Here is a 107168-nt window from a genome sequence, read left to right as displayed (position 1 = left end):
ACTTCGTCTCAAGACGCGGGAGAGTAGGTCGCTGCCAGGTCTGCAAAACGCAACTCAAAATCTTCTCAATCACACTCTTCGGCCCAGCCGACAAAAAGGGCCGCTACATGCGGCCTTTTGTCATTCAAGGCAAAGATTTAAAGGCAATAAAAATGGCGTACAAAATCATGTGCGCCCCTTAAAGGAGATAAATTGCTCCGCAATTTACTCCGCCAGAGTTCCGTCGTCGCTAAAGCAACGACGCAGACGCGACATTCGGCTTCGCCGAATGCGCGGGTAACGCGGGGTGGAGCAGCCCGGTAGCTCGTCAGGCTCATAACCTGAAGGCCGCAGGTTCAAATCCTGCCCCCGCAACCAACGCTTCGCATTGAGAAGCACCGCCCGGTGAGAGGCGTCCAAAGCGCCCTCCCGCAACCAACGCCTCGCACTCATCTGGGTTAAACTCAGACAAATCCGCATTCACTGCGGGCTTGTCGTGACCAGAGGCGATTGCGAGAATTCCCGCAAGATCGCCAATGAGATCGATGACAGGACGATCTCGCTCAGTCGAGGGCGTGAGCACGATAGCCTGAACAAGAGACCTCACCAACTCGGACGCTTCTTCACGGTGGTCCGGGTTATTCAATGATTCCAGAAGCCGTTTCACTTCCTTCTTGTAGCGCGCGGCAATGCCGGGTTCGAACAGCGTCGGGCGTTCAACCTTGCCCTCAAGCAGGGCTTCGAGCTGCCCCATTCGCTTTTCGATTCTGGCCGCGTCATCTTTCAACAAGGTTCCGGACACGCCGTCGAGGATCGACTGTACGAGCTTCTTCTTCTCACGGTGAAGCTTTTCGAGTTCGGCTTCATATTGGTGAAGAGAGGCATTGTGCTGCCTCGTCAGTTCCGCGCGATGGCGTGCGTACTCTTCGCAGAACACATTGCAGAGCTCTTCGTCCATCAGGTGATTGCGCAGGGAGCCCAGGACAGCCTCTTCGAGCTCATCACGTCGGATTGTCTGCTTGTTATCGCATGTCCCTTTGTTGCGCGCGTTCGAGCAACCAATACGCCCCTTTGAGACCGTCGAGCAGCCGCCGCCGCAAACGCCGCACTTGATCATATAGGCGAACAGGTTTCTCGGGCGATTGGTCTGCCAAAGTTGAGGCTTATGGTTCAGCGCCTCCTGCCGATCCTTGGTCATCTGCCAATGATCGTCGGAGATGATTCTGAGTTCGGGAACGTCCTGAATAATCCAGGCATCTTCCGGGTTCATCTTGGAGACCCGCTTCCCGGTCATGGGGTCCTTGAGATAGCGCAAGCGGTTCCAGACCATGCGCCCGATATAAAGCTCATTGTTCAGAATGCCCGTTCCACGCTGGCGATTGCCGTTGATCGTGCTTTGCCCCCAGCCGGTGCCAGATGGGCTTGCAATACCCTCCTTGTTGAGGGCTGCCGCAATAGCCTTCGGGGATTTTCCTGCCGCGTAGTCTCTGAAAATCCTGCGTACGACCTCCGCCTCTTGGTCATTGATCGTTCTGTGGCCGCGCTCTTCTCCGGGCACGACGTCATAGCCATAGCATTTACCGCCGCCGGAAAGACCTTTTTCCACGCGACCGCGCAGGCCCCGGCGTGTCTTATCCGCAAGGTCCTTTAAGAAGAGCGCGTTCATCGTGCCTTTCAGGCCGATATGAAGCTGTGTTACCTCTCCTTCGGAGAGGGTTTTGATCTGCACGCCAGCGAAGGTCAGGCGTTTGAAGACGGCAGCAATGTCTTCCTGATCGCGGCTGATGCGATCCATCGCTTCGGCTATAACGATATCGAATTTATTCGCGGCAGCATCCTGCATCAGCATTTGAATGCCTGGTCGCATGAGTGACGCGCCGGAAATTGCGTGGTCCGAATAGACCTGGACAACCACATCGCCATCTTTTTCCGCGCGCTCTTGGCAAAGCCTGATTTGGTCCTCAATGGAGCTGAGGCTTTGTAAATCGGTGGAGTATCGTGCATAGATGGCAATTCTCATGGATGTCTCTCTTCTATTCGTTGCTGTTGTCCCGTTGTTCTCGAAGCTTCTTCACCCGCTGCATTTGCAGCCAGGTTTCATGATCGGCTTCCGCAGCCCGCCTCGCCAGATAGCGAACCAGTTCGCGGAGCGACTGATCGGACGGCATCCCACGCGCATCACGTAGTGCCGTACGCCAGCTATTATCTGAGCGCTTACGGGACATTTTATGCCACTTTCTCCCACAAGTAGACAAGAAAAACTTGTGTGTAAGTATTTTCTGCCTCTACCTTGAGTTTAACATAATGCATTTGCGCGTTGCAAAATTCGGGGCGGAACGTGTTGTATCGAAATACAAATTTGGAAGTCATCGGCTGCCCCCTGATTTGCTCCAAACGACTATTGGGCAACCTTCTGCGCCGTTTCGTATTTGAGGTTTTGTCACGTCCGGCAGGCCGTAATACTCACACCATCGATAGTTGCCGCCCGAGGTTATGGAGTATTGGACCCGCAGAGACGGCCAGCCGAAAATGATCGCGGTGGTGATGGCAGCCATTAGCAAGATGGCACCAGAACCCGGTCTAAGCACGGCGAGGCTGGCCAGGATCGGGATCAGCAATGGGCGCTTCTCTTTCGGAATCTTCCGCTTCCCATGTCGCGTGACGCGGAAACGGCCATTGACAATTCTTAACCGCACTTTTCCGATGAAACGCTTTCCGCCCTGAAGAGGGTTTGGGGCAACTTCTGAGCACCAGGGCTCGATTTCTTGAACCCCAACTCTCAGAGCTCTGATCTGGAGCAGATTTCGAATGATGATGATCTGTTCATCATCAGGCATTCGACGAAGCTGATCACCTGTCATTTGAGGTTTGGTGGATATGCTCAAGTTTAAGCTGGTGCCGTGGGTTATGTCCTGGCCGAGCCCGAAGCTTTGTGTTCGTTGCTCATGGTCGCCGAGCATGCGGCTGACCATTGTCGCAGTTTCAATTGAGGTAATCCCAAAGAGCTGCTTTACGTCGGTTTGACTGAGGATGGTCTTTAGGGCCTCGTGCCCGTAGACGCGTGCAATTTCCGAAAGCTCTTGCACGATCATCCAGCAATGTACGCCATACCCTGCGAGAGCAGTCAGCGCGTTTGGTAAGCCGGGCAGTTTGTAATTGGTGAACTCGTCCAGGATAAAGTGGACAGGAACAGCGTTGTCCTCACGAATCAGCTCCTTCAGTGCTGCCCAGATCAGCAGGCCGACCCATGGCGCGAAGACGTCCATGCGTGAATAGTCGCAGATCAGGAATACGGTTGTGTTTCGAGCTTTCAGGTCGCGGAACCTGAAATCACAATGTGTCATCGAGGGTGCAAGGCGGCCACTTGGGCCGAATGCGACGAGGGCCTGAATAGCACCTTCGCGGAATGACTCGAAATGCTTGGGGTTCGCGTCGCGTGTTGAGGCAATGTTGTCGGCCAAAGTCGCCAATTCACCCGCTAGAACATCACTGGTGCGGGCATCGGCGAGAAGGCAGTCGAATTCTTCTGTCTGGCCGAGTACGATGTATGCGCGCGGCAGATTGGCTTCCGACTCGTCACGCAATGCAGCCAAAGCGACTATGACAAAGACCAGTAGCTTGCGCGTGCCACCAGGCCAAAAAGGATCGCGGTCGCCCTCAGCAGGACTTGGATAGGCTTGGAACGCCATCGACCAAGCATCCCCCATCGTGTCCTGCGGTGTGAATATCAGGTCATCGAGGATGATCTGCATGGGGTTATAGGCGGAGTTTGAAAGGCCGAATTTGCCGCCTGGATTAACGTTGATGCGCTTCTGCCCTCGTTTCTCGATACAGTCGCCTGTTTGGACAGCAAGCTCGCCCTTCATGTCGGCAACGATGCGCGATGCTTTTATGTCCATGAGAAGAGCTGGCATCACAAAACTTGTTGTCTTGCCCTTGCGGGCAGGGGCAACAATGAGACCGTGGACGGCGTTGTCGATGAAGAGTGGTATGCCCTCCAATATACCGAGGAAAAAGCCCGAAGGTTTTGTGAGACCGGCCTTCCGGGCTTGCCGCGCCGTCATCCAGCGGGCGGCTGAATCGGATAGTTTGGGCCTGCGCGCCCGGAAGGCGCGCTGCATTTCGTGAATCTTGGCCGCGCAGTCACCGATGACTGTGACGGTTCCGATGACTGTAAGAATGGCTCCGCCTGCGAATGTGTAGACCAACCATTCGGGCGCGCGACCTGCTGAGACCTGCGGCCAGGTAAAATACAGAATAGTGCCGATAAAAGCGGTTCCGACCAGCTTGGCAAAAGTGCGAGATTTTCCGTCCTTTGGATGACTCATGGCGCATCCTCCGGGAACTGGCAGGCAGCCCGCGCTTCGTTAAACATCGCGTCTGTCAAACCCGCATCACTCAGCATCGTTGCCGTCACATCTGTCCAGACGACGGTTTTTCCGGATGCCTTTTTGCCGAGAGTTAGGTTTCGCGGCAGGTCGTTATAAGTCCGTTCCAGATAGCACCAGCTGTCCGACCAGACTTCGGGCTCCAGCACTGAAGCGAATTTTACGCCCGTTGTGACCACGCCAAATTCCAGGGTCTTCGTCTGGAAGAGATTGAAGTTCTTGACGCGCTCACTCAGCGCGCCAAGCTCTTCTTGCCGAGCAATATTTTCCTTGATCTGGCGAGACAATTGATCACGGTCGGTTTGCAGTTTCCGGATCGCTTCGTCGCTCGCCGATTTTGCCTGGTCCCGAGCATCTTGCGCTTTGCGTATCAGGTCTTGAACGCAATCGCTCCCTGGAACCGGATAACCGCTAGCGCAGCGAAGGTCATCCCAGATGCCTTGGATGGACGGGCCATCTGGAAATGCCATAGTTAGGACGATAGCGATGATGCTCCCGCTGAATAGTATTGCGAGCAGCAGCCCGAGGACGGTGCCAATCATTTCCTTGATCTTGTTCATTGGACTTCCTTTCACGCGTGAGAGTGGCGAGAGCGGCGGGCACGCATTGCGCCAGCCCAGAAAAGCAGTGCCGAGATAGGGGCGAATAGGTCCATGCTCGCCGCGAGCGCGAGCTGAGGCAGGTGCAGTTGCCAGTGTTGCAGGACCAGACGCTGGCTGGGTTGGATGATTGCCCTACCGGCGGTGGGAAGGGGTAATGTCGAGATCTCGTCAATCAGCCCCTCGAAGGCATCACCAAATGCGCGCTCTTCCGTTATGATGCCCGCAATGGCGCTAGATTGTGCAGCGCCGAGTGACCCTGTGGCGTCTTCGAGCTTTGACACCGAATTCGACAGCGCTCGGACACTCGCCCGTAACCCTTTGGTTCGGTCTGCGCCTTCGAGCTCAAGCAGTAGCGCGTCCATCTGACGGGCCAGCGCAATGAATTCCAATTCGCGGGCTCCGATGCTGCCGGCACGGCGATATATAATTTGATCGAGGTCCGCGCTCGCGTTTTGGATTTTCGCCATGCGATTGACATTGGCGGCAATGGTTTCTTTGAGCGCCGTTGCTATCGAGCTTTTCACTTGGCAGATTTTTAGAAATTCTCCCGTAACCGCTCCCTTGCCCCGCGCGCCGGTAATGGCTCCGGAGGCGAGTTCTTGTTCGTAACGGGCACACGCCGCTATCGCGGACGGCTCAATTGACAGCAACGCATCATTCATTGCGCTGACGCGCGGGTTGAGGACGCGAGCCTTTTCGGCATAAAGATCAGATTGCCGTTGAAGCTCCAGTCCTCGGGCACTGTCCTGGGTGAGGCCTATGAAGGAGGTATAGGTGCTCGAAAGTGCAAGGGCCGTCATCAAGACGAAGATGACGAAGATGCCCATACCCCTGGCTGCGAACGTGGCATACAAGGGAATTAATCTCATGACATAGTGCCACAGGACGAACTGGGCACCCATTGCGCTCGCCGTTACCAGAAGCGCGATGCGTCTGAGGTTTTCAGTGATCTCGCTCATGAATTCGGTCATGGCAAGAACGCACCAGTAGCTGGTGTACCAGCTGCCGGAAAGCAATCCCATGATCACTATGACTTGGTAGGTTTCGTAAATGCCGATCAGCCGACGGGCTTTGTTTGACTTGTCGGCCCTATGTTGCATGCGGTTGGGCGTCATATCGACCTCCTGTGACAGACAAAAATCCTGTCCCTAGGAGGTGGCGTGCCCTAATGGCTCAAACAATTATCAAGCTATTTCAATCGTTCGAAGGCTGAATCTAGTTTCTTGTCAGTCCGGTCCAAGCAGTGTCTAAATTGGGTGCTGGCGCAGGGGGCATGTCTATGAAACTTGAATTCAACAGAGTTAATCTCGTTTATCTAATACTTGTCGTGAATATTGAACGCCATACGGGCGTCTTTCTTGAAAAGCTCGAAGCAGCGTTGGACAAGGCATACAATCAAGAAAGAAGGCTCGATGTAGATGCGCCGAAGCCTCCAGTTAGGGCGACATGGTACAACTGGTTTAAGGAGTTGGAGCCATTGTGCCCTCCGAGCTTGCACGGATCGGAAGCAGCCCAGTTCGCAGCAAGCTTTGCGAAGGAGCACCCGGCTCTTGTCCAAAAATACGCACGAAAGTTCAGCCGCATGACATTTGAGTGCATGCGGGATTTTCTCATTCAGCGGGGTTTTTTGGGCGGTGCGCCAGCCTATGATTTGGTGGCCTCGGTTCCAGATTCTTTGTATTTCGCGATGACGCAATTTCTAAAACCGAAATTCTCTCCCGAGGGGGATCATATCAGCCTCCCCGGAATATACCGAGTGTACCGGCCTTCTCTCTCTGCACCTGGCAAGGTTATCGTCAGTGCTGCGCGCGTTTCTTCAGAGGTCGGCGGTGCGCTACGTTATCAGGAACGGATGCATTACCACCATTCCGCATATGGCTGGCAGGCTCAACACTTCCAGGGTTACATCTTTGGGCTTGAAGGACGAGCTTTTCTGATCACGAAAGATGATGGCAGCAAGCTCCCGCAGTTTTCGGTGCTGAAGCCTCTTGCCCGATACACAGATGCAAATGGTCAGTCACTCATCCGGGCAATGGCCGGTTCATATTCCGGCGCGAGCCAGAAGCGGGAAAGCGACCTATTCTCGACAGGCATATTCATGGTTCGAGATAAGCTCAGAACCCTAGCCGATCATCCGGTTGAAAAATGGAAGGTGGGGCATTTGAAAACGTTCGGGCTGCAGGAGCGTGACCAAATTCCGGCAGAGGTGCTGCGACACCTTTTCGAGTAGCCCGTGAAGCGCCTTACTACCACTGTATTGGTTCTGAGCAGCCTTATGTGACGACCGCAAGGTGTGGGCTGGTACTACCGTACACAACCCTTCCTTGTCAAGGTGGCCCGCTGCGCGCCCCCGTTGAATCCCCCCGGCTTGTGGCTCTTCCAGGGTATTGAACCCATTCCAGAGCCATCCAATCCGTATCGCCGGATTGACCCACTCGCGGGAGACTTCGCTCTCCCTGCACCCTTCGATCCTTTCAGGAGGACCAAAGGCTTTCGCACCCTTGGAACCACGAGCAAGGCTTGGAGACATGCCTCTCCACCTGCACCGAACCATGCACGAACGTCTGGCTGTCCGATCACCAATCAGGGGAGCGTTCCTGCTCCCACCGATACCCTCATGACCATTTCATGGAGACGATGTCATCGAGACCAGGAAGAGAGCATTTCATAGCTGCCCTTCCTTGGAACCATCCCATCGAGCAGGGGCTTTCGTGCCCCTTGCATCCCCGACCAACCGTCCGCCGGTTGGAGTTGCGCCATCTTGCCGAAGATGGACCCGATTCCTTGGATTGTAAATCTGGTGATTATATTTCTGGAATTCAAAATTATTATGAATTATACAATTTATATTCAAAATATAATTTGTAAATTTGGAGAATAAATGAAGAGTAAAATACTAAATACAATCGCTGCGGCATCATTTGCTTCAGCAGTTCATGCGGCTGAACCGGATCAGATTACAGGACGCCTGACCATCTTCACCACAGATGGCGCAATGCATCAGACTGTAACGACCGACGATAGCGTCGATGCGTGCATGCTGCGAACGTTGTCGGAACGGTTCTTTGATGGCAACCAATCCACGGCGCAGGTTCTTTGTCTGAATGATCGCGACGAATGGGTGGGTATTCAGACTTGCGACACTGAACGTTGCGTCTCCGTCAAGCCTGATGAGGGTGTTGATAGCTGGCCGATGCTTCTCAGCCTTGGTCGATGAGGTCCGTTATCCGCCGACCGATGCTCGCGTGCGGAACTACAGTGAATTCCCTCCAAGTTACCACGCCCCATGGTTGGAGTTGCGGATAACTTCCCCTTTATGCGTCTACCCATCTTGGCCTGATGTGTATCCAAGGGCTACACTCGACTCATGAAGGAAAAAGATGCCGGAATGCGAATCCGTGTCGAGCGGGAACTTCGCGATGAATTCCTGAAGATGTGTCGCGAGCAGGATCGCCCTGCCGCGCAGGTCATTCGGGAATTCATGCGGGAATACATTGCGGCAAAAAGAATGCAGCGCGCTGGCCAGGCCGAGACCATCGGCGAAATGCGTGTCGCGCCAAGGGGTGAAGAATGAACGCCGTAGAGATCGAAGAAGCCATATCGGCTCTCGCTGAACAGCCGTTTGACGCGGCAGAGTTTCCGTTCGCGTTTCTTCAGGCGTTCGGGGCGAAGGAGACGACTCTCCGACGTCTCCGCAGTGGCGAGACCAATAAATCCGATCTGGGCGGCGTTCTCCAGACCAGCAACATTCACATCGCGGTTGCGCCCGAAGGAGCAGTGACCGAGACGCTTGGCAAGCTCAAAGCCAGCCCGGCGACGACACGCGCCAAGGCGAAATTCGTGCTCGCCACGGACGGTAAGGAGTTTCAGGCGGAAGACCTGAACACGGGCGAAGTCGTCGTTTGCGACTACCCGGATTTCCCGGATCATTTCGGTGTTTTTCTGCCGCTTGCTGGCATCTCCACCGTCAAGCAAATCCGCGAAAGCGCCTTCGACATCAAGGCCACAGGGCGATTGAACCGGCTCTATATCGAGCTTCTGAAAGACAATCCGGAATGGAGTTCCGCCGCCCGCCGCCATGACATGAACCATTTCATGGCCCGCCTTATCTTCAGCTTCTTTGCCGAAGATACCGATATCTTCCTGAAGGATGATCTGTTCACCGCGACCATCGAGACGATGAGCGACAAGGACAGCTCGAACACCCATGAGGTGATCAGCGAGATTTTTCGCGCGATGAACACCAAAAGGGAAGATCGGGCCAGCGAAGGCATTGCCCGTTGGGCTAACGATTTCCCCTATGTGAACGGCGGTCTATTTTCTGGCAGCACTGAGGCTCCACGTTTCTCTAAAATCGCCCGCTCCTACCTGCTGCACGTCGGCAAGCTTGATTGGAAAAAGATCAATCCCGACATTTTCGGGTCGATGATCCAGGCGGTGGCCGATGATGAGGAGCGCGGTGCGCTCGGCATGCACTACACCAGCGTGCCGAATATCTTGAAGGTTCTCAACCCTCTGTTTCTGGATGATCTGCGGGAGCAGCTTGAAGAAGCCGGAGATAATGCGCGGAAGCTCCTCAACCTGCGTAACCGAATGGCGCGGATTCGGGTGTTTGATCCGGCCTGCGGCTCCGGCAATTTCCTTGTCATCGCTTACAAGGAAATGCGTGCTATTGAGGCCGAAATCAACAAACGGCGCAGTGAATCTGATCTCCGCACCGAAATCCCGCTGACCAACTTTCGCGGGATCGAGCTGCGCGATTTCCCCGCCGAGATCGCACGGCTCGCCCTGATCATCGCAGAATATCAGTGCGATGTACTTTATCGTGGTCAGAAGGAGGCACTTGCCGAGTTTCTGCCACTTGATGCCAAGAACTGGATAACCTGTGGCAATGCCCTGCGACTCGACTGGCTGAGCATTTGCCCGCCCACGGGTACAGGCGTTAAGCATCATGCAGACGATCTTTTCATGTCGCCGCTTGAGCAGGCACAGATCGACTTCGAGAACGAAGGTGGGGAGACCTACATCTGTGGGAACCCGCCTTACCTTGGCTCGACCTGGCAAAGCACTGAGCAGAAAGAGGATTTGCAGCGCCTCTTCGAGGGACGTACCAAAAGCTGGAAGTCGCTCGACTATGTAGCGGGTTGGTTTATGAAGGCGACCGACTTCGGGATGCATACAAAAAGTAGCGCCGCCTTCGTGTCCACAAACTCGATATGTCAAGGTCAACAAGTGCCAATCCTGTGGCCTGTTATCTTTCAAACGGGGCACGAGATCTCTTTTGCGCATACGAGTTTCAAGTGGGCAAATCTTGCCAGCCACAATGCAGGCGTAACGGTTGCAATTGTTGGGATTTCAAATCACGCGGGACAGGTGCGCCAACTTTTTTCAATCGATGACGAGGGAAAGACTGTTCTTAAAGAGGTTGCTCATATCAATGCCTATTTGGTCGCTGCGCCAGATGTAATGGTTCAAAAGGCATCGAAGCCTTTGAATGGCGTTTCGAGCATGAACTTTGGCAACAAACCGGTGGACGGCGGCAATCTTCTTATGATCGCCGACGAGGTGAAGGCGCTCGGACTGACCGATGAGCAACAGGCGCGGTTCATTCGGCGAATTTATGGCTCGGCGGAATTTATTCGCGGGCAGGAAAGGTATGTTCTTTGGATTGAGGATAAGCACCTCGATGAGGCAATGAGCATTGCAGCGCTCAGGCGACGCGTTGAAGGCGTTCGAGCGATGCGGCTTGCAAGTCGGGACAAGAGCGCGAACGACATGGCCCAGCGCGCGCATCAGATGCGCGAAATGAATATCGGTGAGACCCATGCCATAGCGGTTGCTGCCATTTCATCCGAAAACCGTCCATATTTACCTTGCGGCCTATTGGCGAACGATCAGACCGTTACCAACAAGGTTTACGCCCTCTATGACGCCCCCCTTTGGAACATGGCGCTCATTGCTTCGCGCCTGCATTGGGTTTGGATCGGGACTGTTTGCGTACGGATGCGAACGGACTTCAGTTACTCCAACACTCTCGGCTGGAACACCTTTCCTGTCCCTAAGCTAACCGAAAAGAACAAAGCAGACCTTACCCGCTGTGCAGAAGACATCCTTATCGCACGCGAGACGCATTTCCCGGCAACCATCGCCGATCTTTATGACCCTGAAAAAACGCCCGCCGATTTGCGTGCCGCCCATGATCGCAATGACGAAGTCCTGGAGCGCATCTATATCGGTCGCCGCTTCCGCAATGACACCGAACGCCTCGAAAAGCTCTTCGAACTTTATACGAAGATGACCAAGACGAAGGGGGCGGCATGATTGAAGCTCTTTTAGGATTGGCTGGCGTTGTCGTCGGAAGCACGATCACGATTACCAAAGAGGTTTGGACGTCCTGGCTTGCGCGTCACCGAGATGGCTCCTATGCCGCCATTCGGTTGATCTGCATATTGGAAGAGTATGCCGATAAGTGCATCGACGTGGTTTATGATGACGGAACGGCCTGCGGACGTCCGGCGAGACGCACTGAGAGCGGCGAAGAGTATTGCGAAGCACAAGTTTCCACGCCCGATCCGCTTGATTTTCCCGAGGACATTGACTGGCGGAGTATGCCGGAGCCTCTGATGCATCGAATTCTTGCCTTGCCAAACAAGGCAAGAAGCACCGACAGACATATTTCTGCTTCAAGCGAACATGCGTTTCCGCCTGACTACGAGGAATTCTTTGAGCCGCGCCAGAGGGGATATGCTCAGCTTGGCCTAGATGCGCTGGAGATCGCGGATGATCTGCGCCGACATTTTCGGATATCCGTGAGAAGCCGCGCAGCACTGAATACGGATTGGGACCCAATGGCATTCCTCCGTAAAAAAACGTCAGTGACTGAGGGGGCTGCATGACCGAATTCAACCGAATGACAGTGGTGGCCGCCGCCGAGGTTTTGGGGGACTTCAAATCACACAACGATATGGAGGTGCTTGAGGTTCAGTGGGATATTGTTGGGAAATGCAATTCGTCGAGCAAGTCGGGCCGAGTTGCAAGCCTTGCGCGAATTGCGATCGAGGATGGTCTCGAAGTTTTTACCGAGGCTGGACGTATGCCGCTGGCGAGAGCTCTGATTGAAGCTGCTTTAAGGGCTCCTCCAAAAACACTCAAAACCGACGCTTGGACAAAGCTGGTCGCCGGACTCCGTTTTGACGGTTTCGAAGTCGATGAAGAGGTGGAAACAGAACACGTATTACGCCCGTGGCAGCGCCCTAGCGAGTCTACTACGAGAGTTTTGCGACGTATGATGCCTGAGGATTTGCCTGGGCTTGATTTTAGAGAAGCAGAAAATGAAGTGGAGCTATTGCTCGCTCGTCATGGTTTCAGCGTTGCACGAGGGCATTTGCGGCAGGCCGTTTCGGCCTTCAGTAGGGGGGAATGGTCGTCGGCAAACGGCGCGCTGCGGAATTTTTACGAAAGTTACCTGAACGAGATTGCGGTGGCACTTGGATATAATGGGAGTGGCGACGGCAAAGTCAAACGTGATTTTCTTGGCACTACACAGCCGCCATTCCTGTTATCCGATTACAACGAGTGGAATTCAAATAATCAAAAGCCGCAATTCGTCCAAGGGCTGATGAGCCGTATGCATCCGCATGGCGGTCATCCAGGTTTATCGGAAGAGGAAGATGCAACATTTCGACTTCAGATCAGCCTGATCGCTGCCCGCCTGTTCCTTCGCCGATTTGCTCAGAGGGCGGCATGATGGCGAAGATGGCGAACTACAATCAGGGAGGAGATGCTCAGGCGATTCAAAGAGTGGCTAATCGCTACTACGGCAGCTACCGGAACATGTTCGAAGTGCATGGGTGGGAAGTGCCTAGCAGTAAAATGATGACCATGGCACCCAGCCTGATCGTGCGCGAATATGGAAGTATTCAGCGATTCGAAGAGTTGCACGAACCGGGCGAACTCATGTCGCCGATGGAAGCGATATATAGCGATCCGCCCAATGTCTGGCTGACAAGCTTCTACGGCTTTAGGCCCGAAGACTGGGGGCTATTGGGATTTACCGACGAAGGACGCAGGAAGAGCTTTATCGACGGCAGCAAACCCGGCGCTCTTGTGGTCGTATACGGAGCAGGAAAGGCTTCAAAGGAATATCTCGGCCGAGTGATCGGGGTTCAGCAATGTTCACACCAGCTCGGCCATTCTCGCCAGTTTATGTCACCCCACGAATGGAACTCCAAGCAGCGCGATCCCGAAAGAGCGGACAAGTGGAACTATGCGGTGAAGGCGACGCGAGCGTGGAGGGTTACGCCTGAAAGCCGTATGGATGTCCGTGAATTTGCACCCCTTGCGACAGAAACGGAGGCTTGGCAGCATATTGGGGCTCGTGGTGTGAAGCTGTCAAGACAGGAAGCATTGAACATCCTGAAGCTAGACCTGCAGGAAGTGGATGTTTATGGCGAGAACCAGATAATAGGATCATCTCCCGGCAGCGCAAAAGAAATCCTCGCCCCCAGCAAGGCTGGCCCGGTGTCCCAAACTCCATTCACGACTAAGGAGTCCGAGGGACCAAAGCATCTCTATGTCCTGAAGCTGGAAGGGGATGCTGACGTCTTTCTCGGGAAGTCCACCAAGGGCAAGCTGATCGTCAAAGCGGGCTTCTCGAAAAGCCCGTTGACGCGGCGCGATGATCATAATCGCGCATTGCCGCGCTGCGCTTATCGATGGGAAGTTCTCTACTCTGGCCAAGCCTCAGGTTTTGCTCCACACCCGACATCCGATCACGCCAAAGCAGGCGAGCGCGCCATGCAGGAAATTCTATGCCGGGATCCCGACGGCATGTCTTTGGGCGGAGAGTTTTTCTTGGCCGAGACGGAACTGATCTTAGAAGCTTGGCACAAAGGCAATTACATAGCGAAAGAATTTAAAAAATGACCGGCGAAAAACACGTTCCATCCGTTTCCGTCACCTATGCGCAGAACGGCAGCTCCACCAAAGCCAATGAATTTGGCATGCGGCCTATGCAAGAGGCGGTTTACGAGAAGCGGGGCGAGCAATATTTGCTGATCAAATCGCCTCCCGCTTCGGGCAAGAGCCGGGCGTTGATGTTTGTTGCGCTGGACAAGCTCAATAACCAGGGCTGCAAGCAGGCGATTGTCGTCGTGCCAGAAAAGTCCATCGGCTCCAGCTTTGCCGATGAGGCGCTGTCGAAGCACGGCTTCTATTGGGATTGGCATGTCTCTCCGAAATGGAACCTTTGCAATGCGCCGGGCGCGGATGGCGGCAAGGTCAATTCGGTCAAGGCGTTTCTGGAAAGCGACGACAAGGTTCTGGTCTGCACCCATGCCACTTTCCGTTTTGCCGTCGATAAATTCGGCATCGAGGTTTTCGATGACAGGCTGATCGCGGTGGATGAATTTCACCACGTTTCCGCCAATCCCGACAACAAGCTTGGTTCGCATCTTGGCCAGCTCATCGGGCGCGGCAAGACGCATATTGTCGCCATGACGGGCTCTTACTTCCGGGGCGACGCCGAACCGGTGCTCATGCCCGAGGATGAGACCAAGTTCGAGCCCGTTACCTACACCTACTATCAGCAGCTCAACGGCTATAAATATCTGAAGTCGCTCGATATCGGCTACTTCTTCTATGCCGGAGCCTATTCGGACGACATTTTGAAAGTGCTCGACCCGGATGAAAAAACCATCATCCATATCCCCTCTGTCAATTCCCGAGAGAGCACCAAGGACAAGATCAGGGAAGTCGAGCATATCATTGAAGAGCTGGGCACGTGGCAGGGCTCCGATCCAGAAACTGGCTTCCAACTGGTCAAGCGCCCCGATGGCCGCATCCTGAAAATCGCCGATCTGGTCGATCCCGATCATCAGGCGACAATCCAGGCAAGCCTTCGTTCGCCTGAGATGAAAACCAACCGCGATTATGTGGACATCATCATTGCGCTTGGCATGGCCAAAGAGGGCTTTGACTGGATTTGGTGCGAGCATGCCCTCACCGTTGGCTATCGCTCCAGCCTGACGGAGGTTGTTCAAATCATTGGCCGCGCGACACGCGATGCCCCTGGCAAAGCCCGCGCGCGTTTCACCAATCTGATTGCCGAACCGGATGCTTCCGAGGAGGCGGTGACGGAAGCGATCAATGATACGCTGAAAGCGATTGCGGCCAGCCTGCTTATGGAGCAGGTGCTGGCTCCGCGCTTCAACTTCACGCCGAAGCGGCCTGAAAACGAGCCGACCCCCGGCTTTGACTATGGCGATGGCGGCTATGATCCGAACAAATGCAATGTTGGTTTCAACGAAGAGAGCGGTGAATTCCAGATCGAGATCAAGGGTCTTGCCGAGCCGAAGAGCAAGGAAGCGCAGCGCATTTGTCAGGAAGACCTGAACGAGGTTATCACGGCTTTCGTCCAGGACAAGCGATCAATCGAGCGCGGCCTGTTCGATGAAGAGCTGGTACCGGAAGAGCTGACCCAGGTGCGCCTTGGCAAGATCATCAAGGATAAATATCCGGAGCTGGACGACGAAGATCAGGAGGCCGTGCGCCAGCACGCTATTGCAGCCCTGAACCTGACCCAGCAGGCCAAGGCCGCGCTGAACCCCGATGGGGAAGCGCCCAAGTCCGGCAATACCGCGTTGCTTGACGGCATCCGGAAGATTGCCATGGATGTTCGAGAGCTCGACATTGACCTGATCGACCGCATCAATCCGTTCGGTGAGGCATACGCCATCCTTGCCAAGACGATGAATGAGGAGAGCCTCAAGCAGGTCGCTGCCGTCATCTCCGGCAAGAACGTCAAGCTGACACCCGAAGAGGCCCGCGATTTTGCGCGCCGGGCCGTTAAATTCAAGCAGGAGCGCGGGCGCTTGCCGTCCATCACTGCTGCCGATTCTTGGGAACGGAAGATGGCGGAAGGCGTAGCATTCCTTGCACGCATGAAAGCGGAGGCCGCGAATGGCTGATTTCACCGACGAAGATGATGCGCTACTAGCCGAACTAGGCGTCGAGGTCGAAACCAAGAAGGTGGGCAGCCGTACGGCACGCGAAGAGCGGATTATCGCAGGCTTTGAAGAAATTCAGCGCTTTGTCGAAGAACATGGCCGCGCGCCGCGCCATGGCGAAGATCGCGACATTTTCGAGCGGCTTTATGCCGTTAGGCTGGATCGTATCCGTTCGCTGGAAGAGTGCCGCGCGCTGGTCGAACCGCTTGATCATCAGGGCTTGCTTGGCGATGAGATTGCCGCCGCTCAGCCCGATATTGACGAAATGGATGATGACGCGCTTCTGGCCGAGCTTGGTATCGAAGCGGAAGCGCCAGAGATCACCACACTGAAGCACGTTCGCTCGACGGCGGAAAAGCGGGCAGCGGAGGAGATTGCCAACCGCGAACGCTGCGAGGATTTTGACAAATTCAAGCCACTGCTCGATCAGGTCCAGGCCGATCTGAAAAGCGGCGTCCGTACGACACGGAAATTCGTGAAGGACGCGGGTTTCCTGAAAGCCGAAATCACGGCAGGTCAGTTTTTCATATTGGGCGGGCAGACTGCCTATGTCGCGGAAGTCGGCGAACCGATCAAGGCTCCGAATGGCGAAACGGACGCCCGATTGCGGGTGATCTATTCCAACGGGACGGAAAGCAATCTGCTGCTGCGTTCGCTTCAGCGCGCCCTTTATAAGGATGAGGCAGGTCGCCGTATTACCGAGCCGAGCGCCGGGCCGCTATTTGCCGAGGAGACCGATGAGGATGATACGGCCAGCGGAACGATCTATGTTCTGCGCAGTAAATCGAACCATCCTCTTGTGGCCGAGAACCGCGACATCGTGCACAAGATAGGAGTGACCAGCGGCAGCGTTGAAAAGCGCATTGCCAATGCCAAGCTCGATGCCACCTTCCTGCTGGCGGACGTGGAAATTGTTGCGACCTACGAGCTTTACAACATCAACCGGGCGAAACTCGAAAACCTGATCCACCGGGTGTTCGAACCGGCAAAGCTGGAAATTAAGATTAAAGACCGCTTCGGCAATCCCGTTGTGCCGAGAGAATGGTTCTTGGTGCCGCTGTTCGTGGTCGATGAGGTAGTGGAGAGGATCAAGGATGGGACGATTACCAGCTTTCAATACAATCCGCACTCCGTAAAATTAGAAGAGAGAGCGGGTGAAAAATGAAGTTTCTCAAAGGCAGCCGCAACGAATTTGAAAAGCTCAAGCCTGATAGCACTTGGGATGATAGGGCTGAGATCGTTCGCCGACACATGGCGGAGGCTTTCGGCTCTAAAAACCTTGCATTTTTAATGGGGTCGGGTTGTTCCTCTCTACAAATCGGTGGGGTGGAGTTTGGGATACCCACCATGGGGCCGTTGGCGAAAGAATTTCAGACACTTCTTGCTGAGGAGCCGGTGGATGGTGGAAACGGCCAGTTTGTAAACACGGCACTAAAGACCAGACTATATGATGAACTTGGGATTGATCTTACAAATGACAGTTTAAAAGGTAACCTTGAACAGATGATGGCTGTACTAATCAACGCCCATCAGTTCTGCAAAACAAGCGATAAAGAGGAGCTAAGTGCCGTCGCCCCTTTGGTGGACGATATTATAGTCGGCATCAAGAAGTTCGTTCTTCACAAGTGTACGACGGGGGTTTTCTCCATTGGCGACGAAAGCGTCGTTGCACTCTATCGCCGGTTCTACCAATCTTTGGCAACACGCGCGCGCGGCCTCGCGCCGCCTTGGGTTTTCTCGACCAATTACGATCTCTTCAATGAACGTGCGATGGATCGTTCAGGCATCCCGTACTCAAACGGTTTCTCGGGAACGGTCGAGCGCCGGTTCAATCCCGCCACATACAGGCTGGCGCTTGCGGAGCAGTTGGATATCACTTCCCGCCGATGGGCTGCCGTTGATGGTTTCGTACACTTCTGCAAGCTGCATGGCTCAGTTAATTGGATTGAAGAGAATACAGGGCTCTATCCGATCCGCGAGTCACATGCGCCGCTCGATCCTTCCAGGGATCGGGTCATGATTTATCCCACCCCATCTAAGCAGACCGCCAGCTTCGGATCACCGTATTCAGACATGTTTCGGGAATTCCAAAGACAAGTCGTGCAGGATCAGAGCGTTCTGGTGATTTTGGGGTTCAGCTTTGGAGACGAGCATGTCAACAACATCATTTTTCAAGGGCTGACTCTTCCGGGCTTTAGGCTTGTTGCCTTCATGGACCCTGAGACCAATGACATTACGCGTGAGCTTGCAGCGCTCGGCGACCCGCGCATTTGGTTCATTTGGGGTGATGGCAAAGAAGCGGGGAAAAAGGCTCATTATTTCGACGACGTTGTCAATCATCTAATGCCCACCGGCGCGGATCAGAAGATTGACCAGGCAATAGAGAAGGCATTGCGTACGCTTCTTGCCAAGCAGCAGGACACTGACGATGGCCAGGGATGATTCAAGCCGCACTGTTGGGAAGATCGTCAGCGTTTCAGCTGACCGTTTAGTTGTCGAGCTACATGGGGGCAATGATAACTTCACCATCGTTGGCTTTGACGATATCCACTATGTGGCAACCCTAGGATCGTATCTCACGGTTCCGATGCAGGCTGAATATGTGGTGCTAGAAGTCGTCGGTCTTCGCGAGAAGGATAGCGCACAATCCCACACCTCTCAGACTGAATTAGACAAAGCCTATTCTGCCAAATTCCTTGACGTAGTTCCGGTAGGGGCAATGCCCATACAAGGAGGGAACTTTCGCTTCGGGGTTTCGACATTTCCGCCACTATATGCGGATGCGTTATACGCACGGGATGAAGACCTCGATCGTATCTTCAATGTCGAACTGCCGTCTGAAATCGAGACGAAGAAGGACGCCGCAGGCACCGGGCAGCAGGGCACTATCCCGCACAACATCGAAATCGGCACGTCTGCAGTCTTCAAAGGCTATCCTGTTAAATCACGCCTTGATGAATTGTTCGGAGGTCATCTAGCTGTGCTTGGGAACACAGGAAGCGGCAAATCCTGTACCGTTGCGTCCATCTTCCAGTCCGTGTTCATGAAGCCCGAGCCATTCGCCGCACTCGGTGCAGCTTTCGTGATCTTCGACGTGAACGGTGAGTATCGGCGGGCGCTTGATAACCTCCCTGCCTGGATCAAGTCGAGCTATCTGAAGGCGACCGAGCCGGATATTCCGATCCTTGACCCTATTGATAAGAGGCAAGCGGCAGAGATTAAGGATAGGTTCAGGCTGCCGCATTGGTTCATGAGTGTCGATGAATGGGCGTTGCTCTTGCGGGCGAGCGAAAAGTCGCAGCTCCCCGCCCTTCGAACCGCACTCGGTTTGACGACGCTGTTTCAGGAGATGTCAGAACAAGAAGTAGTTGAAGGACAAGCAGCTGCCGAGAATGACCTTAGCGCAATCCGAAACCACGTCTTAGCAAAGATCATTCTTTCTATTTTGCATAGCGACGCCAGCTCACCAAGCAAAGCAGATCGTGTTCAGGCGCTCCTAAATACATTTTCAACTGATGAGATATCGAAAGAAACAGTCTCGCACGGGTTGACCGTCTATTTCGGACAATTTCGAGATGGTCAACACAAGGAGACAACAGCTAATTATGACGCTCTCTTAGAACTTCTTAAGGGGCATCAACAAGATGAACCGGTGCTTCCGGGGTACAGGAATGCACCGTTTTCATTCGAGAGGCTTCAGGCCTCACTCGACCTTGCGCTTTTCTACGAGGAAGCTAACGGCAATAAGCAGATCCGAGAATATTGCTCGCAATTGGTCACACGGCTCAAGTCTGTGATCGATAATCCAGATTATGACTTTCTGCGCGCTGATGTTGGTGCATTGCAAGATTATGATCGTGAGCCTACTCATTATGTGGATCGCTTGCTAGGGATCGCAATCAATGAAGGGCGCTATAAAAAGGAGCGCCAGATTTGCATTATCGATCTCAACGATGCTTCCGACGAGATCGTTGAGCTTGCCTCAGCGGTTGTTGCTCGCCTTATTTTTGATCGCATGCGCCGTGCTGATCCACGTAACGCCATGCCGGTTCATCTGATTCTGGAGGAGGCGCACCGATATATTTCGGAGAGGCCAAGCCGCTTTGCAATTGATGCAGGCATCACGTTCCAAAGAATTGCAAAAGAGGGAAGGAAATACGGTGCTTTTTTGATCGTTGCGTCTCAAAGACCAAGTGAACTTTCGAAGACCGTTCTTTCTCAGTGCAACAATTTCATTATTCATCGTATTCAGAATCCTGATGATCTTTCCCAGATTAAGCAGATGACCCCCTTTATTTCTGAAACGGTTCTAAGGCGATTGCCATCATTGCCGAAGCAGCATGCGCTTATTTTCGGGAACTCCGTAAATATCCCGACCACTTTCCGTGTGCGGGATGCAGACCCGACTCCGTACAGCAATGATACCCAAGTCAGAGACATCTGGTACGTGCCGCTTGATCCGAAAGTCGATTGGATACCGTGAGAACGGAAAACATTGGTATTTTGGGCGACTTGTGATCGAGCTTTGTTAAGCTGGCGCGCCATTTAGGCCGGGCTGTCGTGAACCGAGTCTGACGTCTCGGCCATGCGCAGCGCGCCGCCGATTTCCTGCATGGTCTTCAAAGCCCTGCGGACTCCAATGAAGGAGCCGCCGCGTAAGCGGCGGTTCCCCTTGCTCTGGCGGGAAAAATCGCGCCCGCCAGAGGCGGGCGCTGGAGATGGTGGTTTGAATATTGTTCAATATACTCAATTTCATTGAGTGTATTGCGATTTTGTCAAACTTGAATATGGTTTGAGAATCGTGTAATATACTCAGTATGGCTGAGCAAACTGCATCACTGTTAAACCGACTTGAGAAAGACCTCCCCGAAGGACTGGTCGTGGATGCCGCTTGGCTGGAAGAGCGCGGTATTGCCAGCAATCTGCGCGCCTATTACGTCAAGAACGGCTGGCTGGAACAGCCGGTGCGCAGCGTCTATAAAAGGCCGCGCGGGACGCTGAGCTGGCAGCAAATCGTCATATCGCTCCAGACCCTGCTTTTGCGAGCGCCGTTCTATGTCGGGGGGCGCACAGCATTGGAGCTACAGGGCTTTGCCCATTATCTCGCGCATGAGACCAAGACCGTTCATCTCTACGGGCCGGAAAGGCCGCCCGCATGGCTGGACAAGCTCAATCTTCCCCAGCGCTTTGTCTATCACAACAGCGCGACCCTCTTCCGCAACGATCCAATCACGCAAGGGCTTGGCAGTCTTGCCTGGAATATCGCGGACGGAACAGGCCGCGATCTTACCCGCTTTCAGGGCGGTAGCCTGACCTCGCTTGCCTGGGGGCAATGGGATTGGCCATTGACGCTTTCCCAGCCCGAGCGCGCCTATCTCGAAATGCTCGATGAATTGCCGCGCCACGAGAGTTTCCATCAGGCCGACATGATCATGCAAAGTGCAGCAAATTTCAGCCCCAGACGGCTGCAAAAGCTGCTCACAGATTGCGACAGCGTGAAGGTCAAACGCCTGTTCTTCTATTTCGCGGATCGGCATGGCCATGCATGGCTCAAGCGTCTCGACAAGACCGCCGTCGATCTCGGCAAGGGCAAGCGCATGCTTGTGCCCGGCGGCAAGCTCGATCCGGCCTATCTCATAACCGTGCCGGAGGACCTCAATGTCGTTTCGTGATCAGTACCAGGCCCAGGTCCGGCTTCTCATGCGCCTTATTCCTATTGTCGCGCGCGAAGCCTGTTTTGCGCTCAAGGGCGGAACGGCGATCAATCTTTTTGTGCGCAACCTGCCGCGCCTCTCCGTCGATATCGATCTGATGTATCTGCCCGTGAATGAAAGGCCGCAGGCGCTGGCGGACATCGACGCCGCCATGAAGCGGATCAAGACGGCAGCTTTGGCGGAACTGCCCGGCGCGCGCGTCACCGAAAACATTCATGACGGCGCGATCCTGCGCCTTCTTGTGATAGCCGAGGGAACGCAGGTGAAAATCGAAGTCTCGCCCGTGTTGCGCGGCGTGGTTCATGAACCTGCCACAATCCCCGTCACCGAAGCGGTGGAAGAGGCGTTCGGCTTTGCCGAAACCAGCGTCGTATCCTTCGAAGACCTGTTTGCAGGCAAGCTGGTTGCGGCGCTGGACCGTCAGCACCCGCGCGACCTCTTCGACGTGCGCGGCTTGCTCGCCCATGAGGGCTTGAGCGACGATCTGCGCGAAACCTTCATCGTCTATCTGCTCAGTCATAACCGCCCCATGGGCGAAGTGCTGTCAGGCCGCGTCAAAGACCTCGCGAATGAATACCAGAACGGCTTCGAGGGCATGACCGAGGAGGTTGTTGCCATCGAGGAGTTGATCGAAACGCAGCATGAAATGATCGTGGTGCTGATCGGCGGCATGCCGGACCACCACCGTGAATTTCTGATCGGCTTCGAGCGCGGCGAGCCAGACTGGTCTTTGCTCAAGATCGGCCATGTTGCAGAGCTTCCCGCCATTCGCTGGCGGCAGCGCAATCTCGACAAGCTCAAGCCCGAACAGCGTTCAGCCCTGGTCGAATTGCTGCAATCTTCCCTTGCACGGCGCGCACAAAAATAGCTGCTTCCCGGCGTGAAGCCGGAAAGCAGCCGGAGTTTTACAGGCCGGGAGCGCGCGCGGCCAGTTCCGTTTCGATATTGCGTATCGAAGCGAGCGCAACATCGCGGTCTTGCGATCCGCGCGGCGCAGCGGCAAAGGCATTGAAAGCCTCTTTCAGCAGGCTGTGCAATTGCTCCGTGCTGCGGCTTGCCGCTTCAAAGCGTGAAACGAGTTTCATCGTATCCTCCTTTGTTTCAAGGAGGCCCCGAACCATTCAGGGCCTTTCGGCCCTCGCACACACCATCATCGGCCCAGCAAAGGCGCTGATGGTTCGGCGGACGATTGAAATGAAAAGGTCAGGATGCGCCTGAAATCCCGGTTGGCGCTCTGGCGGCAACGCCCCCGCAGAGCTCGGCGCAAAACTGCGCAGCATGACGGATAGGGGCCGCAGCAATGGTCGCATTCGAGCAGGCCGCTCAGCAGATATTGCGGCCGGTGAGCACGGTTGAGTCGGTTGGTCGTCGTGTGGCTGAAGCTTGCCTCGACCGCCAGCTGGCGCTTCTTGACCTTCGCCCACAGCTCGTCGGAAACTATTCTCAGCTCCGGCGCCTCGCCGACGACCCACTCGCTCATGTCACTCATCCGCGCTTCGCGGTTGTCCGTCTCCGGGTTCTTCCGGAAATTACGGCAGTTGAAGACGAGCCGGCCGATATAGGTCTCGTTGTCGAGAATGCCGGCACCACGATCCCGATGACCACGGATCGCGGTGTCGCGCCATTTGAGCGGCATCGGCGTCATGAACATCATGCTCGTGTCCGTCACGGAGAGGACGCGCGAAATCGGGCTCCGAATGGCCGTGGGCGCAAGACGCCTCGACATTCTGTTACAATTTCTCATCGAGGCGGTCTTGATTTGCCTGGCGGGCTCGGTCGTGGGCATAGCCCTCGCGTTTACGATCGCGGCAATCATCGGCGATCAGCAGGGTGAGATGTCGATGATCATCTCCATGCAGGCGGCGCTCGGATCCTGCGTCGTCGCTTTTCTGATTGGCCTCACCTTCGGCTTCCTGCCCGCCCGCAACGCGGCGAGGCTCGATCCGGTAGACGCTTTGTCGAGAGAGTAAGAGGCAATGCCTCGTGCCATCCATGAAAGAGAGAGTTCAATGAGCAGACATGGAAGTTCCGTCGATGTGACGCTGGATATAGCGCAGGAGGCGGATTTACCCGATTTCAAGAAGGCCTTGCAGCGCGCCTTCATGCTCGCCGTTGTGGAGGAAATGGGGGCGACGGTCGAGACGATCCCGGCTGACGAGGACATCGAAGACGCATTGCAGGCTCCCGGCTCTGTCGCGCTTCGCGTTCTCGCCGACGGGACGTGGGTGGGAGGTGCGGTCGTTACGATAGACGACAAGACGCACGAGAATGAGCTCGCCTTTTTTTATGTGGAGCCGGATGAGCATGGCCGTGGTGTCGGCCAGAAAGCGTGGAAAGAGATAGAGCGGCGGTATCCTGAAACCCGCTTATGGACGACGCACACGCCCTATTTCGAAAAGCGCAACATTCACTTCTACGTCAACAAGTGCGGATTCAAGATCGTCGAATATTACAATTCGCGGCATCCTGACCCGCACGATACGCAGGACGCTGATCCCAATGACAGTGGCATGTTCAGATTCGAGAAAAACATGGCCTGTGCAAAACGCTAATCCTTCCCTGCGATCTTGTCGGTGAAATGGGCCAATAATCCACCTCACCGGTGATTACCGACGCCGTCTGACCAGCGTCTCGTCTTGTGATCGGCTCCCGACCCGCATCAAACCATGCGGGAAAGGACGTCGGTCGGACCGCCCTTGTCCATCCGCCGGTGTTTCAGCGCTCCCAGCACGTGAACTCCGATCAGCACCAGAATGGCGTAGGCGCCGTACCTGTGCAGCGTCTGGAAGACAATAAAGGCATTGTCGTTCTTGGGAAGCAGTTCCGGCAGATGCGGAATGAAGAAAAATGGCACACCATCACTCTGCGAAAAACTGCTGGAGAGCGAATAACCGAGCAGCGGAACAAGGAGTGTGAGGAGAATGAGAAGCTTGTGAACTGCATGCGAGAGGATCCTCTCCCAAGGCGCAAGCGCCGAGGGCGCTGGCGGCATGCTCGTTGCGTAACGCGAGCGAAGCGCAAGGTGGACAAGTGCAAGCAGCCAGACGAGAATGCCGAACTGCTTGTGGTTGGGATAGAAGATCGAGGCGATCACCATATCGCTTTCCGGCAGGCGCGTCATATACCAGCCCGATGCGATGAGCCCGATGATCAGGGCGGCTCTTACCCAGTGAAGACAGCGGATCGGAAGCGGGTATTTAACGGCCTTGGGATTGTCGGTGTCGATGGCTGACTTCACGATGGTTTCCTTGATGGGAATAGTTATCTCGCCAGATTGGCGCTGGCGAATGAGAAAGAGGGGCTCAGTGGCCCGCCTTGACGTTTTTGAGGGCAAGGAATACGGCTGCCGAAAGCAGGCCGATCAGCGTGCCCGCCGCGGTCAACAGAACCGCATGCGCCTGCGAAAAGGCACTCTTGCCGGCGGTTACCAGTGCCGCAGCGACGTTTTCGGGCAGTTTGCCTGCCAGTACGTAGGTATCTCCGATCGAATGGCGTGCAGCATCTGCGAGTTCTGCCGGAACGCCTGCCGGGAGAACCAGTGCACCCATATAGATTGCCGACAGCGCCACGCCGAAGAAGGTGATACCGAGGCCGGCGCCAAGCTCGTAGCCGGTTGCCTCGAGCGAACCGGCGGCACCGGCTTTCTCAGCCTCCACGGCTCCCATGATGGCGATCGATGAAGCCGTGAGGCCGATGCTGAGCGATAGTCCGAGCAGCATCAGACATGCCGGTACGATAAGGCCGGGGTCATGAAAATCCATTCGCGCCAGCCAAAGAAGGCACAGAGAGGCAATCAGCAGGGACGCACTTGCGACCGAGCGAAGGCCGAGCCGGTTCGACAGGAAACCGGCGAAAGGGCCGCCAACAGCGGCAGCAATCATGATGGGCAGCATGAAGAGGCCCGCCTGCAGCGGCGTCTTGTCGAGAACAAACTGCATCTCCTGGGCAAGGGTCAGTTCGACACCCGCCAGCGCCCCCGACGTGACGATCGCCATCGCCACACCCGTCACGATCGCGGGGCGGGAAAAGAGGGCTATGTCAAGCATTGGCTGCGCGACGGAAAGCTGGGAGCGAACGAAAATCGTCAGAGCCGTTGCGCCGACGAGAAGAGCGAGCACGACGATCACAAACGGCTGCTTGCCACCGAAACCGGTTTTGACGGCATAGACCAGTGCGATGAGACCGACGATCAGCAACAGAGCCTGGCTTATCTGCCACTTGCCGGGAGAATCCATTTCGTTTTTCGGCAGGATGAAAGCAATGATCGGCATGATGACGGGCACGACTGGAATATTGATCAGGAAGACCGATCCCCACCAGAAATGCTCGAGAAGCGCGCCGCCCACCAGTGGGCCGACAGCGGCGCCGGCGGCACCGACGGTGCCCCAGAGACCGAGCGCCATCGCGCGTTCGCCCGGGTCTTCGAACGTGCGCCTGATAATGCCGAGAACGCAAGGCATGATCATCGACGCGCCGAAGGCAAGCAGGACACGCCCGGCGATCAACATCCAGGGCGTCAGCGAAAATGCAGCCACGAGGGAGGCGATGCCAAAAACGAACAGGCCGGTCAGCAGCATTTTTCTATGACCTATCCTGTCGGCAAGGGTTCCCATCGGCACGAGCAATCCGGCCATCAGGAGAGAATAGATGTCGATGATCCAGAGCACCTGCGTGGTTGAGGCTTGCAGCGCCAGCGTCAGCGACGGCACGGCGATGTGAAGGATCGTCATGTCGATCACAACGGGCGTAAATGCCAGCATGACCGCAATGAGAATGAACCACCGACGCGCGTGCAGCGCGGAGGGTGGCGTGACGTTATTCGGGTCGACAGACACCGTCATTGTTTTCACCATCAGAAGTCTTGATCGCGCAAGGCTGATCCCGGCTGAAGCCGCGGCCTGGACCGTATTGGCAGCCCTTTGTCGTTCCATGGAGGCATTGTGGAGAAAGCGTGGAGACGACGTCCTTCGGTCACGCGGTGACCGTGGTCAGGAGACCGGCCGGGCGAGCGAAATTTCGAACATCGCGCCGCCTTTGGCGGATGGCGCATACCGAATCCTGCCGCCATGGGCCTCCACGATCGCGCGCACCACGGACAGACCAAGCCCGTTGCCGGCCTTTTCATGAAGGCTGGTCCTGGCGCCTCTTCTGAAGGGTTCAAAGGCCCAGGGCGCGATATCGTCACCGAGACCAGGGCCTTCATCGATAACGCGCAGGCGCGTGACGCGGTCTTCGACCCCAAGCGTCACATCGATAGCGCCGCGCACGGCGTGACGGCGCGCATTCGTCACGAGGGCAAGAAGCACCTGCCGAATCCGCATAGAATCCGCCTGAACCACGACATCGGCGAGGCTGAGCCGAAGTTCGAAACCCTCCTCCCGCAGTTCCTGTTCCAGCAGGTTACCAAGCCGTTCGATTTCCTGCTTCAGCCGCACCGGTTCGATGCGCAGGTCAAGGTGGCCGCTGTCCGCCAGCGTCACAGTGCGCAGATCCTCGACAAGCCGCGCCAGCGAATCCACTTGCATCACGAGGGCATGAAGCGAGGTTTCGTCAGGTTCGAACACGCCGTCTATCATCCCTCGAAGACGGCCCTTCAGGATCGTGAGCGGGGTGCGCAACTCGTGGGCGATTGTGGCGTTCCAGAGTTTCATATCGGCCGCCATGTCCTCGAGACGCTGCGCCATGGCGTTAAAATCCTGGACGAGATGGGCGGTTTCCCCAAGCGACTGGTCCCCCGGCAGAGCGCGCGCGGAGAGATCGCCGTCCTTGATGCGTCGTGCGCTTTGGGCAAGTGATTCAAGCGGCTGTAGAATACGCCGGGTCAATCGGACCGATGCGATAGCGGCGACGATGAGGGCTATGAAGATGAGAATGGAGAGGATGATGAAGTCGACGCCTGTTAGCCAACTCTCCTCGTATTGCGACCATGGCGAAAAGTAAAAAATGATGCCGAAGGCGATATAGGTGCCGAAAAAGACCACCAGACAGACAACCACGGTCATTGATGACATGGCCAGCAATATTTGCCGGCTGAGGCCTTTCTTCAGCATCATGGCTCGACCGCCAGACGGTAGCCGACGCCACGAATGCTGGCGAGCATTCCCTCTCCGCCGGCCTGATCGAGCTTTTTGCGCAATTTGCTGAGATGGCTGTCGATGGTGCGGTCGAGTGCATCGGAACCGGGAAGGCAGGCGTCGACCAGCTCCCCCCGGGTGAAAACCTTGGTCGGCGTTCGCGCCAGATGTGTCAGCAGGCGGAACTCTGTCAAGGTGAGCGACAGTCGGATAGTTTCGCCGTCTTTGTCGATCTTTGCCTGATAGCTGTCGAGATCGATGGTCAGATTGCCGACCCGGACGACGGCACCCGCTTGGGCGAGCCCTGCGCGTCTGAGGACTGCCTTTGCCCGCGCCACCACCTCGATTGGGTTGAACGGTTTGACGATGTAGTCGTCGGCTCCGATGCGCAGCCCCTGAAGGCGGTCGACATCCTCGTCGAGCGCGGTAACCATGATGACGGGGGTATGGCCGCGCCTTTGTATCTCGGCCAGAACCTCCCATCCGTCCAGCCGCGGCATGGTGACGTCAGCCAGAACAATATCGGGTTTGAGTGAGCGGTGGAGTTCAAGGGCCACCTTGCCGTCGCGGGCATGCGCCGTGCGGAAACCCTCGCGGACAAAATAAGCCTCGAGTATGCCGGCAATTTCCATGTCGTCTTCAGCGATCAAGACCAGTTCAGCCATCGTCTTCACACTCCTTGACACCTCCATGCCACCGAATGTCGGCGCCGTCGAGTGAGAGACTGCGGCCTCCACGAAACCTCAACAATTCCTACACATAGCCACCACCCTCAGATCATAGAGGGTCGCCATCAAAGAGATTTTTCAAGAATTCAATGGTGGACATACATGCAACGCGGATCACGCTTCTGGAAACTCGGCGCATTGTGCCTGCCGATCATTCTTCTGTGTTCATGCAGCGACAGCGGGCAGGGCGAAGGCAGCGCCTCCGAAGTAGCGGCGCCTGCACGCGTCAGTGTCATGACGGTAAAGCCGGAAACGGTGACGGTGTATGACGAGCTGCCAGGCAGGGTTTCGGCCTATCGCACTGCGGAAATCCGCGCCCAGGTGGGCGGCATCATCCAGAAGAAGCTCTTCACCGAAGGCGCGTTCGTCAAAGCCGACACGCCCCTCTTCGAGATCGACCCTGCACCGTTCTCCGCCGATGTGGATGCGGCAGCCGCCGTGCTTGCGCGCACAGAGGCAGAACTTCTCAATGCCCAGGTCAAATATGAACGGGCGAAATCCCTGTCGTCGCGCGAGATCACCAGCACCGAGTCCTTCAACAATGCAACGGCGGCTTTGGCGCAGGCAAAGGCAAATGTGGCGGAGGCCAGGGCCATTCTGGCGCGACGAAAGCTGGAGCTTTCCTATGCCACCTTACGCAGTCCCATCGGCGGCGTCATTGGCCAGTCGTTCATGAGCGAAGGCGGGCTTGCCTCGGCCTCTGCAACGACACCGCTTGCCGTCATTCAGCAGATCGATCAGGTCTATGTGGACGTTCGCCAATCCGCTATGAGCCTTGAAGCGCTGCGCGACACGGCTGCAGAGGCGGGATCGCAAAATCCGGACGAACTGCCGGTCAAGATCGCGACGATTGCCGGTAAACCCTTTGCCCATGACGGAAAGATCCTGTTTTCGGATATTTCCGTCGATAGCGCCACGGGAAGCCTTGGTATTCGCATCCTCGTCAGCAACCCGGAGGAGCAGTTGCTTCCGGGCATGTATATCCGCGCCATGGTGCCTCGCGCCATCTACAGCGACGCAATTCGCGTGCCGCAGGAAGCCATTACCCGCGATCCAGCCGGTCGGCCTCAGATCGTCGTCATCGGACAAGACAAGACCAGTGTGCGACGAACCGTGGAGTTGGGGCCGATAACGGACGGTCAATACATCGTCACATCAGGACTTGCCGCCGGAGAAACGGTCGTCGTCCTGGGGCAGGATCGCGTCGAAAACGCACAGCCGCTTGAGACAGTACCCTTTTCCCTCGCCGCGCCAGAGACAAAAAGCTAAGGAGCGGACATATCATGCCGCAGTTTTTCATTAACAGGCCGGTTTTCGCCTGGGTTATCGCCATTTTGATCGTGATTGCCGGGGTCATTTCCATCCCCCAGCTCCCGGTCTCGCGCTTTCCCGTCATCGCGCCGCCCAGCGTCTCGATCTATGCCACCTATACCGGCGCGACGCCGAAGACGATCAATGACAGCGTTACCAGCCTAATCGAGCGCGAACTTTCGAGCGCCAAGAATATCCTTTATTTCGACTCGTCGGCCGACTCCTCCGGTTCCGCCAACATCACGGTCACCTTCAAGCCCGGCACCAATCCCGAGCTTGCCCAGGTGGATGTGCAGAACAGGCTGAAGGCCGTGGAGCCGCGCCTGCCGGAACAGGTTCGCCGCGCGGGTTTGACCGTTGAATCTGCATCGTCCGGCTTCCTGATGATCGTTTCGCTAAAGTCGAAAGACGGGTCGCTCGACGCGCTTGCCCTTGACGATTATCTCGTGCGCAATATCGCGCCCGAGCTCAAGCGCGTCGGTGGCGTCGGCCGTGTGCAGTCGTTCGGTTCGGAAGCGGCGATGCGCATCTGGCTTGATCCGGTCCGCCTTGTCGCCCATTCCATCTCGATGGCTGAGGCGACCCAAGCGATCCAACAGCAGAATGTTCCGGTCGCCCCTGGACGCCTCGGTGAATCTCCAACTGTGCCGGGCCAGAAGGTCACCGTGCCGCTGAATGTGAACGGCCAGTTGCAGACCCCGGAACAATTCGCGCAGATCATCCTGCGCTCCAATTCCGATGGTTCCAGACTGACATTGGGGGACGTCGCGACAATCGAAGTTGGATCCCAGAGCTCAAGCTTCTCCATCCTCGACGGCGGTAAACCCGCAACGGCGGCCGCCATTCAGATGACGCCGGGCGCCAACGCGGTAAGCACGTCCAATGGCGTGCGTGAGCGTCTGGCGGAGCTTGCCGCGACCATGCCGCAGGGGATGGAATACGCCATTTCCTATGACACGGCGCCGTTCGTTAAGGTTTCCATCCAGAAGGTGGTTCAGACGCTCGCCGAAGCCATGGTCCTGGTTTTCCTGATCATGCTGCTGTTCCTGCAAAACCTGCGTTACACGCTCATCCCCGCCATCGTCGCGCCTATCGCCCTTCTTGGTACATTCGCGGTCATGCTGGCGATCGGTTATTCGATCAACGCGCTGACGATGTTCGGCATGGTTCTCGCAATCGGCATCATTGTCGACGACGCCATCGTCGTCGTAGAAAATGTCGAGCGTCTGATGGCAACGGAAGGGCTTTCGCCTCTTGAAGCGACCCGCAAAGCGATGACGGAAATATCCGGCGCTGTCATCGGCATCACGCTTGTTCTGACGGCGGTTTTCCTACCGATGGGCATGGCTTCCGGTTCGGTTGGGGCAATCTACCGGCAGTTTACCGTGTCGATGGCCGTTTCGATTCTGTTCTCGGCCTTCCTTGCGCTCAGCCTCACGCCCGCGCTGTGCGCAACGTTGCTGAAGACGATCAGTCCCGATCACCATCAGAGAAAGGGATTCTTCGGCTGGTTCAACCGTGCTTTTGAACGCCTGACCGAGCGGTACGCCGGCTGGGTCGCCATCCTCCTGCGCAAGACAGGACGGACCATGGTGGTCTACCTCGCCATCATCGGGGCGGTCGTCTATGGATATTCCACTGTTTCAACGGCGTTTGTGCCGGACGAAGATCAGGGCTCGTTCATGACATCCTTCACCCTGCCGGCGGATGCCACGGCAGAACGGACGCGCGCTGTCGTCGATCTGTTCGAAGAACACGTCAAGACCCGGTCGGATATTGCCAATAATTTGACGATTACGGGTTTCGGCTTTTCGGGCTCGGGACCAAACACCGCCATGTCCTTCACCACGCTCAAGGAGTGGGGCGAACGCAAGACAACCGTCGATGAAGAAGTAAATGCCGCGACGGTCGCGATGGCTACTGCAGAGGAGGGACAGGTTTTCAGCCTCAAGCCACCGGCAATCGATGAACTCGGCACGACATCGGGTTTTGCGTTGAGGTTGCAGGACCGTGCCAACCACGGGGCAGAGGCGCTTGCCAAGGCTGTGGCCCAGCTCACGCAGCTCGCGGCTGAGAGCAGGCTCGTTCGCGATGTACGCATGGATGGACTTCCCCGTGGTCCAAGCGTCACCTTGAACGTCGACCGGCAGAAAGCAAGCGCGCTCGGCGTGCCCTATTCAACCATCGCCGATACGCTGAGCGGCGCGGTCGGCTCGACCTACGTCAATGATTTCCCACGCGATGGACGCCTGCAGCAGGTGATCTTGCAGGCAAAGGCCTCAAGCCGGATGCAGGTGGATGACGTTCTCAACCTCCACGTCCGCAACGATGCCGGCAAGATGGTCCGTCTCTCGGAAATCGTCAAACCCGAATGGTCAACAATGCCGCTGCAATTCACCCGCTATAACGGTTATCCATCCAGCAGCATTTCTGGCTCCGCCGCACCAGGCGTCTCCAGCGGCAAGGCGATGCAGGAAATGGAGCGGCTCGCCGCGAAATTACCGAAAGGCTTTGCGGTTGAGTGGACCGGTCAATCGTTGCAGGAACGCCAGTCCGGTGCGCAGGCACCGATTTTGATGGCCTTTTCATTCCTCATCGTTTTCCTGGTGCTCGCAGCGCTTTACGAAAGCTGGGCCGTTCCGCTCTCCGTCATGATGGTCGTGCCGCTTGGCATCCTTGGGGCCGTCATCGCGGTTCATCTGCGCGGGTTGGAAAACGACGTGTTCTTCAAAGTCGGCCTCATCACACTCATCGGCCTGTCGGCGAAAAATGCGGTGCTGATCGTGGAGTTTGCGCGAAAGAGGCAGCAGTATGGACAATCCCTCAAGGACGCCGTCATCGAAGCCTCCCGACTTCGACTGCGGCCCATCGTCATGACCTCGCTCGCCTTTACGCTCGGCATCGTTCCGCTCGTTATCGCCAGGGGCGCAAGTTCCGAAACACAAAATGCGATCGGAACGGGTCTTTTCGGCGGGATGATTTCCGCAACCGTCCTTGCCGTTTTGTTCGTCCCTGTGTTTTACGTCATCGTGGCGTCGGTGAGACGACCCTGAAAAGAGGAGTTATGAGGGTGCGCAGGCGCCCTCATAATGACCTGGAGGGGATCCATCGCCGGACGAACCCTTCGTGTTATATCCTTTCAACCAGCGTCTCCTTGTTTGGGGAACAAGTGCAGGGCAACGGTTGAGTCATACCCAGCCGCTTGGCACGCCCGCAAGTCCGGCCTTCGAACCCGAACTCAGTAAAAAACTGACGGCGCCGCGAACGATTTCCTGCTCCGTCCGGTGCAAGCCTTCTCTTGGCACCTTTTCTCCAATCCCTGTGGTTTCAGCGCACCGGCCTCCAGGATCCATATCGCTCCAGACCATGCCAATCAGGGCGCTCCGCGAACAGGCGGGGTTGAGTGGTGGCGTGGGCTCGCCAAATGCAGATCACTGTTGCAGAAATCGCTCGGCTAAGCGCGCCCATAGGGCTGCTCCGACCGTGAGAGTTTCGTCGGCGAAGTCATATTTGGCGCTGTGCAGCATGGCGGAATTCATGCCGTTGCCAAGGCGCAGAAAGCTCCCGGGCTTCTTTTCGAGGAAATAGGAGAAGTCCTCGCTGCCGGGAATGAGCGGGCAGGTGGTGACCTTGTCGCTTCCAATCAGTTCCTCCGCCACGCACCGCGCAAAGGCGGTTTCGGCTTCCGAATTGGCAACGACTGGATAGCCGTGCTCATACTCGATATCGATGGCGGCGTCATAGGCTTCCGCCATGGACTGCGCGAGCTTGATGATGCGACGCTCCAGCAGATCGCGCACCTTGGGTTCGAAGCAGCGCACGCTGAGCGCCAGTTTCGCATATTCCGGAATGACGTTGACCGCCTCTCCCGCATGGATGGTACCGACGGTGACTACCGCCGTCTGGGTGGGGTCGATGTTGCGCGAAACGACGGTCTGGAGTGCAACGACGAGGTTACAGGCCACGACGATCGGATCGACCGTCAGATGTGGGCGGGACGCGTGGCCGCCCTTGCCCCTGACCGTGATCTTAACCGTGTCGGAAGACGCCATCATCGGTCCGGAGCGCGTCAAAATTGTGCCTTCCGGTGCGCCGGGATGATTGTGCAGACCGAAAATCGCGTCGATGGGGAAGCGCTCGAAAAGGCCGTCCGCAATCATTTTCTGAGCGCCGGAGGGTTTGCCGTTTTCTTCTGCGGGCTGGAAGATCAGGGTCACGGTGCCATCGAAGCGGCGCGTGCGTGCCAGATATTCGGCAGCGCCGAGCAGAACGGTCGTATGGCCATCATGGCCGCAGGCGTGCATCTTGCCGGGGGTCTTGCTGGCATAGGCAAGCCCGGTCTCTTCCATGATCGGCAGTGCATCCATATCGGCGCGAATGCCGATGCTCTTGCTCCCGCTGCCGTTTTTCAGGCGGGCGACGACGCCGTGACCGCCGACATTGCGGGTCACCTCAAAGCCCCAGGCTTCGAGTTTCTCCGCCACATAGCGAGCGGTTTCTACCTCTTCCTGTGAAAGCTCGGGATTGGCGTGCAGATATTGGCGCGTGGCCTTGAGTTCCGCCTCCATGGGCTCGAAATCGGAAACGCGGGCATATTGGTTGTCGTTTAGCATGGGTCCACCAGGGTCTTGAAAAGGACGCCAGCCGTTAAATGGCGTCAGGTTGGGGAGAAAACGTCTCGCTTACAGAAAGCGGGAGAGGAAAGCCTGTGTTCGCGGATGTCGCGGGTTGCCGATAACGTCCTCCGGCTTGCCCATCTCGACGATATTGCCGCCATCCATAAAGATGACCCGATCTGCCGCTTCTTTCGCAAAACCGATCTCGTGCGTCACGACGATCATGGTCAGGCCCTGGCTTGCAAGGTCGCGCATCGTGGCGAGAACTTCGCCGACGAGTTCCGGGTCGAGCGCGGAAGTCGGTTCATCGAACAGCATGAGCTTCGGTTTGATTGCCAGAGCTCGTGCAATCGCCACACGTTGCTGCTGCCCGCCGGAAAGCTGGCGCGGATAGCTGGATGCTTTTTCTGACAAGCCAACCCGTTCCAGCAGGCGCATGGCGTTTAGGGTTGCATTCTTGCGGCTTTCGCCATGGACGCCCACCGGCGCTTCGATGATGTTCTGCAGCACCGTCATATGCGGATAGAGATTGAACTGCTGGAACACCATGCCGATCTTGCGACGCTGGCGTGCAATGCTGTTGGAGGAGAGCTTCTCCAGCCGGTCGTTCTTCACCCGATAGCCGATCTGTTCACCATCGACGGCAATCGATCCCTTTTGGATTGTCTCCAGGTGGTTGATACAACGAAGGAAGGTGGATTTGCCTGAGCCGGACGGCCCGAGGATGACCACGACTTCGCCTGGCATCACGTCCAGATCGATACCCTTCAGAACCTCCAGATGATCGAACGACTTGTGGACGTTGCGGGCCTGCACGAGAGGCTTCTGGTCTGTAGCTGAGATCAATGACTAGCCTCCTCTTCCCGTGCTGGCTTTGTAACGCCGGTATTGCGGCGGTCGCTACGGCCGTAATAGGCCTCTATATAGTTCTGACCCACATTGAGGACAGATGTGATCAGCAGATACCAGATTACTGCCACGAGCAGCATCGGGATGATCTCGAAGGTCCGGTTGTAGATGGACTGAACCGAGTAAAGAAGATCGGCCATGGCAATGACGCTGACAAGCGATGTTGCCTTGATCATGCTGATCAGCTGGTTGCCGGTGGGCGGAACGATGGAACGCATGGCCTGAGGGATGATGATGCGCCAGAGTGCGCGTGCCTTGGTCATGCCGAAGGCTTCTGCCGTTTCCGCCTGCCCGCGATCGACTGAAAGAAGACCACCGCGAATGATTTCCGCCATATAGGCCGCTTCATTGAGGGCCAGACCAACGATTGCAGCGGTCATTGGCGTAATTACGGAATTGGTGTCCCAGCTTGCAAGCGTCGGCCCGAAGGGGATCGAGATGGAGAGCTGCGGAAAGAGGGTGGACATATTGTACCAGAAGATCAGCTGGACGAGCAGCGGCGTGCCGCGGAAGAACCAGATGAAGAGCGAAGCGAAAGAGTTCGCCAGACCGTCTTTCGACATTCTGGCAATCGCGATGATGAGGCCGAGAATGATGCCAAGGATCATGGCGATGACGGTTAGCCCGAGGCTGACATAGAGACCGCTGATGACGGTCGGATCGAAGAAATATTGAGCGACGACGGGCCAGCCGAAGTTCTCGTTGTTGGCGACGATCCAGCCGAAATTGGCGACGACGAGGACGATGACGACCCACAGCACAAGTCTTCCCGTACGAAACGGGGTATGGGCTGTCGCCACATCCCGCAGATCAGCGCCACCCGAAAGCGGCACTTTCATTTCAACAGAGCTCGTCATTTTGGCAACTGGCCCCCGAGATTGATGCCGGGCTGCGTGAGGATGTTATTCTCAAGACCCCACTTCTTCATGATGGCCGCATAGGTCCCGTTGTCCATCAGCACCTTGATGGCATCGAGAAGAACCGGGCCGAGTTCAGAGCCCTTGGGAACGACAGCGCCCTGATAGAGGTCATCGAAACCGTTCTTCTGTCCGACGCCCGTCAGTTCCAGCTGGCCATTGGCCTGGGATACGAAATAGGTCAACGGCGCCTGAGAGGAGAAGAAGGCGTCGGCGCGCTTGGAGCGAACCGCCAGAATGGAGCTTGGCTGGTCGGTGTAGGACTGAACCTCGATCGCGGCCTTGCCATCGGCCTTGCATTTTTCCGCCTGGGCCTGGATCACGCGCTCAGCCGAGCCGCCAGCCATGACGGCGATGCGCTGGCCGCAGGATGTGTCGAGCGAGACGATGTCCTTGGGATTGCCCTTCTGAACAGCGAAGACGACGAATTCCTGTACCCAGTCGACGAAGTCATTCGCTTCTTCGCGGCTCTTGAAATCGCCGACAGGACCAAATGCAAACTGGTACCGCCCGGAATTGACGCCTGCCAGAAGCGCTGGCAGGCCGCCGACGGTTGCATGCTCGATCTTGATGCCGAGCAGCTCGCCCAGCGCATCGGTCAGGTCGGCGCTTGCGCCTTCCATCTTGGTGCCGGTTACGATCTCATAGGGAGGAAAGGATCCATTGTTGACGGAGACCATCTTTCCTTCGGAGCGGATTTTTTCCGGAAGCCGGGCGCGAAGTTCCTCGTTCACGCTCTGCTTTGGAGCGGGCGCCGTCTCGGCAAGAGCCGGTCCAGCGAGAATGAGCCCGGCAAGGGCGACGGAAGCAATGAATTTCGTTTGCATTTTGGTATTCCCCTTCTTGTTTGCAACGGTTGAATTGCCAAGGTCTGTCTGTTGTCGTCAGTTGCCTGCGGCGTGCAGCGGAAACAGCTCCGCGGGCGTCAAAAGCCGCGGCAGAATGCCTTGAGCGTGAAGCTCATTAGCGAAATCGACGATCATGACTTCGTTTTTGTTAAAGCCGCTGGCACTCCAGTCCGGCGGCAGATCCGCAGCGCAACGGCGCAACTCGTCGATCATCCATGGCGTTGTGTCGGCGTATTTTTCGCGCTTGTCGAGCCACATGCGCTGGGAGGCGTCGATAAGCTCGCTGAGCTCATCCATGATCCATGGATTTTCGCGCACGATATGGGCCTTGAACCCGATAAGATGCATGCCCGGCACATAACCGACTTCGTTGAAATAGGCGACTTCAGAAGCCCGGTAATCCGTCAGAACCTGTCGGAAAGGGGAGTCCTGATCGAAGAAGCCCTTCGGCATGAAGGGGGTGAACACGGCGTCGAGCCCGCCATCCTTCAGCAGATCAACCATCGGGCGTTCGCCCGGCGCCGCCTCGATGCGGCCTGGACGACCGAAACCATCCAGACGGTCGGTGATGGGATGGGCTTCCGTCAGACGGCCAGCATACCACATGGCGTCTTCCACCCCCACGCCTTCGCGACGGCAGGCCGCGCGGGTCCATATATTGCCGGAATCGCGCCAGCCGGTCACGCCGATCTTCTTGCCCGCAAGATCGGCAAGCGTGCGGATCGGGCTATCCTTGGTGGTGATGATGCAGCGGTGGCGGAAGCCGCGCATGATAAAGTTCGGCATACCGATAACGCTCTCATCGCCATCGTAACGCATCTGCGCGTAGCGGCTGAAGGAGGTTTCGGCAGCGTCGTGAGCCTCGTCTTCAGCGATGTTCGAAATGAGAGTGCTGACCCGATCGACCTCGATCTGGAGTTTTGGAGACGAGACATCTCCCAGAACGAGCGGTGTCATATAGTCCCAATCTCGAAGGGCAAGACGAAGTTTCAAGGGCATGATTTTTTACTCGTTTGTTTTTTTGATGCCTCGAGAGTAAATGTACACTTGAACTCGTACAAATGTTATTACGTTATTGAACATTTAAAGTGAGAAAAAATTGAGCGAGATTGTGAAAGCCCGCTGGCTTGCTGAAAAAATAACCAACAAAACCATTCGTGGCATTGCGCTGGAAACGAGTGCGCTCGTAAGAGCCGGATTGCTGCCGGTGGGAACGCGGTTACCCGCCATTCGCGATCTGGCTTATGAGCTTGGGGTTAGTCCGGCTACGATCTCCGAGGCTTGGAGCGAATTGCGCCAGCAGAAGATCGTCAGCGGTCGCGGGCGTAACGGAACCTGGGTCTGCGCGGAACGCTTCGTCGCAAAGCCGGAGCGGTTGGCGAGTGCCGGCCATTATGGCGCGAATGTTCTCGATCTTTCCATGGCGGTTCCTGATCGGACATTGCTGCCGCCGCTTGCAAAGGCCATGGTGCATGCAACGTCTGTCAGTGATCTGAACAGCTACGAGCGCAGCCGCATCGTGCCTGAGTTGAAAGATGCGCTTGCTGACGACTGGCCCTATGCCGCCGAAGCCTTTCTTGCCATCAATGGTGGATATAATGGCGTTTACACCACCATCCGCGCGCTCGTGCGTCCGGGCTCGGTGGTTGCCGTCGAACACCCGACCGCTATGCGTCTTCTCGATATCCTCGAGGATCTGGGCGTGAAAATCGTTCCCGTGCTGTCCGATGAAGAAGGCCCTATGCCCACTGCGCTGAAACAGGCGATGACGGAGCGGCCCGCTGCGTTTCTTTTTCAGCCGCGCTTGCATTCGGTAACGGGACAGACCGTTACCCCAGAGCGAATGCAGGCGCTGGCCGATGTTCTGGCAGATAGCGACACTTTGATTATCGAAGATGATGGTATTGCTGATATCTCGGCTGCACAACCGGTGTCGCTCGGCTCGCGCTTTCCAGACAGAACGGTGCGTATTGTGTCTTTTTCGAAGACATTAGGGCCTGATCTGCGGCTTGCGGTTCTCTCGGGATCAAAAGCCATTGTCGAACAGATCCAATCCTACCGAGCGTTCAGCGCCGGTTGGACAAGCCGCGTCCTACAGGCTGCGGTGGCCTGGCTCATCCGAGACAAGGAAACCTCCGAAATCGTCGCGAACGCACGCGCCATTTATCAGAAACGACGCGATGCGTTGGCGCGCGAACTGCTTGAGCGTGGCGTTACCACCATGCCCGGCAGCGGCCTTTGCCTTTGGGTGCCGGTGGAATCGGAATCTTTCGCTCTGGTAACGCTTGCGGCACGAAATATTGCGGTCGTGCCAGGCAACAAGTTCTCCATCCTGCCAAGTTCCCATATCCGAGTTGCTACCAGCAAGCTGGATTCCGGACATGGGCAGGTTGCCGAGTCCATCGCGCTCGCGCACCAGAGATAAAGAGAGCGTCTTGTTCACTGAAAACAGAGAAAACGGTACGAATGCTGTCTACCGGACCAGAGACGATGCAAAGGCAGACGTGGTCGATTACATCGAGCGCTCTACAATCCGAAACGTCGCCACTCGACACCGGGCTATCTCAGCCCGATGGAATTTGAAAACAAGGTGGGATTAGCTTAATTTCGTGTCCGAAAAACCGGCAGCAGGTCACGAAGCTCGTGAATTCTTGCAAAGCAATGCTCGGCGTATTCGATCTCCAAATCTTTAGCGCGGTTCGTTTGCTAGTCCTTTCAGGATGGCGAAGCAGGCGAGCAAGAGGACGATGGTGAACGGAAAGCCTGTCGATACGGCCATTGCCTGAAGTGCTCCCAGTCCACCACCAAGCAGAAGGGCAATGGCGACGAGGCCCTCAAATGTCGCCCAGAAGACCCGTTGGGGAACCGGTGCGTCCACCTTGCCGCCGGCGGTGATGGTGTCGATGACGAGCGAGCCGGAATCAGACGAGGTGACGAAGAATACGATGACCAGTACGATGCCGATGAAGCTTGTGACAGCCTGCAGGGGCATGGCTTCCAGCATGGCGAACAATTTAAGCTCCAGCGGAGCATCGACCACGGCCTGGTAACCATCGTTCACGATCTGACTGATCGCCGTCCCACCGAACGCCGTCATCCAGAAGACCGATACCAGCGAGGGAATGATGAGCACGCAGATGAGGAACTCGCGTACCGTCCGCCCGCGCGAGATGCGTGCAATGAACATGCCGACAAAGGGCGACCAGGAGATCCACCAAGCCCAATAAAAAGCGGTCCAGCCCTGGCGGAAATTGTCGTCGGTCCGACCGAAGGGATTCGACAGTTCGGGCAGGTAGCGGATGTATTCGTAGAGGTTGGTGAAGAAGCCCGTAAAAATGGCCAGCGTCGGACCGACTGCCACGACAAAGGCCAGGAGCAGCGCGGCCAGGATCATGTTGATCTCCGAAAGGCGTTTGACGCCGGCATCGAGCCCAGCCACTACCGAGGTCAGGGCCACAGCGGTGATAACACCGATCAGGACGACCTTCGAGATGTCGTTGACCGGCATCCCAAACAGGTGATTCAGGCCGGCATTTGCCTGTTCCGCGCCGAAACCAAGGGATGTGGCAAGGCCAAAAAGCGTGGCGAAGACAGCGAGCACATCGATCATGTGGCCCACCCAACCCCAGACACGCTCGCCGAAAATAGGATAGAAGATCGAGCGTATTGTGAGCGGTAGGCCCTTATTGTAGCAAAACAGCGCCAACGCCAACGCGACCACCGCATAGATCGCCCAAGGATGGAGGGCCCAATGGAAGATCGTCGCGGCCATGCCGATATGCCGGGCGGTCGCCGTGTCCCCTGCCGCGCCTCCGAGTGGCGCCCAACTCTCGGGACTTCCGGCATTCCCCGCGACGGCGGAGGAATAATGTGATATTGGCTCGGAGACGCCATAGAACATCAGGCCGATCCCCATACCGGCAGCAAAGAGCATCGCAAACCAGCCGGAATAGGAATAATCCGGCGAAGCATCGCGCCCGCCGATGCGGACCCTGCCGTAGGGCGAGACGATCAAGAATAGACAAAGAAGCAGGAAAACATTGCCGGCAGCCAGGAAGAACCAGTCGAAGGTCGCTGTCAGCCAGTCGCGCAGGGCGGAGAAGAGCGGTCCCACATACTGCTGGAGAGCGAGCGTCAGTAGGACGAAGCCAACGATGGTCAGACCCGAGATCAGGAAAACAGGGTTATGCACGTCGAGGCCGAACGGCCCGATCCGGGGTGTGATGTTGTCTTGTCCAACCATGTAAGTTGTATCGATCAGTTCGGTTGGACCTTCGGGAACGGGAATGCCGCTGTCGCTCATAGTGTTCTCCAATGATAACGAGTTTTCCGTCTGGGTGACACGCGCTGCGGACGGCAGCAAATCAGGACGGAGAAAATCCCCGTAGCTTCTTTGAAAGTTTGGAACATCTTGCCCGCATAATGCAGTATTGCTGACAGGAAGACGCGGCATGGATCATGCATCGACCAGATTTGGTCTATATGCGACCTCCATATCTTTCATGTTCCACCCCGAACCGTAATTGCGGAACGCGAAACAGCCGACCGGTTGCTTAAAAGCGTGTCTGCCTGGTCGTGTGCCCTGCTGCGAATGACCCCTTCCGGTCCGATCGCACAACTTCAGTTTGACCAGCTTCTTCGAGAGGCGGGGGTTGATGTGACAATTCTGCGGCCTGGCGAGAAAATAGAAGCGGCGCTATATGACGTTGGCGTCTATGTTCTCGCTGAAGAAGAGATGTCCGCCAGGGAACACCTTGGTCCGCGGTGGGCAGATTTGCACGGGCCGTTTCCCGCATCGATGGAAAGATTGTGGGACTATCTTCCGACCATATATGTTTCGCTCGGTTCCCCGTTTCTCCTTTACCATATGCCGGAATGCGAAACGTTCGTGAACGGTTATTCTCCGATTTTGCCGGTACAACGCGCAACCGTTGCGGCTTTAACCGGAAAAATTCCATTCTCCGGTCAGAGCCCGGTAGATCCTTCTTGCGGGGTCGCGCCGGGAGCGCCCTTATAGATCAGGTGATCGTGGCTAGACGCCGGAAACAACGCGGCGGGACTTGACTGGAAATGTCAGGCCCAAGGAAGCCTGTTCGATCAAGCGCAGGGAGGCGGGCAAAAAAATATCTCTGCTTTGATAAAATTATGTCGCCCTTTTGGGTGGCAGCGCGAGAAATGTTGCAATCGCCGTCGTAGATGGAACGTGGTATCCTGACGAGCCTGACCACTGAGCCAGTACTGAGAAGGTGTGGAGGATTCGGGATGGAGGCACGCTTTCCCTTGAAATAACACCCTCGCACGTTGCTGGCCGCCGCGGGGTTGTCACCATGTGTCTGCCGAGCATGCGAGCGGCACGTTCTTGATTTACTAAACTTTCAGAGGAACTTGAATGCTCGTTCTTTTCCCAGTTCCCTCAGGAATCGCCGTCGACCTGCCCACCAGGGCCACTCCCTTCACAACCGCCTGGGGCAGGTATCTTGGGTGGTTCGATATCTTCCGGAACGCTCTTTTCTTCACTCGATTGCTCCGGGCCGTGACGGGTTCTATCGGCCGCCCGATGACCGCCGCAACTGCAGGAATGGTGGCTCCGAGGCATTTCACGGGCGTCATCGGCGCTGTCACCGAAACCTTGGGCGGCGCGATCAGTCGCTTCTGGCTCGCTAACCGTTTCGGGCTTGAGCTCCCCGTGGCGCTGGTCGAAGACACTGTTATCATAGCGTTCGCGCTTCTCGTCGTGGTGGCCGTGTCATGAGAGAGTACGACGCAATCTTCATCGGGGCCGGACAGGCCGGGCCGTTTCTCGCCGCTCGTATGGCGGCGATGGGCCGCAAGGTGGTCCTGATCGAACGGAAGTATCTCGGCGGAACCTGCGTTAACGCCGGGTGCATGCCGACCAAGGCCTTGGTCGCCTGTGCCAAGACCGCCCAGATGGCGCGGCGTGCATCCGAATTCGGGGTCACTATTCCTGGTGAGCCGACGATGGATATGTCGGCCGTGGCGGCTCGCGCCAGGAAGGTGACCCTCGATGCGAGAAGCGGCCTGGCGTCCTGGTTCGATAGTCTCGAAACGATGGATGTGGTTTATGGTCAGGCCCAATTCGCCGGTGCAAAGGAGGTTTATGTGAACGGTACACGCTACACGGCGCCGCAGATTTTCATCAACGTGGGCGCGCGACCACACATCCCCGATGTGCAGGGGTTGACCGACGTGCCGTATCTCACAAGCACTTCGATGATCGAACTCGCTGAATTGCCAAGACACCTGGTTGTCCTCGGCGGCAGTTATATCGGACTGGAATTTGCCCAGATGTATCGGCGCTTCGGCGCAGCGGTCACTGTCGTCGAGCGCGGACCGCACCTTGCGCCCCGGGAGGACAGAGATATCTCGGAAGCCATTGCGGATATCCTCAAAAGAGACGGCGTCAACGTTCTTCTCAGCCAGAAACTGTTGTCTGTCGCCATGGACGGCTCAGACGTCGTCGTGCGGTCCGATCAAGGCGAAGTCCGGGGCAGCCATGTATTGGTCGCCCTCGGGCGCCAGCCGAATACCGACGATCTCGGCCTCGATCTCGCGGGCGTAGAGACTGATCGTCATGGATTCATTCAGGTGGATGAGCGACTTCAGACGAATGTCGAAGGTATCTGGGCGCTTGGCGATTGCAACGGACGAGGCGCCTTCACGCATACCTCCTACAATGATTTCGAGATCGCCGCCGCGAACCTCCTCGACGGCGGCGATCGCAAATTGTCCGATCGCATCCTCGGTTACGGCCTCTACATTGATCCGCCTCTCGGGCGCGTGGGCATGACGGAGCGTCAGGCGAAGGAGGCCGGCCACCGGGTCAAGGTCTCGACCCGACCTATGAGCCGTGTCGGTCGAGCCGTCGAGAAAGGTGAAATACTCGGCCTCATGAAGCTCGTCGCAGACGCTGACACCGACCGGGTGCTCGGCGCCGCATTTCTGGGGGTCGGGGGTGACGAAGCGATCTACGGGGTTCTGGACGCCATGAACCTGGGGGCGACGACCGAAAAACTCCGCTGGGCGGTGCCTATCCATCCGACTGTCGGAGAACTGGTGCCGACACTGATTAACGACCTGAAGGTAACAATTTCAGCGATGTGACCGAGGGCTGAAGACTTATTCGGTGGCCTTGTTCGGTACTTTTACGGTCACCTGAAACTCCTCAAGACTGCGGCGACAATTGCTTCCGGGCAATCTTCCTGAACAAGGTGGCCGGTCTCGGGTAGCGAAATACAGTCTTTAGCGGAAATCAACGCCGCCAGACGCTCGCCCATGTGATGTGGAATCCATTCGTCATTCTTTCCCCAAAGTACGCTTACCGGGCAGTCCATTCGGGTATAAAGAGTTTCGACTTCATCTGTGAAACGCTGGTCCATTTGCGCGATTTGCCGGTAAAATGCAGGCTGCCCGACAGGACCAGTCCAAGGCGCGCTGTATATTTTCAGCGCCTCTTCCGACAATGGATTGCGCGCGGCGGATTGTAGGTAGGCGCGCAACACGGCACGATGCATGTAGGCTGGCATGTCGGAAAACGCCATTTCGTGCTGACGAACATGCTGCACAAAAGGGGACCCCCATGGGGCAAAAGCGACAGCATCGAAGATCGTTAAGGCGGAATAGCGCAACCCGTTGAGAAAGTAGGCACGAAGGACGGTTGCCCCGCCAAAGTCATGGGCCAGCATCTCTGGCCGTTCAATATTCCATTCTTTAAATAATTTCTCCAGAACATTATTCTGTATTCCGAGCGAAACATCCTGTCCTTCGCGCATTTCAGACTGACCATAGCCAACCATGTCGAAGTAATAGATGGTCCGATCATGGGCAAAATGCGGGATGATCTTACGCCAGACCTGAGAAGAAAAGGGTGTGCCGTGAACGGCAACCAGCGGCGGACCGCTGCCGATCTTCCCCCACCGAACAGCATTGCCTTCGATTGTTGACGTATTCGGGAGTTCCAGCATGAAAAATCCTATCTTCTCTCGAACCAAGTGACGCGACGCCCTTGCCTTGATTTGGGAAAGCATCAGTTTGAGAGAACAAAATCACCAGTTCATAATTTTTAGAATAAGGATCAGTCCGCTTGAGCCGCCGGCGCCATCGCCCATTTTGGCGGAGCCAGATCGACGCGCCTGCGACGCCATGTCCCCATTCGGCAACCGTTCGATAGTCGCGGCGGATTGAGGCTGGAATGAACCGTTGGCTCGGGCAAGCACTGATCGAACCCGAACTTTCAGATCCCAGACCCATCAAGCTCCCGGTCGTCCTCGCCCTCCCAGGGAGCGGGCATCGTAAGACCATCGATATTGGCTGAAGGCATAGGCATCCAGCACTTCAATTCCGACTCCGAATATTCGATGATCCGCCCCGGCGAGGAGTCTGAAGCGCGCCAGCCCTCTGAGCCGTACTGGTCGCCCTTCGACCAATAGGCGAGGTCTACCTGGGACGGCCCTTGTTCGGACGACCGTATCGTGATGAGGATCCGATCTCCGGTTTTCGGCGCGCTCGCCATATGTCGCCATGGGTGTGGCTTGTCCATCGTCTCCCCCCGTAATATGCTCGGCCCTCAACGGCTTGCGGGCTGCGCCCGCACAAAAGAGCCGCCTTTCTGGATTTCAGGCTTCGACAGCTTCGCTGACATCATCCAGAAGAAAGTGCACGATCACATAGCGTGTCGTGTATTTCTGACCGCTATCGGAGACGCTTTCGATGCTGCCGCCGTCGGCGGGGTGCCAATTCTGGTAATGGGGGTTGTTGGCGATCAGCGTAATCGCTTTGCCTGACAACCTGCCGCCCAGCCGGTAGCGGGCCTCTGCGAGATGCCAGATATTTTCAAAATCCTGTTGGCTGATACGGGCTTTCAAGGCCTTTCTGGATATTGTTTTCCCGGGCGAACCATCGTCATGCGCCGCCGATGGAATATGTAGGTCAACTTCTTCTGCACCGTCCAGCAGAAAGGTAAATTCGTCTGGCCACATCCGTCTCACGTATCGCTCCTCCCAAAGCTTACCGTCCTACAGCGCCATCATGATAACGTCTCCGCCGCGAGAGGCAATGGCGGATATGCACCTGTGCTTGCCTCGCATACCCTCAATCGATGCTACGAGTTCCAATGCCCGGAACTTGAAATTGACCGGCAGATCGTGCTTGTTCACCTTCGGGAGGGCACGTCCGCGTCCCCGCCAGTCGACGAACTGCATCGAGGAGTAAAGGCATGAAGAAGCTCATCAACGATCCAGCCACCGTTGTGCGGGACATGCTTGAGGGCGTGGTGGCCCTCAGCCCCGCGACGGTCCTGCTAGCGGATGAGAATGTCGTCATCCGCTCTGGCCTTCCGGACCCGGAAAAGCGCAGGGTGGCGGTCCTGTCGGGCGGCGGCAGTGGCCATGAACCAGCTCATGCGGGTTATGTCGGCGCGGGTATGCTGACCGTTGCGGTGGCAGGCGATGTCTTCACTTCGCCGAGCACCGATGCGGTTCTTGCCGGCATCAGGGCTGCGGCCGGACCGGCCGGCGCTCTGGTTATCGTCAAGAACTATACGGGTGATCGACTGAACTTCGGATTGGCGGCCGAGCTGGCGCGGGCTGAAGGAATTCCGGTCGAGATCGTGGTCGTTGCCGATGACGTTGCGTTGAAGGATACAGTTCCCGACGATCGCCGCCGGGGTATTGCAGGTACAGTGCTTGTTCACAAGCTCGCTGGCGCGGCCGCGGAGCAGGGACTTTCCCTTCAAGAGGTGGCCCGCATCGCCCGGGAAGCCGCTGGAAACTTATCTTCCATGGGAATATCACTGGGCTCCTGCACGCTCCCTGCCGTTGGCAGGCCGGGCTTCGTCCTTGGCGACGCTGAAATCGAAGTCGGGCTCGGCATCCATGGAGAACAGGGCGTTCGGCGGATGCCCATCGCACCGGCGGACGAGCTCGTGAAGCTGGTGCTCGAAACGATTGAAGCCGATGGCAGGCTGAAGAGCGGCGACCGGGTTGCGCTTCTGATCAACGGACTGGGATCGACGCCGCCAATGGAACTTGCGGTCGTGGCGCGATCCGCCGTCACACGTCTGGAGGCAAAGCGCGTCGTGGTCGAAAGGGCATGGGCCGGCACCTTCCTCTCCGCCCTCGATATGCCCGGCTTTTCCCTGTCGGTCATGCATGTGGACGACGCAATGCTCAATCTCATGGATGCGCCAACCGACGCCGGTGCATGGCCGCGCGGCGGTGTGGTGAACCGCAACCGCGTCTTGCCGTCGGTAGGCGTCAAGACGAGCGTGACCGCGCAAAGCAGCGTCACGGTCGCCGGTGAACGACTGCGTTCCGCCGCGGAGCGGGTCGCCGGTGCACTGATCGCTGCGGAGCCCAAACTGACGCAACTGGACAGTGTTACGGGCGACGGTGACCTTGGAACAAGCATGGTGCGCGGCGCCGAAGCAATACTGGCGCTGCCACGGCAGAGCTTCGCAGATATATCCGGCGGCTTGATGGAGATGGCAAATGCGATGCGGAAGGCAATCGGCGGAAGCTCGGGCCCCTTTTACGCCACGGGCCTGATGCGCGCTTCGCGCCATCTTGCCGGGATCGAAAAGCCGACGGCCCAACAGATGGCGGAAGCGTTCGTGGCGGCCGTTCTCGCGGTCTCAGAACTCGGCGGTGCGAAGCCGGGAGACCGTACGATGATAGATGCGCTTCACCCAGCGGCAGCAACGTTCCGGGATAAGCTCGCAGCCGGAGCGTCGGCCGACGACGCCTGGCGATCCGCCTTGGCGGCAGGTATCGCAGGCGCCGAGGCGACGACGTCGATGAAGCCGCGGCTCGGGCGCGCGAGCTATCTTGGCGAGCGGGCTATGGGACATCCCGATGCGGGAGCGGTCGCCGTCAGCATCTGGCTTGAAGCAATCGGGAACGATTAGCGCCGATGGGCGGAAGGCTTGATGAGAAAGCGGATTGCCGCCGTGGCCATGACGTTCAGATGCGCCGCGCCTTGATCGTGTTCATGACGAAGCTGGTCTCGATGGTCTCGACGCATTTCAGCTTTGCAATCTTGTCCTTGATGAAACGCTCGTAGTCCTCCAGCCCACCGCACATGACCTTGAGCATGTAGTCCCTCGGACCCGTGACCAGATGACATTCGAGAACCTCGTCCCAGTCAAGAACGGCCGCCTCGAACATCCGGATTTCGTCATCGTGCTGGCGGCTGAGGCGGACGGACGCAAGGGCGGTCATGGTCCATCCCTCGATTGCCGGATCAATGATCGCGGAGTACCCTTTGATGGCGCCTATCTCTTCCAGGCGTCGAAGCCGCCGCAGGCACGCCGATGCTGACAGTCCAACCCGCTCGGCAAGTTCGTTGTTCGTGATCCGCGCATCGGCAGACAATTCCCTGAGTATCCGCCTGTCGATCGGGTCTGCAATTTTTTGCGACATAAATGACCATTCTCCGCAATATATTGCTTTATGAGACAACTCGACGCTTCAGAATGCAAGGTATTTTGGTTTCACTGCGTGTAACCTGCAGGTAGTTCAACACCAGCTGAGGGATCATCGGAAATGACCGCGCCGCATCCGTCCAAAACCCACATCGGCAACCACGCCCTCCATCCTGAAACCCAGATGCTCAATTACGGTTATGATCCGGAATTGTCGGAGGGCGCCGTAAAGCCTCCCGTGTTCCTGACATCGACCTTCGTTTTCAAGTCGGCGGAAGACGGGCGTGACTTCTTCGACTACGTCTCCGGCCGCAAGGAGCCGCCCGAAGGCAGGGGCGCGGGCCTCGTCTATTCGCGCTTCAACCATCCAAACAGCGAGATTGTCGAGGATCGTCTTGCCGTTTATGAGCGAACGGAGAGCTGCGCGCTCTTTTCGTCCGGCATGTCCGCCATTTCGACGACGCTTTTCGCCTTCGTCCGGCCCGGTGATACTGTGCTCCACTCCCAACCGCTTTATGGCGGCACGGAGACGCTGCTGGCCAAGACCTTCCATAATTTCGGCGTCTCGGCAGTGGGTTTTGCCGATGGCGTCAGCGAGACTTCGGTGATGGCTGCCGCAGAAGAGGCGATGGCGAAAGGCAGGGTCTCCGTCATCCTCATCGAGACGCCGGCCAATCCGACAAACAGCGTTGTCGATGTCGCGATGATGAGCCGGGTCGCCGACGCGATCAGCGAGAGGCAGGGGCACAGGCCGATCATCGCTTGCGACAATACGCTCCTCGGCCCGGTGTTCCAGCGGCCCATCGAGCATGGCGCGGACATCTCGCTCTATTCGTTGACGAAGTATGTTGGCGGGCATTCCGATCTCATTGCCGGGGCGGCGCTCGGTCGGAAGAATGTCATGAAGCAGGTGAAGGCGTTGCGTGGAGCAATCGGCACGCAACTCGATCCGCACTCGTGCTGGATGCTCGGACGTTCCCTTGAGACGCTGCAAATCCGGATGGAGCGGGCGGACAGCAACGCCAGGGTCGTGGCGGAATTCCTGAATGCGCATCCCAAGGTCGAGAAAATCCATTATCTTCCGTTCAGCGATCGGGCATCTGCCGCTGGCAAGGTGTTTGCCGCTCAATGCTCCGGCGCGGGATCGACCTTCTCGTTCGACATCGCCGGCGGGCAGGCCGCCTCTTTCAAATTCCTCAATGCGCTCAACATATTCAAACTCGCGGTCAGCCTCGGCGGCACGGAGTCTCTCGCATCTCACCCCGCAACGATGACGCATTCGGGAGTTCCTGCCGATATCCGCCAGCGCATCGGTGTGCTGGATTCCACGATCCGGCTGTCAATCGGCATCGAACATCCCGACGATCTTGTTGCCGACCTGACCCTTGCCCTGGATCAGGCCTGACGAAAACGGGAGCGCCGATTGCCGGGCGCTCCCCGGACTTGATTGAAAGCCGCTCTTCAGGAACAGGCCTGAATAGGTCACTCATGGTCGCGTCGCGCGGGTCGCTTTCCAATGTCTCTCATTTGCGGCATTAAGTTTTGTGAAGTAAAGAGCACAAGATGGATGTGTCGGGAGGGGGCATGAAACTCAGGAGCCAGATTCTCGCATTGGCCATCGGGCCACTTGTTCTTGCGATTATCGTCATTACCGCACTGATCACGTGGCAGTCTATGACGCTGGCGCGCACGAGCATCGATGCGTTCGAACGAAACATGCTCGCTGCAAAGGAGGCTGAACTCCTCAACCTCACCAATCTCGCCCTTTCGGCGATCCGCTCGGTCTATGACAGGGCAGGACCGGATGACGAGGCCGCGAAGGAAGAGGTCAAGCGCATCCTGACCGGTCTCGACTATGGCACTGACGGCTATTTCTTCGTCTATGACTATGACGGGCTGAACGTGGTCCATCCACGACAGAATTTCCGTCCGGGGAACAACTGGCTGGATCTCCACGATCCCGATGGCAACCGGGTGATCTACGATCTGATCGTCGAGGCGAAAAAGGGGGGAGGGCTCGTCCAGTACAAGTGGGAAAAACCCTCCACCAAAAAAATGGCCGACAAGCTTTCCTTTGCGGCCGGCCTCGACAAATGGCGCTGGATGATCGGTACCGGCGTTTACCTCGACGACGTTTTTGCGACAACGGCGGCGGCGAAGGAGGAGTTGCGGCATTCAATCACCTGGAACTTCCTGATCGTCGCCCTGTTTGCGGTTCCCGCCGTATTGCTGGTGTTCGCCACCTGCATGCTGCTCAATCTGCGCCAGCAGCGGCTGGCGGATGGCCGGCTCAAGGACTTGATGCAAAGGATCATCGATACGCAGGAGGAGGAGCGCCTTCGCATTGCCCGGGAACTGCATGACGGCATTTCCCAAAATCTCGTCGGCGTGCGTTTCGCGATCGATCTCGCGCGGCGCAAGGTCACACCGGATAATGTCGGGGCTGTCGAGGCGATCGGCAAAGGCGCCATTGCGTTGAACGAAGCGATCAAGGAAGTCCGCCGCATCTCGCACGATCTTCGCCCGCGTGTCCTCGACGATCTGGGGCTGACGGCAGCTCTGGAATCCCTGATCTCGAGTTTTTCCGAACGCACGGGAATTGCGGCGACGCTTGAATCCGTGGCCTTCAAGCATATGCTTGTCCCGGAGGCGCGGGTTGCGCTTTACCGTGTCGCACAGGAAGCGTTGACCAATATCGAGCGCCATGCCGGCGCGACGCAGGTCGCCATCCGGTTTTCCAGCCGCGATGAACGGGTCCAGATGGATGTCAGCGACAATGGTCGTGGATTTCCGGCCGTTCGGAAGGAGAACGGGATGCCGGCAAGCAAGGGGCTCGGTTTGAGAAACATGCAGGAACGCATGACGCATTTCGGCGGCAGGCTGGATGTCGAAAGCTCCGCCAGGGGAACCGTTCTGCGCGCGGTGCTGCCCATCACTGCCATGAAGGATCGCAACGACGGCTTACAGGAGGCCGCCGAGTGACCGTTCATCCGATCCGTGTGTTGTTGATCGACAACCATCCTCTGGTTCTGGACGGGTTGAGGGCCGTCCTTGAGACTTACGAGCATCTCGAAGTCGTTGGAACCGCGGTATCCGCCATGGCCGGTATCGATGCGGCTGTCGCCACGCGGCCCGATGTGGTGCTGATGGATATTAATATGCCGCAGATCAATGGCATCGATGCCCTGGAACTGTTCAAGGAAAAGCAGCTTTCCGCCCGGGTGCTGATGCTGTCGATGCATGACAGCCGGGAATATATATCGACATCGGTGATGTATGGTGCAGCCGGTTACATTCTGAAGGACGTGGCGACCGAAGAAATAGTCGCTGCAATCGAAACCGTGGCTGCCGGCGGCACCTATTTTTCCTCTGGCGTTCGCGATGTGCTAATGGAGGGGGCGTCCGGCAGGCTGAAGGCGCTGACGACACGCGAACAGGAAGTTCTGCTGCTGATCGCGCGCGGAAAGAGCAATCGTGACGCTGCGCTGGCGCTCGACATTGCCGAGCGCACGATGGAAACCCATCGCAAGAACATCAAGAGGAAACTGGATATAGCGACGACTGCCGGTCTCATCCGTTATGCGATCGATAACGGGCTTATCAAAGAATAGCCGCCAAAGGCCAGAGGCCCCGGAATGTCGCCATCCAGGGGCCTCGTAAAGTCTATGCCTGCTTATTTGCCGGCCGTCTGCATGGCATAGCCGTAGCTGTCATAGGTATATTCGGCGACGCGGAACCATTCGAAGCTCTCGTCGCGGAATTTCTTCCAGCCCGGATAGATCTTGGCCCATGCGGGATGCTTCTGGGTGTACTCGTCATAAAGCTCGAAGGTCGCCTTATAGGCGGCGTCGAGCACATCGCGGGGCAGCGGGCGAAGCTGCGTGCCCTTGGAAACCAGCGAGCGGATCGCATCCTTGTTCTTGACGTCGTACAGCGCCTGCATGTTGATGTTGGCGGCCTTGCAGGCGGTGTCGAGCGCTGCCTTGTATTCATCAGGCAGTGCTGCATACTGGTCCTTGTTGATGAAGAAGTGGATCGTCAGTCCACCCTCCCAGAACGCGGGATAATAGTAGTATGGCGCGATCTGGTAGAAGCCGAGCTTTTCGTCGTCATAGGGACCGACCCACTCCGCGGCATCAATGGTGCCCCGTTCCAGCGCCGGATAGATGTCGCCGCCCGGAAGCTGCTGCGGCACCGCGCCAAGCTTGGCGAGCACCTGTCCGGCGACGCCGGCAATACGCATCTTCAGGCCCTTGATATCCTCGAGGCTCTTGATCTCCTTGCGATACCAGCCGCCCATCTGGGCACCCGTCGCTCCACCGGGAATGCCGATGACGCCGTAGTCGGAAAGAAATTCGTTGTAAGCCTCGTTGCCGCCGCCATGGTAGAGCCATGCGTTCTGCTGGCGGGCGTTCAGGCCGAAGGGGATGGTCGAACCGATGGCGAATGTCGGATCTTTCCCCGTGAAATAGTAGCCGCAGGTATGGGAAATCTCGACGGTATTGGCTTTTACGGCGTCGATGGCCTGGGCTCCTGGAACGATTTCACCAGCCTGAAAGACCTGGATTTCGAACTTGCCGCCCGTAATGGCCTTCAATGCATTGGCCATGACCACGGCGCCGCCATAGATCGTGTCCAGATTGTTCGGGAAGCCGGACGTGAGACGCCAGCGAATAGTTGGCAATGACTGGGCTATGGCGGGTGTCGCAAGTGCCGAAGCAGCCGCAGCCGCTCCTGCAAGTACGCCGCCCGACAAGAGTTGTCTGCGACCTGGGTTGACCTTCATAGATTACCTCCTCCTATTGAATGTCAGCGATGTTTGTTACGGGGGGCGCTTTCGCGCCCGGCCGATTGTCAGGGCGCGCCCGGCTTTCCAAAGCTCGGTGCGTTGTTGCCCGGCGCCAGGAAAGGATTGGCGAAAGGATCGGCGTCCGTACCTGCGCCCGGCATCGGTACATTGATATGGACGGCGGAAGGATCGGCCTGTTTCACGCCTGACTTGTAGTGCATCACGATGCCGGGGAAGGCGATGATGATGATGACCATGGTCAGCTGGATGAACAGATAGGGAATGGCGCCCAGATAGATCTGGGACGAGGTGACCGGCTGGATGGTCTGTCCGGTGATCCGGTCCTTGTAGGCGCGCGTGGGTGCAACGGACCGCAGGAAGAACAGCGAAAAACCGAAGGGCGGGTGCATGAACGACGTCTGCATGTTGACGGCCAGCATCACGCCGAACCAGATCAGATCGATGCCAAGCGCATCGGCGACCGGCGCCAGCAGCGGGATGATGATGAAGGCCAATTCGAAATAGTCGAGGAAGAAGGCCAGGAAAAAGACCAGCAGGTTGGCGACGATCAGAAAGCCGATCTCGCCGCCCGGAACCGACGTCATCAGATGCTCGACCCAGACATGGCCGTTCACGCCATAGAAGGTCAGGGAAAAGACACGCGCGCCGAGCAGGATGAGCAGGACGAAGGACGACAGCTTTGCCGTGGCGTACAGAGACTGCTGGATCAGCCCGAAATTGAGCTTGCGGTTGGCAAGCGCAAGGGCGAGCGCGCCGACAGCACCCATGGCGCCGCCTTCCGTGGGTGTGGCGATGCCGAGGAAGATCGTGCCAAGCACGAGGAATATCAATACGAGCGGCGGTACCAGCGAGGTTATGACCTTGAGCAAGAGCTTGGTGCCGCGCAGGGTCCGCGCCTCCGGCGGCAGGGCCGGGACTTTCGTCGGACTGATGATCGAGGTCACGATGATATAGACCGTATAGGCGGCCACGAGCATGAGACCCGGAACGAGCGCGCCCTTGTACATGTCGCCCACTGAACGGCCGAGCTGGTCAGCCAGCACGATCAGTACGAGGCTGGGCGGGATGACCTGCGCCAGTGTGCCGGAAGCCGCAATCGTGCCGGCAGCGACCTTGCGGTCATATCCATAGCGCAACATGATGGGAAGCGAGATGAGGCCCATCGAAATAACCGAGGCGGCGACGACGCCGGTGGTGGCGGCCAGAATTGCCCCGACGAAGATGACGGCGAAGGCGATGCCGCCGCGGACCGGTCCAAACAGCTGGCCGATCGTGTCCAGCAAGTCCTCCGCCATGCCGCTCTTTTCAAGAATGAGCCCCATGAAGGTGAAGAACGGGATGGCCAGCAGCGTTTCATTCGACATCTGGCCGAATATGCGATCGGGGATGGCCTGGAACAGCGTCACTGGCAGCAGGCCGAGCTCTATCCCGACAAAGCCGAAGAAAAAGCCGACGAAGGCCAGGGCGAAGGCGACGGGGTAGCCGAGCAAAAGCACGATGATGAGCGCCGCAAACATGATGGGCGCGAGATTTTCCGCAATGAATGCCATTGTTGTTGTTTCCTTCGATCAGAGCAGTGCGGCGGCGGCGTCAGCCGCTGCAACCGGATCGGGGATATCGCCGCGCAGGATCGCGACACGCTTGATGAGTTCCGAAACGCCCTGAATGGCCAGCAGGCTGAAGCCAATCGGTATCAGCGCCCAGACGGGCCATTGAATGAGGCCGCCCGTGTTGTTCGAAACCTCACCGGACGCAAGTTTCTGCAGAAACACCGGCCAGGAAAGATAGACCGTGATGAGGCAGAAAGGCATGAGAAAGAAGATGGTCCCGAGAATATCGACCCACAGCTGCCCCTTGCGCGGAAGACTTCCATAGACCAGATCCACCTTCACATGCTCGTTGTTGAGAAGCGTATAGGCGGCGGCGATCAGAAACACGGCGGAAAACAAATACCACTGCGATTCAAGCCAGGCGTTGGAGCTCATCGAAAACGCCTTGCGCATGGCTGCATTGACGGCGCTGATAAAAATGGCCGCGAGAAGCAGCCAGGAAACACCTTTGCCAATGGCTGCATTGGCGGCATCAATGGCACGCGAAGCGGCCAACAGAAATTTCATGACATCCTCCCCGAAAGCGGTCGCGTATTCCTCAATACGTGTGTGACCGCCATAATTCGGGCAGGATAACCACGGCGGCCCGATGCTCAAGGGCGCGCGCCGGCGAACTTCTCAGGACGTACCAAGAACTGGGTATGGGCAAGATCAAAACCCACATCCAGGCATATGTTTCGCCTCCCGCTGCTTGTTCCAGGAGGCGTTTTTGCGACGCGTACGGTCAGTATCGCGATCGGCGATCTCAAAACCGCCCAGGCGGCGCCACCGACATTCGACGACAAGCACGGCTTTGGCAATGCAGATTTGCCGCTTGATTGGCGACCATGCCACTATTTGGTTGCGGTCGCCTCCTTTACCGCCAACGCCGCCATGGCCAGTGCAGCATCGCGGGTTCTCGCCGCTGCGACAAACCGGCCGTTGTGGCAGAAGCTTGCGCCTTCGACGCCGCAAACCGCTTCCAGATCCTTATCCGTCAGGCCTGCCCAGGCGGCCGGCAAATCCGCCCGCAGCTCAAAACCTTCATCCGCGCGACGAATGCCGGTAAGGCACCAGTCGTTGTGACGCGGATGAACGACGAAAAGCAAATGGTCCGCCCCCGCCTTCACGATGGCGGGCCGGAACGGCATGCCCACCGGCAGTTCCAGAATATGTCCCTCGCCGGCATCCGCGATAGCCCGGTTTACCAGCGTCTCGGCCCGCAATTTCGCGGCGCTGTTGGCAATCTTTGCCTCCACGAAGCTGCGGGCGATGGCCAACGCCGCGTGGAAACTGCGATTGTCCGCTTCGGGATCTGTCTCGTCGAAAACAGGCTTCAGAGTTTCGAGCAGGACGGGCAGGGTCAGTCCCGCGAGCGGCCCGGCTGTGGAGGGGCTGAGCGCACCGTTGTCGACCAGATCGACCGGCAGCACGAAGCTGGCGTCGAAAGAGGCGTGAATGGTTTCGATATGGTCTTCCGGAACGCCAAAGGCGGCAAGATAATCGCGGCCGAAATGCTTCCAGATCAGTCCGAACGAACTATAGGGCTGACCGTCCTTGCGCAACGGCGCGCCGCGCTGGTGGTGATCAAAGGCTCCCTTTGCTGCGTCATAAGCGCCGCCGACGTCGTAGACGATGCGATCTGCGCCGGGCGCGATCCATTCGGGCGCCCTGCTGCGGATCAGGCGTGCCTGCGGGAAAAGCCGCGTCAGCACAACGCTCGACAGCAGTTCGTCGGCATGGAAGCCACCGGAATGGGTGACGAGGAAGTCCGGTATCATGTCAGGATGCGCCTTGTTGTTTGCGGTAGGTCCGCCTGAGAGTGGCACCTGATACCCTTTGCCGGAAGTCATCTCAACCCGCTATTCGCCATCGAGGCTAAAAGCAATGACATGCTGGACGCGGTGATGTGTGGGAAGGGTGGTTTGCGAAAGCGCCAAAGAATTTGCCGGGTCGTGCGCCCTGCTCGCCATCTTCGACGCCAACGCGGCGATTTCATTTAACACAAAGGGAGCGGAATCGCGCGGTGACTTCTATATTCAGCGGTGTTTCTGGACGGTGGAGGCTCTTCTGGACAATACACTGAAGGGCACGTAACGGCCATGAGGCGTCATGCCCAGCCCTTCAGCGCCCGCCCGGAATAATAGCTGGGCGTGATGGCGCGGTAGATCGGTATGCTGGCGGCGCCCAGGTGAGGCAAGTCGCTCATGATCGATTTGCGTATCTCCGGCGGCTCGACGAAAAAATCCTCGCCGAGTATATCCAGAGAGCCGATACGCCGCACGATATGTTCGACAATCCAGTCCGGCAGCGATCCACCGAAAATGATGGCTGCCGGATCCATCGTGCGGGCGACAGTCAAAGAAAGCAGGCGAAGCTGATCCGTTGCCCGTTCAAGCCAGGACGCCACGGCGGGATGGTCGGCATAACTCTCGTCAATATCCTTTAGACGTCGAATGGCGACGCCCTGAGCAGCCAGAGTGTCGCACAAGTCCTGTCCCGAGGGGCGGGGATGGGATTTTGGAAACAGTCCGCCGAATTCGCCGGCATTGCCATTGGTGCCGCGATAGAGATGGCGCTGCACCACCAGCGCACCACCGATGCCATATGTCAGCCAGATCATCGCGAAGTTTCGGATATTGCGGCCTGCACCATAATAGAGTTCGGAAAGAATGACGGTATTGCCGTCATTTTCGTGAAAGACCGGGAAATCGAAATAGGGCTGAAAGTCCTTGTCGACGTCGATATCGCGCCAGCTTTCGAACTGCTTGATGCGGAAGACATGGCCGCGATCCCGCTTGAAATGGCCGGGAAAGCTGATGCCGCAGCCTAGCACATCTTTTTTTCTTATCTTCGCTTTTTCAAGCACTTGCCGGGCGGCCGCCTCGGCCATCTCCATAATGTGCTCGAAACTGTGCCCCTCCAGTTCCGATCTGATTTCCTGTCTTATCGTGCCATTGAGATCGGCCACGCAGACACGCAGATCGTCAGGATTGAAGTAGACCCCCAGCGTGAAAAGCCCGTTCGGGTTGATTTCGATGGCTGTGGACGGTTTCCCCCGTTTGCCGTCATTGCGGGCTTCCTCCGCTTCGATGATGAGGCCGGATTCCAGCAGATTGGCCGTCAGGCGGGTAAGGGTCGGTGCGGAAACATCCATTTCGCGCGCCAGTTCGATGCGCGACATGCCTCCCTTGCCGCGCAGAATCTCGAGCAGACGCCGCTCATTGTAGCCGAGATCGATCAAACAAGTCTCCCGCGAGAAATTATGCCTGATGATTAGCGAAAATTACGCGATTGTATACCGCGTTTCACCGCAAAAACTGGCATTGAAATTGGGCGGCTGTAAGTCAAAAACAGGAAATAATGTGGTTTTTCAATAGGATATTTTATTGTCATAATCGAAATAAATTTCGGCTTGACTAATTAATTTACGTAAAGAAAATAAATAACAGACAACGGGTAGCGACAGGCAAAACCAAAAAAAATCATGTCGCAGGGCCGGTCTGTCAGGGAACAAAAAAACGGAGCCCCCTCATGCGTCAATCATGCACTATTTTCGCGCGCCTTTTTGCCGGCGCGACTTTCCTTGCCAGCGCGGCTTTCGCTCATGCCGAAGGCAGCGTCGTGGTCTATTCCGCTGCCCCGCAGCAGCTCATGGACGAATTGCTGCCCATGTTCGAAAAGAAAACCGGCACCAAGGTCGAGCTTGTCAAAGCCGGATCGGGCGAGCTGATGAACCGCATCAAGGCGGAGAGCGGCAAGCCGGCGGGCGACGTGATCTGGAGCGTCGACGGGACGGTTATCGATTTCTCCGCCGACCTTTTCGAGCCATACAAGCCGGTTGAGGCTGCATCGATCAACCCGGCCTTCTCACCGAGCACGAATTGGGTGCCTTTCACGGCTGTCGTCACGGCCTTTATCGTTAATAAGGAGGCCCTGAAAGGCGCTCCCGTTCCGACGTCCTGGGCCGATCTGGCAAAGCCGGAATATAAGGGCCTGATTTCTTCGGCCCGCGCCGATCAGTCCGGCTCGGCTTATATTCAGATGGCAACGGTATTGCAGGATTTCGACAGTGAGGAAAAAGGCTGGGAAATTTATACCGGCATCCTCACCAACTCTGTTCTTTCCACCTCTTCAGGCGCGGTGCCGCGTTTCGTCAACGATGGCGAACAGGCCGTTGGCATTACGCTGGAAGATGCCGCGCTGCGCTACAAGCTCGGCAACGCGCCGGTCGAGATCGTTTATCCGAAAGAGGGTACGGCAATCGCGCCTGACGGCATGGCGCTCGTCAAGGGAGCGCCGAATGCTGACAATGGCAAGGCTTTCATCGATTTCATCGTCTCCAAGGAAGCGCAGGAAATCGTGGTGAAGGCGGGTCGTCGCTCGGTTCGAACCGATGTTCCCGCCAATCCGGCGCTTGTTCCGCTGGCCGATGTTCCCGATGCGAAATACGATTTCAAATGGGCTGCAGACAACCGCGCGCGTCTGATGGAAAAGTGGAACGAGACATTGCTCGACGTTCAGTAAGTTAATTGCCGGGGACGGCGCAGCGGCGACCGTCCCCTTTTATTTCATTCACAATTCGCTTTTCGTTTGTCCAGCGTGGTCACGGGCCGCGCAGGATCTGTCATGGAGCAGCACATGGCCGCCGTGGAAATTACCAGCATCAAGAAAAGTTACCGGGATGTCGTCGCTCTCTCCGACATCAATATCTCCATCCCCTCGGGATCGTTCTTTACGCTTCTCGGTCCGAGCGGATGCGGCAAGACAACCCTCCTGCGCACGATTGCGGGGTTTCACCAGCAGGATAGCGGCAGTATCAGCATCGAAAGACAGGCGATCGAACATGTGCCCGCACACAAGCGCGATGTCGGCATGGTTTTTCAGGATTATGCGGTCTTCCCGCATATTTCCGTCTTCGACAACATCGCCTTCGGTTTGAAGCAGCGCAAGGCGTCTTCCCCCGAGATTCGCGAACGGGTCGGCAAGATTCTCGACATCGTGCAGCTCGCTCCCTACGCCAAGCGCATGCCGCATGAATTATCCGGCGGTCAGCAACAGCGTGTCGGCCTTGCGCGTGCGCTCGTCATCAATCCCAAAGTGCTGCTGATGGACGAGCCGCTATCCAACCTCGATGCGAAACTGCGTGTGGATCTGCGGCGCGAGCTGCGCGAAATCCAGCAAGCCATGAACATTACCACGGTTTATGTGACCCATGATCAGGAGGAGGCGCTTGCCATGTCCGATCTCGTCTGTGTGATGTATGGCGGCGTCATCCAGCAGGCCGCAGCGCCCTGGGAGGTTTACAACAACCCCGCCAATCGTTTCGTCGCCTCCTTTGTGGGGGCAAACAATTTCCTGACGCTGGATCGTGCGGGTGGGCGGACCTCCATTTCCGGGCACGGCGTAGGGTTGCCGCAGGTCGACGCCATTGCGCCGCAACGAACGGTCGTTGCCGCCATCCGTCCCGAAGCCATTACCGTCGGTTCGCCTGCGACAGATGGTGAAGGCCGCATCGAACTGCCTGTCACCATAAGGCAGGTCAGCTTCACCGGCCGCGAGATGAATGTCGCCGCGGTGCTGTCGTCGGGAGAGGAAATCGAGGCGATCACCAAGCCGTCGCCTGACATCATCGCCCTTCAGCCCGGCCAGAAAACGGTTTTCTCCTGGTCTGCCGGTGATACCAAGCTCTTCGGTGAAGGCGTTACCGGGGAGCGCCTGTCATGACGGATATGACCGCGACTTCAATGCCCGGAGGTTTTCGTTTGCGGCTGCCGGGTTTCTGGACAAGCGTGACGGTGCTTGCCGTTATCCTTTTGGCTGTCTTCCTGATCCTGCCGATCTTCAGCGTATTCTTCATCAGTTTCTTCGACGCCAAGACGGGTGCATTCGGTTTCGGCAACTATGTGCAGGTGCTGACGCGGCGTTTTTATACCGTGGCATTGTGGAATACGTTGGTCATCGGTGTGCTTGGCATGTTGGGGGCCTGCCTGCTCGGTATTCCGCTTGCCTTCTGCACCTCGCGTTACCGCATTAAGGGCCGTACATTCATTGCCACCTTCGCGGTGCTGGTTCTATGTGCACCGCCCTTCATCGGCGCCTATGCCTGGATCATGCTGTTCGGCGCCAACGGCGCAGTCACCAATCTCCTGTCTTTCGCCGGTATTTCCTTGCCGACCATTTACGGGATACCCGGCATCGTGATGGTCTTCAGCCTGAAGTTCTTTCCCTATATTTTCCTGATGACGGAAAATGCGCTGAACACCATCAACAAATCTTATGAGGATGCGGCGGAAAACCTCGGCTGCACGGCGTTCCAACGGTTCCGCAAGATCACCTTGCCGCTGGTCTTTCCGGCAGTCAGCACCGGCGCGATCATCTGCTTCGTCTTGTCCATCGCAGATTTCGGAACGCCGGCAATCCTCGGCAAGGGCATCAGGACGCTCTCGACCATCGCCTATGCGCAATATACCTCCGAAATGGCGGGCACGCCGACCATGGCAGTCACGATTTCCATGGTGATGATCGCTATTTCCATGGCCGCACTTCTGTTGCAGCGGCACATTCTCTCCAAACGCCGTTACGCCAGTTCTTTGACGAACCGGCCGGTTAAACAGCCCATGCGCCCGTTGAAATCGTTCATCGTGCATGGCTTCTGCTATCTGGTCGTCTTTGTCGCCATGCTACCGTCCCTTACGGTCATCTACACATCGTTCCTTGCGACGAACGGCCCTGTCTTCACAGGCGGTTTCGGGTTGGACAGCTATGCCCGCATTCTTCGCGATTCACCGCAGGCGATTGCCAACAGCTTCACCTTTGCGATTGCAGCCGTGGTGTTGATCGCCATCGTTTCCGGCCTGCTCTCATTCATCGTGGTCAGGCGGGACAATGCAGTATCGGGCTCGCTCGATCTTCTGCTGATGGTACCCTATCTGATACCCGGCGTCGTCATGGCAATCGGCTACGTCACGACGTTCCGTTATCCGCCTTTTGACATCACTGGCACGGCGCTCATCATCATCCTGTTGGTGTTTATCCGCCGCCTGCCTTACGGCGTCCGCTCCACGACCTCGATCCTGCGGCAGATCAAACCTTCCATCGAGGAGGCTGCGGTCAATCTCGGCGCTTCTCCGGCAAAGACGTTCATATCGGTGACGGTGCCGCTGATGTTGCCAGGTCTCATCATCGGTTCCTTGATGAGCTTCATCACCGCCATAAACGAATTGTCCTCGACGCTGATCCTCTACACGGCGCGGACGATTACGATGCCCGTGCTGATCTATATTCAGGTGATTGACGGCGAGTTCGGCACGGCCGCGGCTCTTTCCACCTTGCTTCTCGTCAGCACCGGACTTTGCGTCTTCGTCGTCTTCCGGCTTTCGGAAGACAAGGAAGCCTCTTTCGTCTGAAGCCATCAAACATCATTCAAAACTGCAGCAGCGGCGACCCATGTGTCGCCGCCAGCCTCCCTCTGCAAGGACACCGGAAAGATGAATATCGCGAGCTTTTCGCAATCGAAATACAAGAACGCCGCAAAGCCGGGGGACGATGTGGCGCTTCTCATTCCCGGACGGGTTCTGGCCGTTTTCGACGGCGCGACCGACCCGACCGGAGCAAATTACGGCGGGCTGACTTCCGGCCGCATTGCGGCTCTCGCCGCCGCCAATGCCGTGGCTGAGATGAGCCTTGACGGCAGGCTGGAAACGCTCGCCGCGCCCGCGCTTTTTCAGAATATCAGCGATATCCTGAAAAAGGAGGCGCAGCGCATCAATGCCGGCCATCCGCCATCGACCACCCTGGCGATCGTGGCGGATATGGGCGACAGCTTCCGCCTGCTGCTTGCCGGCGATTCCGGCGTCAGGATCAACGGCACCCGTCTGTTTCAGCACACGAAGCTGATCGATACGGTAAGTACTTCGGCGCGTATATTCGTATTCAAACAGCTTCTTGCCGTCATCGGTGACGGTGATGCGGCCGAAGCAAGAACGCGTGCGACGATCTTCTCCGGCCTGCGTTCGGCGGTCGCAAACGGTATCATGACGGCGCGGGATGCGGAAAATGCCGTCACTGCCGCAGCCGGGATGAGCGGTCTTGAGAACGACGTTGAAACGGTCGAGGAATTCCTGATGGGCGGCATCCGTGTCCAGCCGCAATTCGCAAACCGGCATGGGCATGTGCTGGGTTACGCCTCGGTGAATGGCGGAACGGTCATGCAGGAGGGGACGGTTGACCTCCGCATTGCCAAAGACGGGCTCTCGAGCGTTGAAATATTCTCCGACGGCTATTTGTCCTTGCCGGCTGGGACGGATGTTGCGGCCTGGGAAGCGGAATTCGCGCGTGTCGAGGCGGCGGATTTTCACAAGCTGGGCGAGTATCCGTCCGTCAAAGGTTCGACAACGGCGGAGTTCAGTGATGACAGGACCGTCATTTGCCTCAACCTGGCTCAAGGGTAGTCCAGTTGTGCCGACGGCGGGCATCTGATGTCTCCAATTTAAACAACAGGCGACAAAGGCGCCAGAATTTGATAAATTACAAAACAGCCGGTTGCGGTTTTACGCCTCGATAGAAGTCACCGAGCGTTCCTGTACCGCCAGCCGGATCATGGCGCAGGAGGAGAAGTGCTATGACGGCATTCCATGTCATGTCCGGTGCGAGTGGTGAATTTGCCCGCCCGGAAGTCCGCAAGATTGGCATCCCGGATATCGTGGATGCGTTGAAGCTGGGACTTGAGGACTTTAAAGAAAAGCCGTCCCACTATGTTTTTCTCTGTCTTATGTATCCGATCGCCGGTGTTTTTCTGGTGATGTGGAGTTCCGGCGCCAATTTGCTGCCGGTTATTTATCCGCTGATGTCGGGTTTTGCACTGATTGGTCCGATCGCGGCCATCGGGCTTTATGAAATCAGTCGGCGGCGCGAAAAGGGGCTGGATAGCTCCTGGCGGCATGCACTGGAGGTTCGTCACTCTCCGGCCCTGCCGTCTATCATCGCGGTCGCCGTCATGCTGTTGGTGCTTTTCGTCGTCTGGCTGATTGTTGCGCAGAGCATCTACACTGCGACTTTCGATGCGACCGGTCCGGTTTCGCTCTCTACCTTTCTGTCGGACGTATTGACGACCTCGCAAGGTCTCTCCCTCATCATCTGGGGCAATCTCGCGGGTTTCGTTTTCGCGGTCGTCGTGCTGGCGACAACGGTGGTGGCGTTCCCGCTGCTGCTCGACCGGGATGTCGGCGCAGTCGCGGCGGTGGATGCGAGCATCCGCGCCACGCTTGCCAACCCGGTTCCCGTGGCGCTTTGGGGATTGATCGTCGCGGCCTTGCTCGTTGTCGGCACGATCCCGGTATTTATCGGCCTCGCGGTCGTCATGCCCATCCTCGGCCACTCGACCTGGCACCTCTATCGGAAACTGATCGTGTCCGATTATCCGAGCCGTACGCCTTGAATTCATAGAGGAAATCTATCCGTAGATCATCCTTCCTGCCGTTGCGGCCCCGCTGAGGGGAGCCGCGGCGGTTGGAATGGCTACGCAGAGTGCGGGGACGCCATGTGGTATCGTTTTCTTCCGATCCGTCTGCTTTTCGCGATTGCCTTCCCGATTGATGCAGGCGCACAGGAAGGAGACGCTACCATAATTGCTCGCCCGACTCATTTATGAGATAATGCTAATATATTTTGCGATGGGTTTTGGAAGCAGTCGTGGCCGGGTCACGGGAGGAGACGATGGCTGTCGTTGTGGTTCTCGTTCTGCTGGTAGTGGGATCGATCGTGTTCCACCTGCTGAGCCCGTGGTGGTGGACGCCGATAGCGTCGAACTGGAGCTATATCGACAATACGATCATCATCACTTTCTGGATCACCGGCTTCGTTTTCTCCGCCATCGTGCTGTTCGTCGCCTATTGCGTGTTCCGCTTCAGGCACCGCGGCGGAAACCGGGCGGCATATGAGCCTGAAAACAAGCGCCTGGAATGGTGGCTGGCGGGCGGGACCGGGGTTGGGGTGGCGGCGATGCTTTTGCCGGGCCTCTTCGTATGGAACCAGTTCGTAACCGTCCCTGACGGTGCGAGCGAGGTGGAGGTCGTCGGTCAGCAATGGCAATGGAGTTTCCGGCTGCCGGGAGCGGACGGACGGCTCGGGCGGGCGGATACGCGCGCTATTGGACCCAACAATCCGCTCGGCCTGAACAGGAACGATCCCGCCGGAATGGACGATGTCATCGTTGAAGGCGGCGAGTTGCATCTGCCCGCCGGCAGGCCTGTGAAAATGCTGCTGCGCGCGGTCGATGTCGTGCATGATTTTTACGTGCCGGAGTTCCGGGCAAAGATGGACATGATCCCCGGTTCGGTCACCTATTACTGGTTCACGCCGACCCGGACGGGGACATTCGAGGTTCTCTGCGCGGAACTTTGCGGTGTGGGCCATCCGCAGATGCGCGGCACCGTCGTCGTTGATACCGACACCGATTATCAAGCCTGGCTGGAGCAGCAGCCGACTTTCTCGAAATTGCTGGCCTCGGCGGAAACGTCGGCAGCCAGATGAGCGTCGTGCATATTGAGAGGGGAAGACCGCATCGGGGGAACAGGGAGGATGGAACATGGTCGAGATTGGATCCGGCGCCGGGCAGGTCATTCAGCCCGCTGAAGTCGAGGACGTCGAGCTTTATCACCCGAAAAGCTGGTGGACGAAATATGTTTTCAGCCAGGACGCCAAGATCATCGCCATTCAATATTTCCTGACAGCCATCGCAATCGGCATGCTGGCGCTGGTGCTTTCCTGGCTGATGCGCCTGCAGCTCGGTTTTCCCGGCTATTTCTCCTTCATCGACGCGGAACATTATTATCAGTTCATCACCATGCATGGCATGATCATGGTGATTTACCTGCTCACCGCGCTGTTTCTTGGCGGTTTCGGCAACTATCTGATCCCGCTGATGCTCGGCGCGCGCGACATGGTGTTTCCTTATGCCAATATGCTGAGCTACTGGCTCTACCTCTCCGCCGTCCTTGTGCTGGTGGCCGGTTTCTTCGCACCCGGCGGGCCGACGGGCGCCGGCTGGACGCTCTATCCGCCGCAGGCGCTTCTTTCTGGAACGCCGGGCGGGCGCGACTGGGGCATCATCCTGATGCTGTCATCGTTGATCCTGTTCATCATCGGCTTTACTTTGGGCGGGCTGAATTACGTCGTCACCGTGTTGCAGGGACGCACGCGCGGCATGACGCTGATGCGCATGCCACTGACGATATGGGGCATATTCACGGCGACCGCCATGGCGCTGCTCGCTTTCCCGGCGCTCTTCGTCGCCGCCGTCATGATGCTGTTCGACCGGCTGCTCGGCACGAGCTTCTTCATGCCGGCCATCGTGGAGATGGGCGAACAATTGAAGCAGGAGGGCGGCAGTCCCATCCTGTTCCAACACCTGTTCTGGTTCTTCGGCCATCCGGAAGTCTATATCGTCGCACTTCCCGCCTTCGGCATCGTCTCGGATCTGATCAGCACCCATGCGCGCAAGAATATCTTCGGCTACCGGATGATGGTCTGGGCGATCGTCATCATCGCGGCGCTGAGCTTTGTCGTCTGGGCGCATCACATGTATGTCAGCGGCATGAACCCGAATTTCGGGTTCTTTTTTGCAACCACGACGCTGATCATCGCGGTGCCGACGGCGATCAAGGTCTATAATTGGGTGCTGACGCTCTGGCGCGGCGATATTCATCTCACCCTGCCGATGCTATTTGCGCTCGCCTTCATCGTCACCTTCATCAATGGCGGATTGACCGGCCTATTCCTTGGCAATGTCGTCGTCGATGTGCCGCTTTCGGATACGATGTTCGTGGTCGCCCATTTCCATATGGTGATGGGGGTCGCGCCGATCATGGTGATCTTCGGTGCGATTCACCACTGGTATCCGAAAGTCACGGGCCGGATGCTGAACGAGGCGATGGGGCACGTCCATTTCTGGATCACCTTCCTTGGTGCCTATGCCATCTTCTTCCCGATGCATTATCTCGGGCTGATGGGCGTGCCGCGCCGCTATTACGAGCTGGGCGAAACCGCCTTCATTCCAGATTCGGCGCACACGTTGAACATATTCATCACCGTGGCCGCGCTCATTGTCGGTGCGGCGCAATTGCTGTTCGTGTTCAATCTCGAGTGGAGCCTGCGGTGGGGCAAGAAGGCCGTCGGCAATCCGTGGCGGGCCACGACACTGGAATGGCAGACGCCGCAGACGCCGCCGGTTCATGGCAACTGGGGCAAGGAACTGCCGGTCGTTTATCGCTGGCCGTATGATTACAGCGTGCCCGGCGCGGCTGAGGACTTCCTGCCGCAAAACCAGCCGGCTTCGGCGGGGTCGTCCGAGAGGGCCTTGTCATGAGCGCCATCCTTGTCTTCATGGCCGGTATCGCCGGCATCATCGGCTGGTGGATGGCGCGGCAGCGGCTGGCCTCGAAGCCCTGGCTGGAAGTTGGTCTGGCAGGCGATGCGCCGGAGATGCAGGGATCGTCGGTGACAATTGCGAAACTCGGACTTGGGATATTTCTGGCGGTGGTCGGTGCATTGTTCACCTTGCTCATCAGCGCCTATCTCGGCCGCATGGGCGGCGCCGACTGGTGGGGTATTCCGCTCCCCGGACTGTTATGGGTGAACACCGCGGCGCTCGCCGCCAGCAGTCTGGCGCTGCAATGGGCGAAAACCGAAACCCGTCCGGATCATCGTGACAGGCTGAATGCGGCTCTTGTGACAGCCATTGCGACGGCTGTTTTCTTTGTGGCCGGTCAATTCCTGGCGTGGAGGCAACTTATCTCCGCAGGCTATATTCTGGCGGATAACCCATCGAACAGCTTCTTCTACATGATTACCGGTCTGCATGGCCTGCATATATTGGGCGGGCTCCTCGTACTTGGGCGCACCGCAATCCGTGCCCGGAGAGAGCCCTTGTCGGCAAGAATGCGCCTGAGTGTGGAGCTGTGCGCGATCTACTGGCATTTCATGCTGGTCGTCTGGCTCATCCTTTTTGCGCTTTTCGCCGGCTGGGCGAATAGTTTTGCCGATCTCTGCCGTCAATTGGTCACCTGAGGAGTGTCGATCATGGCCGCATCCATGGAGGAAAGACCGATAAGTGATCCGCATCTGCGGCCGGCTGGACTGCGCGGCGTCGCCGCCGATCTGTCATCGGACCAGCGGGCGTTCAAGAACGTCTCCTGGGGCAAGGCAATGATGTGGATATTCATTCTGAGCGATATCTTCATTTTCGGCTGTTTCCTGCTGGCCTATATGGCGGCGCGCATGTCGGCCACCGCGGCCTGGCCCAATCCCAGCGAGGTTTTCGCGCTCACGATTGCCGGCAGGCACATTCCGCTGATCCTGATTGCCATCATGACCTTTGTTCTTATCAGCAGCAGCGGCACGATGGCCATGGCCGTCAACTTCGCATATCGCCGCGACCGTCGCAAAACCGCCGCGCTGATGGTGGCGACGGCAGCGCTTGGCGCGACATTCGTGGGAATGCAGGCATTCGAATGGAGCAAGCTGATCGCAGAGGGCGTTCGTCCCTGGGGCAACCCGTGGGGTGCAGCGCAGTTCGGTTCGGTTTTCTTCATGATCACGGGCTTTCATGGCACCCATGTTTCCATCGGCGTCCTGTTTCTTCTCATCGTCGCGCGCAAGGTGTGGCGGGGAGATTTCGATCAGGAAAGGCGGGGGTTCTTCACCAGCCGTAAGGGGCAATACGAGATCGTCGAGATAACGGGGCTTTATTGGCACTTCGTGGATCTGGTGTGGGTCTTTATCTTCGCATTCTTTTATCTGTGGTGAGTGAGGATGGCATCATGGCGCAGCAACAGTCACAACAGGGACAGCAGCATCCGATAAGACTTTACATGGTGGTCTGGGGGCTGCTTTTCGTTCTCAGCGCCTTCTCCTATATGATCGATTATCTCGGTATCCAGAGCTATCCGAGATGGTCTCTCATCATCCTGTTCATGATCCTGAAGGCGGGGTTGATCATGGCGATTTTCATGCACATGGCCTGGGAACGGCTGGTCCTGATCTACGCCATCCTGTTACCGCCGGTTCTCGTGCTCGTCTTTGCAGCCCTGATGGCCTCGGAATCGAGCTATACGGCTCTTACCCGGCTGACCTTCATGGGGGCGGGTTCCTAGAACCGACGCAAGATTTTCAGGATTGTGGAAGCAGCACGCCGACGGCGAATTCCTCGTCGGTCGCGACGTGGCCGACCTGAGTCTTGCGGTATTCGCTGGGGGTGAAACCGCGCTCGGCTCTGAGCGTGCGGGAAAGGTGCGGCGCATCGCAAAAACCGGTGGCGAGCGCAATCTGGGTGATGCTGTCACGCGTCGTGCGCAGGAGCGACAAAGCGCGATCAAGCCGCAGTTCGAGATAGACCTTGGAAGGCGTTGCGCCCAGGTCGGTGAGGAAACGCCGTTCGAGGCTGCGGCGGCCAAGGCCGAGATCATTCGCCAGTTCCTGCACGGTTCTCGGAACTTCGATATTCTGCTGCATCCGCAGGATCGCTTTTTTGATGAGGGGATCGTTGGCCTTGCGCGCGCTCTGCTGGCCGGGTTGAGGTTTTTCGCCGCTCAGCGCACTGTCGATCATCATGATGTTGAGGCTCTTGATGGCGGCGGACTGGCCGACATGGCGCTCGACAAGGAACGCCGCCAGATGCGCTGCTCCATGGCCGCCGGAACAGGTCAGCCGGTCGCGGTCGATGACGAAGATCTGGTCGGAAATCATCTGGACGGTATCGAAACGGTCGAGAAAGTCCTGGCGGTGGAACCAGCTCACGCAGCAGCGATAGCCATCGAGCAGGCCGGCCTCATGCAGGATGAAAACGCCGGTGCAGAGCCCGACGATGGGAACGCCGGCCGCTGCCCGCTCTTTCAGGAAGCGCAGCGCTTCCTGCGGCAGGGCGCTGTGATCGCTGATCAAACCGCCGACAACGACGATATAGTCGTAATGCGCAGCGTCCATCAGCCGCGTGTCCGGCTGCACCTTCACGCCGCAGCTCGACTGCACGCTGCTCAAACTTGCCGAGAGCACCGACCATTCGCACAGGATAGGCCGTGAACGGTCCGCCTCATCGGCCGCAAGGCGCAGCACATCGACGAAATTCGCGAAGGCCGACAGCGTGAAGCGGTCGGCAAGCAGGAAGGCGACGCTGAGGCGTTTTCTGGCGCGGTGTGAGGTCATGACGCAAATATTCATGCAAACAGACGCGATTGTCCAGCCGGGGCGCGGCAAATGCTCCTAGCTTTTGCGACACGAGATTTTCCAACCATCGGGTCCCGCTCATGACGCGTTTTAATGCCTTCAATCTTTTGCGGAATGCTCTGACCGGCCACAAGAACTGGGACGAGCAATGGCCCGACAGTCAGCCGAAAGCCGAATATGACGTGGTCATTGTCGGTGCCGGCGGCCATGGTCTGGGCGCTGCCTATTATCTGGCCAGCCAGCACGGCATCACCAATGTCGCCGTCATCGACAAGGGTTGGCTCGGCGGCGGCAATACCGGCCGCAACACCACGATCATCCGCTCGAACTATCTCTATGACGAGAGCGCCCGTCTTTACGATCACGCCGTCGATCTGTGGGAGAACCTGAGCCAGGAATTGAACTACAACGTCATGTATTCAAGGCGCGGCGTGTTGATGCTGGCGCATAATGTGCACGATGTGCAGAGCTTCAAGCGCCACATCCATTCCAACCGTTTGAACGGCGTCGACAATCGCTGGCTCAGCCCGGAAGAGTGCAAGGATTATTGCCCGCCGCTCAGCATTGCGCCGAATGCGCGTTACCCCGTCATGGGCGGCGCGCTTCAGGAACGGGCCGGCACGGCCCGCCACGATGCGGTCGCCTGGGGTTATGCGCGCGGCGCCGCCGCCCGTGGTGTCGATATCATCCAGAACTGCCCGGTCACCGCCATTCGCCGTAACGCCGATGGCTCCGTCGCGGGCGTTGAGACGGCGAGGGGCTTCATCAAGGCGAAGAAGGTTGCGGTCTCGGCCGCCGGCCACACCTCGGTCGTCATGGACACGGCCGGCGTGCGTCTGCCGCTTGAAAGCTATCCATTGCAGGCGCTGGTGTCGGAGCCGATCAAGCCGATTTTCCCCTGCGTGGTCATGTCGAACGCCGTCCACGCCTATATCAGCCAGTCCGACAAGGGCGAGCTGGTCATCGGCTCGGGCACGGACCAGTATACCTCCTATTCGCAGCGCGGCGGCCTGCCGCTGATCGAACATACGATCGCGGCCATCGTCGAAATCTTCCCGATCTTCAACCGCATGCGGATGCTGCGCAAATGGGGCGGCATTGTCGATGTGACGCCGGATCGCTCGGCCATTCTCGGCAAGACGCCGGTCGACGGGCTCTACGTCAATTGCGGCTGGGGCACCGGTGGCTTCAAAGCAACACCGGGCGCCGCCCACACCTTCGCCTGGACCATCGCCAAAAACGAACCGCACCCGATCAACGCGCCTTTCACGCTGGAACGCTTCCGCTCCGGCCGCCTGATCGACGAGGCCGCCGCTGCCGCCGTGGCGCACTAATTTCCACGCATTTTCCGGAAATGCTCCGAGGATTTGAACCATGCTTTTGATCCGCTGCCCTTATTGCAACGAAACGCTGCCCGAAGCCGAATTCACCTATGCCGGCCAGGCCCATGTCGTCCGCCCGGCCGACCCGTCGTCGCAAAGCGATGAACAATGGGAAGAATTCCTGTTCATCCGCGAAAACGTGAAGGGTCCGCATTTCGAGCGCTGGCGGCACATGCACGGCTGCGGCCGCTTCTTCAACGCCGTGCGTGACACGGTGAGCGACCGTTTCTTGACGACCTATCGCGCGGGTGAGCCGCGTCCTGAACGGTCTTCCCTGACCCGCTTGACCGCAAGTTCCGAGGTGTCGAAATGAACTCCTATCGCGTTTCCGGCCGTGGCCGTGTGGATGCCGCCCGCTCGGTCAGCTTTACTTTCGACGGCAAGACCTATCGCGGCGTGAAGGGCGATACGGTCGCCTCGGCACTTCTGGCCAATGGCGTGCACCTGATGGGCCGCTCGTTCAAATACCACCGCCCGCGCGGCCCGGTGGCGGCGGGTTCCGAGGAGCCCAATGCGCTGATCGGCACTCGCCGCAGCGCCGGACGTTTCGAGCCGAATACCCGCGCCACCGTGCAGGAAATCTGGAACGGGCTTGAAACCACCTCGCAGAACAAATATCCGAGCCTGAAATTCGATATCGGCGCGGTCAATGACATGGCCTATATGCTGTTTTCGGCGGGCTTCTACTACAAGACCTTCATGTGGCCGAAGAGCTTCTGGAACAAGGTCTATGAGCCCTTCATCCGCGCGGCCGCCGGTCTCGGCGTTTCGCCGACGGAAGAAGATCCTGATACCTACGCCTCGCGCAACCTGCATTGCGACGTGCTGATCGTCGGCGCCGGTCCTGCCGGTCTTGCAGCGGCGCGCGCGGCGGCGGTCGATGGTCTCAAGGTGGTGCTGGTCGATGAAAATGCCGAAGCCGGCGGCACGCTTTTGTCCGAACCCCAGGCGAAGATCGACGGCAAGCCAGCGTGGACCTGGCTTGCGGATGAATTGACGGCCCTGAAGGATCGGGGCGTCAAGGTCATGACGCGCACGACGGCGATTGCCTATTACCACCAGAACATGATCGGCCTTTGCGAAAAGCTGAGCGATCATCTGGAAACCGTGCCGAAGGATACGCCGCGCGAGCGCCTGTGGCGCGTTCGGGCGCGTCAGGTGGTGCTGGCGCAGGGCGCGCTGGAAAAGCCGCTGGTTTTCCACGGCAACGACCGGCCGGGCGTGATGCTGGCGGGTGCTGCCCAGACCTATCTCAACCGCTATGGCGTCAAGGTCGGCAACCGGCCGGTGGTCGTGACGAGCCATGACAGTGCCTGGTATGCGGCTTTCGATCTACACGGCGCCGGCGCGCGCGTCCAGGCGATTGTCGATACCCGCGCCAAGGTGCGCGAGGAGCTGGTGAACGAGGCGCGTGCGCTCGGCATTCCCGTCAAGCTGTCGCATACGGTCACGGCGACATCGGGGCGGTTGCGGGTCAAGTCCGTCCGGGTCAATGCGGTTAGTGGCGCGTCGGTCAGTGCGGGGCAGGAGATTGCCTGCGACGCGGTGCTGATGTCGGGCGGCTGGACGCCGTCGCTGCATCTCTTCTCTCACACGCAGGGCAAGATCGCCTGGGACGATGAGCGCACGACCTTCCTGCCCGCCTTCACCAACGAGGATTGTGTGATTGCAGGTGCCGGTCGCGGGCTCTGGGGCATCGAGGCCGCGCTGAGGGATGGCGCGGAGCGGGGTCGTGAAGTCGTCGCAGCACTTGGCAAGACCACTAACGTTTCCAGCCATGCGGTGGATCATGATCGTACCGGCAGCGGCGTTTCCCACACCGAACTGCCGAGCGACCGTGACGCTGGCAAGGCCAAGGCTTTCGTTGATTACCAGAACGACGTGACCGCCAAGGATCTGAGGCTCGCCGTGCGCGAGGGCATGCGCTCCATCGAGCATGTCAAGCGCTACACAACCAATGGCATGGCCACCGATCAGGGCAAGATGTCCAATATCAACGGCCTGAACATCGCGGCGGAAGCGCTTGGCAAGCGCCAGCCGCAGGTGGGGCTGACCACCTTCCGTCCGCCATACACGCCGACAACCTTTGGTGCCTTCGCCGGTTATCACCGCGGCGCGCATTTCGAAGTGACGCGCAAGACGCAGATCGACGGGTGGGCTGAGGAGCATGGCGCGGTCTATGAGCCGGTCGGGCAATGGCGTCGCGCCTGGTATTTCCCGAAGCCGGGCGAAGACATGGATGCGGCGGTCGGCCGGGAATGTCGGGCAGTGCGCCAGAGTGTGGGCATTTTCGACGCCTCGACGCTCGGCAAGATCGAAGTGGTCGGTCCTGACGCGGTCGAGTTCATGAACCGCATGTATACCAATCCCTGGACGAAGCTTGCCGCCGGCCGCTGCCGTTATGGCCTGCTGCTCGGCGATGACGGCTTCATTCGTGATGACGGCGTCATCGGCCGCATGACCGAGGACCGTTTCCACGTCACGACCACCACGGGCGGTGCCGCCCGGGTGCTGAACATGATGGAGGACTACCTCCAGACCGAATGGCCCGATCTCAATGTCTGGCTGACCTCGACCACCGAACAATGGTCCACCATTGCGCTGAACGGTCCGAACGCGGCCAAGCTGCTTGCGCCGCTGGTGGAAGGTGTCGAACTGACGGAAGACGCTTTCCCGCATATGTCCTGCGTGGAATGCACGGTCGCCGGCATGCCGGCGCGGCTGTTCCGCGTCAGCTTCACCGGCGAGATCGGCTTTGAGGTCAACGTGCCGGCGCCGCTTGGCCGCAAGCTGTGGGAAATCCTGTGGGAGGCCGGTCGGCAATATGGCATCACGCCTTATGGCACCGAGACCATGCATGTGCTGCGCGCTGAAAAGGGTTACATCATCGTCGGCCAGGACACCGACGGCACGGTGACGCCCTATGACGCCGCGATGGGATGGGCGGTCGGCAAATCAAAGCCCGATTTCGTCGGCAAGCGCGGCCTTGCCCGTCCCGATCTCGTCGCCAAGGGCCGCCGCCATCTCGTCGGCCTTCTGACGGAAGATCGCTCCAAGCTGGAAGAGGGCGCGCAGATCGTCTTCGATGCGAAACAGCCGATACCGATGAAAATGGTGGGTCACGTCACCTCCTCCTATCACTCGGATGCGGTTGGCCAGCCGATTGCGCTGGCGCTGGTTGAGGGCGGCCATGATCGGATGGGTGAGACCGTCTACATTCCGATGCTGGACCGCACCATTGCCGCAAAAATCACCGGGATGGTCTTCGTCGATCCCGAAAACACCCGCCTGAAGATCTGACCCCGGAGATGACAATGAATATGCGCGTTTCCTCCCCTGTTCCCGGCACGCTGGCCGAGAGCAAAGCTGCCCGGGTCAGCGTTCTGGCCGCGCAGGCGCGGCTGTCGCTGCGCGCGCGCGGCGATCTCGCCCCGCTCAACGCCGCCCTTGGCCTGACCTTGCCCGACCGGATCGGCCTCCGCGCCGCTTCGGGCGAGATTGAGGTCCTGCGCCTTGGCCCCGACGAATGGACCGTGCTTGCACCTGTCAGCGCGGTTGACGGGCTGATTGCCGCCTGCGCAGGCGTTTACGCCAGCCATCCGCATAGTCTCGTCGATATTTCCGGACGGGAAGTGACGCTGCTGATCGAAGGTGCGCAGGCCGCCGAGTTGCTGACGCTGGGCTGCGCCCGCGACATCGACACCATTGCGGTGGGCGAGGGGCGCCGGACGATTTTCGACGGCGTCAGCGTGGTGCTCTGGCGCGATGCGGAAAACCGTTTCCGTATGGATATCTGGAACAGTTTCGTATCGCATCTTGGCCATCTGCTTGAAACCGGCTGCAAGGAACTTGCGGCGGACATCGCCTGATCTGGAGGAGAAAAAATGCTCAACCGACTGTCACATAATACCGTTTCGGACACGGTGATCGCCGACGCCATCGCCGAGGAACTCGATCGCCAGAAGACGCAGATCGAGCTGATCGCTTCGGAAAACATCGTCTCCGCCGATGTTCTGGCGGCGCAAGGCTCGGTGTTGACCAACAAATATGCCGAGGGTTATCCCGGCAAACGTTATTACGGCGGCTGCGAATTCGTCGACAAGGTCGAACAGGTCGCCATCGACCGGTTGAAGCAACTCTTCGGCGCGGAATTCGCCAATGTGCAGCCGCATTCCGGCGCGCAGGCCAATCAGGCGGTGTTCCTGGCGTTGCTGCAGCCGGGCAACCGGATCATGGGCATGTCGCTCGCCCATGGCGGTCATCTGACCCACGGTTCGCCGGTGACGATGTCTGGCAAGTGGTTCGATGTCGTTTCTTATGAGGTCGATGCCGAGACGCATCTGATCGACATGGAGAAGGTGCGCGCGCGAGCGTTGGAAACGAGGCCGAAGCTGATCGTGGCGGGCGCATCTGCCTATCCACGCCAGATCGATTTTGCCGGCTTCCGCAAAATAGCCGACGAAGTCGGCGCCTACCTTATGGTCGATATGGCCCATTATGCCGGTCTGATCGCCGGCGGCAAATATCCGAACCCCGTGCCGCACGCCCATGTCGTCACCTCCACCACCCACAAGACGTTGCGCGGCCCACGCGGCGGCGTGATCCTCACCAACGATGCCGATCTCGCCAAGAAGCTGAATTCGGCGGTCTTCCCCGGCAATCAGGGTGGCCCGCTGATGCATGTCATCGCCGCCAAGGCTGTGGCTTTCGGCGAGGCACTGCGCCCGGAATTTTCCGATTACGCCGGCCAGGTCATCGCCAACGCACAGGCGCTGGCGAAGGTACTGACCGATGGTGGGCTGGGGATCGTCTCTGGCGGAACCGACAGCCATATGGTGCTGGTCGATCTGCGCCCGAAGGGCGTCACCGGAAAGGTTGCCGAAATCGCGCTGGAGCGGGCGGGTCTCACCTGCAACAAGAACGCCATTCCCAACGATCCGGAGAAGCCCTTCGTCACCTCCGGTATCCGGCTCGGCAGCTCCGCCGGCACCACACGCGGCTTTGGTGTCGCCGAATTCGAACAGATCGGTGCGCTGATCCTGCGTGTCATCGATGCCCTGTCCAAAAATGCCGAGGGTGACGCCGCAATCGAGGCCGAGGTGCGGGCAGAGGTTACTGCACTTTGCGAGGCCTTTCCGATCTACGGTTCGTAAGCCGCCTCGCGGGGCTTCGGCAAGTCTCAATCGCCGTCCTGACCATGGCCGGCGGTTCATCGGCAATCGGCGGGAAAGCGCAGGCGATCCGTCCGTGCGGCAAAGACCCAGGGAGCAGAATTTGACAACCTATATCATGACAGTCTCGTGCCCGGCGCGCCGTGGCATCGTCGCCGCCGTATCCGGTTACCTCGCCCGGTCCGGCTGCAACATCAATGACAGTTCGCAATTCACCGACCAGGAGACGGACCGCTTCTTCATGCGGTTGAGTTTCGTTTCCGAACAGGGATCGGGACGCGATGGGCTGCTCGACGGCTTCGGTCCCATCGCGGCCGATTTCGATATGGATTATGACATTCACGACCTCTCGCGAAAGACGAAAGTCGTGATCATGGTCTCGCGTTTCGGCCATTGCCTCAACGATCTGCTCTATCGCTCCCGCATCGGTGCGCTGCCGGTCGAGATCGTCGCGGTGATTTCCAATCATCTGGATTACCAGAAGCAGGTGGTGAACGAGGATATTCCCTTTCACCACATTCGTGTCACGCCGGAAACGAAGCCCGAGGCGGAAGCCGCGATCTTGCAGGTGGTGCGGGATACCGGAGCGGAGCTTGTGGTGCTGGCGCGTTACATGCAGGTCCTGTCGGACCGGCTGTGTCAAGAAATGTCCGGCCGTATCATCAATATCCACCATTCCTTCCTGCCGTCTTTCAAGGGTGCCAACCCTTACAAGCAGGCCTATGAGCGTGGCGTGAGGCTGATCGGCGCGACCGCCCACTACGTCACTGCCGATCTTGATGAAGGGCCGATCATCGAGCAGGATACGATCCGCGTGACCCATGCCCAGAGCGCGATGGATTATGTCAGCCTTGGCCGGGATGTGGAAAGCCAGGTTCTTGCGCGGGCCATCCACGCCCATATTCATCACCGGGTCTTTCTGAACGGAAACCGAACTGTCGTTTTTCCCGCGTCCCCCGGAGAACATGTGTCCGAGCGCATGGGCTGAGCGCAGAGCCCCAGCCCATGCAATTCAGGTCTATCCCGAGCGGCTTTTCGCCCGGGATGACCTAGATCCTCTGTTCTTACTCCGCAGGTTGCTGCATTGCGGCCGCAGGGCCGGATCGTTCGCGATTTCCGGAAAGGGCGCGCTGGCCGAGCCCAATGATGACGACGGTCGAAAGGCTGGCGGCGACGGACACCCAGAAACCGTTATCCGGGCCGAAATTATCGATCACCCAGCCGGAGACGAAGGCGCCGAGCGCCATGCCGATACCGATGCCGGTCATCACCCACGTTACACCTTCCGTCAGCATCGATTCCGGCACGCGGCGCTCGATCAGGCCGAATGAGGTGATGAAGATCGGCGAGATTGCAACGCCGCTGAGGAAAACGGCAAAAGCGAGAAGCGCAACGGAGGTGTTGGCGACAAGCAGCGGCAGGGCGGTGAGCGCAAGCACGCTGACGGCAATCAGCAATTGTCGTTGCAGGGGCATTTTGGGGTTGAGCGCGCCAAGGATGAGGCCGACCACGAAGGAGCCGATTGCGTAAACGCCGATGACGAGGCTGGCGGCTTCCGGTTGACCAAGCGCCTTGGTGATTGCGACGGCGCTCACCTCGGCCGTGGCGAAAGTCGAGCCGACGAAGATCAGGGCAAGCGTGATGATCTGGACCGGCCGCAGGAAGATGGCTGAACGCTGCCGGCGGCCGCTTTCAACCGGCCGCACCTTGGGCTCGGTCGAGCGTTGCAGAAGGAAAGCAAAGGTGCCAAGCGCCAGGAAGGTGGTGCTGATCATCATGCCCGCTTCCGGAAAGAGCGAAACCGCAAGTCCAACGGAAAGCGAGGCGCCGGAGATGTAGACGAGTTCATCTGCGGCGGATTCAAAGGCGAAGGCGGTGTTCAGTTCAGGCCGGTCGCGGAAGATTTCCGTCCAGCGGGCGCGCATCATGGCGGGAATGCTTGGCATGGCGGCGGCGAGGAAGGCGGAAAGGAACAGCGTCCAGGCAGGCCATTTCTGATTTGTCGCGATAATCAGTACCGCAAAGGCGATGACCGAGACGATGGTGGCGGGGATGAGGACCTTGCTCTGCCCTTTGCGGTCCACCAGCCGGGAGATTTGCGGGGAGAGGGCGGCATTGGTCAATGCAAAGGTTGCCGAGACGGCGCCGGCCAGCCAATATTCGCCATGGGTCTGGGAAAGCATGGCGACGATGCCGATCGGGGCCATGGCAATGGGGAGGCGGGCGAAGAAGCCGGCGGCGGAAAAGCCTTTTGCGCCTGGAGCCCGGAAAATTTCTCTGTATGGATTAGACATCGGGATGCACCTTGTTCGAAGGGTGTCCACCACATACATACGTGGCGTATGTTAATGAGATAATTGCATACGGCGCGTATGTCAACTAATATACGCGACGTATGAGAAAAATGGAGAAGAAATGCGCAAACCTCGCAGTGAAATGATTGCCGAGACGCGGGCGAAGCTTCTGGCTACGGGCCGCAAGGCCTTTGGCAGCATCGGTTATGCTGAAGCGTCTATGGACGACTTCACCGCCGAAGCCGGTCTCACCCGTGGCGCGCTCTACCATCATTTCGGCGATAAAAAAGGCCTGCTTTCGGCCGTTGTGGCCGAAATCGACGCGGAAATGACCGCAAGGCTTTGTGATATTTCTTCGAGGGCCGATTCCCGGTGGGAGGGTTTTGTCGAGGAGAATCTCGGTTATGTGCGCATGGCTCTCGAACCGGAAATCCAGCGGATCATGTTTCGCGACGGACCGGCGGTGCTGGGTGATCCATCGCGCTGGCCAAATGCCAATGGCTGTATTTCCGCTGTCGCCCGAAGTCTGGAGGCGCTCCGGGAGGAAGGCACCATCGGTGACATCGATCCGGAGGCATGCGCCCGCTTCATCAATGCAGCAAGCAGCAGCGCCGCCCAATGGATCGCCCATTCCGACGATCCCGAAGCCACCTCGAAGCGGGCGGTTGAGAGTTTCCGGGCCTTTCTGGAAGGACTACGGATCAGGAAAGGTTGATCGATCCGGGCTATCGTTTGGTCTCGCGGGTGTCGATTGCTCCGGCGAATCGGAGGCTTGTTGAACGCGTCCGACGGCCTGTTCCGGCGGCGGATGATGAGAAACTCGAGACATCTCGATACAGTTTTTCCGACGCAAAGAAAAACCGTCCGATCCAGCCGATTTCTGTTTACTTTCGCCGAAATTGCACGCCATCACGCTTGCTGAATTCGCTGCCAGGCGTATCGCAAAACCACGGAGGATGAGATGAAGGCACTGGTGCTGGAAGAAAAGGGCAAGCTCTCGCTCAGGGATTTTGAAATTCCCGGTGGAGCGGGTTCAGGTGAGCTCGGACCGAAGGATGTGCGCATCCGCACCCATACGGTTGGCATCTGCGGCTCGGACGTCCATTATTATACCCATGGCAAGATCGGTCATTTCGTCGTCAACGCGCCCATGGTCCTCGGCCACGAGGCTTCCGGCACGGTGATCGAAACCGGTTCCGATGTCACCCATCTGAAGGCGGGTGATCGCGTCTGCATGGAGCCCGGCATTCCCGATCCCACATCACGCGCCTCCAAGCTCGGCATCTACAATGTCGATCCGGCTGTCCGCTTCTGGGCGACGCCGCCGATCCATGGTTGCCTGACGCCGGAAGTCGTTCACCCCGCAGCCTTCACCTACAAGCTGCCGGACAATGTGTCCTTCGCCGAAGGCGCGATGGTCGAACCTTTCGCAATCGGCATGCAGGCGGCCCTCAGGGCACGCATTCAGCCCGGTGATATCGCCGTTGTCACGGGCGCCGGCCCGATCGGCATGATGGTTGCCCTGGCAGCATTGGCCGGCGGTTGTGCCAAGGTCATCGTTGCCGATCTCGCTCAGCCGAAGCTCGATATCATCGCCGCCTATGACGGCATCGAGACCGTCAACATCCGCGAGCGCAACCTTGCCGAAGCGGTTTCGGCCGCCACGGATGGCTGGGGTTGTGATATCGTCTTCGAATGCTCAGGTGCTGCACCCGCCGTACTCGGTATGGCGAAGCTGGCGCGGCCGGGCGGTGCCATCGTGCTCGTTGGCATGCCGGTCGATCCGGTTCCGGTCGATATTGTCGGCCTGCAGGCCAAGGAACTGCGGGTCGAAACGGTCTTCCGTTACGCCAATGTTTACGACCGGGCCGTTGCGCTCATCGCCTCCGGCAAGGTTGACCTGAAGCCGTTGATTTCCGCGACCATTCCCTTCGAAGACAGTATCGCCGGTTTCGACCGCGCGGTCGAAGCACGGGAAACGGATGTGAAATTGCAGATCGTCATGCCGCAATAAAGGACAAAGCCTGCCGCTGATGATTGAGCGGCAGGGACGTTGCGGAAAAGTATGAGTGTGGCCTGCCGGCATCCGGCAGGCCACACGTCAAAATTTCACCTGAAATCGTCTTCGGCTGCGCATTGTCTGGGCGCATCACGCCAAATTGAGCGGAAAATTCGCCACGCCCGCCGCGTTTATAGTCAGCCCTTTCAGACGACTCTTCAATTCTCGACAAAAAAGAGTCAAAAAAGTATCGGCAATTTCTTCGGCGTGATGTGGATGCAGAGATGCCGCACGCCATATGCTCTCATCAACGCCTTGGACGAGCCATAAAGAGGAATGGCCCGCTCCGTGAATACGGCGGACGTAAGGATGGGAGGAACTATGATGCAGCCCGATCTGGAACTGGTGCACATCCGCAAGGGCGAATCTTTCGCTGCCTGGCGGCATGGCTATCCGTTCCGTACCGTGCGCTGGCACTATCATCCCGAATACGAAATTCATCTGGTCGTCGCGACGTCAGGCACCTTTTACATTGGTGACTTCGTCGGCCGCTTCGGCCCCGGTCAGCTCATCATGACCGGCCCCAATCTCCCCCAGAACTGGATCAGCGAGATCGAGCCGGACGAAATCGTGCCGACACGCTCTCTCGTGATCCAGTTTCCGGAGAGCTTTATCGAAGATGCCTGCGCCTCCATGTCGGAAATGGAGGTCGTGCGCGGCCTCCTTGATCGCAGCCGTCGCGGTATCCTGTTTGACGACGAGACGAGCGACCGCGTTCGTCCGCTCATCCTTAGGCTTATCGAGGCGCAGGGCCTGACCCGTCTGGCGCTCTTCTGGGAAATTCTCGATCTCCTGGTCAATGCGCCGTCTTCAGAAGTGCTGGCGAGCCTGAGTTACGAGCTCGATCTGACCGGTATAGGCGATAGCGGCATCAACCGTGCACTCTCGCATCTGCGCGAACATCTGACGGAACAGGTTGAGGAAATCGATCTCGCCGATATGGTGGGCCAGAGCCCAAGCGCCTTTTCCCGCGCCTTCAAGCGCCATACGGGAACGACGCTGGTGCGCTATCGCAATCAGTTGCGCATCGATCTTGCCTGCCAGATGCTGCTGGCGGATCAGGACGTGAAAGTGGCGGAGGTCTGCTACGATGTGGGCTTTTCCAACCTTTCCAATTTCAACCGGCATTTCCTGAAATTGAAGGGAATGTCGCCGTCGAGGTTCCGAACCATTTTTGCGGCCCAGAAGGCAGCTGTGATGGCGGAGTAAACCAGCGACACATCGCCGATTTCTAAGAATTCGGGCAGAGGTCTGTCCGGAAACGGGCACCTGTTGCCCCAACTTTCCAAACGGGAGGAAGAGTGAGATGAAAATGAAATCCAAGTTTCTGATGGCGACAGCCGCAATTGCAATGATGGCCGCTCCGGCGCTGGCGCAGGAAAAGCTGAAGATCGGCATGACCTTCCAGGAACTGAACAATCCCTATTTCGTATCGATGCAGGAAGCCTTGAAGGAAGCTGCCGCCAGTATCGGCGCTGACGTCGTGGTCACCGACGCCGGCCACGATGTGGCAAAGCAGATTTCCGACGTTGAAGACATGCTTCAGCAGAAGATCGATATCCTGCTCCTGAACCCCACCGACAGCGCCGGCATCGAAGCTGCCGTACACGCTGCCAAGGCTGCCGGCGTGATCGTTGTTGCTGTCGACGCCAACGCCAACGGCCCGGTCGATACCTTCGTCGGTTCCAAGAACCGTGATGCTGGCTATCAGTCGTGCAAATATCTCGGTACGTCGTTGAACGGCAAGGGTGAGGTTGCCATCCTCGACGGTATCCCGGTCGTTCCGATCCTGCAGCGCGTCGAAGGCTGCAAGGCTGCTCTCGCGGAATTCCCCGAGATCAAGCTCGTCGACACGCAGAACGGCCGTCAGGACCGCTCCGTTGCTCTCGGCGTCGTCGAAAACATGATCCAGTCGCGCCCGAACCTCGCCGGCATCTTCTCGGTGAATGACGGCGGTGCCATGGGAGCGTTGGCTGCTATCCAGGGTTCCGGCAAGGACATCAAGCTGACCTCGGTCGACGGTGCCCCGGAAGCGGTGAAGGCAATTGCAGACGGTGGTCCTTTCATCGAAACCACCGCGCAGTTCCCGCGTGACCAGGTCCGTGTCGGCCTTGCCATGGCGCTCGCCCAGAAGTGGGGTGCTCGCGTTGTGCCGAAGGAAGTACCGATCGACGTCATGGTCGTCGACAGCAAGAACGCCGGCGAGTTCAGCTGGTAAGAACGCCTCCCACGTCCCGTCCCCGCTTCATGCGGGGGCGGGGCAGTCCCGACCATTGAGGAGGGTGAAATGCTGGAACTGAATGGAATAAGAAAAAGCTTTGGCAAGATCGAAGTCCTGCGTGGCGTCGACCTTGAGGCGCGCGCCGGCGAGGTGCATGCGCTTCTGGGCGAAAACGGCGCAGGCAAGTCGACGCTGATGAAAATCCTGTGCGGCATTCTGCAGCCCTCGGAAGGGACGATCCGCATTGATGGCAAGGATCGCCGCTTCGCCAATTATGATGAGGCGATTGCCGCCGGCGTCGGCATCGTTTTTCAGGAATTCAGCCTGATCCCCTATCTCAACGCCGTGGAAAACATGTTTCTTGCCCGCGAAATCCGCGGGCCGCTGCGCTTTTTGAACAAGGGCGCGATGCGCAAGCGCGCCGCGGAGATCATGAGCCGGCTGGCGGTTGATGTTCCGCTTGACGTGCCGGTGCATCGCCTCTCCGTTGCCCAGCAGCAATTTGTCGAGATCGCCAAGGCACTGTCGCTCGATGCCCGCATTCTCGTGCTCGACGAGCCGACCGCCACACTGACGCCTTCCGAGACGGAGCATCTATTCACGGTCATGCGCGAGCTGCGGCGTCAGGGCGTGGCGATCATCTTCATTTCGCACCACCTCGAGGAAATATTCGAGATCTGCGACCGCATTACCGTTCTGCGCGACGGCGAATTAATCGGTTCCTGCCTGACCTCGGAAGTCGACAATGACCGCCTGGTGGAGATGATGGTCGGTCGGCGCATCGAAGCCAGCTTTCCGCCCAAGCCGCAACTTGATCCCGCCGCCGCAAAGGTGATCGAAGTCGAAGAGCTGCAATTGAAGAAGGGCGGTCCTGTCTCGCGCTTTGCTCTGCGCAAGGGTGAGATCCTCGGCTTTGCCGGGCTCGTTGGCTCGGGCCGCACGGAAACCGTTCTCGCCATGCTCGGGGCACATTCCGCCTCGCGCCGCAAGATCAAGGTCGACGGTGTGGACACGCGCTTTTCCGGCCCTGATGAGGCGCTGATGCGCGGCATCGGCCTGCTGCCGGAAAGCCGCAAGGAGGAGGGGCTGATTACCAGCTTCTCGATCCTGCAGAATATTTCGCTGAACAACTATCGCAAATACCGCAAGGCCCACTGGTTCCTCGATCTCAAAAAGGAACTGGAGCACACGACGAAGGCCATGGCGCAGGTGCAGGTCAAGGCGCAGGGGCCGTACGCCCGCGTCGACACGCTGTCCGGCGGCAACCAGCAGAAGATCGTGATTGCCCGCTGGCTGAACCATGACATGCGCGTCTTGATCTTCGACGAGCCGACACGCGGCATCGATGTCGGCGCAAAGGCAGAAATCTATTCGCTGATGCGCGAATTTGCCGCCAGGGGCCATTCGATCATCATGATCTCCTCGGAGCTGCCGGAAGTGATCGGCATGTCCGACCGGGTCTGCGTCTTCCGTTCCGGCGGCATCGTCGCCACCGTCGAAGGCGCAGACATCAATTCAGAAACAATAATGACAAACGCCACCACCGGGAGAGTTGAACATGTCGCTTGATGCAAACACCGGCACCGCCGCGAAAACGGGCGGCTTCAGTCTTGGCGCCATGCTGCGTTCGCCGCTCGCCCTGCCGCTGGCGGGCCTGATTGTCGTCTCCATCCTCATGGGGCTCGCGAGCGACAATTTCTTCAGCGTTAACAACATCATGAACGTGCTGCGGCAGGTTTCCGTCGTCGGCATTCTCGCCGTCGGCATGACCTTCGTCATCCTCACCGGCGGCATCGACCTTTCGGTCGGCGCGGTCATGGCGCTTGTCGGAACACTGTCCGCTGGCCTGATGGTGAACACCGGCCTCTCGCCCGCAATTGCGCTACCTGCCGGCCTGTTCATCGGTCTCGGCATCGGCATCTTCAACGGGGCGCTCGTCGCCTGGGGCAGAATGCCCGCCATCATCGTCACGCTCGCCACCATGGGCATGGCCCGCGGTCTCGGCCTCATCTATTCCGGCGGTTACCCTGTCAGCGGCATTCCGAGCTGGATTTCCTGGTTCGGCGTCGGCCGTATCGGCGTCGTTCCGGTGCCCGTCATCATCATGGTGGTGATTTATGCGGTGGCATGGGTGCTGTTACAGCGCACGGCGTTCGGTCGCCACGTTTACGCGCTCGGTGGTAACGAACTGGCGGCCCGCCTCTCGGGCGTTAAGACCCAGCGCGTCAAGCTTGCCGTCTATGGCATCTCCGGTGTGACGGCCGCTTTTGCCGCCCTCATCCTCACCGGCCGCCTGATGAGCGGTCAGCCCAATGCCGGTGTCGGCTTCGAACTGGACGCCATCGCCGCCGTCGTTCTCGGCGGCACGGCGATTGCCGGCGGCAGGGGCCTCATCCTCGGCACGCTCATCGGCGCGGTGTTGCTCGGCATTCTCAATAACGGCCTCAACCTGATGGGCATCAACCCCTATCTGCAGGATGTCATCAAGGGCGGCATCATTCTGCTGGCCATCTATATCGGGCGCGAATGGCGCTGAGCCGGCCCGGAAACATCTTCATAAACGCAGGAGAATTAAATGTCTGAATCGCTGCAAGGCAAGATCGCGGTCATCACCGGCGCCGCATCCGGCATCGGGCTTGCCACCACCGAAGCGCTGTTGGAACAGGGCGCAACCGTGGTCATGGTCGACTGGAACGAGAAGGCCCTGAATGATCTGGTCGCCAAGCTCGGCGACCGCGCCATCCCGCAGGTCACCAATCTGCTCGATGCCGACAGCTGCAACGCGATGATCCCGGAGATTCTCAAGAAGGTCGATCATATCGACATTCTCTATTGCAACGCCGGCACCTATATCGGCGGCGATCTCACCGAAACGACGCCCGAAGCCATCGACAAGATGCTGAATCTCAACGTCAACGCGGTCATGAAGAATGTTCATGCCGTCGTGCCGCATATGTCGGAGCGCAAGACCGGCGATATCGTCGTCACCTGCTCGATCGCCGGTCATTTCCCGACCTACTGGGAGCCGGTCTATTCTGGCTCGAAATGGGCGATCACCAGCTTCGTGCAGGGCATGCGTCGCCAGATGATCCCGCACGGCGTGCGCGTCGCGCAGGTCTCTCCCGGCCCGGTCGTCTCGGCACTTCTGGCCGACTGGCCGGAGGAAAACCTCCGCAAGGCCAAGGAATCGGGCAGCCTGATCGATGCGAGCGAAGTGGCTGATGCCGTCGTTTATATGCTGACGCGCAAACGTACCGTCACCATCCGCGATATGCTGGTCTTGCCGACCAACTTCGACCGCGTTTAATAATCTCTGAAGCGGCGGAAGAACCGGAACGGTTCCGCCGCTTTAACCTGTTTAAGCACCGGATGATCCGCTCCGAGGAGTATCGCAAATGGCTTCCTATCTTGTTGGCGTCGATGTCGGGACCGGCTCGGCGCGGGCCGGTGTCTTTGATGTCGCGGGCAAGCTTCTCGCCACCGCCAAACGCCCGATCGGCATGCATCGCGAGGATGGCGGCATTGCCGAACAATCGAGTGACGAAGTATGGCAGGCCGTTTGCGACAGCGTCCGCGAAGCCGTTTCCCGCGCCGTTATCGATCCGGCCGAGGTCGCCGGCATCGGTTTCGATGCCACCTGCTCGCTGGTGGTGCGTGGACCGGAAGATGAGACCCTGCCGGTGGGCGCACCCGATCATCCCGAGCGCGATATCATCGTCTGGATGGATCACCGCGCCGTCGAACAGGCGGAGCGTATCAATGCCGGCGAACACGCTGTGCTGAAATATGTCGGCGGCCGTATTTCCCCGGAAATGCAGACGCCGAAACTGCTGTGGCTCAGCGAAAACAGGCCCGACATCTATGCCCGGGCCGAGCATTTTTTCGACCTCACGGACTTTCTGACATGGAAGGCGTCGGGCGCGCTTGATCGCTCGGCCTGCACGGTAACTTGCAAGTGGACTTATCTCGCCCACGAAAAGCGCTGGGATGCGGAGTATTTCACCCGTATCGGGCTTGGCGATCTTGCTGAGCAGGGTTTTCGTCGCATCGGTCAAAGCGTCGTCCATCCCGGCACGGCGCTGGGTAACGGTTTGACGGAAGACGCGGCAAAACCCATGGGTCTGGTTGCGGGCACTGCGGTTGCGGCAGGTCTGATCGACGCCCATGCCGGCGGCATCGGCACGGTGGCTGCGGGCGGCGATGCGTCGCGATGCCTCGGTTATGTTTTCGGCACTTCGTCCTGCACGATGACGACCACCACCGAACCCGCCTTCGTGCCCGGCGTCTGGGGACCCTATTATTCAGCCATGGTTCCGGGCGCCTGGCTCAATGAAGGCGGCCAGTCTGCCGCCGGCGCTGCCATCGATTATCTCGTGCAACTGCACCCGGCCTATGCAGAGGCGAAGGCGCTTGCCGACAAGGAAGGCAAAGCCTTGCCGGTATGGCTCGCTGACCGGGCGCTCAATCTTGCCGCATCCGCTTCCGCTGCTGCAAAGATCACCGAGGATTTTCACGTGGTGCCGGAATTTCTCGGTAACCGCGCGCCGTTTGCCGATCCCCATGCACGCGCCGTCATCGCCGGTTACGGCACCGAGACCGGCGTGGATTCCCTCGTGGCGCTTTATGTGGCGGGTCTTCTCGGCCTCGGTTACGGGCTTCGCCAGATCATCGAAACGCAGGCCCGCAACGGCGCGCCGGTGGAAACCATCAGCGTCAGCGGCGGGGCAGGCGCTCATCCGCTTGCCCGGCAGTTGCTGGCCGATGCGACGGGGCTTCCCGTTGAACTGACCGAATGCGAAGAGCCGGTGCTTCTCGGCTCGGCCATGCTGGGAGCCGTTGCCGCTGGAACCTATCCCGACCTCATTGCCGCCATGCCGGCGATGTCGCGGATTGTAAGCTGCGCAACGCCCGATCCTGATTTTCAAAAGGTTCATCAGGTGCGTTACGACGCGTTCCTGGCGCTCCAGAGCGCTGCCCGCGCCATTCGCGCCTCCAGTCATTCCTGAGCGGCTCCAAGAACTCACATCATCCGGCCGTCATGGCCGCAAGAAATAAAGAGGATTCCATGCAGTTTTCCGGAAAATCCGTCATCATCACCGGCGCAGGAAAAGGCATCGGCCGTGCCTGCGCGCAACTGATGGCCGCCCGCGGTGCGGACGTGGTGGCGATCAGCCGCACGCAGTCCGATCTCGACAGCCTGAAAAGCGAAATCGGCGGACGTGCGATCCGCGTTGATCTTGCCGATGTCGCCGCCACCCGCGCTGCGATGGCGGAGGCTGGGCCCTGCGATTTCCTCATCAACAGCGCCGGCATCAACGTGCTGGAAAGCGTGCTCAACATGAGCGATGCGGGTTATGAAGCCGTGCTGGGCATTAACTTGCGTGCGGCCCTCGTCACCTGCCAGGAATTTGCCCGCGCCCGCATCGCAAATGGCGGCGGCGGCGCCATCGTCAACATCACCTCAATCGCCGGTCATCGCGGTTTTCAGGATCACCTGTGTTATGCGGCCTCCAAGGCAGGTCTAGAGGGCGCAACGCGCGTTCTCGCCAAGGAGCTCGGCCCCCACGGTATTCGCGTCAACGCCGTCGCCCCAACAATTACGCTGACTGAACTCGCAGCGGAAGCCTGGAACGACCCCGCAAAGAGCCAGCCGATGATGGTTCGTCATCCGCTCAACCGCTTTGCGGAAGCAGAAGAGGTGGCGCAGAGCATCGCGCTGTTGCTTTCCGATGACAGCAAGATGATTTCCGGCGCCGTATTGCCTGTTGACGGCGGTTTCCTCGCTGTTTGATGTGCGCGGGGAAGTCTGACGCGCAAACGCCTGCCCGACAATAAAAGAACGCCCGACAAACCGCCGGGCGCTCCTCTTAATGAATGACAATGCTATTAATGACGATGTTCTGGCATGTCCTTCAGCTGGTCCTTGGTCCATGACGTGACCGCGTGGACATCGCCGTCCTCATCCCGCATGAAATCAAGATAGGGTTTTTACCTGACATCTCGCTGCGGGTGGAGCTCGACCAGGGACGGGGCGTTCAGTGGTCCCCTCTTGTTCTCGACGGTGTCCACTTCGACATGAGGCCCGGAATTGGCCGAGTATTTCTCACGTGGCGGATAGGATTTCCTTGGCCCGAACGGCGCGGTGTTCCGATACTGTCAATCGCCGACAGGCACGCGGAGACGATGGCATGAGCGATGATGTCACCGTTCTGGAGCCAATTACTGTTTACGGCTCAGATCCTTCGCCGAACATCGCCTTGGCGAAAGAACTGAACCTGCCGCAGACCACCCTCTTCCACGAACCCGACCGCGCTGCAGGGTACGTAGATTACAAAAGCAGCCTTGATGCGGAGGAGCAGCGCGCATATTTCAATGACCCCGAAGAGGGAGACGAATATCATCCGCCGCCAACGACCGCGGATCCGAGCCCGCCGGAATTTATTCCAGATGATGCTTCAGCGTTGGCTGTATGCCTGTCCCCAGATGTTTGCAAATCGCCGGACAAACCGGTTCCTTACATGTGCTGGGGCAAAGGAGATGACAAGAACAACTATTCGCCCGATGTGCGATCAAACGGCCTCGTCATAAAGCGCCAGAATTCGCAGTTCCGTTGCTCGTATGGCGATGAGCCCGGCGTAGGCCTTGGTGTAAAGTCAGGAACCGTCGGCAATATCGTTGAACCTGTCACTTCGTCCACTATCGTAAGGGCGAACGGAATACCTGTTCAACGGCACACAGATCGCTGCACGCTCAACAACGGAAATTGCCCAGGCGAATACGTCAACGTCAAATCGACCGAGACAAGTACGCCGCCAGACGCGAATGATGAGCAGGATAAGGCGTGGTATGAACAAGCGTTGGACTGGACCGGCCAAAAACTTGATGAAGCTGGAAAGGCGATCAGCGAATTCGATGAAAACAATGGGAGGATTGTTACTCGAACGGTAGGTGGTCTGCAGGCGGTTGGCGGTGCTGCGGAGGCAGTTGCCGGCGCTGCCCTTGCCGGGGTTGGAGGCGCGGCAACCGGCACGGGTGTCGGTGCAGCACCGGGTATCCCGGCCATGATCGGCGGTGGCCTTCTTGTTGCTAACGGCTATGACAATTTCCAGGCTGGCCTGCGTCAGGCGTGGACGGGTGAAGCGACTTCAACCGCCATTGCAAGCGCCTCCGGCGATGTCGCTAGGCTTGCCGGTGCATCCGAACAGACTGCACAACAGGTCGAAAACACCGTCGGAATGGTCCAAGGTGTTGCGGGTGGTACCGGAGCTGTTGCTGCAGGCATGAAAGTCGCAGGCAGAACTGCCGCAACGGCTGAGGCTGGTGCTCTGGCGAGAAGTCAGACACAGACAGCTGGCCGAACGGCGGTGGAGACAGGTGAGCAAGGTGCAAGAAGTACTCGGCGCATAAGCCTTCGCAGGCAGTATCTGGGCAATACTCCTTCCAAAACCTCACGCACCGGCAACGAGGTTCGTGAACGGATGCGTGAAGAAGGCCTGTTGCGGACGAACCGTAGGGGGCAGGATGAATTTCTTGACGAAAACAATGTCTGGAGACCGGTCGATTCACCTCAAACGCATATGGGTCACCACCCGGTTGACGCTGTCGACTATTGGAATTCTACGGGACGCTTCCATGGCGCCCGATCACAAGAAGTGCGAGATTGGATGTTGAACTCTGACAATTATCGGTTTGAATGGGGGCCATCAAACTCGAGTCGAGGGGGGCAAACTCGCTCCCGTTATCTGCCGCCTGCCAACTGAGGAAAAAAATGACTAGAAAGCCTGAAATAGAAGCAAGCCTGAAGGCACAGATTGATAAATTGCTGGATTTATCTGGTCAGAAATTTCAGGCCGGAGATTTGGCGGGATCTGTCGAACTGGGGCTCCAGGCTTGGGCGTTGATACCTGAACCTAAAGAAAAATGGGACTATTACCCGCAGAGCCTATCAGCAGGCTTTGTCCAAGACTATGTCGATCTGGGAGATAAGGACAACGCCTCCAAATGGATCGAAGTCATGGCGAAAATGTATGACGATCCAAATCATGAGGACCACCTTGTTCTTATGACGGAAGGGGAAGCAATGTACAAACTCGGCGATAGAGAGCGAGCGTACTACGTATTTGGTAGAATATTCGAAATATATGGGCAGAAAGGATTCGCAGGGGATCAAAAACAGTACCTGGATTTCTACCTCAAACGGAAAGAAGGCCGTGAATAATAACGAGCAGGAACTCCCCGACGATATCTACCGTGAAGTAGTTCGCCTCTCATCCATAGGTGACGAGTTCGATGAGCGCGGTTTGCCGGTGGAAGCGATAACTTCGTGGCGGCAAGCTCTCGCTCTTTTGCCAACTCCGAAGCGGATATGGGATGCATCGGTATGGTTGAACGCTTCTATTGGTGATGCATTCCTACAGGTTGGTGACTGGGAAAACGCTTGTCGTGCCTTTCGGGAGGCGGAAAATAGTGGGAACGGCTTCTCCAATGCATTTGTCCAATTCGGACTCGGAGTTTCCTTTTTCGAGCTAGGCGATACTTTTGCGGCGAAAGAACATCTTTTGCGCGCATACATGCTGGAAGGCTACGATCTATTTGCGGATGCGGACCCCAAATATTTATCGCTCTTGAAAAAAGAGAAGCTAATATAAATCCGAGTTAATTCTCGTTTTGTTCGTAGTTTTTGCCGGGGACGATCGGTTGCATGTCTTTGACTATGATCATTGTGATTTCGGTCATCTCTCATAGTCTTGACCGGAGCCATGTGGCGGTTTGGAAGAGACCGTGAAATGGCTTCGCCGGTTTGATTTAGCGGAGCCTGTTTCTGCGTTTGCCAGCGGAAGTTCCGCTTCTAGTCGCCTGGCCCGAAAGAAACGCACCGACATCCTCTTCCCGAAGCGGCGGCGCATAGATGTAGCCCTGCACCAGCGTGGCGCCGAGGCCTTCGAGTGCGGTTAGCTCGGCTGGTGTTTCCACCCCTTCCACCACGCATTCCAGTTCCATGTCGCGGCTGAGGGTGAGAAGGGATTTCACGATTTTGTAGCTGGCCGGTTTTTCGTGCAGGTCCGTGACGAAGCTGCGGTCGATCTTGATCTTGGTCAGCGGCAATGCATGCAGTCGCGTCAGGCTGGAATAGCCGGTGCCGAAATCGTCCAGCGATATGCCGCAGCCGAGGCGGCGCAGCATTTCGACCGATTGCCTCACCTGTTCGAAATCATGGGCAAAAGCCGTCTCGGTAATTTCAAGGTCCAGCCGGCATGCATCGAAGTTGCTGTTTTCGATAATGCCGAGAAGGGAAAGTACGCCCTCATGGGAATTGAGGTCCTGGGCCGAAAGGTTGAACGACAGGCGCAGGGAGGGTTCCCATGTGGCGGCGGAGGCGAGCGCCATCTTGAGAAGCGGTCGTGTCAGCGAACCGACGATGCCGGCCCGTTCCGCGATGGGGAAGAACTGGCAAGGCGGCACATGCCCGAGAACCGGGCTGTGCCAGCGCGCCAGCGCTTCAAACCCTGCCGTTCTTCCGTCGCGTATATCGACGATCGGCTGAAACACGACCGAAAGCTCGTTTTCCATATCCCTCTGTCTGAGCAGGTGCTCGACGCGGGCTTCGATATTGATCTGCTTTTCGTGCTCCGCATCGAACAGAACGGCATCGCCTCGCCGGGTTTTCTTGGCGTGGTAAAGGGCATAATCCGCCCTGTCGAATAGCTGTTCAAGCGTTGAGGCGAGGTGCGGAAACACGGCAATTCCCATGGATGCGGAAACATGCACGGTGCCCTCCGGCATATGGTAAGGCGCCCTCAACTGCTCGGAGATCGCATTGGCATTTGTGACGAGTTGCGCGTCATCGGGTATGATCGGGGCGACGATGGCGAATTCGTCCCCGCCGAGCCGAAAGGCCCTGCTGGCTTTCAGATTGGCGGTGAGGCGTTTGCTGACATTGACCAGCAGCCTGTCTCCTACGGAGTGTCCGTAAAGATCGTTGACCGGCTTGAATCCGTCCAGATCGATGACACCCAGCGCCAGCCGGGTTCCGTTGGCCCTGGCTTTTTCGAGCTCGGCTTCAAGGTGGGCGAAAAAGGCGCGACGGTTGGGCAGTTCCGTCAGGCTGTCGATATTGGCCAGCAGCAGGTTTTCGTTGCTGAGCGCTTCCGTGCGCTGTTGTGAAATGACCATGCGCTCGAAATTGCGGTAGTTGGTCAGCAAAATGGACATCATGCCGGTGCAGACCAGCAGCACATTGATGGCAATGGCAACAAAGGTCGGTTGCTGCGAGGCCAGAAAGAAGGCGATGAAGGCGCCATTGACGATGAGCGTCACCGTGAAGGCGGCCGAGCGCACATACATCAGACAGAAAATGCAGGAAATGACAGTAATCGCCATATAGAAGGCGACGTGGGATTGCATATAGGCATCCCCATAGGGCACCAGAAGGAAAGACCAGAGCGTAAATGCCATGGCGATGCCGGCAGCGAGGCGGTTCGTGCGCCGAAGGGCTGCATGCGCCACCCGCGGTTCGGGATCCATGCCGCGCGTCCTCCACCAGAAGGCGATCCTGAGCGTGCAGCCGAGCGTGAACAGGGTGGGAACTCCAACGGTGAGCCAAAGCGGCGCCAATTGCATATGCGTTACTGCAAGCGCCCATGTGCTTGAAAGCAGGATGAAATACATCATCGGCATCTGTCGGCTGAAAGCGCGATACTGTGCTTTCAGCAGATCAGGATTGTCGGACCGGACGGACATGAAATCATGCAGTTTTTGCGTGGTGGTCAGTATTTTCATTCATGGCTCTTCAAGTACAGAACGACATTTGTAACATAATTCCTGTTACGTCATTGGAAATACACAGGGTTAACCGACAGACAATTGTATCAACCGCAAGATGCAGGCGCTTCGCTTCGCAACATTCCACTGTTTTCAGTATTTTATGTTTCCGGGTGGGGGATTTTTGATTGGAAATAAGTCCTTTGCTTCAAACTGCCTGTTTCTGCCAAGCTGTTCACTTGGCATGGGCGGCCCGCCCACTCCCAATGTTCATCAGCACCTTTTCAACGCCCCTTGAAAAGTTTGAACGCGCGTGCAATATGAACACGTGTTCAAACTTTGAGAAATGGTTCTTGCGCATGGATTCGATCCACTATCCCGATACATTGGCAGCGCGTGCCGAATTGTGCCGCAGCGTTATTCTTTCCGCCGGGGAGCTGGTGCTGAAAGGTTTTCAGGGCGAGGCGACGCGCAGCTTTTCGATGAAGGGGCCGCAGGATTTTCTGACAGTGACGGATGCTGCCTCCGAAGCGCATATTCGCGGCGCGATCGCGGCCGCTTTCCCGGAAGACAGTTTTTTCGGGGAAGAGGGCGGCGGCGAGATCGGTGACCGCGTCTGGGTCGTGGATCCCATCGACGGCACCGCCAATTTTGCCCGTGGCATTCCGCATTTCTGCATCTCCATCGCCTATGTCGAAAACGGGCAGACCGAAATCGGGGCGATCTATAATCCCGCCCTTGGCGAGCTTTATTTCGCCCGCCGCGGCGAGGGAGCGACGCGCAACGGGCAACCGATCCAGACTGCGGAAACGGAGCGCTTCGATGCTGCTTCGATCGAGATGGGGTGGTCCACCCGTATCGCGAATGCGACCTATCTCGATGTCGTTGGGAATCTGCTCGATATGGGCGCCAATGTCCGCCGCGCCGGCTCCGGCGCGCTGGGGCTTGCCTATGTGGCTGACGGCCGTTCCGATGGCTATCTCGAATTACACATGAATTCATGGGATTGTCTTGCGGGGCTGCTACTCGTCAGCGAAGCTGGCGGCGATGTGTGCCCTTTTCTGGAGATCGGCAGTCTCAGGGATGGCGGGCCGGTGCTGGCCGCAGCAGCCGGTGTTGCCAAAGGCGTCAGCCAGGCATCGAATATAGCGCTGGCCGCCCGGCAGCTGTCGGATCGTCCGCGGGCGGCATCGGCGTGATTTAAGGCGGAGGCCCTTTCGCAGAGGGGGCCTCGTGCTTCATGCATGTGGAGGAATGAAATGGATGGACCCGTTTATGCCCGGCCCCTGCCGTGCTTCCGACTGGATCGACAGGGTCGAGGGCAGATGGTCGAGGGCAGAAAGACCGCTCAACCATGCTGACACGCACGCTTCCCTCCGTTGTCGTCATCGCCGACGCGCATTTCCATGACACGGCAGCCGATTTCGGATTTCCCGGCATCGAAATCGATGGTCAGCGCATCACCATGCGCAGCTGGTCGGATACGCGTGAATCCACCCGGGTTTTCAACGAGAGCGCCGATGCATTGCATGCGGCGCTGGAGGAGGTGCGGCAGCGCGGCATTCGCCATGTGGTGCTGCTTGGCGACTATACCGATGATGGCCAACGGGTGACGACCGAAACGCTGAAGAACATCCTGCAACGCCACAGCGACGCCCACGGCACAGCCTTCTACGCATTGCCCGGAAACCACGATATTTTCGGACCGCGCGGCCGGCACCATACCAAGGAGTTTCTGACGGAGAACGGCAAATGCCTTTCCGTTTCAAGCGATGCGCGGCGGGCCGGTGAGCGCGTCGTCGTGAACGACGGGATGTATTGCGAAGGCTATCCTGCAGGCCTTGGCCCGATGGCGGCTTTCGGTTATTTCCGCCAGCCGGATTATCTGCATTGGGAAACCCCTTTCGGTGTTTCCGATGCGCCGGAGGACCGGTTGTACGCGGTGCGCTCACCCGATGGGCGCAATGTCTACCGCCTGATGGATGCCTCCTATCTGGTCGAACCGGAACCGGGCCTGTGGCTGCTGATGATCGACGCCAATATTTTCGAGCCGCTCGATGGTGCGTTCGAAGTGGGCGAGGAGGCGGCTTTTATCGACAGCACCTCCGGTGGATGGAATGCGCTTTTGCGCTGCAAGCCCTTCCTCATCGACTGGATCGCTGATGTGCGCCGCAGGGCGGAGCTGCATGGCAAGACATTGCTCGGCTTTTCCCACTATCCGGCGCTCGATCCCTTCGATGGCGCAAGCGGTGCGGAAGGCGCCCTGTTCGGCGAAACCAATGTCGTGCGCCGCACGCCGCGCAAGGCGGTGGAGGATGCGCTGTTACAGGCCGGGCTTGCCGTCCATTTCAGCGGGCACCTGCACGTGGAAGGCGTGACCCGGCGCGGGGAAGGCGAAAACTCGCTCACCAATATCGCCGTGCCGTCGCTCGTCGCCTTTCCGCCTGCCTTCAAGGTCGTCCACCCGTCGCGGCAGGAAATCCTTGTCGAGACGGTGGAGATGGCTGCCCTGCCGGTCAATGGTCGTATTTCCGATGGTTATGCACAGGAGACAGAACTGGCGGGCGAGGCGAACGACCCGGCCTTTGCCGCCGGCAATTACGGTGAATTTCTGCTGGGCCACAAGCGGGCGCTGATCAGGCACCGTTATTTCCCCAGGGAATGGCCGGCCGAGGTCGTCACGGCAATCGCCGATAAAAGCGTTCGGGAGGTTGTCGATCTGCTTGGAGGGAAAGGCCTTTTTTCTTCTGATGCTACTGTCCTGTCCTTGGACCTGCCGATGTTCGAGCTGATTGCCGACTGGTATTGCCTGCGCCAGGGCGCAGGCCTGGCGCTGCCGCACATCGCGCCGCAACGGCTTTCCCTTTACCGAACGCTGGCGGAGCGCTTCGGCCGGGAGCCGGATCGTCACGATGGTTCGGTCGAAAGCTTTCTCGAAATCTTCTTCGGAGCCCTCGGCCTGTTTCTCGAGCGTGCCGAAGGCAGTCCGCGCGATCTGAAGCTTGGGCTTGTACCGCAGCGTGAACGCGTTGCGGTTTGATGTGAAGATTTTTGCCCGGAAAGACATTTGGTCTAGCGCGCGGTGATGCGCTCGACCATGGAAACGGGCACGACCTGAAGCCGGGTTTCCGGCTCATCGCTATCGAGCGCGGTCAAAACCTTCTCTGTCAATGCGTCGAAAGACTGGGCAACGGTCGTCAGCTGGTAGCTTTTCCAGCCGGCCTGCGGAATATCGTCGAAACCGACAATCGAGATATCTTCCGGCACCCGGCGGCCCATTTCCAGCCGGGCGGCGTCCATGAAACCAAGTGCCAGCAGATCAGTGACACAGAAGGCGCCATCGATGGTCCTGTCCGCGAGCAGTTCTCGACAGGCCTGATAGCCACTGTCATAGCTGGTGGGACCGCCGCACCATGGAACCACCTGGATACCCTCTATGGTCATGCGCTCGGTGAAAGCGTTGACGCGGCGCAACTGTGCGGGCGTCCGGCTGCCGCTGGAGACAACCGCAACCTTTCTGCACCTGGCTGCCACAAGCCGCATGGCGGCCAGGTTGGCGCCGTGGGAATCGTCGCTCAGCACCATATTCGTATCGGTGCGGTCCAGATGCTGGTTGATGAGGATGAGACGCACGCCGTTGGCGATGCATTCGTCGATAATAGAGGCCGGAGGTTCACCGGAAAGAACGATGATTGCCTGCGCGCGGAATTCGAAGAGACGCTCGATGAGTGGTGCAATGTCCTTGCGCGCATCTGCGGCATTCAGCAGCAGGCATTGCAGGCCGCGACGCAGAAGGCCGATGCTGAGGAGATCGAGCTGCTTTGAAATGAAGGGAGAACCGAGGTTGGCGCCGACGACCCCGATGAGGTTGGAACGGTCATTGTTGAGGCCCTGCGCCAGCCGGTTGACGCGGTAGCCGAGTTCCTGTGCCGCTTTCAGTACCTTGCGCCGGACGGCCTTGGATACGCTGCCGCCGGGAGTGAAGGTGCGTGAAACGGCGGAGCGTGAGACACCCGCCTTTTTCGCCACTTCTTCGGCTGTCACGAACCCTTTCGCCATTCAATCCCCCGTTGCCAAACCACATGTCTGATAGCACAGGTCAGATTGCAGCGACTATTCCAATCGAAATATTTCAGCTTCTGTGGTCGCGGTCAGTTTTGCGGTTCCAGCGCGCTTGCCGCAGCCTCGGCACGCGCGGCTGCCTGTTTTGCTTCCCGCTCGGCGCGGGAGGCCGCTTCCGGGTTGCTCGAACCGTCATAACCTCCCATGGCGCGTTCCCCGATGGCGATGCGGACATCCTTGAGCTGGACGATGACAAGACCGGCGAGGATGGCCGCGCCGATAAGGAATGCTGTTTTCCCGTTTATGGTCATTCGACTCCACGCTTCGTGTTTGCCGGCGGAGGAAACAGCCGGCAAAACCGCCGCTCAGCGGGTCAGGAGGCCGACGCCTGTTTCCGCATCGAACAAATGCATATCGGACGGGTCGATGTCGAGGCCGATCGTTTCACCGGCCTTGACTGCGCTGCGTCCCTGCACCGCGATGACCAGTTCGGTGGCGGTTCCTGTCGTGAGGAAGGTCGCCGAACCGGTTGTTTCCACCGCGGAAACCGGCAGCGCCAATGTCGCTCCGGCTGCTGCGACTGGCCGGATATGTTCCGGCCTGATGCCGACAATCACATCTTTGCCGGGCGGCAGGGAGGCCGGGTTCCCAATCGATTGTTGCGGCTCGCCTTCGCCGAAGCTGAGCTGAAGAGACGCGCCATCCGGGCTGACGGTCGCCGGAATGAAATTCATCGCCGGTGATCCGATGAAACCTGCAACGAAACGATTGACCGGCCGGTCGTAGAGTTCAAGCGGCGTGCCCTGCTGCTCGATCACGCCATCGCGCATGACGACGACATGGTCGGCCATGGTCATCGCTTCGATCTGGTCATGGGTGACATAGACCGAGGTTGCATGCAGGCGATCGTGTAGCGCGCGGATTTCCTTGCGCATGTGGACGCGCAGCGCCGCATCGAGATTGGAAAGCGGCTCATCGAACAGAAACGCCTGCGGGTTGCGGATGATCGCCCGGCTCATGGCCACGCGCTGGCGCTGGCCGCCGGAGAGTTCGCGCGGATAGCGCTTCATCAGCTTTGAAAGTCCTGTCGTGGCGGCAACTTCTTCCGCCGCCTTGCGGGCCTCGGCCTTGGCGACGCCGCGCATCCGCAGCGAATAGGTGAGGTTCTCCTCCACGGTCATATGCGGGTAGAGCGCATAGGACTGGAACACCATGGCCACGTCACGCTTGCGCGGCGGCACACCGTTCATCAGCGTGCCGGCAATGCGCATGTCGCCGGCCGATATGGTTTCCAGCCCGGCCAGCGAGCGCAGAAGTGTGGATTTGCCGCAGCCCGACGGGCCGACAAGCGCGACGAAAGTGCCCTTCTCGATGGAAAGGTTGATGTTCTTCAGCGCATGAAAGGCGCCGTAATATTTGTTGACGCCGGAAAGTTCGATCTGAGGGGTCATTTGAGCGCTCCTGAGGTCAGGCCGGATACGATGCGGCGCTGCAAGAGAATGAAAAGGGCAAGAATGGGCGTCACATACATGGTCGCATAGGCCATAATGTTGTTCCATTCGCTGGTGTTGGGGCCCATGAAGGAATTGAGGCCGACGCTCGCCGGCTGCAAATCGGCCGCCTGTATCATCGATTTCGAATAGACGAACTCGCCGAAGGCCTGCATGAAGATGAGGATGGCGCTGACGAGAATGCCGTTTCTGGCAAGCGGCAGCACGATGTTGAAAAAGGCGCCCACGCGGGAATTGCCATCCACAAGTGCCGCCTCTTCCAGCTCCTGCGGCACTGCCATGAAGGTGGCGCGCACAAGCACCACGAAGAAGGGCATGCTTTTCGCCGCAATGGCGAGGATGACCGACAAGCGCGGATAGTCCAGAAGCCCAAATTGCGAGAAACCGACGAAGATCGGCGTGATCATCAAAGATGCCGGCAGAACCTGCAGCATAAGGATGAGGAACAGGCCGATATCCACCCAGACATTGCGATACCGCGCCAGGACATAGGCACAGCCGACGCCGAGAATGGTGATCAGCAGCACCGCGCTGGAGGCGATCAGCACCGAATTCCACAGGTATCTGCCCATGTTGCGGCTGTTCCAGACATAGGCATAGGTCTGCCATTGCGGGTCCGTGGGCCAGAAGGCGGGCGGATTGGCGAACATTTCCGAGCCGCTCTTGAGCGAGGTCAGATACATCCAGTAAAGCGGGAAGAGGTAGATGATGGCGAGTACGATGGCGATGGCCAGCATCAGGCGGTTGCGGGTCGTGATGCTCATCCGCGCACCTCATGCCGAGTGGAACGCACATAAACGATGGAAGCCAGCATGACGAACACGATCATGATGACGGAGATCGTGGCGCCCTTGCCGAAATCATATTGCCGGAAGGACAGATCCCAGGCCCAATATTGCGCCACGTTGGAGCTGTTATTCGGCCCGCCATCGGTAATGGCGGCGAATAGATCGAATTGCTGCAGCGTGAAAATCAGGCCCAGCGACACGATCGCACCGATGGTGGAGCGCATCATCGGCAGGGTGATGGTGTAGAAGCGCTGCCAGGCGTTCGCCCCGTCCAGTTCCGCGGCCTCGTACAGGTCGCCGGGAATGGAGGCGAGGCCGACGGAAAGCAGGATCATGTTGAAGGAAGTGCCGAGCCAGATATTGGCAATGACGACGGCCCAGAGCGAAAAATTCGCATCTGAGCGCCAGAAGATATTGCCCGATATCAGGCCGCTTTCCCGCAGGAAGAAATTCAACACACCGAAATCGCCCGAGAGGATCCAGTTCCAGATCGCGCCCACCACGAGGCCGGGCATGACCCAGGACACGAGAAAAAGGCCGCGCATCCAGGTTGCGCCGGGAAAATTGACCCAGAAGAACAGCGCCAGACCGAAGCCGATGGCGAATTGCCCGGCAATCGAGGCCACGACAAAGGTGACCGTGTTGAAAAGGATCGGCAATGTTTCCGGTTGCCGGAACAGGTCGATATAATTCTTGAAGCCGACGAAGGGGCGCACGAAGGTGCCCAGGCTGAACATGTCGACTTCCTGAAAGCTCATGACGATGTTGTAGATGAGCGGCAGCCCCGCCATGACGAACAGGAAGCCCAAAGGAAAGGCGACAAGGACGATATCGAAACCGCGACCGTCACTGACGCTGGAAAACAGTTTTTTCATGAAACATCCTCGCAAGCTCCAGTCGGGGCCGCCGCCGCTTGTCGCGGCAGGCAGCCCCACCGGGAGGAACCCCTTGGGTGGAGGCCGGAGAAAGCCGGCCGCCCGCCCGGATCAGCCTTCGACCAGCTTTATCTTTTCAGCGGCCTGGTCGAGCGCGGCTTTCGGCCTCATCTGACCCGAAAGCGCGCCCTGAATGGCATCCTGAATAGCCTTGGAAATCTTCGGCCATTCGGGCGAGGGGCCGCGCGGCTGCGCATATTTCAGCTGTTCCACGAAGGTCTTCAGCGCCTCATCCTTCAACGCATTGCCGGTCGGCGGAACGGGGATATCCGAGCGCGCCGGCAACTGGCCGAAGTTCTTGAACATGTCCTTGTCCTTTGAGGCGAAGAACTCGATTGCCTTGAAGGCTTCTTCCGGATGTTTCGTCTTGGAGAAGATCGCCCAGTTATAGTCGCCCATGGCCGAAGACCGCGGAGCGTCGGGCGTGGGCACCGGCAGCAAAGCGACACCCCAGTCGAACTTGGCGTCCTTCAGCATGCGGTCGATTTCCCAAGGGCCGGAAATGACCATGGCGGCGTTGCCGGCGTTGAAGGTGGCGGTGGAGTCCCACTGGCTGCGCGTCAGCGTATCGGGCGATGCCAGCTTTTCATCCAGCATCAGCTTCCACGTTTCGAGCGCTTTGACGGCGCCCTCGGTATTGATGTTCTTGTAGGTCGCGCCCGCCATCTGCGCCCAGGGCAGGAACTGGAAGGTGCCTTCCTCATTCGCCTTGGCGCTGAAGCTGATACCATAGATGTTCTTCGAGGGGTCGGTCAGCTTGCGGGCAGCATCCACCAGCTCATCCCAGGTCTGCGGCGGTTTTGCCGCGTCCAGCCCAGCGGCCTTGAACAGGTCCTTGTTGTAATAAAGCGCAATCGTGTTCGTGGCCTTGGGCACGCCGAAATATTTGCCGTCCCACATCACCGATTTCAGCGGTCCCGGAAAATAATTCTCCGTCTTGATGACATCCGACTTCGCAATCATGTCCGTCACGTCGAGAAAGGCCCCGCGTGCGGCGAACATGGCGTGGTTGGGGTTGTCGATGGCGATGATGTCGGGCGCGTTGCCGGTGGAATAGGCGCGCATGGATTCGCTCACCACATCATCGAACTGCAATTGCCGGTATTCGATCTTGATGCCGTTATTGAGCGCGTTGAACTCCTTGATGAGGTTCGGTGCCGGCTGGATATCGCGATCCAGCGACCACAGCGTCAACGTCACATCTTCTGCCTGCGCCGCAATAGCGCCGGCGGACACGCCCGCCAGCAGAAATGCGCCGGCCATCATGCATTTCGCGATACCCATAATCTCCTCCTCTTGGTTATCGTCTCTGCAATTTTCAAAAACCTTCTCCCAAAAGGCTTCCGTTATGCGGGGTCGACGACGAAATCGCCGCCGCGGCATTTTTTCAGATAATTCAGGCCATGCACCTGTCCCGTCATTTCCAGCGCGTCGCGATAGACGGGGTCATGCCAGCCTTCGATGTCGATGGAGCCGGACCAGCCGGCGAGGCGTAGTTCGGAAATAATGTCCGTCCAGTTGCTGTCGCCGAAACCCGGCGTGCGCATGAAGACGAATTTTTCCTTGCCGAAAATGCCGTGCTCGCGAATGACATCCCAGCGGATGGTCGCGTCCTTGCCGTGAACGTGGAAAATCTTGTCCGCCCATTTGCGGATCTGCGGCAGCGGATCGATGAGATAGACCATCTGGTGGCAGGGTTCCCATTCGATGCCGATATTGTCATCCGGCGTTTCGTTGAACATCATCTCCCAGGCATCGGGATTGTGCGCGATGTTCCAGTCGCCGGTCTGCCAGTTGCCGTCCATGGCGCAGTTTTCAAAGGCGATTTTCACGCCCTTGTCGGCGGCGCGCTTGGCAAGCTCGCTCCAGATTTCCTTGTATCTGGGCAGGCTTTCCGGCAGCGGTTTGTCGCGCAGTCGGCCGGTGAAGCCCGCAACGCAGGTCGCGCCGAAATGGTGGGCATTGTCGATGCAGTCTTTCCAGCCTTGCAGTGTCTCAAGGTCAATGTCCGTCTCCTCCAGCGGATTGCCGAACATGCCGAGCGTACTGATGGTGATGTCGCGGTCGCCAATCGCGTCAAGGCAGAGCTTGCCGAGTTCGGCAAGGTCCTGACCGTTGGTGGTCTGCCAGAAGAACGGCTCGAAGCTTTCGAAGCCGAGATCGGCGATCTGGCCGATGCGTTCGGCCGCCTGTCCCTTGGTGGCGCTGACCATGGTGCCGATGCGGATAGATGTTGCCGGATTGCTCACGTCTTTCAGTCCTTATGCTGCAATGGAAACACGCTGGCCGAGGCGGGCGCTTTCAATCGCGCCGATCACCATGGCAAGGCTGTTGATGTTGTCGAAGGAGGCTGTTTCCGGCATCTCACCCGTGCGGATGGAATGAAGGAACGAGAGAATGACGCTGGCATGGCCACGCGTATCCTTCTCGGAAACGGCATCGGAAACGTTTACGGTTTTAAATCCACGCAAAAGTCCCTGCTCGTCACCGGCCACGGAGGCGGAGAAATTGTCTTCACCGTCCCAGAGGATCATGCCCTTCGAGCCGATCAGCCGCCAGCGCGCTTCCCAGCTGGTCCGCTCGCCTTCGGCGCACCAAGAACCACGATAGGTAAAGACGACATCATTTGAGAACTCGAAAATGGCATTGGCGCTCGCCCCATGGGCATACCATGAGCCGGCCGGGTTCTTTTCCACGCAAAAGACGGAGAGGGGTTTTTCATTGGCGACGAAACGGGCGGCGTCGAAGGTGTGGATCGCCATATCGAGAAGCAGGACATTCTTCATTTCCTCACGGAAGCCGCCGAAATGGGGCCCAAGGAAAAAATCGCAGTGGATGGCCGTCAGGTCACCGATGATACCGTCTTCAAGCGCGCGGCGCAGCCGCCGGATACCCGCAATAAACCGCCGGTTTTGCACCACGGCATGAATTCTGCCGGCTTTTTTTGCCAGTTCCACCAGCGTGGCGGCTTCCTCCATCGAGGCGGCAAGCGGCTTTTCGCTCAGCACATGGCACCCCGCCTCGAGACCGGCTTCAACCACGGCAAAGCGCGCCTGCGGGATGACGATATCAAAAAGGATGTCGGCTTTCGTTTCAGCCAGAACGTGGCGAAGATCGGTGCCGATGACCGCATCCGTGAGGGCGAATTCTTCGGCAAGTGCGCGGGCTGTGTTCTCGTTCAGGTCGACCAGACCGGCGATCCTGATCGCGCCGGCGATTTCCGGCGTGGATTGAATGGTGCGCAGCCAGCCTTTGGCCATGGCTCCGCACCCGCATAAAACGGCGTTGAATGTCATCTCATCTCCCCGGACTCTTTCGCAAACTCCTCTTTGCGCAAAGCGTCGTAAACGTTTACGAGACTATTCCGATGATGTTAGATATGTCAAGACCGTTAAGGGGCGCGTCGATTGCGCGCCGGGCCTGGGAGGGGAATGAATGAAAGGAATTCGTCAGCTTGCCGATTATCTGGAGATATCGATAGGCACTGTTTCCCGTGCCCTGAACGGCAAGCCGGATGTGAACGAAGAAACGCGGCGGCGTGTTCTCGAAGCGGCGGAAAAGCTGGGTTATGTCGCCAACCAGTCCGGCCGCAGCCTCAGGCAGGGAACCACCAATGTCATCGGCCTGATGACCGGCAGCGACGCGCAGACCGTGGAGAACTCCGACAACTTCTTCCTGGGCGTGACGGACGGTCTGCAAAGCGTGTTTTCCGGGCATAATCTCGATCTCATCGTTCTGCCCTGCCCGGGGGAAGAGGATCCGGATGAATATCTAAAGCGCATGGTGGCGCGCCGCATGGTGGATGCGATGATCATTTCCGCGACGCGGCGGATAGACAAACGTGTGGATTTCCTGAAGCAGACCCGCCTGCCTTTCGTGGCGCTCGGCCGGACCGCTTCCAGCGACACCCACGCCTGGATTGACCTCGATTTCGAGGGCGTCGCGAAAAACGCGGTCGACCGCCTTGCTGCTGCCGGGCATCGTTCGATTGCGGTGGCGGTGCCCGACAGCGACATCAATCTCGGTTATGTTTTTCTGGAAGGATACAGGCGCGCGCTGGAAGACAATGGCATCGCTTACGATTCCTCACTGGTCATCCGCGCGAAATCCAGCGAGCAGGGCGGTTATCACGCCGCGAGCGAATGGCTGCAGATGCGGCCCCGGCCAACGGCGATCGTGCTGATCTACGAACTGATGGCGGTCGGTCTTTATCGCCGGCTTGCGGAAGTGGGCCTAAAACCGGGGCGCGATCTCGCTGTCATCGGCTTCCGCGATGGCCCGCGTGGCCAGTTTCTGGAACCACGGCTGACCAGTTTCCGCATGTCCCTGCATGATCTCGGCGTGACTGTGGCTCAGACACTGTTATCGACCATGCCGGCCTACGCGCCGTTTTATCCCGATCAGGCCCGCCATTGCGTTTGGCCCATGCTTCTGGTGGCCGGCGAGAGTGACCCCGCCCCATAAGACAGCAGGGTGGCGCACAGTCCTTCAGGGTGGTTTCACCGCCCGCAAGGCGCGGCTGGAGAGCGAGCGTGACCGGGCGGGCAAGGTTGTGTTTCCGAAGGCTTTGCTCGACCGGAGCAGCGACACCGATATCGTCGCGATGCTGGATGCCGAACAGCGTCTTTTCGAAACCCGCAGTGCCGTTCGTGAAAGCAAGAAGCTTCAGCTCGAACAGCGCGTGCGCCAGCTTCGCGACGAGATCGCCGGCATGGAAGCCGAGCGTGCGGCGAATTTTCGCGAACAGGGGATGGTCGATGAGGAATTGATCCGTTTTCGATCCCTGCACGAAAGGGGCCTGATGGAAAAAAGCCGCCTTAGCACGCTGGAGCGTCAGGCCACGGATATTGATGGCGATATTGGCCGGCTGATGGCGGGTATTGCCGGGGTCGAGGCGAAGATCAGCGAAACCGCGCTGCAAATCCTTCAGATCGATGAACAATGGTCGGAGGAGGTCGGTTCCGATCTGCGTGAGATGGACGCCCGCATCGGCGAATATGTCGAACGGCGGGTGGCGGCAGAAGACCAGCTGAAACGTGTCGATATTCTCGCGCCACAGGATGGCGTGGTGCATCAACTTGCCGTGCACACTGTCGGCGGTGTCATCGCACCGGGCGAACAGATCATGATGATCGTGCCGGAGGTGGACAAGCTGGTGGTGGAGGCCAAGGTCGCGCCGCAGGATATCGACCAGATCTATTATGGCCAGGCGACAAATCTGCGTTTTTCCGCCTTCAATCAGAAAACGACACCCGAAATCACCGGCACGGTGGAGCGCATTTCGGCTGACGTGACGGTGGATCAGCGCACGGGCGCCAGCTATTACCTCGTGCGTGTCGCCACCTCGCAGGAGCAGATAAAGCGGCTGGGTGAATTCCACCTGATGCCGGGCATGCCGGTGGAAGCCTTCATCACGACAGGAGAACGAAGCGTCCTTTCCTATTTCCTCAAACCGCTGATGGATCAGGCCAGCCGCTCCTTCCGCGCGGTTTGAGATTTTCATATTCCGGCCTGCCGGTTGCCAAGGCCCGCCCTGTGTTTCAGGGCGGGCCGAAACAGCTGTTGCGGTGGGCCGGAACTGCCTGAAAAACGCCGCTCCGATTCCCGCAAAAGAAAATGCCGTGCGTCTTCACGCACGGCACAGACCGCTGACAAACCCGTCGATATTTTCGGCGGGTTTTTTCTTTTTCGGGATGATGACGTTTTATTGTCGTCTTTTGCGGGTGAACGGGAGATAAGATGAGCCTCGTTTCCTCATCCCCAGGCGGGTTTGGGTGCTTTCGTGAGCGCCATCGCTATTTTCTTGATGTTCTGGGCGCTCGCGGCGAGCAGGC

Annotated in this window: 92 protein-coding genes, 1 tRNA gene and 3 pseudogenes; 59 read left to right on the top strand and 37 right to left on the bottom strand. The window is 58.1% G+C overall.

Going from position 1 to position 107168, the window contains the following annotated elements; translation table 11 throughout:
• Together PL599_RS19535 and PL599_RS19530 are read left to right on the top strand one after the other, a co-directional pair.
• Positions 1-182, top strand: a 182-nt coding sequence (locus PL599_RS19535) for a hypothetical protein (protein ID WP_271359734.1), incomplete at its 5' end; no start/stop codon positions are given.
• Positions 183-280: 98 nt separating this feature from the next.
• A tRNA-Met gene (locus PL599_RS19530) sits at positions 281-357 on the top strand.
• Here PL599_RS19530 and PL599_RS19525 read toward each other — a convergent pair.
• The 4 genes from PL599_RS19525 to PL599_RS19510 form a co-directional block, all read right to left on the bottom strand.
• A complete protein-coding gene (locus PL599_RS19525; protein WP_269825297.1) occupies positions 314-1999 on the bottom strand; it encodes a recombinase family protein in 1686 nt (561 codons plus the stop codon). The genes PL599_RS19530 and PL599_RS19525 overlap by 44 nt on opposite strands.
• Positions 2000-2345: 346 nt before the next feature.
• On the bottom strand, positions 2346-4307 hold the full coding sequence (locus PL599_RS19520) for a type IV secretory system conjugative DNA transfer family protein (protein WP_271359732.1): 1962 nt from the start codon (positions 4305-4307) through the stop codon (positions 2346-2348).
• Positions 4304-4927 (bottom strand): hypothetical protein, encoded by a 624-nt coding sequence (locus PL599_RS19515; RefSeq protein WP_271359730.1) that lies wholly within the window; start codon positions 4925-4927, stop codon positions 4304-4306. Before PL599_RS19515 ends, PL599_RS19520 begins: the two co-directional genes overlap by 4 nt.
• A gap of 11 nt (positions 4928-4938) precedes the next feature.
• A complete protein-coding gene (locus PL599_RS19510) occupies positions 4939-6084 on the bottom strand; it encodes a hypothetical protein (RefSeq protein WP_271359728.1) in 1146 nt (381 codons plus the stop codon).
• Positions 6085-6248: 164 nt separating this feature from the next.
• Here PL599_RS19510 and PL599_RS19505 point away from each other — a divergent pair, with 164 nt between their 5' ends.
• The 13 genes from PL599_RS19505 to PL599_RS19445 all read left to right on the top strand — a co-directional run bounded on the left by PL599_RS19505 (position 6249) and on the right by PL599_RS19445 (position 22557).
• Entirely contained in the window at positions 6249-7199 is a 951-nt protein-coding gene (locus tag PL599_RS19505; protein WP_271359726.1) for a hypothetical protein, read from the top strand.
• A gap of 651 nt (positions 7200-7850) precedes the next feature.
• A complete protein-coding gene (locus PL599_RS19500) occupies positions 7851-8186 on the top strand; it encodes a hypothetical protein (RefSeq protein ID WP_271359724.1) in 336 nt (111 codons plus the stop codon).
• A 171-nt stretch (positions 8187-8357) separates the two neighbouring features.
• Complete coding sequence (locus tag PL599_RS19495; protein WP_271359722.1) at positions 8358-8543, top strand: hypothetical protein; 186 nt, start codon at positions 8358-8360, stop codon at positions 8541-8543.
• Positions 8540-11290: a class I SAM-dependent DNA methyltransferase gene (locus tag PL599_RS19490; protein ID WP_271359720.1), complete on the top strand. Its 2751-nt coding sequence runs from the start codon at positions 8540-8542 to the stop codon at positions 11288-11290. The genes PL599_RS19495 and PL599_RS19490 overlap by 4 nt, the downstream gene beginning before the upstream one ends.
• Positions 11287-11865 carry a hypothetical protein gene (locus tag PL599_RS19485; RefSeq protein WP_271359718.1) on the top strand — a complete coding sequence of 193 codons (579 nt, stop codon included), beginning with the start codon at positions 11287-11289 and terminating at the stop codon, positions 11863-11865. Before PL599_RS19490 ends, PL599_RS19485 begins: the two co-directional genes overlap by 4 nt.
• Positions 11862-12716, top strand: coding sequence for a hypothetical protein (locus tag PL599_RS19480; protein WP_271359717.1), 855 nt, complete (start codon positions 11862-11864; stop codon positions 12714-12716). Before PL599_RS19485 ends, PL599_RS19480 begins: the two co-directional genes overlap by 4 nt.
• Positions 12713-13894, top strand: coding sequence for a hypothetical protein (locus PL599_RS19475; protein ID WP_271359715.1), 1182 nt, complete (start codon positions 12713-12715; stop codon positions 13892-13894). Before PL599_RS19480 ends, PL599_RS19475 begins: the two co-directional genes overlap by 4 nt.
• Entirely contained in the window at positions 13891-15936 is a 2046-nt protein-coding gene (locus tag PL599_RS19470) for a DEAD/DEAH box helicase (protein WP_271359713.1), read from the top strand. The genes PL599_RS19475 and PL599_RS19470 overlap by 4 nt, the downstream gene beginning before the upstream one ends.
• Positions 15929-17140, top strand: coding sequence for a GIY-YIG nuclease family protein (locus PL599_RS19465; RefSeq protein WP_271359711.1), 1212 nt, complete (start codon positions 15929-15931; stop codon positions 17138-17140). Before PL599_RS19470 ends, PL599_RS19465 begins: the two co-directional genes overlap by 8 nt.
• Positions 17137-18417, top strand: coding sequence for an SIR2 family protein (locus PL599_RS19460; protein ID WP_271359709.1), 1281 nt, complete (start codon positions 17137-17139; stop codon positions 18415-18417). The genes PL599_RS19465 and PL599_RS19460 overlap by 4 nt, the downstream gene beginning before the upstream one ends.
• Positions 18404-20458, top strand: coding sequence for an ATP-binding protein (locus PL599_RS19455; RefSeq protein WP_271359706.1), 2055 nt, complete (start codon positions 18404-18406; stop codon positions 20456-20458). The genes PL599_RS19460 and PL599_RS19455 overlap by 14 nt, the downstream gene beginning before the upstream one ends.
• Before the next feature lie 334 nt (positions 20459-20792).
• Positions 20793-21647 (top strand): type IV toxin-antitoxin system AbiEi family antitoxin domain-containing protein, encoded by an 855-nt coding sequence (locus PL599_RS19450; RefSeq protein ID WP_271359704.1) that lies wholly within the window; start codon positions 20793-20795, stop codon positions 21645-21647.
• Entirely contained in the window at positions 21634-22557 is a 924-nt protein-coding gene (locus tag PL599_RS19445) for a nucleotidyl transferase AbiEii/AbiGii toxin family protein (protein ID WP_271359702.1), read from the top strand. The genes PL599_RS19450 and PL599_RS19445 overlap by 14 nt, the downstream gene beginning before the upstream one ends.
• A 37-nt stretch (positions 22558-22594) precedes the next feature.
• On the opposite strand, the gene PL599_RS19440 is transcribed toward PL599_RS19445, so the two are convergent.
• Together PL599_RS19440 and PL599_RS19435 are read right to left on the bottom strand one after the other, a co-directional pair.
• Positions 22595-22774 carry a hypothetical protein gene (locus PL599_RS19440; RefSeq protein ID WP_269825292.1) on the bottom strand — a complete coding sequence of 60 codons (180 nt, stop codon included), beginning with the start codon at positions 22772-22774 and terminating at the stop codon, positions 22595-22597.
• Positions 22775-22839: 65 nt separating this feature from the next.
• Entirely contained in the window at positions 22840-23325 is a 486-nt protein-coding gene (locus PL599_RS19435; protein ID WP_442866956.1) for a recombinase family protein, read from the bottom strand.
• On the opposite strand from PL599_RS19435, the pseudogene PL599_RS19430 reads away from it, so the two are divergent.
• Positions 23315-23659: pseudogene (locus tag PL599_RS19430) on the top strand (FtsX-like permease family protein); the annotation flags it as partial. The gene PL599_RS19435 and the pseudogene PL599_RS19430 overlap by 11 nt on opposite strands.
• 39 nt (positions 23660-23698) lie before the next feature.
• On the top strand, positions 23699-24241 hold the full coding sequence (locus PL599_RS19425; RefSeq protein ID WP_271359698.1) for a GNAT family N-acetyltransferase: 543 nt from the start codon (positions 23699-23701) through the stop codon (positions 24239-24241).
• Positions 24242-24348: 107 nt separating this feature from the next.
• On the opposite strand, the gene PL599_RS19420 is transcribed toward PL599_RS19425, so the two are convergent.
• The 4 genes from PL599_RS19420 to PL599_RS19405 all read right to left on the bottom strand — a co-directional run bounded on the left by PL599_RS19420 (position 24349) and on the right by PL599_RS19405 (position 28428).
• Positions 24349-24927 (bottom strand): cytochrome b, encoded by a 579-nt coding sequence (locus PL599_RS19420; protein WP_269825290.1) that lies wholly within the window; start codon positions 24925-24927, stop codon positions 24349-24351.
• Between the two features lie 64 nt (positions 24928-24991).
• Entirely contained in the window at positions 24992-26530 is a 1539-nt protein-coding gene (locus PL599_RS19415) for an MFS transporter (RefSeq protein ID WP_269825289.1), read from the bottom strand.
• A gap of 147 nt (positions 26531-26677) precedes the next feature.
• The gene (locus PL599_RS19410; RefSeq protein WP_271359696.1) at positions 26678-27742 is read right to left on the bottom strand and encodes an ATP-binding protein; all 1065 of its coding nucleotides are present in this window, start codon (positions 27740-27742) and stop codon (positions 26678-26680) included.
• Positions 27739-28428, bottom strand: a complete 690-nt coding sequence (locus tag PL599_RS19405) for a response regulator (protein ID WP_271359693.1) — start codon at positions 28426-28428, stop codon at positions 27739-27741. The genes PL599_RS19410 and PL599_RS19405 overlap by 4 nt, the downstream gene beginning before the upstream one ends.
• 165 nt (positions 28429-28593) lie before the next feature.
• Here PL599_RS19405 and PL599_RS19400 point away from each other — a divergent pair, with 165 nt between their 5' ends.
• Both PL599_RS19400 and PL599_RS19395 read left to right on the top strand, forming a co-directional pair.
• Entirely contained in the window at positions 28594-29760 is a 1167-nt protein-coding gene (locus PL599_RS19400) for an efflux RND transporter periplasmic adaptor subunit (protein WP_271359690.1), read from the top strand.
• Between the two features lie 14 nt (positions 29761-29774).
• Entirely contained in the window at positions 29775-32855 is a 3081-nt protein-coding gene (locus PL599_RS19395; RefSeq protein ID WP_271359688.1) for a multidrug efflux RND transporter permease subunit, read from the top strand.
• Between the two features lie 378 nt (positions 32856-33233).
• On the opposite strand, the gene PL599_RS19390 is transcribed toward PL599_RS19395, so the two are convergent.
• The 5 genes from PL599_RS19390 to PL599_RS19370 form a co-directional block, all read right to left on the bottom strand.
• Positions 33234-34415, bottom strand: coding sequence for a M20 aminoacylase family protein (locus PL599_RS19390; RefSeq protein ID WP_142913311.1), 1182 nt, complete (start codon positions 34413-34415; stop codon positions 33234-33236).
• Positions 34416-34484: 69 nt separating this feature from the next.
• Positions 34485-35261 carry an amino acid ABC transporter ATP-binding protein gene (locus PL599_RS19385; protein WP_162520532.1) on the bottom strand — a complete coding sequence of 259 codons (777 nt, stop codon included), beginning with the start codon at positions 35259-35261 and terminating at the stop codon, positions 34485-34487.
• Positions 35261-36184: an amino acid ABC transporter permease gene (locus PL599_RS19380; RefSeq protein WP_137411816.1), complete on the bottom strand. Its 924-nt coding sequence runs from the start codon at positions 36182-36184 to the stop codon at positions 35261-35263. The genes PL599_RS19385 and PL599_RS19380 overlap by 1 nt, the downstream gene beginning before the upstream one ends.
• Complete coding sequence (locus PL599_RS19375; RefSeq protein ID WP_077983170.1) at positions 36181-37071, bottom strand: ABC transporter substrate-binding protein; 891 nt, start codon at positions 37069-37071, stop codon at positions 36181-36183. The genes PL599_RS19380 and PL599_RS19375 overlap by 4 nt, the downstream gene beginning before the upstream one ends.
• A gap of 57 nt (positions 37072-37128) precedes the next feature.
• Complete coding sequence (locus tag PL599_RS19370; protein ID WP_142913309.1) at positions 37129-38091, bottom strand: ABC transporter substrate-binding protein; 963 nt, start codon at positions 38089-38091, stop codon at positions 37129-37131.
• 100 nt (positions 38092-38191) lie between these two features.
• On the opposite strand from PL599_RS19370, the gene PL599_RS19365 reads away from it, so the two are divergent.
• The gene (locus tag PL599_RS19365; RefSeq protein WP_077983168.1) at positions 38192-39517 is read left to right on the top strand and encodes an aminotransferase-like domain-containing protein; all 1326 of its coding nucleotides are present in this window, start codon (positions 38192-38194) and stop codon (positions 39515-39517) included.
• A 14-nt stretch (positions 39518-39531) separates the two neighbouring features.
• Positions 39532-39697 (top strand): annotated as a pseudogene (locus PL599_RS19360) (IS3 family transposase); the annotation flags it as partial.
• An 84-nt stretch (positions 39698-39781) separates the two neighbouring features.
• Here the strand turns inward: PL599_RS19360 and PL599_RS19355 are convergent.
• Positions 39782-41395: a BCCT family transporter gene (locus PL599_RS19355; protein ID WP_142913325.1), complete on the bottom strand. Its 1614-nt coding sequence runs from the start codon at positions 41393-41395 to the stop codon at positions 39782-39784.
• 1086 nt (positions 41396-42481) lie between these two features.
• On the opposite strand from PL599_RS19355, the gene PL599_RS19350 reads away from it, so the two are divergent.
• Both PL599_RS19350 and PL599_RS19345 read left to right on the top strand, forming a co-directional pair.
• Positions 42482-42844 (top strand): hypothetical protein, encoded by a 363-nt coding sequence (locus PL599_RS19350; RefSeq protein WP_269825288.1) that lies wholly within the window; start codon positions 42482-42484, stop codon positions 42842-42844.
• On the top strand, positions 42841-44214 hold the full coding sequence (locus PL599_RS19345; RefSeq protein ID WP_269825287.1) for an FAD-containing oxidoreductase: 1374 nt from the start codon (positions 42841-42843) through the stop codon (positions 44212-44214). Before PL599_RS19350 ends, PL599_RS19345 begins: the two co-directional genes overlap by 4 nt.
• 47 nt (positions 44215-44261) lie before the next feature.
• Here PL599_RS19345 and PL599_RS19340 read toward each other — a convergent pair whose 3' ends face one another.
• The 3 genes from PL599_RS19340 to PL599_RS19330 all read right to left on the bottom strand — a co-directional run bounded on the left by PL599_RS19340 (position 44262) and on the right by PL599_RS19330 (position 46088).
• The gene (locus PL599_RS19340; protein ID WP_269825286.1) at positions 44262-45074 is read right to left on the bottom strand and encodes an alpha/beta fold hydrolase; all 813 of its coding nucleotides are present in this window, start codon (positions 45072-45074) and stop codon (positions 44262-44264) included.
• Positions 45075-45343: 269 nt separating this feature from the next.
• Positions 45344-45649, bottom strand: a complete 306-nt coding sequence (locus PL599_RS19335; RefSeq protein WP_077983164.1) for a hypothetical protein — start codon at positions 45647-45649, stop codon at positions 45344-45346.
• Positions 45650-45725: 76 nt separating this feature from the next.
• Positions 45726-46088 (bottom strand): hypothetical protein, encoded by a 363-nt coding sequence (locus PL599_RS19330; protein ID WP_077983163.1) that lies wholly within the window; start codon positions 46086-46088, stop codon positions 45726-45728.
• Positions 46089-46324: 236 nt separating this feature from the next.
• Here PL599_RS19330 and PL599_RS19325 point away from each other — a divergent pair, with 236 nt between their 5' ends.
• Positions 46325-48013 (top strand): dihydroxyacetone kinase family protein, encoded by a 1689-nt coding sequence (locus PL599_RS19325; RefSeq protein ID WP_269825285.1) that lies wholly within the window; start codon positions 46325-46327, stop codon positions 48011-48013.
• A gap of 55 nt (positions 48014-48068) precedes the next feature.
• On the opposite strand, the gene PL599_RS19320 is transcribed toward PL599_RS19325, so the two are convergent.
• The gene (locus PL599_RS19320; RefSeq protein ID WP_080794082.1) at positions 48069-48527 is read right to left on the bottom strand and encodes an Lrp/AsnC family transcriptional regulator; all 459 of its coding nucleotides are present in this window, start codon (positions 48525-48527) and stop codon (positions 48069-48071) included.
• A 123-nt stretch (positions 48528-48650) separates the two neighbouring features.
• On the opposite strand from PL599_RS19320, the gene PL599_RS19315 reads away from it, so the two are divergent.
• The 3 genes from PL599_RS19315 to PL599_RS19305 all read left to right on the top strand — a co-directional run bounded on the left by PL599_RS19315 (position 48651) and on the right by PL599_RS19305 (position 52140).
• On the top strand, positions 48651-49934 hold the full coding sequence (locus PL599_RS19315) for a cystathionine gamma-synthase family protein (protein WP_269825284.1): 1284 nt from the start codon (positions 48651-48653) through the stop codon (positions 49932-49934).
• A 179-nt stretch (positions 49935-50113) separates the two neighbouring features.
• Positions 50114-51511: a cache domain-containing protein gene (locus PL599_RS19310; RefSeq protein ID WP_077983203.1), complete on the top strand. Its 1398-nt coding sequence runs from the start codon at positions 50114-50116 to the stop codon at positions 51509-51511.
• Positions 51508-52140 (top strand): response regulator, encoded by a 633-nt coding sequence (locus PL599_RS19305; RefSeq protein ID WP_077983158.1) that lies wholly within the window; start codon positions 51508-51510, stop codon positions 52138-52140. Before PL599_RS19310 ends, PL599_RS19305 begins: the two co-directional genes overlap by 4 nt.
• A gap of 62 nt (positions 52141-52202) precedes the next feature.
• Here the strand turns inward: PL599_RS19305 and PL599_RS19300 are convergent, their stop codons facing one another.
• From PL599_RS19300 to PL599_RS19280, 5 genes are all read right to left on the bottom strand, one after another.
• Positions 52203-53315, bottom strand: coding sequence for a TRAP transporter substrate-binding protein (locus tag PL599_RS19300; RefSeq protein ID WP_077983157.1), 1113 nt, complete (start codon positions 53313-53315; stop codon positions 52203-52205).
• 68 nt (positions 53316-53383) lie between these two features.
• Positions 53384-54889 carry a TRAP transporter large permease gene (locus PL599_RS19295; RefSeq protein WP_269825283.1) on the bottom strand — a complete coding sequence of 502 codons (1506 nt, stop codon included), beginning with the start codon at positions 54887-54889 and terminating at the stop codon, positions 53384-53386.
• Between the two features lie 18 nt (positions 54890-54907).
• Complete coding sequence (locus PL599_RS19290; protein ID WP_077983156.1) at positions 54908-55456, bottom strand: TRAP transporter small permease subunit; 549 nt, start codon at positions 55454-55456, stop codon at positions 54908-54910.
• A gap of 326 nt (positions 55457-55782) precedes the next feature.
• Entirely contained in the window at positions 55783-56709 is a 927-nt protein-coding gene (locus PL599_RS19285) for an MYG1 family protein (protein ID WP_077983201.1), read from the bottom strand.
• A 329-nt stretch (positions 56710-57038) separates the two neighbouring features.
• Positions 57039-58172, bottom strand: coding sequence for an ROK family transcriptional regulator (locus tag PL599_RS19280; RefSeq protein ID WP_269825282.1), 1134 nt, complete (start codon positions 58170-58172; stop codon positions 57039-57041).
• A gap of 290 nt (positions 58173-58462) precedes the next feature.
• On the opposite strand from PL599_RS19280, the gene PL599_RS19275 reads away from it, so the two are divergent.
• The 10 genes from PL599_RS19275 to PL599_RS19230 all read left to right on the top strand — a co-directional run bounded on the left by PL599_RS19275 (position 58463) and on the right by PL599_RS19230 (position 69081).
• Positions 58463-59455 (top strand): ABC transporter substrate-binding protein, encoded by a 993-nt coding sequence (locus PL599_RS19275; protein WP_077983154.1) that lies wholly within the window; start codon positions 58463-58465, stop codon positions 59453-59455.
• Between the two features lie 102 nt (positions 59456-59557).
• Positions 59558-60655 (top strand): ABC transporter ATP-binding protein, encoded by a 1098-nt coding sequence (locus PL599_RS19270; RefSeq protein ID WP_269825281.1) that lies wholly within the window; start codon positions 59558-59560, stop codon positions 60653-60655.
• A complete protein-coding gene (locus PL599_RS19265; RefSeq protein ID WP_080794072.1) occupies positions 60652-62337 on the top strand; it encodes an ABC transporter permease in 1686 nt (561 codons plus the stop codon). The genes PL599_RS19270 and PL599_RS19265 overlap by 4 nt, the downstream gene beginning before the upstream one ends.
• Positions 62338-62418: 81 nt before the next feature.
• Positions 62419-63381, top strand: coding sequence for a hypothetical protein (locus PL599_RS19260; RefSeq protein ID WP_077983199.1), 963 nt, complete (start codon positions 62419-62421; stop codon positions 63379-63381).
• A gap of 170 nt (positions 63382-63551) precedes the next feature.
• Positions 63552-64367: a DUF2189 domain-containing protein gene (locus tag PL599_RS19255; protein ID WP_077983152.1), complete on the top strand. Its 816-nt coding sequence runs from the start codon at positions 63552-63554 to the stop codon at positions 64365-64367.
• Positions 64368-64645: 278 nt separating this feature from the next.
• Complete coding sequence (locus PL599_RS19250) at positions 64646-65461, top strand: cytochrome c oxidase subunit II (RefSeq protein ID WP_269825280.1); 816 nt, start codon at positions 64646-64648, stop codon at positions 65459-65461.
• 55 nt (positions 65462-65516) lie between these two features.
• Positions 65517-67295, top strand: a complete 1779-nt coding sequence (locus PL599_RS19245; RefSeq protein ID WP_149148344.1) for a cytochrome c oxidase subunit I — start codon at positions 65517-65519, stop codon at positions 67293-67295.
• Positions 67292-67996 carry a cytochrome c oxidase subunit 3 gene (locus tag PL599_RS19240; protein WP_269825279.1) on the top strand — a complete coding sequence of 235 codons (705 nt, stop codon included), beginning with the start codon at positions 67292-67294 and terminating at the stop codon, positions 67994-67996. The genes PL599_RS19245 and PL599_RS19240 overlap by 4 nt, the downstream gene beginning before the upstream one ends.
• Before the next feature lie 12 nt (positions 67997-68008).
• Complete coding sequence (locus PL599_RS19235) at positions 68009-68734, top strand: heme-copper oxidase subunit III family protein (protein ID WP_269825278.1); 726 nt, start codon at positions 68009-68011, stop codon at positions 68732-68734.
• Between the two features lie 14 nt (positions 68735-68748).
• A complete protein-coding gene (locus PL599_RS19230; RefSeq protein WP_077983198.1) occupies positions 68749-69081 on the top strand; it encodes a cytochrome C oxidase subunit IV family protein in 333 nt (110 codons plus the stop codon).
• Positions 69082-69097: 16 nt separating this feature from the next.
• Here the strand turns inward: PL599_RS19230 and PL599_RS19225 are convergent, their stop codons facing one another.
• Positions 69098-70144 carry a GlxA family transcriptional regulator gene (locus tag PL599_RS19225; RefSeq protein WP_271359674.1) on the bottom strand — a complete coding sequence of 349 codons (1047 nt, stop codon included), beginning with the start codon at positions 70142-70144 and terminating at the stop codon, positions 69098-69100.
• 86 nt (positions 70145-70230) lie between these two features.
• Here PL599_RS19225 and PL599_RS19220 point away from each other — a divergent pair, with 86 nt between their 5' ends.
• The 6 genes from PL599_RS19220 (at position 70231) to purU (ending at position 77691) form a co-directional block, all read left to right on the top strand.
• On the top strand, positions 70231-71484 hold the full coding sequence (locus tag PL599_RS19220; protein WP_077983148.1) for a sarcosine oxidase subunit beta family protein: 1254 nt from the start codon (positions 70231-70233) through the stop codon (positions 71482-71484).
• Positions 71485-71524: 40 nt separating this feature from the next.
• The gene (locus PL599_RS19215; protein ID WP_269825476.1) at positions 71525-71845 is read left to right on the top strand and encodes a sarcosine oxidase subunit delta; all 321 of its coding nucleotides are present in this window, start codon (positions 71525-71527) and stop codon (positions 71843-71845) included.
• Positions 71842-74832: a sarcosine oxidase subunit alpha gene (locus PL599_RS19210; RefSeq protein WP_271359671.1), complete on the top strand. Its 2991-nt coding sequence runs from the start codon at positions 71842-71844 to the stop codon at positions 74830-74832. The genes PL599_RS19215 and PL599_RS19210 overlap by 4 nt, the downstream gene beginning before the upstream one ends.
• A gap of 14 nt (positions 74833-74846) precedes the next feature.
• The gene (locus PL599_RS19205; RefSeq protein ID WP_165691216.1) at positions 74847-75401 is read left to right on the top strand and encodes a sarcosine oxidase subunit gamma; all 555 of its coding nucleotides are present in this window, start codon (positions 74847-74849) and stop codon (positions 75399-75401) included.
• Between the two features lie 15 nt (positions 75402-75416).
• Complete coding sequence (gene glyA / locus PL599_RS19200) at positions 75417-76685, top strand: serine hydroxymethyltransferase (RefSeq protein ID WP_269825377.1); 1269 nt, start codon at positions 75417-75419, stop codon at positions 76683-76685.
• 121 nt (positions 76686-76806) lie between these two features.
• The gene (gene purU / locus PL599_RS19195) at positions 76807-77691 is read left to right on the top strand and encodes a formyltetrahydrofolate deformylase (protein WP_137411857.1); all 885 of its coding nucleotides are present in this window, start codon (positions 76807-76809) and stop codon (positions 77689-77691) included.
• A 76-nt stretch (positions 77692-77767) separates the two neighbouring features.
• On the opposite strand, the gene PL599_RS19190 is transcribed toward purU, so the two are convergent.
• Positions 77768-78997, bottom strand: a complete 1230-nt coding sequence (locus PL599_RS19190; protein ID WP_269825376.1) for an MFS transporter — start codon at positions 78995-78997, stop codon at positions 77768-77770.
• A 121-nt stretch (positions 78998-79118) separates the two neighbouring features.
• On the opposite strand from PL599_RS19190, the gene PL599_RS19185 reads away from it, so the two are divergent.
• The 9 genes from PL599_RS19185 (at position 79119) to PL599_RS19145 (ending at position 89068) form a co-directional block, all read left to right on the top strand.
• Positions 79119-79712 (top strand): TetR/AcrR family transcriptional regulator, encoded by a 594-nt coding sequence (locus PL599_RS19185; protein ID WP_269825375.1) that lies wholly within the window; start codon positions 79119-79121, stop codon positions 79710-79712.
• A gap of 246 nt (positions 79713-79958) precedes the next feature.
• Positions 79959-81011 (top strand): NAD(P)-dependent alcohol dehydrogenase, encoded by a 1053-nt coding sequence (locus tag PL599_RS19180; RefSeq protein WP_271359665.1) that lies wholly within the window; start codon positions 79959-79961, stop codon positions 81009-81011.
• Positions 81012-81380: 369 nt separating this feature from the next.
• A complete protein-coding gene (locus tag PL599_RS19175; protein ID WP_077983140.1) occupies positions 81381-82265 on the top strand; it encodes an AraC family transcriptional regulator in 885 nt (294 codons plus the stop codon).
• A gap of 97 nt (positions 82266-82362) precedes the next feature.
• Positions 82363-83274, top strand: a complete 912-nt coding sequence (locus tag PL599_RS19170; protein WP_077983139.1) for an ABC transporter substrate-binding protein — start codon at positions 82363-82365, stop codon at positions 83272-83274.
• Between the two features lie 69 nt (positions 83275-83343).
• Positions 83344-84846, top strand: a complete 1503-nt coding sequence (locus PL599_RS19165) for a sugar ABC transporter ATP-binding protein (protein WP_142913282.1) — start codon at positions 83344-83346, stop codon at positions 84844-84846.
• Complete coding sequence (locus tag PL599_RS19160; protein ID WP_142913281.1) at positions 84836-85813, top strand: ABC transporter permease; 978 nt, start codon at positions 84836-84838, stop codon at positions 85811-85813. Before PL599_RS19165 ends, PL599_RS19160 begins: the two co-directional genes overlap by 11 nt.
• A 39-nt stretch (positions 85814-85852) precedes the next feature.
• Positions 85853-86584, top strand: a complete 732-nt coding sequence (locus tag PL599_RS19155; protein WP_065654942.1) for an SDR family oxidoreductase — start codon at positions 85853-85855, stop codon at positions 86582-86584.
• A gap of 88 nt (positions 86585-86672) precedes the next feature.
• Complete coding sequence (locus tag PL599_RS19150) at positions 86673-88283, top strand: FGGY-family carbohydrate kinase (protein ID WP_269825372.1); 1611 nt, start codon at positions 86673-86675, stop codon at positions 88281-88283.
• A gap of 59 nt (positions 88284-88342) precedes the next feature.
• Positions 88343-89068, top strand: a complete 726-nt coding sequence (locus PL599_RS19145; RefSeq protein WP_173991466.1) for an SDR family oxidoreductase — start codon at positions 88343-88345, stop codon at positions 89066-89068.
• 95 nt (positions 89069-89163) lie between these two features.
• Here the strand turns inward: PL599_RS19145 and PL599_RS19140 are convergent.
• Positions 89164-89256 (bottom strand): annotated as a pseudogene (locus PL599_RS19140) (PRC-barrel domain containing protein); the annotation flags it as partial.
• Between the two features lie 209 nt (positions 89257-89465).
• On the opposite strand from PL599_RS19140, the gene PL599_RS19135 reads away from it, so the two are divergent.
• From PL599_RS19135 to PL599_RS19125, 3 genes are read left to right on the top strand one after another with little or no spacing between them, the layout of a single operon-like run.
• Complete coding sequence (locus PL599_RS19135; RefSeq protein WP_142913246.1) at positions 89466-91037, top strand: PAAR-like domain-containing protein; 1572 nt, start codon at positions 89466-89468, stop codon at positions 91035-91037.
• Between the two features lie 8 nt (positions 91038-91045).
• Positions 91046-91495 (top strand): hypothetical protein, encoded by a 450-nt coding sequence (locus PL599_RS19130; protein WP_202048339.1) that lies wholly within the window; start codon positions 91046-91048, stop codon positions 91493-91495.
• Positions 91488-91925 (top strand): tetratricopeptide repeat protein, encoded by a 438-nt coding sequence (locus PL599_RS19125; RefSeq protein ID WP_077984127.1) that lies wholly within the window; start codon positions 91488-91490, stop codon positions 91923-91925. The genes PL599_RS19130 and PL599_RS19125 overlap by 8 nt, the downstream gene beginning before the upstream one ends.
• A gap of 157 nt (positions 91926-92082) precedes the next feature.
• Here the strand turns inward: PL599_RS19125 and PL599_RS19120 are convergent, their stop codons facing one another.
• Complete coding sequence (locus PL599_RS19120; protein WP_269825371.1) at positions 92083-94056, bottom strand: putative bifunctional diguanylate cyclase/phosphodiesterase; 1974 nt, start codon at positions 94054-94056, stop codon at positions 92083-92085.
• 341 nt (positions 94057-94397) lie between these two features.
• Between PL599_RS19120 and PL599_RS19115 the strand changes: the two genes are divergently transcribed.
• Positions 94398-95237: an inositol monophosphatase family protein gene (locus PL599_RS19115; RefSeq protein ID WP_269825378.1), complete on the top strand. Its 840-nt coding sequence runs from the start codon at positions 94398-94400 to the stop codon at positions 95235-95237.
• 155 nt (positions 95238-95392) lie between these two features.
• Complete coding sequence (locus PL599_RS19110) at positions 95393-97078, top strand: metallophosphoesterase family protein (protein ID WP_269825370.1); 1686 nt, start codon at positions 95393-95395, stop codon at positions 97076-97078.
• A 32-nt stretch (positions 97079-97110) separates the two neighbouring features.
• Here the strand turns inward: PL599_RS19110 and PL599_RS19105 are convergent, their stop codons facing one another.
• The 8 genes from PL599_RS19105 to PL599_RS19070 form a co-directional block, all read right to left on the bottom strand.
• Positions 97111-98097, bottom strand: a complete 987-nt coding sequence (locus PL599_RS19105) for a LacI family DNA-binding transcriptional regulator (RefSeq protein WP_269825369.1) — start codon at positions 98095-98097, stop codon at positions 97111-97113.
• A gap of 92 nt (positions 98098-98189) precedes the next feature.
• Positions 98190-98411, bottom strand: coding sequence for a hypothetical protein (locus tag PL599_RS19100; protein ID WP_137411883.1), 222 nt, complete (start codon positions 98409-98411; stop codon positions 98190-98192).
• 54 nt (positions 98412-98465) lie between these two features.
• A complete protein-coding gene (locus PL599_RS19095) occupies positions 98466-99551 on the bottom strand; it encodes an ABC transporter ATP-binding protein (protein ID WP_269825368.1) in 1086 nt (361 codons plus the stop codon).
• Positions 99548-100375: a carbohydrate ABC transporter permease gene (locus tag PL599_RS19090; RefSeq protein WP_269825367.1), complete on the bottom strand. Its 828-nt coding sequence runs from the start codon at positions 100373-100375 to the stop codon at positions 99548-99550. The genes PL599_RS19095 and PL599_RS19090 overlap by 4 nt, the downstream gene beginning before the upstream one ends.
• On the bottom strand, positions 100372-101274 hold the full coding sequence (locus PL599_RS19085; protein ID WP_137411885.1) for a carbohydrate ABC transporter permease: 903 nt from the start codon (positions 101272-101274) through the stop codon (positions 100372-100374). Before PL599_RS19085 ends, PL599_RS19090 begins: the two co-directional genes overlap by 4 nt.
• A gap of 111 nt (positions 101275-101385) precedes the next feature.
• The gene (locus PL599_RS19080; protein ID WP_271359653.1) at positions 101386-102618 is read right to left on the bottom strand and encodes an ABC transporter substrate-binding protein; all 1233 of its coding nucleotides are present in this window, start codon (positions 102616-102618) and stop codon (positions 101386-101388) included.
• A 62-nt stretch (positions 102619-102680) separates the two neighbouring features.
• Positions 102681-103583 (bottom strand): sugar phosphate isomerase/epimerase family protein, encoded by a 903-nt coding sequence (locus PL599_RS19075; protein ID WP_271359651.1) that lies wholly within the window; start codon positions 103581-103583, stop codon positions 102681-102683.
• Between the two features lie 12 nt (positions 103584-103595).
• Positions 103596-104630, bottom strand: coding sequence for a Gfo/Idh/MocA family protein (locus tag PL599_RS19070; RefSeq protein WP_271359649.1), 1035 nt, complete (start codon positions 104628-104630; stop codon positions 103596-103598).
• Positions 104631-104769: 139 nt separating this feature from the next.
• Between PL599_RS19070 and PL599_RS19065 the strand changes: the two genes are divergently transcribed.
• Positions 104770-105798, top strand: a complete 1029-nt coding sequence (locus tag PL599_RS19065; RefSeq protein ID WP_031234048.1) for a LacI family DNA-binding transcriptional regulator — start codon at positions 104770-104772, stop codon at positions 105796-105798.
• On the top strand, positions 105782-106828 hold the full coding sequence (locus PL599_RS19060; RefSeq protein WP_271359644.1) for an HlyD family type I secretion periplasmic adaptor subunit: 1047 nt from the start codon (positions 105782-105784) through the stop codon (positions 106826-106828). The genes PL599_RS19065 and PL599_RS19060 overlap by 17 nt, the downstream gene beginning before the upstream one ends.
• Positions 106829-107168: the final 340 nt, after the last annotated feature.

The organism is Agrobacterium sp. ST15.16.055 (assembly GCF_027956555.1).
Taxonomy (GTDB): domain Bacteria; phylum Pseudomonadota; class Alphaproteobacteria; order Rhizobiales; family Rhizobiaceae; genus Agrobacterium; species Agrobacterium salinitolerans.
The sequence above is the reverse complement of the archived record's forward strand: the minus strand, read 5'-3'. Positions and strand labels throughout refer to the sequence as shown.

Coding starts and splice junctions, on each gene's coding strand:
- PL599_RS19475 (WP_271359715.1), top strand. CDS start 12,713: ATGATGGCGAAGATGGCGAACTACAATCAGGGAGGAGATGCTCAGGCG.
- PL599_RS19230 (WP_077983198.1), top strand. CDS start 68,749: ATGGCGCAGCAACAGTCACAACAGGGACAGCAGCATCCGATAAGACTT.
- PL599_RS19370 (WP_142913309.1), bottom strand. CDS start 38,091: ATGCCCTTGAAACTTCGTCTTGCCCTTCGAGATTGGGACTATATGACA.
- PL599_RS19480 (WP_271359717.1), top strand. CDS start 11,862: ATGACCGAATTCAACCGAATGACAGTGGTGGCCGCCGCCGAGGTTTTG.
- PL599_RS19515 (WP_271359730.1), bottom strand. CDS start 4,927: ATGAACAAGATCAAGGAAATGATTGGCACCGTCCTCGGGCTGCTGCTC.
- PL599_RS19235 (WP_269825278.1), top strand. CDS start 68,009: ATGGCCGCATCCATGGAGGAAAGACCGATAAGTGATCCGCATCTGCGG.
- PL599_RS19390 (WP_142913311.1), bottom strand. CDS start 34,415: ATGCTAAACGACAACCAATATGCCCGCGTTTCCGATTTCGAGCCCATG.
- PL599_RS19335 (WP_077983164.1), bottom strand. CDS start 45,649: ATGGACAAGCCACACCCATGGCGACATATGGCGAGCGCGCCGAAAACC.
- PL599_RS19425 (WP_271359698.1), top strand. CDS start 23,699: ATGAGCAGACATGGAAGTTCCGTCGATGTGACGCTGGATATAGCGCAG.
- PL599_RS19310 (WP_077983203.1), top strand. CDS start 50,114: ATGAAACTCAGGAGCCAGATTCTCGCATTGGCCATCGGGCCACTTGTT.
- PL599_RS19405 (WP_271359693.1), bottom strand. CDS start 28,428: ATGGCTGAACTGGTCTTGATCGCTGAAGACGACATGGAAATTGCCGGC.
- PL599_RS19415 (WP_269825289.1), bottom strand. CDS start 26,530: ATGACGGTGTCTGTCGACCCGAATAACGTCACGCCACCCTCCGCGCTG.
- PL599_RS19355 (WP_142913325.1), bottom strand. CDS start 41,395: ATGAGCGACAGCGGCATTCCCGTTCCCGAAGGTCCAACCGAACTGATC.
- PL599_RS19095 (WP_269825368.1), bottom strand. CDS start 99,551: ATGACCCCTCAGATCGAACTTTCCGGCGTCAACAAATATTACGGCGCC.
- PL599_RS19160 (WP_142913281.1), top strand. CDS start 84,836: ATGTCGCTTGATGCAAACACCGGCACCGCCGCGAAAACGGGCGGCTTC.
- PL599_RS19220 (WP_077983148.1), top strand. CDS start 70,231: ATGACGCGTTTTAATGCCTTCAATCTTTTGCGGAATGCTCTGACCGGC.
- PL599_RS19445 (WP_271359702.1), top strand. CDS start 21,634: ATGTCGTTTCGTGATCAGTACCAGGCCCAGGTCCGGCTTCTCATGCGC.
- PL599_RS19500 (WP_271359724.1), top strand. CDS start 7,851: ATGAAGAGTAAAATACTAAATACAATCGCTGCGGCATCATTTGCTTCA.
- PL599_RS19330 (WP_077983163.1), bottom strand. CDS start 46,088: ATGTGGCCAGACGAATTTACCTTTCTGCTGGACGGTGCAGAAGAAGTT.
- PL599_RS19470 (WP_271359713.1), top strand. CDS start 13,891: ATGACCGGCGAAAAACACGTTCCATCCGTTTCCGTCACCTATGCGCAG.
- PL599_RS19270 (WP_269825281.1), top strand. CDS start 59,558: ATGGAGCAGCACATGGCCGCCGTGGAAATTACCAGCATCAAGAAAAGT.
- PL599_RS19300 (WP_077983157.1), bottom strand. CDS start 53,315: ATGAAGGTCAACCCAGGTCGCAGACAACTCTTGTCGGGCGGCGTACTT.
- PL599_RS19130 (WP_202048339.1), top strand. CDS start 91,046: ATGACTAGAAAGCCTGAAATAGAAGCAAGCCTGAAGGCACAGATTGAT.
- PL599_RS19505 (WP_271359726.1), top strand. CDS start 6,249: ATGAAACTTGAATTCAACAGAGTTAATCTCGTTTATCTAATACTTGTC.
- PL599_RS19340 (WP_269825286.1), bottom strand. CDS start 45,074: ATGCTGGAACTCCCGAATACGTCAACAATCGAAGGCAATGCTGTTCGG.
- PL599_RS19110 (WP_269825370.1), top strand. CDS start 95,393: ATGCTGACACGCACGCTTCCCTCCGTTGTCGTCATCGCCGACGCGCAT.
- glyA (WP_269825377.1), top strand. CDS start 75,417: ATGCTCAACCGACTGTCACATAATACCGTTTCGGACACGGTGATCGCC.
- PL599_RS19295 (WP_269825283.1), bottom strand. CDS start 54,889: ATGGCATTCATTGCGGAAAATCTCGCGCCCATCATGTTTGCGGCGCTC.
- PL599_RS19520 (WP_271359732.1), bottom strand. CDS start 4,307: ATGAGTCATCCAAAGGACGGAAAATCTCGCACTTTTGCCAAGCTGGTC.
- PL599_RS19085 (WP_137411885.1), bottom strand. CDS start 101,274: ATGAAAAAACTGTTTTCCAGCGTCAGTGACGGTCGCGGTTTCGATATC.
- PL599_RS19210 (WP_271359671.1), top strand. CDS start 71,842: ATGAACTCCTATCGCGTTTCCGGCCGTGGCCGTGTGGATGCCGCCCGC.
- PL599_RS19145 (WP_173991466.1), top strand. CDS start 88,343: ATGCAGTTTTCCGGAAAATCCGTCATCATCACCGGCGCAGGAAAAGGC.
- PL599_RS19285 (WP_077983201.1), bottom strand. CDS start 56,709: ATGATACCGGACTTCCTCGTCACCCATTCCGGTGGCTTCCATGCCGAC.
- PL599_RS19255 (WP_077983152.1), top strand. CDS start 63,552: ATGACGGCATTCCATGTCATGTCCGGTGCGAGTGGTGAATTTGCCCGC.
- PL599_RS19275 (WP_077983154.1), top strand. CDS start 58,463: ATGCGTCAATCATGCACTATTTTCGCGCGCCTTTTTGCCGGCGCGACT.
- PL599_RS19070 (WP_271359649.1), bottom strand. CDS start 104,630: ATGACATTCAACGCCGTTTTATGCGGGTGCGGAGCCATGGCCAAAGGC.
- PL599_RS19320 (WP_080794082.1), bottom strand. CDS start 48,527: ATGTCGCAAAAAATTGCAGACCCGATCGACAGGCGGATACTCAGGGAA.
- PL599_RS19245 (WP_149148344.1), top strand. CDS start 65,517: ATGGTCGAGATTGGATCCGGCGCCGGGCAGGTCATTCAGCCCGCTGAA.
- PL599_RS19525 (WP_269825297.1), bottom strand. CDS start 1,999: ATGAGAATTGCCATCTATGCACGATACTCCACCGATTTACAAAGCCTC.
- PL599_RS19400 (WP_271359690.1), top strand. CDS start 28,594: ATGCAACGCGGATCACGCTTCTGGAAACTCGGCGCATTGTGCCTGCCG.
- PL599_RS19455 (WP_271359706.1), top strand. CDS start 18,404: ATGGCCAGGGATGATTCAAGCCGCACTGTTGGGAAGATCGTCAGCGTT.
- PL599_RS19495 (WP_271359722.1), top strand. CDS start 8,358: ATGCGAATCCGTGTCGAGCGGGAACTTCGCGATGAATTCCTGAAGATG.
- PL599_RS19465 (WP_271359711.1), top strand. CDS start 15,929: ATGGCTGATTTCACCGACGAAGATGATGCGCTACTAGCCGAACTAGGC.
- PL599_RS19325 (WP_269825285.1), top strand. CDS start 46,325: ATGAAGAAGCTCATCAACGATCCAGCCACCGTTGTGCGGGACATGCTT.
- PL599_RS19290 (WP_077983156.1), bottom strand. CDS start 55,456: ATGAAATTTCTGTTGGCCGCTTCGCGTGCCATTGATGCCGCCAATGCA.
- PL599_RS19490 (WP_271359720.1), top strand. CDS start 8,540: ATGAACGCCGTAGAGATCGAAGAAGCCATATCGGCTCTCGCTGAACAG.
- PL599_RS19460 (WP_271359709.1), top strand. CDS start 17,137: ATGAAGTTTCTCAAAGGCAGCCGCAACGAATTTGAAAAGCTCAAGCCT.
- PL599_RS19155 (WP_065654942.1), top strand. CDS start 85,853: ATGTCTGAATCGCTGCAAGGCAAGATCGCGGTCATCACCGGCGCCGCA.
- PL599_RS19440 (WP_269825292.1), bottom strand. CDS start 22,774: ATGAAACTCGTTTCACGCTTTGAAGCGGCAAGCCGCAGCACGGAGCAA.
- PL599_RS19410 (WP_271359696.1), bottom strand. CDS start 27,742: ATGATGCTGAAGAAAGGCCTCAGCCGGCAAATATTGCTGGCCATGTCA.
- PL599_RS19510 (WP_271359728.1), bottom strand. CDS start 6,084: ATGACGCCCAACCGCATGCAACATAGGGCCGACAAGTCAAACAAAGCC.
- PL599_RS19315 (WP_269825284.1), top strand. CDS start 48,651: ATGACCGCGCCGCATCCGTCCAAAACCCACATCGGCAACCACGCCCTC.
- PL599_RS19250 (WP_269825280.1), top strand. CDS start 64,646: ATGGCTGTCGTTGTGGTTCTCGTTCTGCTGGTAGTGGGATCGATCGTG.
- PL599_RS19065 (WP_031234048.1), top strand. CDS start 104,770: ATGAAAGGAATTCGTCAGCTTGCCGATTATCTGGAGATATCGATAGGC.
- PL599_RS19080 (WP_271359653.1), bottom strand. CDS start 102,618: ATGGGTATCGCGAAATGCATGATGGCCGGCGCATTTCTGCTGGCGGGC.
- PL599_RS19150 (WP_269825372.1), top strand. CDS start 86,673: ATGGCTTCCTATCTTGTTGGCGTCGATGTCGGGACCGGCTCGGCGCGG.
- PL599_RS19180 (WP_271359665.1), top strand. CDS start 79,959: ATGAAGGCACTGGTGCTGGAAGAAAAGGGCAAGCTCTCGCTCAGGGAT.
- PL599_RS19175 (WP_077983140.1), top strand. CDS start 81,381: ATGCAGCCCGATCTGGAACTGGTGCACATCCGCAAGGGCGAATCTTTC.
- PL599_RS19190 (WP_269825376.1), bottom strand. CDS start 78,997: ATGTCTAATCCATACAGAGAAATTTTCCGGGCTCCAGGCGCAAAAGGC.
- PL599_RS19170 (WP_077983139.1), top strand. CDS start 82,363: ATGAAAATGAAATCCAAGTTTCTGATGGCGACAGCCGCAATTGCAATG.
- PL599_RS19225 (WP_271359674.1), bottom strand. CDS start 70,144: ATGAATATTTGCGTCATGACCTCACACCGCGCCAGAAAACGCCTCAGC.
- PL599_RS19485 (WP_271359718.1), top strand. CDS start 11,287: ATGATTGAAGCTCTTTTAGGATTGGCTGGCGTTGTCGTCGGAAGCACG.
- PL599_RS19435 (WP_442866956.1), bottom strand. CDS start 23,325: ATGCCGCTCAAATGGCGCGACACCGCGATCCGTGGTCATCGGGATCGT.
- PL599_RS19135 (WP_142913246.1), top strand. CDS start 89,466: ATGAGCGATGATGTCACCGTTCTGGAGCCAATTACTGTTTACGGCTCA.
- PL599_RS19350 (WP_269825288.1), top strand. CDS start 42,482: ATGCTCGTTCTTTTCCCAGTTCCCTCAGGAATCGCCGTCGACCTGCCC.
- PL599_RS19105 (WP_269825369.1), bottom strand. CDS start 98,097: ATGGCGAAAGGGTTCGTGACAGCCGAAGAAGTGGCGAAAAAGGCGGGT.
- PL599_RS19185 (WP_269825375.1), top strand. CDS start 79,119: ATGCGCAAACCTCGCAGTGAAATGATTGCCGAGACGCGGGCGAAGCTT.
- PL599_RS19450 (WP_271359704.1), top strand. CDS start 20,793: ATGGCTGAGCAAACTGCATCACTGTTAAACCGACTTGAGAAAGACCTC.
- PL599_RS19165 (WP_142913282.1), top strand. CDS start 83,344: ATGCTGGAACTGAATGGAATAAGAAAAAGCTTTGGCAAGATCGAAGTC.
- PL599_RS19380 (WP_137411816.1), bottom strand. CDS start 36,184: ATGACGAGCTCTGTTGAAATGAAAGTGCCGCTTTCGGGTGGCGCTGAT.
- PL599_RS19090 (WP_269825367.1), bottom strand. CDS start 100,375: ATGAGCATCACGACCCGCAACCGCCTGATGCTGGCCATCGCCATCGTA.
- PL599_RS19240 (WP_269825279.1), top strand. CDS start 67,292: ATGAGCGCCATCCTTGTCTTCATGGCCGGTATCGCCGGCATCATCGGC.
- PL599_RS19395 (WP_271359688.1), top strand. CDS start 29,775: ATGCCGCAGTTTTTCATTAACAGGCCGGTTTTCGCCTGGGTTATCGCC.
- PL599_RS19115 (WP_269825378.1), top strand. CDS start 94,398: ATGGATTCGATCCACTATCCCGATACATTGGCAGCGCGTGCCGAATTG.
- PL599_RS19375 (WP_077983170.1), bottom strand. CDS start 37,071: ATGCAAACGAAATTCATTGCTTCCGTCGCCCTTGCCGGGCTCATTCTC.
- PL599_RS19100 (WP_137411883.1), bottom strand. CDS start 98,411: ATGACCATAAACGGGAAAACAGCATTCCTTATCGGCGCGGCCATCCTC.
- PL599_RS19265 (WP_080794072.1), top strand. CDS start 60,652: ATGACGGATATGACCGCGACTTCAATGCCCGGAGGTTTTCGTTTGCGG.
- PL599_RS19345 (WP_269825287.1), top strand. CDS start 42,841: ATGAGAGAGTACGACGCAATCTTCATCGGGGCCGGACAGGCCGGGCCG.
- PL599_RS19120 (WP_269825371.1), bottom strand. CDS start 94,056: ATGAAAATACTGACCACCACGCAAAAACTGCATGATTTCATGTCCGTC.
- PL599_RS19215 (WP_269825476.1), top strand. CDS start 71,525: ATGCTTTTGATCCGCTGCCCTTATTGCAACGAAACGCTGCCCGAAGCC.
- PL599_RS19260 (WP_077983199.1), top strand. CDS start 62,419: ATGAATATCGCGAGCTTTTCGCAATCGAAATACAAGAACGCCGCAAAG.
- PL599_RS19205 (WP_165691216.1), top strand. CDS start 74,847: ATGAATATGCGCGTTTCCTCCCCTGTTCCCGGCACGCTGGCCGAGAGC.